This window comes from Leisingera sp. JC11 (assembly GCF_040704725.1).
In the GTDB taxonomy this organism is placed as follows: domain Bacteria; phylum Pseudomonadota; class Alphaproteobacteria; order Rhodobacterales; family Rhodobacteraceae; genus Leisingera.
The window spans coordinates 1-109,915 of sequence record NZ_JBFCVS010000009.1; the positions used below are offsets into that span (position 1 = coordinate 1).

Annotated in this window: 114 protein-coding genes and 1 tRNA gene (1 of these 115 cut by a window edge); 41 read left to right on the plus strand and 74 right to left on the minus strand. The window is 64.3% G+C overall.

The features are described from left to right. The 3 genes from AB1A62_RS11455 to AB1A62_RS11465 all read left to right on the plus strand — a co-directional run. On the plus strand, positions 1–1,032 hold a 1,032-nt coding region (locus tag AB1A62_RS11455; protein ID WP_366661615.1), incomplete at its 5' end, for a pyruvate dehydrogenase complex E1 component subunit beta. 8 nt (positions 1,033–1,040) lie between these two features. Continuing rightward, positions 1,041–1,301: a hypothetical protein gene (locus tag AB1A62_RS11460; protein WP_174144760.1), complete on the plus strand. Its 261-nt coding sequence runs from the start codon at positions 1,041–1,043 to the stop codon at positions 1,299–1,301. Position 1,302: 1 nt separating this feature from the next. Continuing rightward, a complete protein-coding gene (locus tag AB1A62_RS11465) occupies positions 1,303–2,622 on the plus strand; it encodes a pyruvate dehydrogenase complex dihydrolipoamide acetyltransferase (RefSeq protein WP_366661616.1) in 1,320 nt (439 codons plus the stop codon). 112 nt (positions 2,623–2,734) lie between these two features. On the opposite strand, the gene AB1A62_RS11470 is transcribed toward AB1A62_RS11465, so the two are convergent. Both AB1A62_RS11470 and cysK read right to left on the minus strand, forming a co-directional pair. Then, entirely contained in the window at positions 2,735–3,574 is an 840-nt protein-coding gene (locus AB1A62_RS11470) for a DUF2189 domain-containing protein (RefSeq protein WP_366661617.1), read from the minus strand. Positions 3,575–3,854: 280 nt separating this feature from the next. Then, on the minus strand, positions 3,855–4,919 hold the full coding sequence (cysK, locus tag AB1A62_RS11475; protein ID WP_366661618.1) for a cysteine synthase A: 1,065 nt from the start codon (positions 4,917–4,919) through the stop codon (positions 3,855–3,857). Positions 4,920–5,265: 346 nt separating this feature from the next. On the opposite strand from cysK, the gene AB1A62_RS11480 reads away from it, so the two are divergent. Next, the gene (locus tag AB1A62_RS11480; protein WP_366661619.1) at positions 5,266–7,002 is read left to right on the plus strand and encodes a methyl-accepting chemotaxis protein; all 1,737 of its coding nucleotides are present in this window, start codon (positions 5,266–5,268) and stop codon (positions 7,000–7,002) included. Positions 7,003–7,107: 105 nt separating this feature from the next. Here the strand turns inward: AB1A62_RS11480 and cysE are convergent, their stop codons facing one another. Further along, positions 7,108–7,920, minus strand: coding sequence for a serine O-acetyltransferase (gene cysE, locus AB1A62_RS11485; RefSeq protein WP_366661620.1), 813 nt, complete (start codon positions 7,918–7,920; stop codon positions 7,108–7,110). 84 nt (positions 7,921–8,004) lie between these two features. On the opposite strand from cysE, the gene AB1A62_RS11490 reads away from it, so the two are divergent. After that, complete coding sequence (locus AB1A62_RS11490; protein ID WP_366661621.1) at positions 8,005–8,343, plus strand: TraR/DksA C4-type zinc finger protein; 339 nt, start codon at positions 8,005–8,007, stop codon at positions 8,341–8,343. A gap of 72 nt (positions 8,344–8,415) precedes the next feature. On the opposite strand, the gene AB1A62_RS11495 is transcribed toward AB1A62_RS11490, so the two are convergent. The 18 genes from AB1A62_RS11495 to AB1A62_RS11580 form a co-directional block, all read right to left on the minus strand. Next, positions 8,416–8,724 carry a hypothetical protein gene (locus AB1A62_RS11495; protein WP_366661622.1) on the minus strand — a complete coding sequence of 103 codons (309 nt, stop codon included), beginning with the start codon at positions 8,722–8,724 and terminating at the stop codon, positions 8,416–8,418. After that, positions 8,721–12,635 carry a glycoside hydrolase/phage tail family protein gene (locus AB1A62_RS11500; protein WP_366661623.1) on the minus strand — a complete coding sequence of 1,305 codons (3,915 nt, stop codon included), beginning with the start codon at positions 12,633–12,635 and terminating at the stop codon, positions 8,721–8,723. Before AB1A62_RS11500 ends, AB1A62_RS11495 begins: the two co-directional genes overlap by 4 nt. After that, on the minus strand, positions 12,635–13,195 hold the full coding sequence (locus AB1A62_RS11505; RefSeq protein WP_366661624.1) for a peptidase: 561 nt from the start codon (positions 13,193–13,195) through the stop codon (positions 12,635–12,637). Before AB1A62_RS11505 ends, AB1A62_RS11500 begins: the two co-directional genes overlap by 1 nt. Beyond that, complete coding sequence (locus AB1A62_RS11510; RefSeq protein ID WP_366661625.1) at positions 13,192–14,079, minus strand: DUF2163 domain-containing protein; 888 nt, start codon at positions 14,077–14,079, stop codon at positions 13,192–13,194. Before AB1A62_RS11510 ends, AB1A62_RS11505 begins: the two co-directional genes overlap by 4 nt. Next, complete coding sequence (locus AB1A62_RS11515) at positions 14,076–14,708, minus strand: DUF2460 domain-containing protein (protein WP_366661626.1); 633 nt, start codon at positions 14,706–14,708, stop codon at positions 14,076–14,078. The genes AB1A62_RS11510 and AB1A62_RS11515 overlap by 4 nt, the downstream gene beginning before the upstream one ends. A 17-nt stretch (positions 14,709–14,725) precedes the next feature. Beyond that, the gene (locus AB1A62_RS11520) at positions 14,726–15,385 is read right to left on the minus strand and encodes a phage tail tape measure protein (protein ID WP_366661627.1); all 660 of its coding nucleotides are present in this window, start codon (positions 15,383–15,385) and stop codon (positions 14,726–14,728) included. Then, on the minus strand, positions 15,378–15,593 hold the full coding sequence (locus AB1A62_RS11525) for a rcc01693 family protein (RefSeq protein WP_366661628.1): 216 nt from the start codon (positions 15,591–15,593) through the stop codon (positions 15,378–15,380). Before AB1A62_RS11525 ends, AB1A62_RS11520 begins: the two co-directional genes overlap by 8 nt. Further along, on the minus strand, positions 15,590–15,910 hold the full coding sequence (locus AB1A62_RS11530; RefSeq protein WP_366661783.1) for a gene transfer agent family protein: 321 nt from the start codon (positions 15,908–15,910) through the stop codon (positions 15,590–15,592). The genes AB1A62_RS11525 and AB1A62_RS11530 overlap by 4 nt, the downstream gene beginning before the upstream one ends. A 2-nt stretch (positions 15,911–15,912) precedes the next feature. Beyond that, the gene (locus AB1A62_RS11535; RefSeq protein WP_366661629.1) at positions 15,913–16,326 is read right to left on the minus strand and encodes a phage major tail protein, TP901-1 family; all 414 of its coding nucleotides are present in this window, start codon (positions 16,324–16,326) and stop codon (positions 15,913–15,915) included. A gap of 46 nt (positions 16,327–16,372) precedes the next feature. After that, on the minus strand, positions 16,373–16,780 hold the full coding sequence (locus AB1A62_RS11540) for a DUF3168 domain-containing protein (RefSeq protein WP_366661630.1): 408 nt from the start codon (positions 16,778–16,780) through the stop codon (positions 16,373–16,375). Continuing rightward, positions 16,777–17,109 (minus strand): head-tail adaptor protein, encoded by a 333-nt coding sequence (locus tag AB1A62_RS11545; RefSeq protein WP_366661631.1) that lies wholly within the window; start codon positions 17,107–17,109, stop codon positions 16,777–16,779. The genes AB1A62_RS11540 and AB1A62_RS11545 overlap by 4 nt, the downstream gene beginning before the upstream one ends. Further along, entirely contained in the window at positions 17,106–17,705 is a 600-nt protein-coding gene (locus tag AB1A62_RS11550; protein ID WP_366661632.1) for a head-tail connector protein, read from the minus strand. The genes AB1A62_RS11545 and AB1A62_RS11550 overlap by 4 nt, the downstream gene beginning before the upstream one ends. A gap of 185 nt (positions 17,706–17,890) precedes the next feature. Further along, positions 17,891–19,072, minus strand: a complete 1,182-nt coding sequence (locus AB1A62_RS11555) for a phage major capsid protein (protein WP_366661633.1) — start codon at positions 19,070–19,072, stop codon at positions 17,891–17,893. After that, entirely contained in the window at positions 19,069–19,638 is a 570-nt protein-coding gene (locus AB1A62_RS11560; protein WP_366661634.1) for an HK97 family phage prohead protease, read from the minus strand. Before AB1A62_RS11560 ends, AB1A62_RS11555 begins: the two co-directional genes overlap by 4 nt. Before the next feature lie 23 nt (positions 19,639–19,661). Then, positions 19,662–19,886, minus strand: a complete 225-nt coding sequence (locus AB1A62_RS11565; RefSeq protein ID WP_039182700.1) for a hypothetical protein — start codon at positions 19,884–19,886, stop codon at positions 19,662–19,664. Next, on the minus strand, positions 19,879–21,108 hold the full coding sequence (locus AB1A62_RS11570; protein WP_366661635.1) for a phage portal protein: 1,230 nt from the start codon (positions 21,106–21,108) through the stop codon (positions 19,879–19,881). The genes AB1A62_RS11565 and AB1A62_RS11570 overlap by 8 nt, the downstream gene beginning before the upstream one ends. Positions 21,109–21,403: 295 nt before the next feature. Beyond that, positions 21,404–22,690 carry a terminase family protein gene (locus tag AB1A62_RS11575; protein ID WP_366661636.1) on the minus strand — a complete coding sequence of 429 codons (1,287 nt, stop codon included), beginning with the start codon at positions 22,688–22,690 and terminating at the stop codon, positions 21,404–21,406. Then, the gene (locus AB1A62_RS11580; RefSeq protein WP_366661637.1) at positions 22,683–23,075 is read right to left on the minus strand and encodes a recombinase; all 393 of its coding nucleotides are present in this window, start codon (positions 23,073–23,075) and stop codon (positions 22,683–22,685) included. The genes AB1A62_RS11575 and AB1A62_RS11580 overlap by 8 nt, the downstream gene beginning before the upstream one ends. A 288-nt stretch (positions 23,076–23,363) precedes the next feature. On the opposite strand from AB1A62_RS11580, the gene AB1A62_RS11585 reads away from it, so the two are divergent. Further along, positions 23,364–24,137 carry a TIGR01458 family HAD-type hydrolase gene (locus AB1A62_RS11585; protein ID WP_366661638.1) on the plus strand — a complete coding sequence of 258 codons (774 nt, stop codon included), beginning with the start codon at positions 23,364–23,366 and terminating at the stop codon, positions 24,135–24,137. Positions 24,138–24,228: 91 nt separating this feature from the next. Here AB1A62_RS11585 and mltG read toward each other — a convergent pair whose 3' ends face one another. Both mltG and fabF read right to left on the minus strand, forming a co-directional pair. Next, the gene (mltG, locus tag AB1A62_RS11590) at positions 24,229–25,383 is read right to left on the minus strand and encodes an endolytic transglycosylase MltG (protein ID WP_366661639.1); all 1,155 of its coding nucleotides are present in this window, start codon (positions 25,381–25,383) and stop codon (positions 24,229–24,231) included. After that, positions 25,383–26,648 (minus strand): beta-ketoacyl-ACP synthase II, encoded by a 1,266-nt coding sequence (gene fabF / locus AB1A62_RS11595; RefSeq protein WP_366661640.1) that lies wholly within the window; start codon positions 26,646–26,648, stop codon positions 25,383–25,385. The genes mltG and fabF overlap by 1 nt, the downstream gene beginning before the upstream one ends. A gap of 438 nt (positions 26,649–27,086) precedes the next feature. Between fabF and AB1A62_RS11600 the strand changes: the two genes are divergently transcribed. After that, positions 27,087–27,959, plus strand: coding sequence for a PilZ domain-containing protein (locus tag AB1A62_RS11600; RefSeq protein WP_366661641.1), 873 nt, complete (start codon positions 27,087–27,089; stop codon positions 27,957–27,959). A 303-nt stretch (positions 27,960–28,262) separates the two neighbouring features. Beyond that, the gene (locus AB1A62_RS11605; protein ID WP_366661642.1) at positions 28,263–29,165 is read left to right on the plus strand and encodes a PilZ domain-containing protein; all 903 of its coding nucleotides are present in this window, start codon (positions 28,263–28,265) and stop codon (positions 29,163–29,165) included. A gap of 137 nt (positions 29,166–29,302) precedes the next feature. On the opposite strand, the gene AB1A62_RS11610 is transcribed toward AB1A62_RS11605, so the two are convergent. The 5 genes from AB1A62_RS11610 to fabD form a co-directional block, all read right to left on the minus strand. Further along, the gene (locus AB1A62_RS11610) at positions 29,303–30,046 is read right to left on the minus strand and encodes a 1-(5-phosphoribosyl)-5-[(5-phosphoribosylamino)methylideneamino] imidazole-4-carboxamide isomerase (protein ID WP_366661643.1); all 744 of its coding nucleotides are present in this window, start codon (positions 30,044–30,046) and stop codon (positions 29,303–29,305) included. A gap of 242 nt (positions 30,047–30,288) precedes the next feature. Then, entirely contained in the window at positions 30,289–30,522 is a 234-nt protein-coding gene (locus AB1A62_RS11615; protein ID WP_005982462.1) for an acyl carrier protein, read from the minus strand. A 417-nt stretch (positions 30,523–30,939) separates the two neighbouring features. Further along, positions 30,940–31,677 (minus strand): 3-oxoacyl-ACP reductase FabG, encoded by a 738-nt coding sequence (gene fabG, locus AB1A62_RS11620; protein WP_366661644.1) that lies wholly within the window; start codon positions 31,675–31,677, stop codon positions 30,940–30,942. Between the two features lie 21 nt (positions 31,678–31,698). Further along, the gene (locus AB1A62_RS11625; RefSeq protein WP_366661645.1) at positions 31,699–32,286 is read right to left on the minus strand and encodes an alpha/beta hydrolase; all 588 of its coding nucleotides are present in this window, start codon (positions 32,284–32,286) and stop codon (positions 31,699–31,701) included. 3 nt (positions 32,287–32,289) lie between these two features. Beyond that, complete coding sequence (gene fabD, locus AB1A62_RS11630; protein ID WP_366661646.1) at positions 32,290–33,222, minus strand: ACP S-malonyltransferase; 933 nt, start codon at positions 33,220–33,222, stop codon at positions 32,290–32,292. Between the two features lie 177 nt (positions 33,223–33,399). On the opposite strand from fabD, the gene AB1A62_RS11635 reads away from it, so the two are divergent. After that, the gene (locus AB1A62_RS11635; RefSeq protein WP_366661647.1) at positions 33,400–34,647 is read left to right on the plus strand and encodes a cytochrome b/b6 domain-containing protein; all 1,248 of its coding nucleotides are present in this window, start codon (positions 33,400–33,402) and stop codon (positions 34,645–34,647) included. 196 nt (positions 34,648–34,843) lie between these two features. On the opposite strand, the gene AB1A62_RS11640 is transcribed toward AB1A62_RS11635, so the two are convergent. The 4 genes from AB1A62_RS11640 to AB1A62_RS11655 all read right to left on the minus strand — a co-directional run bounded on the left by AB1A62_RS11640 (position 34,844) and on the right by AB1A62_RS11655 (position 37,340). Continuing rightward, positions 34,844–35,176, minus strand: coding sequence for a hypothetical protein (locus tag AB1A62_RS11640; protein ID WP_366661648.1), 333 nt, complete (start codon positions 35,174–35,176; stop codon positions 34,844–34,846). Between the two features lie 172 nt (positions 35,177–35,348). After that, positions 35,349–35,924 carry a YceI family protein gene (locus AB1A62_RS11645; RefSeq protein WP_366661649.1) on the minus strand — a complete coding sequence of 192 codons (576 nt, stop codon included), beginning with the start codon at positions 35,922–35,924 and terminating at the stop codon, positions 35,349–35,351. A 146-nt stretch (positions 35,925–36,070) separates the two neighbouring features. Beyond that, positions 36,071–36,652, minus strand: coding sequence for a YceI family protein (locus AB1A62_RS11650; protein WP_366661650.1), 582 nt, complete (start codon positions 36,650–36,652; stop codon positions 36,071–36,073). A 154-nt stretch (positions 36,653–36,806) separates the two neighbouring features. Continuing rightward, on the minus strand, positions 36,807–37,340 hold the full coding sequence (locus tag AB1A62_RS11655) for a hypothetical protein (protein WP_366661651.1): 534 nt from the start codon (positions 37,338–37,340) through the stop codon (positions 36,807–36,809). A 301-nt stretch (positions 37,341–37,641) separates the two neighbouring features. On the opposite strand from AB1A62_RS11655, the gene rpsF reads away from it, so the two are divergent. From rpsF to AB1A62_RS11685, 6 genes are all read left to right on the plus strand, one after another. Beyond that, entirely contained in the window at positions 37,642–37,995 is a 354-nt protein-coding gene (rpsF, locus tag AB1A62_RS11660; RefSeq protein ID WP_366661652.1) for a 30S ribosomal protein S6, read from the plus strand. Positions 37,996–38,023: 28 nt separating this feature from the next. Then, positions 38,024–38,251: a 30S ribosomal protein S18 gene (gene rpsR / locus AB1A62_RS11665; protein ID WP_005608650.1), complete on the plus strand. Its 228-nt coding sequence runs from the start codon at positions 38,024–38,026 to the stop codon at positions 38,249–38,251. Between the two features lie 12 nt (positions 38,252–38,263). After that, a complete protein-coding gene (gene rplI / locus AB1A62_RS11670; RefSeq protein WP_366661653.1) occupies positions 38,264–38,875 on the plus strand; it encodes a 50S ribosomal protein L9 in 612 nt (203 codons plus the stop codon). 178 nt (positions 38,876–39,053) lie between these two features. Next, complete coding sequence (locus tag AB1A62_RS11675) at positions 39,054–39,245, plus strand: hypothetical protein (protein ID WP_366661654.1); 192 nt, start codon at positions 39,054–39,056, stop codon at positions 39,243–39,245. A gap of 430 nt (positions 39,246–39,675) precedes the next feature. Continuing rightward, positions 39,676–40,161, plus strand: coding sequence for a lytic transglycosylase domain-containing protein (locus tag AB1A62_RS11680; protein ID WP_366661655.1), 486 nt, complete (start codon positions 39,676–39,678; stop codon positions 40,159–40,161). Positions 40,162–40,426: 265 nt separating this feature from the next. Next, entirely contained in the window at positions 40,427–40,870 is a 444-nt protein-coding gene (locus tag AB1A62_RS11685; RefSeq protein ID WP_366661656.1) for a hypothetical protein, read from the plus strand. Positions 40,871–40,964: 94 nt separating this feature from the next. Here AB1A62_RS11685 and tig read toward each other — a convergent pair whose 3' ends face one another. The 4 genes from tig to AB1A62_RS11705 all read right to left on the minus strand — a co-directional run bounded on the left by tig (position 40,965) and on the right by AB1A62_RS11705 (position 45,350). Continuing rightward, positions 40,965–42,296, minus strand: a complete 1,332-nt coding sequence (gene tig, locus AB1A62_RS11690) for a trigger factor (RefSeq protein ID WP_366661657.1) — start codon at positions 42,294–42,296, stop codon at positions 40,965–40,967. A gap of 196 nt (positions 42,297–42,492) precedes the next feature. Further along, complete coding sequence (locus tag AB1A62_RS11695; protein ID WP_366661658.1) at positions 42,493–43,611, minus strand: porin; 1,119 nt, start codon at positions 43,609–43,611, stop codon at positions 42,493–42,495. Positions 43,612–43,964: 353 nt separating this feature from the next. Then, positions 43,965–45,086 (minus strand): porin, encoded by a 1,122-nt coding sequence (locus AB1A62_RS11700; protein ID WP_366661659.1) that lies wholly within the window; start codon positions 45,084–45,086, stop codon positions 43,965–43,967. A gap of 179 nt (positions 45,087–45,265) precedes the next feature. Then, a tRNA-Leu gene (locus tag AB1A62_RS11705) sits at positions 45,266–45,350 on the minus strand. Positions 45,351–45,572: 222 nt separating this feature from the next. On the opposite strand from AB1A62_RS11705, the gene AB1A62_RS11710 reads away from it, so the two are divergent. Continuing rightward, positions 45,573–46,100 carry a Hint domain-containing protein gene (locus tag AB1A62_RS11710; RefSeq protein WP_366661660.1) on the plus strand — a complete coding sequence of 176 codons (528 nt, stop codon included), beginning with the start codon at positions 45,573–45,575 and terminating at the stop codon, positions 46,098–46,100. Between the two features lie 3 nt (positions 46,101–46,103). On the opposite strand, the gene AB1A62_RS11715 is transcribed toward AB1A62_RS11710, so the two are convergent. Then, on the minus strand, positions 46,104–47,774 hold the full coding sequence (locus AB1A62_RS11715; RefSeq protein ID WP_366661661.1) for an NAD(P)H-hydrate dehydratase: 1,671 nt from the start codon (positions 47,772–47,774) through the stop codon (positions 46,104–46,106). 171 nt (positions 47,775–47,945) lie between these two features. Between AB1A62_RS11715 and AB1A62_RS11720 the strand changes: the two genes are divergently transcribed. The 7 genes from AB1A62_RS11720 (at position 47,946) to dddP (ending at position 56,495) form a co-directional block, all read left to right on the plus strand. Further along, positions 47,946–48,284, plus strand: a complete 339-nt coding sequence (locus AB1A62_RS11720; protein ID WP_008554830.1) for a P-II family nitrogen regulator — start codon at positions 47,946–47,948, stop codon at positions 48,282–48,284. A gap of 46 nt (positions 48,285–48,330) precedes the next feature. Next, the gene (gene glnA, locus AB1A62_RS11725; RefSeq protein WP_366661662.1) at positions 48,331–49,737 is read left to right on the plus strand and encodes a type I glutamate--ammonia ligase; all 1,407 of its coding nucleotides are present in this window, start codon (positions 48,331–48,333) and stop codon (positions 49,735–49,737) included. 119 nt (positions 49,738–49,856) lie between these two features. Beyond that, on the plus strand, positions 49,857–51,605 hold the full coding sequence (locus AB1A62_RS11730; protein WP_366661663.1) for a sulfotransferase: 1,749 nt from the start codon (positions 49,857–49,859) through the stop codon (positions 51,603–51,605). Positions 51,606–51,687: 82 nt separating this feature from the next. Further along, positions 51,688–52,935, plus strand: coding sequence for an Hsp70 family protein (locus tag AB1A62_RS11735; protein WP_366661664.1), 1,248 nt, complete (start codon positions 51,688–51,690; stop codon positions 52,933–52,935). Positions 52,936–53,028: 93 nt separating this feature from the next. After that, positions 53,029–53,823 (plus strand): lytic murein transglycosylase, encoded by a 795-nt coding sequence (locus AB1A62_RS11740; protein WP_366661665.1) that lies wholly within the window; start codon positions 53,029–53,031, stop codon positions 53,821–53,823. A gap of 338 nt (positions 53,824–54,161) precedes the next feature. After that, positions 54,162–55,004 carry a hypothetical protein gene (locus AB1A62_RS11745; RefSeq protein ID WP_366661666.1) on the plus strand — a complete coding sequence of 281 codons (843 nt, stop codon included), beginning with the start codon at positions 54,162–54,164 and terminating at the stop codon, positions 55,002–55,004. A gap of 147 nt (positions 55,005–55,151) precedes the next feature. Beyond that, the gene (gene dddP / locus AB1A62_RS11750) at positions 55,152–56,495 is read left to right on the plus strand and encodes a dimethylsulfonioproprionate lyase DddP (protein WP_366661667.1); all 1,344 of its coding nucleotides are present in this window, start codon (positions 55,152–55,154) and stop codon (positions 56,493–56,495) included. Positions 56,496–56,563: 68 nt separating this feature from the next. On the opposite strand, the gene AB1A62_RS11755 is transcribed toward dddP, so the two are convergent. Then, entirely contained in the window at positions 56,564–57,112 is a 549-nt protein-coding gene (locus tag AB1A62_RS11755) for an NUDIX hydrolase (RefSeq protein ID WP_366661668.1), read from the minus strand. A gap of 95 nt (positions 57,113–57,207) precedes the next feature. On the opposite strand from AB1A62_RS11755, the gene AB1A62_RS11760 reads away from it, so the two are divergent. After that, entirely contained in the window at positions 57,208–58,440 is a 1,233-nt protein-coding gene (locus AB1A62_RS11760; RefSeq protein ID WP_366661669.1) for a bifunctional alpha/beta hydrolase/OsmC family protein, read from the plus strand. A gap of 247 nt (positions 58,441–58,687) precedes the next feature. Then, positions 58,688–58,945 carry a DUF6455 family protein gene (locus AB1A62_RS11765; protein ID WP_366661670.1) on the plus strand — a complete coding sequence of 86 codons (258 nt, stop codon included), beginning with the start codon at positions 58,688–58,690 and terminating at the stop codon, positions 58,943–58,945. Between the two features lie 71 nt (positions 58,946–59,016). On the opposite strand, the gene AB1A62_RS11770 is transcribed toward AB1A62_RS11765, so the two are convergent. Then, positions 59,017–59,364 carry a hypothetical protein gene (locus tag AB1A62_RS11770; protein ID WP_366661671.1) on the minus strand — a complete coding sequence of 116 codons (348 nt, stop codon included), beginning with the start codon at positions 59,362–59,364 and terminating at the stop codon, positions 59,017–59,019. An 86-nt stretch (positions 59,365–59,450) separates the two neighbouring features. Between AB1A62_RS11770 and purB the strand changes: the two genes are divergently transcribed. The 4 genes from purB to AB1A62_RS11790 all read left to right on the plus strand — a co-directional run bounded on the left by purB (position 59,451) and on the right by AB1A62_RS11790 (position 63,802). Continuing rightward, positions 59,451–60,755: an adenylosuccinate lyase gene (gene purB / locus AB1A62_RS11775; protein WP_019295467.1), complete on the plus strand. Its 1,305-nt coding sequence runs from the start codon at positions 59,451–59,453 to the stop codon at positions 60,753–60,755. Positions 60,756–60,909: 154 nt separating this feature from the next. Then, positions 60,910–61,443 (plus strand): tetratricopeptide repeat protein, encoded by a 534-nt coding sequence (locus AB1A62_RS11780; RefSeq protein ID WP_366661672.1) that lies wholly within the window; start codon positions 60,910–60,912, stop codon positions 61,441–61,443. Between the two features lie 76 nt (positions 61,444–61,519). Then, positions 61,520–62,713 (plus strand): FliG C-terminal domain-containing protein, encoded by a 1,194-nt coding sequence (locus AB1A62_RS11785; protein WP_366661673.1) that lies wholly within the window; start codon positions 61,520–61,522, stop codon positions 62,711–62,713. 156 nt (positions 62,714–62,869) lie between these two features. Next, positions 62,870–63,802, plus strand: a complete 933-nt coding sequence (locus AB1A62_RS11790) for a lysophospholipid acyltransferase family protein (protein ID WP_366661674.1) — start codon at positions 62,870–62,872, stop codon at positions 63,800–63,802. 14 nt (positions 63,803–63,816) lie between these two features. On the opposite strand, the gene AB1A62_RS11795 is transcribed toward AB1A62_RS11790, so the two are convergent. Continuing rightward, a complete protein-coding gene (locus AB1A62_RS11795; RefSeq protein WP_366661675.1) occupies positions 63,817–64,518 on the minus strand; it encodes a DUF1223 domain-containing protein in 702 nt (233 codons plus the stop codon). Between the two features lie 234 nt (positions 64,519–64,752). On the opposite strand from AB1A62_RS11795, the gene acnA reads away from it, so the two are divergent. The 4 genes from acnA to AB1A62_RS11815 all read left to right on the plus strand — a co-directional run bounded on the left by acnA (position 64,753) and on the right by AB1A62_RS11815 (position 68,771). Then, on the plus strand, positions 64,753–67,440 hold the full coding sequence (gene acnA / locus AB1A62_RS11800; protein WP_366661676.1) for an aconitate hydratase AcnA: 2,688 nt from the start codon (positions 64,753–64,755) through the stop codon (positions 67,438–67,440). 256 nt (positions 67,441–67,696) lie between these two features. After that, on the plus strand, positions 67,697–67,981 hold the full coding sequence (locus AB1A62_RS11805; protein WP_366661677.1) for a hypothetical protein: 285 nt from the start codon (positions 67,697–67,699) through the stop codon (positions 67,979–67,981). A gap of 83 nt (positions 67,982–68,064) precedes the next feature. Continuing rightward, the gene (locus tag AB1A62_RS11810; RefSeq protein WP_366661678.1) at positions 68,065–68,403 is read left to right on the plus strand and encodes a DOPA 4,5-dioxygenase family protein; all 339 of its coding nucleotides are present in this window, start codon (positions 68,065–68,067) and stop codon (positions 68,401–68,403) included. A gap of 74 nt (positions 68,404–68,477) precedes the next feature. After that, entirely contained in the window at positions 68,478–68,771 is a 294-nt protein-coding gene (locus tag AB1A62_RS11815) for an antibiotic biosynthesis monooxygenase (protein ID WP_366661679.1), read from the plus strand. A 14-nt stretch (positions 68,772–68,785) separates the two neighbouring features. Here the strand turns inward: AB1A62_RS11815 and AB1A62_RS11820 are convergent, their stop codons facing one another. From AB1A62_RS11820 to yajC, 10 genes are all read right to left on the minus strand, one after another. Continuing rightward, positions 68,786–69,325 carry a DsbE family thiol:disulfide interchange protein gene (locus AB1A62_RS11820; protein ID WP_366661680.1) on the minus strand — a complete coding sequence of 180 codons (540 nt, stop codon included), beginning with the start codon at positions 69,323–69,325 and terminating at the stop codon, positions 68,786–68,788. Further along, positions 69,318–69,473, minus strand: a complete 156-nt coding sequence (gene ccmD, locus AB1A62_RS11825) for a heme exporter protein CcmD (protein WP_174144620.1) — start codon at positions 69,471–69,473, stop codon at positions 69,318–69,320. The genes AB1A62_RS11820 and ccmD overlap by 8 nt, the downstream gene beginning before the upstream one ends. Continuing rightward, positions 69,473–70,204 (minus strand): heme ABC transporter permease, encoded by a 732-nt coding sequence (locus AB1A62_RS11830; protein WP_174144618.1) that lies wholly within the window; start codon positions 70,202–70,204, stop codon positions 69,473–69,475. Before AB1A62_RS11830 ends, ccmD begins: the two co-directional genes overlap by 1 nt. A gap of 56 nt (positions 70,205–70,260) precedes the next feature. Beyond that, the gene (gene ccmB / locus AB1A62_RS11835) at positions 70,261–70,917 is read right to left on the minus strand and encodes a heme exporter protein CcmB (protein ID WP_174144616.1); all 657 of its coding nucleotides are present in this window, start codon (positions 70,915–70,917) and stop codon (positions 70,261–70,263) included. Then, on the minus strand, positions 70,914–71,528 hold the full coding sequence (gene ccmA / locus AB1A62_RS11840; protein WP_366661681.1) for a heme ABC exporter ATP-binding protein CcmA: 615 nt from the start codon (positions 71,526–71,528) through the stop codon (positions 70,914–70,916). The genes ccmB and ccmA overlap by 4 nt, the downstream gene beginning before the upstream one ends. A gap of 88 nt (positions 71,529–71,616) precedes the next feature. After that, the gene (locus AB1A62_RS11845) at positions 71,617–71,970 is read right to left on the minus strand and encodes an Mth938-like domain-containing protein (RefSeq protein WP_366661682.1); all 354 of its coding nucleotides are present in this window, start codon (positions 71,968–71,970) and stop codon (positions 71,617–71,619) included. A gap of 11 nt (positions 71,971–71,981) precedes the next feature. Next, on the minus strand, positions 71,982–72,734 hold the full coding sequence (locus tag AB1A62_RS11850; RefSeq protein WP_366661683.1) for a TSUP family transporter: 753 nt from the start codon (positions 72,732–72,734) through the stop codon (positions 71,982–71,984). Then, entirely contained in the window at positions 72,727–73,695 is a 969-nt protein-coding gene (gene secF, locus AB1A62_RS11855) for a protein translocase subunit SecF (RefSeq protein ID WP_366661684.1), read from the minus strand. Before secF ends, AB1A62_RS11850 begins: the two co-directional genes overlap by 8 nt. A gap of 1 nt (position 73,696) precedes the next feature. Beyond that, positions 73,697–75,358, minus strand: a complete 1,662-nt coding sequence (gene secD / locus AB1A62_RS11860; RefSeq protein WP_366661685.1) for a protein translocase subunit SecD — start codon at positions 75,356–75,358, stop codon at positions 73,697–73,699. 33 nt (positions 75,359–75,391) lie between these two features. Then, positions 75,392–75,676, minus strand: a complete 285-nt coding sequence (gene yajC / locus AB1A62_RS11865) for a preprotein translocase subunit YajC (protein WP_027237888.1) — start codon at positions 75,674–75,676, stop codon at positions 75,392–75,394. Positions 75,677–75,987: 311 nt separating this feature from the next. On the opposite strand from yajC, the gene AB1A62_RS11870 reads away from it, so the two are divergent. Both AB1A62_RS11870 and serS read left to right on the plus strand, forming a co-directional pair. Beyond that, positions 75,988–76,404, plus strand: coding sequence for an SET domain-containing protein (locus AB1A62_RS11870; RefSeq protein WP_366661686.1), 417 nt, complete (start codon positions 75,988–75,990; stop codon positions 76,402–76,404). A 145-nt stretch (positions 76,405–76,549) separates the two neighbouring features. Further along, positions 76,550–77,842, plus strand: a complete 1,293-nt coding sequence (gene serS / locus AB1A62_RS11875; RefSeq protein ID WP_366661687.1) for a serine--tRNA ligase — start codon at positions 76,550–76,552, stop codon at positions 77,840–77,842. 73 nt (positions 77,843–77,915) lie between these two features. Here the strand turns inward: serS and AB1A62_RS11880 are convergent, their stop codons facing one another. From AB1A62_RS11880 to AB1A62_RS11900, 5 genes are all read right to left on the minus strand, one after another. After that, positions 77,916–78,470 (minus strand): helix-hairpin-helix domain-containing protein, encoded by a 555-nt coding sequence (locus tag AB1A62_RS11880; protein WP_366661688.1) that lies wholly within the window; start codon positions 78,468–78,470, stop codon positions 77,916–77,918. Positions 78,471–78,538: 68 nt separating this feature from the next. Then, entirely contained in the window at positions 78,539–79,492 is a 954-nt protein-coding gene (locus tag AB1A62_RS11885) for a fatty acid desaturase (RefSeq protein WP_366661689.1), read from the minus strand. Between the two features lie 319 nt (positions 79,493–79,811). Further along, positions 79,812–81,275 (minus strand): ribosome biogenesis GTPase Der, encoded by a 1,464-nt coding sequence (gene der, locus AB1A62_RS11890; RefSeq protein WP_366661690.1) that lies wholly within the window; start codon positions 81,273–81,275, stop codon positions 79,812–79,814. A gap of 72 nt (positions 81,276–81,347) precedes the next feature. Further along, positions 81,348–82,670, minus strand: coding sequence for a PQQ-binding-like beta-propeller repeat protein (locus AB1A62_RS11895; RefSeq protein WP_366661691.1), 1,323 nt, complete (start codon positions 82,668–82,670; stop codon positions 81,348–81,350). A gap of 53 nt (positions 82,671–82,723) precedes the next feature. After that, complete coding sequence (locus AB1A62_RS11900) at positions 82,724–83,395, minus strand: hypothetical protein (RefSeq protein ID WP_366661692.1); 672 nt, start codon at positions 83,393–83,395, stop codon at positions 82,724–82,726. 289 nt (positions 83,396–83,684) lie between these two features. Between AB1A62_RS11900 and AB1A62_RS11905 the strand changes: the two genes are divergently transcribed. Together AB1A62_RS11905 and AB1A62_RS11910 are read left to right on the plus strand one after the other, a co-directional pair. Next, complete coding sequence (locus AB1A62_RS11905; RefSeq protein WP_366661693.1) at positions 83,685–84,797, plus strand: efflux RND transporter periplasmic adaptor subunit; 1,113 nt, start codon at positions 83,685–83,687, stop codon at positions 84,795–84,797. Then, a complete protein-coding gene (locus tag AB1A62_RS11910) occupies positions 84,794–88,630 on the plus strand; it encodes an efflux RND transporter permease subunit (protein ID WP_366661694.1) in 3,837 nt (1,278 codons plus the stop codon). The genes AB1A62_RS11905 and AB1A62_RS11910 overlap by 4 nt, the downstream gene beginning before the upstream one ends. Positions 88,631–88,704: 74 nt before the next feature. Here AB1A62_RS11910 and AB1A62_RS11915 read toward each other — a convergent pair whose 3' ends face one another. From AB1A62_RS11915 to AB1A62_RS11925, 3 genes are all read right to left on the minus strand, one after another. Then, positions 88,705–89,031 (minus strand): hypothetical protein, encoded by a 327-nt coding sequence (locus tag AB1A62_RS11915; protein WP_366661695.1) that lies wholly within the window; start codon positions 89,029–89,031, stop codon positions 88,705–88,707. A gap of 136 nt (positions 89,032–89,167) precedes the next feature. Then, positions 89,168–90,997 (minus strand): ABC transporter ATP-binding protein/permease, encoded by a 1,830-nt coding sequence (locus AB1A62_RS11920; RefSeq protein ID WP_366661696.1) that lies wholly within the window; start codon positions 90,995–90,997, stop codon positions 89,168–89,170. Between the two features lie 97 nt (positions 90,998–91,094). Next, complete coding sequence (locus AB1A62_RS11925; protein ID WP_366661697.1) at positions 91,095–92,690, minus strand: LysM peptidoglycan-binding domain-containing protein; 1,596 nt, start codon at positions 92,688–92,690, stop codon at positions 91,095–91,097. 184 nt (positions 92,691–92,874) lie between these two features. Here AB1A62_RS11925 and AB1A62_RS11930 point away from each other — a divergent pair, with 184 nt between their 5' ends. Continuing rightward, entirely contained in the window at positions 92,875–93,426 is a 552-nt protein-coding gene (locus tag AB1A62_RS11930; RefSeq protein WP_366661698.1) for a TIGR00730 family Rossman fold protein, read from the plus strand. On the opposite strand, the gene rarD is transcribed toward AB1A62_RS11930, so the two are convergent. The 11 genes from rarD to AB1A62_RS11985 form a co-directional block, all read right to left on the minus strand. After that, positions 93,363–94,274, minus strand: a complete 912-nt coding sequence (gene rarD / locus AB1A62_RS11935; RefSeq protein ID WP_366661699.1) for an EamA family transporter RarD — start codon at positions 94,272–94,274, stop codon at positions 93,363–93,365. The two genes, AB1A62_RS11930 and rarD, sit on opposite strands and share 64 nt — an antisense overlap. A gap of 61 nt (positions 94,275–94,335) precedes the next feature. Then, a complete protein-coding gene (locus AB1A62_RS11940; RefSeq protein ID WP_366661700.1) occupies positions 94,336–94,791 on the minus strand; it encodes a host attachment family protein in 456 nt (151 codons plus the stop codon). Next, positions 94,791–94,991 carry a hypothetical protein gene (locus tag AB1A62_RS11945; protein ID WP_366661701.1) on the minus strand — a complete coding sequence of 67 codons (201 nt, stop codon included), beginning with the start codon at positions 94,989–94,991 and terminating at the stop codon, positions 94,791–94,793. The genes AB1A62_RS11940 and AB1A62_RS11945 overlap by 1 nt, the downstream gene beginning before the upstream one ends. Before the next feature lie 144 nt (positions 94,992–95,135). Then, the gene (locus tag AB1A62_RS11950; protein ID WP_174144581.1) at positions 95,136–95,735 is read right to left on the minus strand and encodes a superoxide dismutase; all 600 of its coding nucleotides are present in this window, start codon (positions 95,733–95,735) and stop codon (positions 95,136–95,138) included. A gap of 219 nt (positions 95,736–95,954) precedes the next feature. Next, positions 95,955–96,353: a hypothetical protein gene (locus AB1A62_RS11955; RefSeq protein ID WP_366661702.1), complete on the minus strand. Its 399-nt coding sequence runs from the start codon at positions 96,351–96,353 to the stop codon at positions 95,955–95,957. Positions 96,354–96,453: 100 nt separating this feature from the next. Next, positions 96,454–96,870, minus strand: a complete 417-nt coding sequence (locus AB1A62_RS11960; RefSeq protein ID WP_366661703.1) for a hypothetical protein — start codon at positions 96,868–96,870, stop codon at positions 96,454–96,456. A 149-nt stretch (positions 96,871–97,019) separates the two neighbouring features. Then, entirely contained in the window at positions 97,020–97,454 is a 435-nt protein-coding gene (locus tag AB1A62_RS11965; protein WP_366661704.1) for a hypothetical protein, read from the minus strand. A gap of 188 nt (positions 97,455–97,642) precedes the next feature. Continuing rightward, positions 97,643–98,209, minus strand: coding sequence for a sarcosine oxidase subunit gamma family protein (locus AB1A62_RS11970; protein ID WP_366661705.1), 567 nt, complete (start codon positions 98,207–98,209; stop codon positions 97,643–97,645). After that, positions 98,202–101,234, minus strand: coding sequence for a sarcosine oxidase subunit alpha family protein (locus AB1A62_RS11975; RefSeq protein WP_366661706.1), 3,033 nt, complete (start codon positions 101,232–101,234; stop codon positions 98,202–98,204). Before AB1A62_RS11975 ends, AB1A62_RS11970 begins: the two co-directional genes overlap by 8 nt. A 49-nt stretch (positions 101,235–101,283) precedes the next feature. Continuing rightward, positions 101,284–101,625, minus strand: a complete 342-nt coding sequence (locus AB1A62_RS11980; protein ID WP_366661707.1) for a sarcosine oxidase subunit delta — start codon at positions 101,623–101,625, stop codon at positions 101,284–101,286. Positions 101,626–101,658: 33 nt separating this feature from the next. Beyond that, complete coding sequence (locus AB1A62_RS11985; RefSeq protein ID WP_174144566.1) at positions 101,659–102,903, minus strand: sarcosine oxidase subunit beta family protein; 1,245 nt, start codon at positions 102,901–102,903, stop codon at positions 101,659–101,661. 188 nt (positions 102,904–103,091) lie between these two features. Between AB1A62_RS11985 and ccmI the strand changes: the two genes are divergently transcribed. Genes ccmI through AB1A62_RS12000 form a run of 3 tightly spaced genes read left to right on the plus strand, consistent with a single transcriptional unit; the run spans position 103,092 to position 105,038 of the window. Beyond that, a complete protein-coding gene (gene ccmI / locus AB1A62_RS11990; protein ID WP_366661708.1) occupies positions 103,092–104,330 on the plus strand; it encodes a c-type cytochrome biogenesis protein CcmI in 1,239 nt (412 codons plus the stop codon). Further along, entirely contained in the window at positions 104,327–104,800 is a 474-nt protein-coding gene (gene ruvX, locus AB1A62_RS11995; RefSeq protein WP_366661709.1) for a Holliday junction resolvase RuvX, read from the plus strand. The genes ccmI and ruvX overlap by 4 nt, the downstream gene beginning before the upstream one ends. Positions 104,801–104,804: 4 nt before the next feature. Then, positions 104,805–105,038 carry a DUF1289 domain-containing protein gene (locus tag AB1A62_RS12000; RefSeq protein ID WP_366661710.1) on the plus strand — a complete coding sequence of 78 codons (234 nt, stop codon included), beginning with the start codon at positions 104,805–104,807 and terminating at the stop codon, positions 105,036–105,038. 15 nt (positions 105,039–105,053) lie between these two features. Here the strand turns inward: AB1A62_RS12000 and AB1A62_RS12005 are convergent, their stop codons facing one another. The 5 genes from AB1A62_RS12005 to AB1A62_RS12025 form a co-directional block, all read right to left on the minus strand. Beyond that, positions 105,054–105,782, minus strand: a complete 729-nt coding sequence (locus AB1A62_RS12005; RefSeq protein WP_366661711.1) for an STAS/SEC14 domain-containing protein — start codon at positions 105,780–105,782, stop codon at positions 105,054–105,056. 299 nt (positions 105,783–106,081) lie between these two features. Beyond that, positions 106,082–106,879, minus strand: coding sequence for a hypothetical protein (locus tag AB1A62_RS12010; protein ID WP_366661712.1), 798 nt, complete (start codon positions 106,877–106,879; stop codon positions 106,082–106,084). A 9-nt stretch (positions 106,880–106,888) separates the two neighbouring features. After that, complete coding sequence (locus tag AB1A62_RS12015) at positions 106,889–107,743, minus strand: sulfite exporter TauE/SafE family protein (protein ID WP_366661713.1); 855 nt, start codon at positions 107,741–107,743, stop codon at positions 106,889–106,891. Between the two features lie 86 nt (positions 107,744–107,829). Beyond that, positions 107,830–108,831, minus strand: coding sequence for a tRNA dihydrouridine(20/20a) synthase DusA (gene dusA / locus AB1A62_RS12020; RefSeq protein WP_366661714.1), 1,002 nt, complete (start codon positions 108,829–108,831; stop codon positions 107,830–107,832). A gap of 256 nt (positions 108,832–109,087) precedes the next feature. Then, positions 109,088–109,915 carry the 3' portion of a TRAP transporter large permease gene (locus AB1A62_RS12025; protein WP_366661715.1) on the minus strand. Its footprint extends 576 nt past the window's final position, so only the last 828 of its 1,404 coding nucleotides appear in the window; its start codon lies beyond the right edge, outside the window; it ends in the stop codon at positions 109,088–109,090.

The following is a 109,915-nucleotide window of genomic DNA, read 5'->3' on the forward strand; positions in this document are numbered from 1 at the left end:
GCCCCCGCCCCCTCCCGCGTGCTGGAACCGGATTACCCGGAAGGCACCGAGATGGTGCAGACCACCGTCCGCGAAGCGCTCCGCGACGCCATGGCCGAGGAAATGCGCCGCGACGAGGACGTGTTCCTGATGGGCGAGGAAGTCGCCGAGTACCAGGGCGCCTACAAGGTCTCGCAGGGTTTGCTGGACGAATTCGGCTCCAAGCGGGTGATCGACACCCCGATCACCGAACACGGCTTTGCCGGCATCGCCACCGGCGCCGCCTTCGGCGGCCTGCGCCCGATTGTCGAGTTCATGACCTTCAACTTCGCCATGCAGGCGATTGACCACATCATCAACTCGGCAGCCAAGACTCTCTATATGTCCGGCGGCCAGATGGGCGCCCCGATGGTGTTCCGCGGCCCCAACGGCGCCGCCGCCCGCGTTGCCGCCCAGCACTCGCAGGACTACGCCGCCTGGTACATGCAGATCCCGGGCCTGAAAGTGGCGATGCCCTACTCCGCCGCCGACGCCAAGGGTCTGATGAAAACCGCGATCCGCGACAACAACCCGGTGATCTTCCTGGAGAACGAAATCCTCTACGGCCGCGCCTTCGACGTGCCGAAGCTGGACGATTTCACCATTCCCTTCGGCAAGGCCCGAATCTGGCGCGAAGGCTCTGACGTCACCATCGTCTCCTTCGGGATCGGCATGCAATACGCGCTGGAAGCGGCGGACAAGCTGGCCCAAGACGGCATAGCGGCTGAGGTCATCGACCTGCGGACGCTCCGGCCCATGGACCTGCCAACGGTGATCGAGTCGGTCAAGAAGACCAACCGCCTGGTCACCGTCGAGGAAGGCTGGCCGCAGGGCTCCGTCGGCAGCTACATCGCTTCTGAGGTGATGCAGCAGGCGTTCGACTACCTGGACGCGCCGGTTGTTACCTGCACCGGCAAGGACGTTCCGATGCCCTATGCCGCAAACCTGGAGCGCCACGCGCTGATCACCACGGATGAGGTGGTCGAGGCGGTGAAGCAAGTCACCTACCGCTAAGGACGAAGATGGAGATCAGGGGCCGCGATCCCGAAACCGAATGCTACCGCGTCACGCTGACCGTCGACGGGCGCACAGTCACTGCACTGGTTCCCGAACGGCTGGCAGCGGACACTCGGCTGATCGGCGCGCGGCCCTCCCATCAGGAAGCCTACGTCTGGATGGCGGAGAAGAAAGACAAGATCGAAGCCGCGATTACCCAACTGGCCCGCGGCACCCGGCGCCCCAGGGCGCCCTATGACCAAATTGTTCTGATTGAGGAGCGCTGACATGCCCACCGAAATCCTGATGCCCGCGCTTTCTCCCACCATGGAGGAAGGCACCCTTGCCAAATGGCTGGTCAAGGAGGGCGACACCGTCTCCTCCGGCGACCTGATCGCCGAGATCGAAACCGACAAGGCCACCATGGAATTTGAAGCCGTGGACGAAGGCGTGGTCGGCAAGATCCTGATCGCCGAAGGCTCCGAGGGCGTGAAGGTCAACACCCCCATCGCGGTGCTGCTGGAAGACGGCGAAAGCGCCGATGACATCGGCACGGCTGCCGCACCCGCCGCGGCTCCGTCTTCGGAAGCGGCTGCGGAGGAGCGCCCGCGCAGCCCGATCATCGATGTTGATAGTGATTACCGCACTGCGCCTGCTGCCCCCGCCGCAACCGACGGCAGCCGGATTTTTGCCTCCCCGCTGGCGCGCCGCATCGCCGCCGACAAGGGCTTGGACCTGAGCGCAATCAAGGGCTCCGGCCCCAAGGGCCGCATCGTCAAAGCCGACGTCGTGGACGCCAAACCGCAGGCCGCAGCCGCAGCACCGGCCTCCGCTCCGGCAGCCGCCGCAGCAGCACCCGCCGCCGCAGCCCCGTCCGGCCCCTCCGCCGATATGGTGGCCCGCATGTACGAAGGCCGCGACTACGAAGAGGTCTCGCTCGACGGCATGCGCAAGACCATCGCTGCCCGCCTCAGCGAAGCCAAACAGACCATCCCGCATTTCTACCTGCGCCGCGACATCCAGCTGGATGCGCTGCTGAAATTCCGGGGCGAGCTGAACAAGCAGCTCGAGGGCCGCGGCGTGAAGCTCTCGGTCAACGACTTCATCATCAAGGCAGTGGCGCTGGCGCTGCAGGCGGTTCCGGATGCCAACGCCGTCTGGGCCGGCGACCGGGTGCTCAAGATGAAAGCTTCCGACGTGGCCGTGGCTGTCGCCATCGAGGGCGGCCTCTTCACCCCCGTCCTGCAGGACAGCGACACTAAATCGCTCTCGGCGCTGTCGGCAGAGATGAAGGACCTGGCCTCCCGCGCCCGCGAGCGCAAGCTGGCACCGCATGAATACCAGGGCGGCAGCTTCGCGATCTCCAACCTCGGCATGTTTGGCATCGACAACTTCGACGCCATCGTGAACCCGCCGCACGCGGGCATCCTGGCGGTCGGCTCCGGCGTCAAGAAGCCGGTTGTGGGTTCGGACGGCGAACTGAAGGTCGCCACCGTGATGAGCGTCACCATGTCGGTCGACCACCGCGTCATCGACGGCGCCCTCGGCGCGGACCTGCTGAAGGCGATCGTCGACAACCTGGAAAACCCGATGGTGATGCTGGCCTGATAGGCCACCGCCAATGGAAAACGCCAAAGCCCCGGCCTCAGCGCCGGGGCTTTTAATTTGTGATGAAGCCGCCCGCCTCAGGGGCCCGCTTCACATCCAGGACGGTCCCGGCTCAAGACTCTGGCTTCAAAGACCCCTCCTCCGCCGGCGGCACCGCCCGCCGGTACAGATGCCAGGTGGTGTGGCCAAGGACCGGCAGCGTGACGATCAGGCCCAGAAACGCCGGCACCAGCGACACCAGCATGGCGGCCGAGATGATCGCCGCCCAGCCCAGCATGACCACCGGATTTTCCGCAACCGCGCGGATCGACGTCAGCATGGCCGTCACGAAATTGGTTTCCCGGTCCAGAAGCATGGGCATCGCAACAACGGTCACTGTGAACAAGACCGCCGACAGAAACGCGCCGGCACAGGTGCCAACCGCAAGAAAGGTCCAGCCCTGCGGGGTAAAGAACAGGACGTTCAAAAACCCGTCGAAATCCGAGAAAGACGCATCCTGCAGGATGATCGCCAGCCAAAGCCGGACCTGATACATCCACACCCAGAAGATGAACAGGGTGACAAAGGCCATCCACCCCATTTCGCGGTTGCGCTGTCTGGCCATGACGGTGAGGATTTCAGACCAGCCGAAGTTTTCTCCCGCTTGCATCCGGCGGGACATCTCATAAAGCCCGGCAGCGGCAAAAGGCGCCACCAGCGGAAAGCCCACAGCGGCGGGTATGATCATCCAAATCTTGCCCAGCCAGACCAGGCACCAAACAAACAGAATGCCGAAAACCGCATAGAACAGGCCGAAGAAGCCGCTCATGACGGGGCGCGCCAGAAAATCGGAAAACCCGTCCTTCAGCGACGCGCTAATATCGCCCGCAGTCAATGTATTGACCTCAAGAACGCTCCGCGGCCGCGGCTTCAGCTTGTCCGGTGACGGAGACCCTTCAGTATTGGATGTCATGGCACACTCCTTCCAAAGCATGACCCTGTACTGGCCGCCGTGCAAACGGACCAGGCAATGAAAAAGACATCCCTCCTGTGCATGGAAGTGTGCATCAGCCCGGGCACAAGGGCAAGGGGCGCATAGCGCAGCAACGCGAACACACCGGCAGACGCCCACCTGCAGGCGCCCAATAGTTCCGAACCAAAAAAAGGGAGCGCACCCGCTCCCCTTCATCTTTCCAAAAATACTCATCTGCGCCACAGCCGCCGCCAGCACCCCGCCAGCGGCAGCGCGCCGCTCAGTACTGATAGCCGGGGGTCGAGGCCGACAGCGCCTGCTCCGCCTCATCCATTTCTGCAGGAATATCCTCAAACAGCGGTGTCGACAGATACCGCTCACCGGTATCCGGCAGCACTGCCAGCAGCACCGAGCCTTCCGGCGCGCTCTCCGCCACCTTCATCGCCGCCGCCAGGCTGCCGCCGCTGGAAATGCCCGCCAGGATGCCTTCCTCCGCCGCAAGCCGCCTGGACCACTTGATGCTCTCGTCACCGCTCACCGGCTCCAGCGCATCGAAATAGCCCTTGTCCAGCGCCTCCTGCAGCACCAGCGGGATGAAATCCGGGGTCCAGCCCTGGATCGGGTGCGGGTTGAACGCCGGATGGGTCGCCGCGGGCTCGCCCTCGCCGTTACGCTCCTGACCCTCCCCCGATTGCACCAGCGCCGCGTTGGACGGCTCGCTGAGGGTGATCTTCAGATCAGGCCGCGCGCCTTTCAGAACCCGCCCGAGACCCGACACCGTGCCGCCGGTGCCATAGCCCAGCACCACGTGATCCAGACGCTCACCGTCGAAATCGCCCAGGATTTCCCGCGCGGTGGTGCTCTCATGGATGTCGGCGTTGTCCTTGGTCTCGAACTGATGCGCCAGGAACCAGCCGTTCTGCTCCGCCAGCTCCTTGGCCTTCACCACCATGCCGACTGCCTTGTCCTCCTTGCGGGTCAGCACCACCTTGGCGCCCAGCATCCGCATCAGCCGCCGCCGCTCGACCGAGAATCCGTCGTGCATGGTAATGACCAGCGGATAACCCTTGGCGGCGCAAACCATCGCCAGGCCGATGCCGGTGTTGCCGCTGGTTGCCTCCACCACGGTCTGACCCGGCTTCAGCCGGCCTTCGCGCTCCGCCGCCTCGATGATGTTCAGCGCCAGCCGGTCCTTGACCGACCCGGCCGGATTGAACGCCTCGAACTTCACATACATCGTGACGTGGTCCGGCGCGATTGTGTTCAGCCGGATCGCGGGCGTGTTGCCCACCGTCTCCAGGATCGAGCCAAACAGACGCCCGCGGCCTTCGGTTGTGTAAATCATGCTGTGTCCCCAAGTTACAAACTGACTGAATTCTTCGAATTTGCCTTAACATATGCGCCGTGCGGCGCCGTCAATCAAGCCAGCCTGGCTCCCTTCCGCCAGGCGCAAGGACTGCCGTCAGCCGCCCGCTGCCTGTCCCGGAACCCCAGCCGCCACAGCCGCGGGCGGGCCGGACGGATGGGCCGCAAAGCGCCGCAGGACGGGAGGAAATTCTTTGGCCCGCACCGCCCGATGTAACGCCTGCATGAAGTTTTCATGACAATCCGCCGCCCGCAGGTCGCGGTTTACCCCGCGTTTATTTCTGCGCCCCTACTGCAACCATAACGATTACTGCGGACAAAGAATAATGGCCCTGCCCGATCTCTCCTCCCGCCGCCGCCGCTTCCGCTCGCTCAACCTGCGGATTGCGCTGCTTGTCACCCTCTTTTCCCTGCTCACCGCGCTGCCGCTGGCCTACCTGGCCGGACAGCGCCTGCAATCCCAGGCGCTGGACGCGCTGCGGGTGCTGGAGCAGGAACTCACCGCCATCACCGCCAGGGAAATCGAACAGCCGATGAAGCTCGGTTTCTCCGGCACCGTCGAAAAGCGCATCCAGCATGTGATCGAACGCGCCGGTGCCAGCTTTGCCTACGCCAAGGCGGTGAAATCCGACGGCGTGGTGATGGCCGAGGCCGGCATCCTGCCCCCGGACCGCCTCACGGCGCTGGACGAAACCGCGCTGCAGGTCATGGAAACAGCTGAGCCCTGGCAGTCAGCGGACGGCTACACGCTGGTCACCCCGGTGCTGTCGATAAAGGGAAAGCTGCGCGGCGCCCTGATCATGTCCTGGAACCCGGCCCCGGCACTGGCCGCCGTCAACGCGGGGTTGCGCCGCGACGCCGCCCTCGGCGCGCTGATCCTGGCAGTTTCGATGATCACCTGCCTGATGATCCTGAAACGCCTGCTGGGCCGCCCGATGCAGGAACTGGCCGCGGCGCTGGAACGGATCACCGGCGGCGATTACGGCACCTCGCTGCAGGCCGCCGCCCGCCAGGATGAGCTCGGCCGCATCGCCCGCCGCATCGCCATGCTGCAGGACACCCTGGCAGAGGGCCGCACCGCCGCTGAAGCCCGCGAGGCGGACCGGAAGGACCAGGCCAAGGCGGTTGAGCAGTTGCGCGCGGGCCTGGGCGCCCTGGCCCGCAGGGATCTCTCCTACCGCATGGACGACCCGCTGGCCGAAACCTATGAACCGCTGCGCCGCGACTTCAACTCCGCGCTGTCCAGCATCGCCGGGCTGCTGGCGCAGGTGCTGGGCACTGCTTCCGCGGTGCTCGCGCGCAGCGAGCGGATCGAGGCCGGATCGGCCGGCCTCTCGCGCCGCATCACAAGCCAGTCGCAGGAACTGGAAGCCCTGTCCCGGGCGCTCAGCACCCTGACCGGCTCGCTCGCCCGCGCCGCGGACGGCGTCCGCGAGGTGAACGGGCTGGCTTCCGGCGCGGTGCAGGAGGCCGGCGCCAGCGGCAGCGTGGTCAAAAACGCCGTCGCCGCGATGACCGGCATCGAGCAAAGCGCGGTGCAGATCGAAACCATCACCGGGGTGATCGACGACATCGCCTTCCAGACCAACCTGCTGGCGCTGAATGCCGGGGTGGAGGCCGCCCGCGCCGACGAGGCGGGCAAGGGCTTTGCCGTGGTCGCCAGCGAGGTCCGCGCCCTGGCGCAGCGCAGCTCGCACGCGGCAACAGAAATCAAGGAGCTGATCAGCAGCGCCGCCCGCCACATCCAGAAAGGCGTGTCCGAGGTCAACAACACCGGCGCGGTGCTGACCGGAATCATCGCTCGCATGGACGAGATTTCTGCCCGCGTCAGCACCTCAGCCGAGGGGTTCACCCGCGACTCGCAGGACCTGCAGGGGCTGTCGCGCAGCCTCAGCGCGCTGGGGGCAACAACGCAAGAAAACACCGGCATTGTTGCAGCAACGGTCCGGTCCGTCGGCGATTTGCGCGGCGATGCGGATCAGCTCAGCACCCTGGCTGCCGCCTTCCAGCTGCCCGGAACCGGCGCGGACACGCCGCCCCAGGCCCCGCCGCGCGCCGCCTGAGGCACCGGGAAAACAGCAAACGGGCAGGCATCAAAAAAGGGGGCGCGGCCGCCCCCTTCTTCTTTGCAAAAATACTCAAGGTTCCAAGGCCCGCGGCCCGGGCCCTCATTCCGATCCGTTCGGGAACCGCTGGTCCATGCTGACCGAGGGCTGATCGCAGCCCGCCTCGCCGACAATCCTGGCCGGCACGCCGGCCACGGTCTTGCACGGCGGCACCTCTGCCAGCACCACCGACCCGGCGGCAATCCGGCTGCACTGGCCGACCTTGATATTGCCCAGCACCTTGGCGCCGGCGCCGATCAGCACCCCGTCGCCGATCTTCGGATGCCGGTCCTCTTCCTCCTTGCCGGTGCCGCCCAGGGTCACCGAATGCAGCATCGACACATTGTCGCCCACCACCGCGGTTTCGCCGATCACGATGGAATGGGCATGGTCGATCATGATCCCCTTGCCGATCACCGCCGCCGGATGGATATCGACGCCGAAGATCTCGGAAATCCGCATCTGGAAGAAATACGCCAGGTCCCAGTCGCCCTGCTGCCATAGCCAATGGCCGATCCTATAGGCCTGCACCGCCTGATACCCCTTGAAGTACAGGATCGGCTGCAGCAGCCGGTGGCAGGCCGGGTCGCGCTCAAAGACCGCCATCAGGTCGGCGCGCGAGGCCTCGACAATGCCGGGATCGGCGGCATAGGCCGCATCGACGATCTCCCGCAGGATGGTCATCGACATCTCGTTCGAGCACAGCTTGGCCGAAATCCGGTAGGACAGCGCCTTTTCCAGCGACTTGTGGTGCAGGATACAGGCATGGATCAGCCCGCCCATCAGCGGCTGCGAGTCGACAGCCTCTTGTGCTTCCTTGGTAATCCGGTCCCAGACGGGATCCAGAGAGGCGACGGCTTGCTGCGTTTTGAACATGGCGATGCATCCTTTCTCCGCTCAAGATAGCCATCTAAGGTCTTTTTCGGCAAACGCAAACCCGTGATGGGGTACATTTTCGTTATGAATGACTCGGACCTGGCGCGCCTCAAGGCGCAAATCACCGCCCGGCTGGCAGAGCTTGCGGCAGAGGACGCCCGCGGCGCGGACGCCCAGGGCGTGGTGGAGCTGGACCAGCAGATGGTCGGCCGCCTGTCACGCATGGACGCCCTGCAGATGCAGGCGATGGCCAAGGCCCAGGCCGCCCGCCGCCAGCTGGAAACCCAGCGCCTGCAGGCTGCGCTGGCCCGCGTGGCGGACGGCGAATACGGCTATTGCGAGGACTGCGGCGAGGACATCGCCCTTAAGCGGCTGGAGCTGGACCCGGCGGCGCTCAAATGCATCAGCTGTGCTTCGGGCTGATACCGGACCCTGCCCGGAATCAAGCCGCAGGCGCCACACCCAACTGCTGGACGGGCAGGTTCCCGGCACGGTTCAGCGGGCGGGGGAAGCTGCGTCCGCCTCAAGCACCGCCGCCAGTTCCCGCAGCACCAGCCGGGTACAGCTGAGATAAGCGGGATCATCCAGAAACGGCTCCTCTGCCAGGCCGTGCCGCCGGGCAGCCGCGCTCAAGCTTCCATCGCCCCAGTGCGGATGCAGATGGCCGTACAGCCCGCAATGTGCTGCCGCCTCAGCCGCGCCGCCGAAGATCCTGCGGCACAGGCGCAACCGGTCGCCCTCCGGCACCGCCAGCAAGGCCCGCGCCACCGCCGAGACATCGCCGGGCAGCACCGGGCGGATCATCCGAGCGGAACCCGTGCCGCAGGCCCGGCGCCGAAACGGGCCGAGCGCTGCGCCACTTCCAGCACGTCCCCCGCCTGCACAGCGTCCGCCGCCTGGGCGGCCGCCGGGTAGCTCCAGGACGGCATTGCAGAGGTCTCCTCCCGCAGCACCGCGGGGCCGCGCATCACCCGGATGCGGTAGGATTCAAACTCCTCGCCCAGCGGCACCTCGTCCAGCTCCCAGCTGTCGCCATCGATCCGGGTGCGCCGCACCCAGCCGACTGTGATGTCCGCGCCCAAAGCCCCCTCCAGCCGCAGATGCGCCGGCGCATAAGGGCGCAGGCCAATGCCCTCGAACGCCTCCTGCTGGTGCACGTAGGAGGGATCCTCCAGCGCCCGACGGGCCGGGCCGATCCGGTAATGCCGCAGGCGTCGGCGCTGTTCCGGCGCCAGGTCCATCTGCACCGGGGTGCCGTCCAGCAGCACCATGTAAGAGCCCGCAGGCCAGACATCCGGCATCAGCGCATCACTGCCCTGCTGGCCGCGCAGGCGGCCCCGCAGCAGGTAGGTCTGCGGCGCAATCAGCTCCGCCTCTCGGAACTGGAACAGCTCCCAGTTGCCGGCTGAGCCGTCGCCGATGGCGGCCGCATTGGCCCCGTTCAGCACCGCCTCCACCGTGCGGCTCTCCAGGGAACCGGAGATCAGCTTCACCTGCAGATCCGTGCCCAGGTCCCAGCGCCCGGCCCCGGCGGCAAACAGCGGCGTTTCCGTGACCCCGACCACCTGCCGCGCCGCAACCACCTGTTCCAGCACGTAATTCTCATCCGCTTCGGAGCCGTAAACCGCCACGCTCCCCGGCCAGGACGCCGCCGTCAGCGCCAGATGCGGCGCGTGCGGCACCTCATCGCCGCGCATCAAGGGCAGGTCCATGAACAACGGCAGCACCGGCCCCGGCGCGGCAAAGGCGTTGACCCCCGGCAGTTCCTCCGCCACCGCGGCCAGGTCATAGGTGCCGGGTTCGATCCTGACGGCCTCCAGCATCTGCGCCTCACCCTGTTCCACCCGGTCGATGCGGTAAAGCTGATCCTTGCCCTCCACCGGCAGGGAGACCACGTCCCCGGCCCCAAGATGCAGCAGCGAGGGCGGCAACATGAACCGGACTGTGTCGCGGGAAATCCGCGCCTCCGCCAGCCAGCGGCTGACGGTCTGGCGCGCCTCGGCGCGGGTCAACGCCAGCGGCAGCTCGTTCTGGCTGACGGAATGGGTTGCTTCGTCCGGCAGAACCGCCTCCACCGAGGCCGCAGCATGGTCGCCGCCCCATTCTGTGAACCGCAGCCGCACCCGTCCCGCAAGCTCCGCCTCGCTGGCGCGGGACAGCTCCAGGCTGCCGTCCATCTCTTCGCTGTCGGCCAGATGCTCCAGCTGCAGCGCCTCGGCCCCGGTTCCCTTGCGCATCTGGAACCTCAGCACCCCGTCGCGCTCCACCGCGTCAAACCCGTACCGCAGCATCAGCGGCTGCAGCACCGCGCGCGCATCCGCGACATCCGGGTTCACAAACCCATGCACCACGCCATAGAACCCCGTGACATCAATGTCATACAGCCCCGCGCGGTGGCAGAGTTCCTCCACCACAGAGGCCAGCGTGCGCTGCCCGGCACGCCCGTTCAGCCAATGGCCGCGCAGGTAGTTTTCGCCGTCGTTCCAGATCTCGACCCGTGCCGGAAACGCCGGAAACGGCCGTGCGTCCCAGGCCCAGACATAGGCATTGGACATATCCAGCATCGGCCCGCCGTATTCCTCCGACACCGGGTTATTGGCGGTCTCTCGCCAATAACCCAGGAAGGCGCGCAGATAGGCGATCTGCATCAGATCGTCCCGCAAACCGTTGGAATAACGCGGCAGTTTCGATTCAGAGCTTTTTGGATCCAGGAACTTGTTGGGCTGATTTGTGCCCTTGTCGATCGCCGCGCAACCCAGTTCGGTGAACCACACGGGCTTCGATTGCGGCACCCAGTCCGACGGAACCACCTGCCTGACCCCGCCGATGCGTTCGTGATGCTCCTGCATCCACCAGCTGCGGATATCCTTGTAGCGCCACACCCAGGCTTCATCATGCGCGCCGTCGGTGATAGGCGTCCGGATCTGCGCCTCCCGCGCCTCAGGGGAATGGTAATACCAGTCAAACCCCTCGCCGCCCTCGACATTGCCGCTGAGGTAGCCGAGGTCATAGATCGACGGCACACCGGCCCGCGCATCCAGATGGTCGTCGCCCTCGCGCCAATCGGACAGCGGCATGTAGTTGTCGATGCCGATGAAGTCGATGTTTTCATCCGCCCACAGCGGGTCCAGGTGGAAATAGCGGTCACCCTCCGGCGACTGATACCCCCAGTATTCCGACCAGTCGGCGGCATAGCCGATCTTGGTCTCCGCCCCCAGCAGGCTGCGCACCTCTGCCGCCAGCGCCCGCAGGGCGGCCACCGCCGGGAATCCGCCGGCGCCGCGGATCTGGGTCAGGGCGCGCATCTCGGAACTGATGCAGAAGGCCTCCACCCCGCCCGCTGCGGCGCACAGCGCCGCATTGTGCAGGATGAACCGGGAAAGGCTCCATTCCTGCGGGCCACTATAGGTAACGGAGCCGTCGCCGACGGCGAAATCCGCCGCAGTGACGGTGCCGAAGAAAGCCGCCACCTCCGCGTCTGCTGCCGCGGTCCCATCCGGCGATCCCGGCTGGCCCGGCGCCACCGACAAGGTGATCCGTCCGCGCCAGGGCAGATGCGGCTGGCTGGCGCCGCCGGTCCAGGGATCGGGCAGCGCGTTGCCTTCGGCCTGCTCCATCAGGATGAACGGGTAGAACATCACCCGCAGGCCCCGTCCCTGCATTTCGCGGATCGCTTGGATCACCGAGGCATCCGCCGGGGTGCCGCCATAAAGCGGCTCGCCGTCCGCCTTCAGCACTTCTTCCGCCGCCGCGCGGGTCACGCCGCTGACTGTCCAGGCCATGTTCCCCTCGGCGTCTTTATGCTCCACCTTGGGCTTCAGGGCGCAGTCGCCGCAGCGCAGATCATCTCCGAACCAGGACACAATCAGCGAGGCCGCGCCGCAGGCCGGCAGCTCCGCCTCCAGCGCGTTCAGCGAGGTCTTGAGGTCGCTCAGGCCGCTGGGCGTATGCTCATTCGCTGCCTTGGCATCGCCGGGCCCGCCGGAGTACTGGACCACATCCGCGGCAAGGGAGTATTCGCCGGTGCCGGGCATCAGCGCCACCCCCTGCACCAGCTGGCCCAGGTCCTGCGCATAGGTGCTGCTGGCCGGCTGTTCCGGGCGCAGCACATCAAAGGAGAACTGCGGCACCCGGTTGCCGAACTGCCCCAGCTCCAGGTTCTCCATCACCACATAGGCGGTGCCGCGGTAGGCGGGCACCTGCCCCGGCCCTTCGATCGCCTCCATCACCGGGTCCGGAAGCTGATCCGTGGTGCCGCGGTAAACGGTCATGTTCAGATCCTTCGGCGCCACTTCCTCGCCATCGGCCCAAACGCGCGAGACGCTGGCGATCTCGCCCTCGCACAGCGCCACCGCCACCGACACCGAATAGCTGTAGCTGGTCACCTGCGGCTGGCTTGGCCGCCCCTTGCCGCCGCCGCCGCTGGTCGAGGCGGTTTCCAGAAAGCGCGAGGACCAGATCACCTGCCCGCCCAGCCGCATCCGGCCATAGACCTGTGCCACCGGCGCGCCCTCGCTGGCCTGGGTCAGGCGGAAGCGGTCGACCTTGCCGGTCTCCACCGGATCGGCGCCGGAACCGACAAGCCGTTCGTCGACCAGCCGCCCCAGGGTGGCGCCCACCGCGCGGCCGATCACCGCCGAGGACAGTCCTGCCACGGTGCCGCCAATCGTGCCGCCAACCGCCGCGCCGGCAGCAGAGAGAAGTATGGTTGCCATCAGATCAGCTCCTTCGGGAAATGAAACCGCGCCACGAGGCGGCGCTGCCAGGGCGGGCTCAGCGGGCTTTCGACAACCCCGTGGCCGGCGTAGGCGTGGATGAAGGACGGTTTACTGCTGCAAAGTTCCGCCCGGCCGACAGGCCGTCCAGCGCCCGTCCGCCCCCCGTCATGCCGGAGGCGTGCTTCCAGCACGACGCGGGCGCTTCGCACCCTCCCCGCCGGGCCGGGCGCTGCCCTCATTTCTATTACGGACTGCACTCCCAGGTGCTTGGCCACCGACCCTTCGCGCATCCGGAACAGGATCACATCGCCGGGGGCGGCTTCACCCAGCGGCTTCGCCACCAGATGCCGCGCCGCGGCCTGCCACAGCGCCTCGGCGCCCTGCGGCTCGGACCAGTCCATCGTATAGGCGGGTGGCAGCTCCGGCTCCGCGCCCAACAGCTCGCGCCACAGGCCCCGGATCAGGCCCAGGCAATCACAGCCCGCGCCCTTGCAGGACGCCTGGTGCACATAGGGCGTGCCGATCCAGCCCCGCGCGGCCTCGACCACCCGGCTCATCTGCGGCTGCCCCCGGTGTTTATGCCGGACTGCCGCGGCACCGCCATGATCCAATCCTCCCCCGGAATGTCGGGGAATCCCTGGAAATTCAGAAGGTTGTTGAACTTCAGGCGGCAGGTTTCCATGCGCTTGTCGCAGCCGGCCTCAAGCCGCACCAAATCGCCCCGCTGCACTTCAGCGCGGACCGGTTCCCACAACGTGATCCTGCGCCCGTCCGCGCCGCTCTGATCCGCCTTGATGGCCGCCCATAGCCCCCCGGCGCTGCCGCTCAGCACCGTGAGACGGCCGCCGGCGAACCAGCCCGGTTCAAACCCCGGCAAGGCGTCCCAACGGAACTCTTCGCTGCGGTCAATCTCAACCGCCTCCAGTTCTGTGGCATACCCGGGCGTCTCCAGATCGAACCGGCAGGCCCCGTCGCCCAGCACCGCGGTGCAGGGCGTCTGATAGATCCGCCCAAGCGGCTGATTCAGCGCTTCGGTCAGCCCGCGCAGCTCTGCCTCAAAGGCGCCGCCCGCGCGGCGGATTTCGCCGATCGAGCCGCGGAACTGCAGCCAGCGCATGGTAACATCCTGCCAGTTGACCAGCCAGCAGCGCACCTCGGCGCCGTCAAAGCGGCCCGCCTCGATGTCTGCCTCGCGCACGGCCGCGTCGCTCAGCACCCCCAGCGCTTCGGTGTTGTCGACCGACAGGCCGGTGGCCTGGCTCACCGCCCGCGCGGTGAGGCCGCTACCGGGCTGGAAAGCCACGCCATCGAACGACAGCACGCAGTCATGATCGGTAAACCCCAGCACGGCGCCATCGCGGCGGGTCAGCGCCCAGCACCGGCAAACCGTGGTGATACCGGACTGAAGATGTTCGTGCAACTCATTGGAAAAACTGTTCATACCCGCACCTCCACCACTGGCACGGCGGGCGCCTCGCCAGCCTGGAAGGAGGCCACGCTGGTCTGGATGCTGGCGGTATCAAAGCGTACGGGCACATCGAATTCGAAGCCCGCGTTGATGCTCAGGCCGTGCTCCGGCGGATGCGCCAAGGTGATCAGGCCGGTGGCGGTGTCGAGCTCATAATCGACGCCTTCGCGCAGCTCGTCCTGTTCGATACCGACCCGCACGGTTCCCGCCACCGGCTTGGCAATCGGGCGCTGGTAGGTGAATGCGCCGGAGCGGTAGGTCTTGGCCAGCTGGAAGGACACGGTGCTGCCGTCACCCGTCGCGATCACCTGATCGTCAAACGCCACCCCGGCGCTGGGCCGGGCGGATTTGTAGTCGCTCCAATCCTTCCAGCGGAAGCCATAGAGCTGCCCCTGCCGGGCCTCGAAAAAGGCAATGAGCACCTCGATATCCTCCAGCGCGCGCAGGCCAAGCCCCGCGTCATAGCGGCGGCGGGAGTGCGCCCAGGGGGTGTTCCGCTCCTCGAACCCGTTGGCCAGCGTCACCACATCGGTGCGCCTCTCAGGCCCGCCGACGGAGCCGAAGCTGAGCGAAGCGGGAAATCGGACTTCGTGGAAATTCATCAGGTTACCCTCCATCCTTAACGGTTGCGCCCGCCGCGGGACAGCGCGCGGCTGAGCTGCGCCGCGATCTGGCTGCGGCTGCGTTCAAAGCCTTTGACGTCCGGGGTCGTGACATTCATCACCACGTTGACCGCGCCGCCGCCCTGGCTGCGCACGCCCAGCGAGCCATCGGCGCCGCGGGTCAATGGCAGGATCGCCTCCGGCCCGGCTTCGCCCATCAGCCCGGTGGCTCCGCGCATCGGAAAGGTCGTGGGGCCGGTCACGATGCCGCCCTTGGCAAAAGGCATAACCTTGCCCTGGCTGAAGGCTGCGCCGTTGGCGAAAGGCAGGATGCTGCCGATGAAGCTGCCGAAACCGTCGGAAATCAGCCCGCCCACATGGTTGGTGACCGGTTTCATCGCGGCGTTATAGGTGGTGCGGATCATCGAGCGCGCCAGCGTGTCCATCGCATCCGACAGGCTGGCGCCGTCAAACACCAGATCTTCAAATACCCGCCGCAACCCTTTGGAAAGACTGCGGTCCAGGATCTGCGCGTCGCGGCCGGTTTCGGAGAACCCTTCCTTCACCCGCCCCAGCACTTCTGCAAAGGCCGCGGCCATTCCTGAGGCACCGTCCAGCGCTTCTCCCAACGCCTCGCCCTGCAGTTCCAGTTCTGCCATCGAGGATGAGTCAGTCATCTGTTGTCTCCTTGTTCCTTGGCGGCGGGAGGTCCGGGAAGTCCTGCATCAGCGCCGCCAGCCGGTCGCGGGCCATCGGCTGGGGTGCGGCGGCATCGCCCAGCATCAGCCGCAGCTCTGCGGGGGTCAGCTGCCAGAAATCGCGCGGCAGCAGTTTCAGCCCCGCCATCCCGGCGCGCATCAGCGCGGGCCAGTCGAGCGCGGTCATGGGCTGTCCGGCACGGCAAAGCTGCGCACCAAGAGTTCCGCCGCCACCTTTGCCGCCTGCATCGGGCCGCCGCCAATGGCAGCCGCAGCCAGATCCTCGCGGCTGAGCTCATGGCCGCCGCCCTGCAAACCCGCTGCCAAGAGCGCCAGCACATCGCGGGCAGAGAACCGGCCCTGTTCGAACCGCTGTACCAGGTCGACCAGCGTGCCTTCCTCCAGCGCGGCCTCCAGCCCCGCCAGCGCACCGAGGGTCAGCTTTAGCGCGTAAGGGGTTCCGTTCACGAGTAATTCCGCCTCGCCTGCGTGCGGGTTCACCATCGTCACACCGCCGCAAAGCTGAGCTGGCCGGCGCTGGCGAGCGACAGCTCATAGGTCGCCTCGCCATTGTGGCTGCCGGCGTATTCAAGTGCTGTGACCTGGAACGGCCGCTGCACGATGCCGAAGCCGGGGATGATGACCTGGAACTCCGGTGTCAGCCCTTCAAAGAACAGCTGCCGGGCGCGTTCGTCGGTGGCCTCGTCCCGGAAGATGCCGGAGCCCGAAATGCTGGCGGAACGCACGCCGGCGCCGGCCAGCAGCTCGCGCCAGCCGCCCTGGCTTTCGAGGCTGGTCACATCGACGCTTTCGGCGTTGAAGCTGATCCTTGTGGCGCGCAGGCCGGCGATGGTCTCAAACAGGCCTGCGCCGTTCATGTCCACTTTGACCAACAGGTCCTTGCCGTTTTGAACTGTCATGGGGTTTCTCCATGGTTTTCAATTGGTTTCGTTAAGATCCTGCGGTTCAGACATCGTCCACACGGGCGCGGAAGCGCAGGGTGATCTGGCGTCCGCCGGTGCCGAGCCGCTCAGCCTTGGCACGGTCGAACCACAGGCCGGTCAGCTGTCCGCGCGGCAGCGGCACCGCAGCGCCAACCAGCGCGTCACAGACGGCGGCGGCGGCGGATTTGGCGGTGGCAAAACCGGCCATGTCGGTGGTGACGGTGACAAAGAACCGGTGCTCGGCCCCGCCTGCGGTCTTGTCGGAGCGGTCCAGCACCTCTTCGCTGCCAAGCGCCACATAGGTCTGCGGCAAGGGGCCTGCGGGGATGGCGTCATAGATCGCGCTGCCGACCAGCGCGGTCAGGCCCGCGTTGCCGGTCAGATGGGTGTAGACGGCGGATTGCAGCCCGCCTGCGATGGCATAGGTCATGTGCTCACCTCCGCAACCGCAAAACAGGTGAGGTAGCGGGCGTCCGGTCCATTTTCCGCAACCGCATCAATGCGGTAGAGGCGGCTTCCGTCACGGAACCGCTGATCTGGGCGCGGGCGGGACGCAAAACCATCAGGAGAAGCACGCAGAGTGATGCGGTATTTCTGCAAAGACAGGCTGTCGCTGTTCAGACGCCCGCTGAGGGACTTCACCTCAGCCCAGTGGGTGCCAAGCGCCACCCAGGTCTCAGCATAGCCGCCGGCGCCGTCGGGGGCGCGCTGGGGGTCTTCCAGCACCAGTTTGCGGGTCAGGTTCGGGGGGCGTTTCATGCCAGGCCTCCCAGGGTCAGCCGCAGGGTGCGGTAGCGTTCGATCAGGCTGGTGACGCCGAAGGGCATGCAGCCGCCATGCAGGCCGGTGTCGGCCCGGTATTCGTAGTAATGCGCCGCCAGCAGCATCACCGCCTGGGCCAGATCGGCGGGCAATCCGCCCCAGTCCGCCGCCATGCCGGCCTGCAGGGTGACGCGTGCCAGCCCGCTCGCAGGAATGGCAGGCAGCAGGCTAGCGGTTGGACACAGGCGCGGGCGCTGGCTGTCGCGCTCCAACCGGTAGGCGGCGGGGTCCAGCACCGTCTCAGCGCCGGCGGCGTCGCGGATCATCACCTCTGCCACAGCCTGCACCGGGGCGATGGGAAACACCATCCGGGCCCGGTCGCGCCAGTGGCGGATCTCGATCTCAAATTCACGTGTTATCAGTGCCTTGCCGGTTCTTCCTTCCACCGCTGCCAGGGCGGCGCGCAGGAAGCCAATCAGCACCTCGTCCTGCAGGCTGTCCTCGCCAAAGCCGGTGCCCAGGCGGAGGTGTGCCTTAAACTGGGCCAGCGGCAGGGCGGCCTCGGGCACGGGGGTCACTTCGCTCAGCATCATCATCTCACTCCTGCGGGCCTCCCCCTTGTGCCGGCCCGGGTCTGCTGTCCGTTTTTCTAAGGTTCGGCCGGCACGCACCGTTCCCTGCCGCTCGGACGGAGGGGGAGCAGCTAGACGGCAGGGAAACATGGGGGTGCGTGCCAGCCGGCGGACCGGTCTGCCGGTCCGCCATCAGCGCTGAGCGGTCAGCTCAGGCCGAATTTCATCAGCTTGATCGCGGCAAAGTCGCTGACGTCACCGCCGACGCGCTTGGTCGCGTAGAACAGCACATGCGGCTTGGCGCTGAAAGGGTCGCGCATGACGCGCAGGTCCGGGCGTTCGGCAATGGTGTAGCCGGCGCGGAAGTCGCCGAAGGCAATCGGGTAGCTGTTGGCGGCCGGGTCCGGCATATCCTCGGCAATCAGCACCGGGTAGCCCATCAGGCGCGCGGGTTCCCCCGCGGCCAAGCCGTCGGACCACAGGAAGCGGCCATCGGCGTCCTTCAATTTCCGCAGCATTCCCGCGGTCTTGGAGTTCAGAATGAAGGTGGCGTTGGCGCGGTATTCCGCCCCCAGCGCATAGACCAGGTCGATGATCGCGTCGCCGTTGCCGATTTCGCCATCGACGCCGGTGGCCTTGTAGCCGATGTTGCCCCAGGTCCAGCTGTCGTTTTCCTCGACGTTGTAGTTGAGGAAGCCGGTGGGTTTATCGTTGCCGTCACCGTTGATGAAGGCGTCAGCCTCGGAGCGGGAAAACTTGTCGGCGATGCGGCCTGCCAGCCAGCCCTCGATGTCAAAGGCGCTGTCATCCAGCAGCCGCTGCGACGCCTTGGGCAGCGCGCTGAGTTCGTGCAGCGGGATAGAGATGCGGTCGATATTGCCGGTGGAGGTTTCCGCCGACGGGCCGGTTTCATTGGCCCAGCCGGCGCCCATTTCGCTGTGGTCGATCAGCACGTCATAGGAAGACGCCTCCACATGCACCACGGAGGCCACCGCGCGAATCGAGGCGGAGGCGTTCAGCACCGCCTTGACGGTGTCCGCGGTCTGCGGATCGACCAGATAGCCGCCGTCGCTGCCCACCGCGGTGGACATGGATTTGCCGTCCAGTTCGAGGCCGCGCAGGCCGTCGTCGTCGCCGCTGCGCAGGTAGGCGTTAAACGCCTTTTGGTGCGGGGCGCCCGCGTCCTGGCTGGCTGCCAGATGGGGTCGGTTCTGAGAGATTGTCTTACGGTCCAGCATGGTCACTCGCTCTTCTGCCTGTTTCAGCCTTGATTGCACGTCGTCCTGAAACCCCTTGAATTCATGAAGAAAGCCGGTGATGGCCTGTTTCACTTCATGCGCCAGAGGCGCTGCGTCCCCGGATTGGGCCGGGAGGTCTTGATTGCTCATGATGGGTGTCCTGTTTTGAGGTCACGGGTGATCTGGCGCAGGCCGTCGGCCAGGGCGCGCAGCGCTTGCGCTTCCGCATCGGCGGAGGATTTTGCTGCCACCCGGGCGGCGGGCAGCATCGGGAAGGTGACCAGCGACACCTCCCACAGCTCCACCCGGGTCAGGTGGCGGGTGCCGTCCGGGGCGCGGGTGGCTTTCAAAGTGCGGTAGCCGATCGACAGGCCATCGATGGCGCCGGCCTTAATCAGCGCAGCGGCCTCGGCGCCTTTGGGTGTGGCGGTGAGGATGCGGCCCTTCACATACAGTCCGCGCTTGTCCTCGCGCACCTCGTCCCAGACGCCGATGGGCTGGTGCGGGTCGTGCTGCCACAGCATCTTGACCGTGCGGCCCTGATCGCGGAGCGCCTTGAGCGAGGCCGCATAGGCGCCGCGCATCACCACGTCACCGCCCTGGTCGGTCTGGCCGAACAGGCTGGCGTAGCCCTTGATTTCGGTTGCGTCCTTCAGCGAGAGTTCCTCGCCGAAGCGTGCGAATTTATGTTCCAGCTGGGGGGATCCCTGCATCATCTGAACCTCGCAAGTCGTTGGAGTTACGGCAATTGCACCGTCAGGAAGGATTGAAAGGCCTGCGCCAGGATGACGGCCGCGACGCCGTAGACGGTGAGCCAAAGGCGTTTCTCCAGCCGCTCCATCATCTGTTCGATCCGGTCGAGGCGGCGGTTCACGGCGTCGTTCTGGATCTGGGCGACCCGCTCGTGGGCGGACAGGCGCAATCCCGGTGAACAATCAAATGCGTGCATCGGGTGCTCAGTCATCCTGTCCGCCCTCCGTCTGCTCTGTGGGCAGGGTTTCTGTGGGCAACCCCAGCAGACGCCGCTTTTCCTCATTGCTGAGGAAATCCGCGGAGGTGATGCGCCGCCACTGCGCCTCGCGCTCAGCCGCCAAGGCGGGCAGCTGGTCGAGGTCGGGCTTCAGCGTCAGCGCCTCGCCGGTCCAAGCGGTGAGCCAGCCGGACAGCGCGGCGGTGACCTTGGAGACCAACGGCAGCACGGTCAGCCGGTAGAAGGCACGGTTGGCCTCCTGATAGTTGGCATAGGTCGCGTCGCCGGGGATGCCGATCAGCATCGGCGGCACCCCGAAGGCCAGCGCGATTTCGCGGGCGGCGGTGTCCTTGGTTTTCTGGAATTCCATGTCGGAGGGCGAGAAGCCCATCGGCTTCCAGTCCAATCCGCCCTCCAGCACCATCGGGCGGCCGGCATTATTGGCCCCCTGGAAGTTTGATTGAATCTGGTCACTTAGATTGCGGAATTGATCGTCGGACATCTGCCCCTGGCCGTCGGAGCCGGTCCAGACCAGCGCGCCGGAGGGGCGGGCTGCGTTGTCCAGGAGCGCCTTGGACCAGCGGGAGGCGGCGTTGTGGACGTCAATCGCCATCGCCGCCGATTGCAGGGCTGAGAGGCCGTAGTGATCGTCCTGCGGGTGGAAGCTTTTGATATGGCAGATGGGGGAGTTGCCCGGCTCGTTGGCGAAGCGGTGCTTTCGCCCGCCCACCACATAGTCAAAGCCCGCGGGCCAGCCGTCCGGCCCCGGCACCACGTTCATCCGGTCAGAGCGCAGCACATGCAGCTCTGCGGGGGTTGCGTCCTCTGCCGTGACCATCTCGATATAGGCGTTGCCGGACAGGAGCAGGTGGCCGTAGAGCGCCTCCAGCAGCTCGGCCTGGGTCTGGGCCGGGTTGGGACGGGCCAGCAGTGACAGCCAGGGATGGGTGTCATAGCGCTGGCGGCTGTCCTGCAGCACCAGCGGCACCGCGGCGGCGGCCTCGGCAATCAGTCGGATCACCCGGTGGGCGACCGGATTGCCGGCAAAGCCGCTGCGTGTCAGGGAAACGGTGTCGCGCGGGCTCCAGGCGATGCGGCCGGCGCCATGCCAGGAGACCACGCGGGCGGTCTGGCTGGCCTTCTGTTCCAGGCCCGGATTTTCGGGGTCTGGTTTCCGGGGGTCCGGCGTTTTGCGCCGCAGCAGGTCAAAGACCATGGTCCGCTCCTCAGGTTGTTCCTGTGTGGCGCTGCTGGCCCTTAGGGCTGGTGCGCCTTTGCTGAGGAAAATTAGTGCCGGAAAGGCCTGAAGATTTGGCAAGCGGTGCGTACGGTGGGTGCGCAACACCTGAACATAAGATCCTGAAATTAAACGAATACAAAGGAATCAATACAGTGTTGCATCACACTGAGGGCGGCGCCCGGCCCGGCGGGGTGGACGCGAAGCGCCCGCCCCGTGGGGGGCGGGACGGGCGCTGCCCGGCCTATCGGCCGGGTGGTTGTTTGCTGGTGGGTTACAACACCCGCACCTGCGGTCGGCGCAGGTTTGCGGCGGGCTGGATGATCAGCTCATGCAGCGCCCAGACCAGCGCATCGACCCGGTCGGGCGAGCCGCTGCCGCGGTAGCCCTGCGGCGTCATCTGGCACATTTGGTCTTCCAGCTCTCCCAGCCCCGGCAGGTGGCGCACCCTGCCCTGCTCATAGAGCGCCGCCACCGGCTCTGCGCGGGCGGATTTGCCCTTTCTCGCGTGGAGCGCGCGGAACGGCACCAGCGGGTCCGCCTGGCGCAGCACGGTTTCCACCAGGGCGCCGCCCTGGTTGACCTCTGCCACCACCCGTTCAGCGCCAAACCTGTCGCGGGCGGCAATTACCGCCTGTGCCCAGGCGAGCGGGCCAACCCCCTGCACGGTGCAATCGGCCAGCACATAGGCCTGCCAGTCCTGCGGCGGGCCGTGGGTGACGGCGCCGGCCACCACGATTCCGCAGGCATCAGAGTTCTTGCCTGCGCTGACCGCCGGGTCGACCGCCACCACCACCCTGTCGAGCGGCGGCGCCTCTGCCAGCTGGGCCTCCACCAGCGCTGCAGTGGTCCAGAGCGCGCCCTGGATGTCCGAGAGCATCACACCGTCGAGCTCCTGCCGCCCCAGCCGGGTGCCTGCATAGCGTGCCCGCACCTCCGCCAGAAACGACGGTGCGAGGTTGGCGCAGTTGGCCTCAGTCGGGGCATGGGTGGTGACGGTGCTGGGCGAGGCCAGCAGCCGTTTCAGGACCGGCGCATTGCGCGGGGTGGTGGTGACACAGACGCGGGGGTCCTGCCCCAGCCGCAAGGCGAACTGGAGCATGTCCCAGCTCTCCTGCCCCTTCCTCCACTTGGCCAGCTCATCCGCCCAGGCGGCGTCGAACTGGGGGCCGCGCAGCGCCTCATGGTCATGGGCCGAGAACGCCTGCGCCTCTGCCCCGTTTGGCCAGATCAGCTTGCGCTCCGAGGCTTTCCACTTGGGGCGGCGGTCCGGCGGTGAGCAGGCCAGGATACCGCTGTCGCCGTGAATCATCACGTCGCGTACCTGGTCATAGGTCTCTGCCACCAGCGCGATGCGGCGGGCGGTGCCGGGGTCATAGGGGCTGGCCCCTTCGGCCAGCGAGCGGATCCATTCGGCCCCTGCCCGCGTCTTGCCTGCGCCGCGGCCGCCCAGGATCACCCAGGCGCGCCAATCGCCCTCCGGCGGGCGCTGGTGATCCAGCGCCCAGATGTGGAACAGATGCGGCAGCGCGCACAGCGTCTTGCGGTCCAGCTCATTCAAAAAGCAGTTCAGGAGCCAGGGCGGCACGCAGGCGAGAAAGTCCGCGCTCGACAGCTGCGCGCGCTGCGACGAGATCGAGCTCGTGTTCGGATTTGAGCATGCGGGCGAAATCGGTGCTTTGTTCTGCAAGGGTCTTCTCCACTTTCTGGCAGTCCCGGATCAGGTCCTCGAGCTTGCGGACCTGAGTCTTGGCACCGGTCACTTCATCGGCGCCGGTGGTTTCGAGCTGCTCCCGGAGCTCCTCTGCCTCTTTGCGCAGGCGGTGGATGCTGTCCTGCAGGGACCGCAGGAGATCGGCGGTGTAATGCACCCGCCGTTTCAGGAGGGCGGCGCCGTCCTGGTCCGGTGTCTGGCCCGGTGCCGGGCCGCTGGTATGATCTGTCATGGATTGCTCTGCCTCATGCGTTTTTGTCCGCACGAGAGAAAGACAGGACGGCCGCCGGCGGAGGGGATCCGGGGCCGTCCATGTTTCTTCCAGCTGCACCACAACCTATACGCGATTTTGCAGGAAAAGTCAAGGGTTACGGGAGGGGCAGCGTACGGTGGGTACGCAACGGGGGTGCAGTAAACAGCGTTGACGCCCCGGTTGGCGCCGGCCTTGCGCCTGGTCCCCGCAGCGATTGCAGAGGAGGCCTGATTTGACGCAAGCACAGCGCTCAGGCAGAGTTTGAACATGGCACAAACCGTTCTGCTTGATGTGTCCGGCGTCCTCTACCAGGGCAGCCGGGCTGTCCCCGGGGCCGTGCAAGCCCTGTCGCGGCTGCGGGCCGCAGGGCGGCAGGTGCGCTGCCTCACCAATTCCACCCGGCAGCCGAAGCGGCGCATCATGGGCAAGCTCCGGGACCTTGGCTTCGGCATCCAGCCGGAGGAGGTGTTCACGCCTGTTGCTGCCGCGCTGGCGTGGCTGGAGCGCACGGGCCACAGTCCGCATTTGCTGGTCCACCCGGCGCTGGAGGAAGAGTTTCAGGACTGCAAGGGCGGTGGCCCGCCCGCGGTTGTGGTGGGCGATGCCGGACCGGCCTTCTGCTATGAGAACATGAACCGCGCCTTCCGGGTGCTGCTGGAGGGTGCGCCGCTGCTTGCCCTGGCCGACAACCGTGTTTTCATGGACGAGGACGGGCGGCTGAGCCTGGATGCCGGGCCTTTCATCAAGGCGCTGGAATTCGCCAGTGCCGCCAAGCCCAAGCTGTTCGGCAAGCCGGACCCGGAGTTTTTCCGTGCTGCCGTGGCCAGCACCGGCTGCTCGCCGCAGCAGGCGGCGATGATCGGCGATGATGCGGAAAGCGATGTTGCAGGCGCCTTGGCGGCCGGGCTGGCAGCCGGCTATCTGGTGCGCACCGGCAAGTACCGCGACGGCGACGAGACGCGTTTTGACCCGCAGCCGACCGCCACGGCAGCGGATGTGCTGGAGGCTGTGGACCGCCTGCTGGCGCAGGACGGGGCGTGACCTGAAGGCTTGAGGGCGCGGGTTTGCGCCCGCCTCTGACAGTAAAAAAGGGCGCCCCGGGGCGCCCTTTTCCGTTTTCCAAGCCGCAGCTTCAGTTGTTCTGCTGCTGGGCTTCGATCTCGCGCCACTTGGCGACGTTCCTGTTGTGCTCGTCCAGCGTCTCGGCAAAGGCGTGGCCGCCGGTGCCGTCAGCAACGAAGAACACGTAATTGGTGGTCTCCGGGTTCACCGCCGCCTCCAGGCTTGCAAGCCCCGGGTTGGCGATCGGTGTGGGCGGCAGGCCCTCGATCACATAGGTGTTCCAGGGGGTTGCCTTGCGCAGTTCGCTCTGGCGCAACCCGCGGCCCAGCACTCCCTCGCCCTTGGTGACGCCATAAATCACCGTCGGGTCGGTCTGCAGGCGCATGCCGCGGTTGAGGCGGTTGGTGAAGACAGAGGCGACCAGGCCGCGCTCCTCGGCAACCCCGGTTTCCTTCTCGATGATCGAGGCGAGGATCAGCATTTCCTCGGGGCTGGTGACAGCGGCGTCCGCCGAGCGGCCTTCCCAGGCGGCGCTGATGCGCAGCTCCTGGCGCTTCTGCATCTCGGCCAGCACGGCGGCACGGTCGGTGCCCGGTGTGACCTCGTAGCTGTCCGGCGCCAAGAGGCCCTCAGCCGGGCGGTCGCCGGGCTCGCCTGCCAGCACGTCCATCGCCTTCAGCGCCTCGACCACCTGCCAGCTGGTCACGCCCTCGGCCAGCGCAATGCGGTAGCGGGTGTCGGCGTCCTGGCGGGTTTCGGTGTATTCAGCCGGGACCTCATCCTCGCCGAGGATGAATTCCGCCTTTTCCGCGAATTTATTGGTCGCCGGATCCAGCTCGCGCACCTCAGCCTGGGTGCGGGTCACGCCGATGCGGTAGACGATCTCGGTGCCGCAGGTGGAGGCGCCGGAATGGGTGATCTCGTCAACGATGCGCTCCATCGAGGCGCCCGGCTCCACCAGGAAGCTGCCGGCCTTCAGGTGGCCGGTCTTCTCGCTGTACTTGGCGCCGAGGCGGAAGATGGTGCCGGAGGTGACCGCACCCTGCGCTTCCAGGTCGCGGCTGACGCGGGCCATGTTGGAGCCCCGCTCCACCCGCAGGCAGATGGCGGTGTCCAGCGGACCCTGGGCCGTGTACTGCGACTGGCCCCACAGGATCAGGCCGCCCAGCAGGAACAGGGCGGCGATCAGGACCGTCAGCATATTGGAGGCGAGGCTGCGCCACATCAGCTGGTTTTCCCGAAGATCACCGATGCGTTGGTGCCACCGAAGCCGAAGGAGTTCGACAGCGCCACGTCGATCTTGCGCTCGCGCTTGGCGTTGGGCGCCAGGTCGACCGGGGTTTCGACGGCGGGGTTGTCGAGGTTGATGGTCGGCGGCGCCACCTGGTCGCGGATCGCCAGAATCGAGAAGATCGCCTCAATCGCGCCGGCGGCACCCAGCAGGTGGCCGGTGGCGGATTTGGTCGAGGACATGGTGACATTGGCGGCGTGGTTGCCCAGCAGCCGTTCGACAGCACCCAGTTCGATGGTGTCGGCCATGGTCGAGGTGCCATGCGCGTTGATGTAATCGATGGCGGAGGGGTCCAGGCCTGCGTTGGCCAGGGCCGCCTTCATCGAGCGCTCGCCGCCTTCGCCGTCCTCGGACGGGGCGGTGATGTGGTAGGCGTCGCCCGACAGGCCGTAGCCCAGCACCTCGGCATAGATCTTGGCGCCGCGGGCCTTGGCGTGCTCGTAGTCCTCCAGCACCACGATGCCGGCGCCCTCGCCCATGACAAAGCCGTCACGGTCGGCGTCGTAGGGGCGCGAGGCCGCCTTGGGGTCGTCGCCGCGCTTGGTGGACAGCGCTTTGCAGGCGTTGAAGCCGGCAATGCCGATCTCGCAGATCGCCGCCTCGGCGCCGCCTGCAATCATCACGTCGGCGTCGCCGGATTTGATCAGACGGGCCGCGTCGCCAATGGCGTGGGCGCCGGTCGAGCAGGCGGTCACGACGGAGTGGTTCGGGCCCTTGAAGCCGAAACGGATCGAGACCTGGCCGGAGATCAGGTTGATCAGCGCGCCGGGGATGAAGAACGGCGACACCCGGCGGGGGCCCTTCTCCTTGATCATCACCGCGGTATCCGCGATCGACGACAGGCCGCCGATGCCGGAGCCGATCATCACGCCGGTGCGCAGGCGGCTTTCCTCGTCCTCGGGCGTCCAGCCGGCGTCGCGCACGGCCATGTCGGCGGCTGCGATACCGTAGAGGATGAAGTCGTCGATCTTCTTCTGCTCTTTCTTGATGACCCAGTCATCCGGGTTGAAAGTGCCCTCGGAGCCGTCGCCGCGCGGAACTTCGCAGGCATAGGTCGTGGCGACGCCGCTTGCCTCGGCATCAAACAGGGTGATGGGGCCGGCACCCGACTGTCCATCCAGCAACCGGGACCAGGTTTCTTCGACTCCGCTGGCCAGCGGGGTGACCAGGCCCAGTCCGGTGACTACTACTCGGCGCATTCCTTGCTCTCCTATGCCTCGGCAATCCGTTTGTCCAAATAGCTTGGAATGGCAACCGGGTGCAAGAGCGGGCTGGCCGCCGGAATGACGTGGCGGAAAACAGGCCGTGGCGGCACTTTTTGCGAAACGGGAACCTTTGGTTAACAATTCTCATTCAGGTTGAATTTATCAAAACGCGCAACTCGGCATCCGTCCTCCTGGATTGCCAAAGCGGGCTGGAGCTCTGGGCCATTTTGTCTCCAGCCCGCATTTTTTTCAGAGCTGCGCTGACTGTCTGTTTTCCTTACCGGTGCGCCTTGGGCCTGTGCCGCTTCTGCCGCGCCACAGCAGGCAAGACCGGACAGCGCATCTTTTCCCGCAGCCGGCCGTCCGCGTTAACCTCAAATTCGTATCTTTGCGCCAAAATTCCCTGTGGAGATACGTGAGGAACACCTTGCCATGCGTAAATGGCTGCCGACAGCTGCGGTTCTGCTGACCTTGTCCCTGCTGCCCGGGCGCGCGGAGGCTGCATGCCCTGTGCATCAGGATCTCTCCGACCTGAACCGGGCGTCGGCCGGGTTCCTCAGCTATCTGGAGACCGGCCAGGGCGCCTATTACGTGCAGCAGCTGAACAGCTGGATCGGCGCGAATCCGCCCGCTCCGCTGACGCAGCGGATGCGGGCCGTCGGCATCCAGCAGGTTGAACCCGGAACGCTGAAGCTGATGCAGCAGAACACCGTTTTGCTGCAGATGCTGTCCAGCCAGGGCCGCCAGGCAACGCTGGAAGGGGCGCGGCATCTGGGGATCTTTGAGCTGCAGTCCGAATACGGCACCCTGGTCGAGGCGCTGCCCTGCGATCAGATCAAGGAAGACGGTTTCGGCAGCAAGCTGGTGGCGATCAACGCCAATGATGCGCGGCAGCGCCAGCAGATCATCAATGCCGCCATAGCCTGGGTCTCGTTCCTGGTGCTTGGCGGCAGCGTTCTGTATTTCCTGGACCGGATCGGCATCCGCAAGATCCGCCGCACCAAACGATACCCCTGCGCCGTTCCCTGCGTTCTGCAGGCCGGCGGGCGGACCGTGCGGGCGCAGCTGGTGGATCTCAGCCGGGCCGGCGCCAAGGTGCACCCGGACACGCAGTGCAACGCAAGCGGCCGGGTGACCCTCAGCTTTGGCGGCTACACCATGCAGGCGCAGGTCCGCTGGAAGACTGCGGACTACATCGGGGTGCAATTCGCCAAGGAGTTCAATTTCCTGCAGCTGCACCGGCTGCTGGAGGAATTCCCGATGGAAGAAGGCGGCATGCGCGAGGAAGCCCGGCTGGGTCTGTAAACGGACCGGCCTTCCCCTTCAGAATCAGGCTCATGTGCTTGCGGAAATGCGGGCCGCCCCGGTGCGGCGCAGGTTGGCCGGTGCCGCCCGCCCGCCGCGGTCGGCCGTAACACGTCCTGTCCCGCCGGATTGCGCCCCCTCCTGCGTCCGCCGCCAAAGCCGCGCCCTGAGCGCGGCTTTGGCTTTTGCGGCGAATTAACTCTCCCGAGGGGCATCGTTAATTTCCAATATCACCGCTTCAAGTAGAATACCCCAGCGATTGGCGATCCATAGTTGCGATCCGAGCAGCAAAGCGAGCCCTGAATGAAACACTGGCCAATGATCCTGGCGGCGCTTGCCGCGCCTGTTGCGGTCTGGACCCTGGCGGACCGGGCTGCAGCATCGCAAGCCACCTGCATGCTTCAGTCCGATCTGGTGATTTTCCAGCACGAGGCACGCGGGTTTCTGGAGCATCTGCGCACTGGCAATGATCCGGGCAAGGCCACGCGGCTGCAGCACTGGCTGGAGGATCATCCGGTGGTGACGCTGCGGATGCAAATGCGGCAGGCCGGCATGGCATTGTACGAGCCGCTGGCCATGCGGCTGCTCACCCAGCAGAAAGGGCTGCTGCAGGTGTACAGCCGGCACGGGTCCGCCAAGGCGGAAACCAGTGCGGAGCGGCTTGGCACCGCCGCGCTGCTGGAGGAGTTTGCCGCGCGGATCATTTCCCTGCCCTGCAAGTACGACCCGGATCAGGAACAGGTTGCGGACCGGGCGGCCGGCATCGCGCGGATCAAGGGTATTTCGCAGGAAACCGCCCTGGCCAGTTCGCTGTCGGCGCTGGTTCTGGGCTGCGGCGGCCTGATCCTGGCAGAGCGTGTTGCCCGCAGGCACCGGCGCAGGCGCAGGCGCTACCCTTGCCCGCTGCCCTGCAGCCTGAAAGCAAACCGCCAGATGCTGCGCGCAGAACTGGTCGATATCAGCCGCATGGGCGCCAAGATACGGGTCTGGCAACTGCCCGGCACCCCATTGCCGCCGCCCAGGAGCGAGGTCATGGCCATCCTCCCCGGGGTGGAGGAGATCCGCGCCCAGGTGACCTGGCAAAGCGCCGATTGCGTCGGTGTGAAATTCAGCGAACCGGTGACCGGCGAAGATCTGCGAACCCTGCTCAACCGGTCGAAACAGGCCGCAACCGCCGCACCGGCCGCGGCGGTCAAACCGGCCTGACGGCGGGAATTGCGCCTTGCACCCGCAGGGGCGGCTGCCCATTTACGGCGAATTGCCGGTCTATGCAGAAAGGGCGCCTGCAAGCAGGCGCCCCTGGTTTTTCAGTTTCCGGCTCTGACCGTTGCCCGGTCCGACGGTTACTGGAATTCAGCCACCGGTTCCGGTTCCGGACGGGCCACCGTCAGCGCCTCCTCGACCGAGAGGGTCTTGCGGAACAGGGCGCGGCCCACGAGGGCGCCGGAAATGTTGTGGATGTACTTCAGCCGGGAAATGTCATCGGCGTTGCGCACCACGCCGCTGGCGATCACCGGCAGCTTCACTTCGGACGCCAGATGCGAGATCAGCCCCATCTGCGCCTCAGTATCGGCCACATCGGCGTCGATGTCGGTGATGATGATGCCTGCAAAGGGGGTGTCCTTGAACGCCTCCAGATAGGCTTCCGGGGTGAAGGCGCCGGATTGGCGCCAGCCGTCGGTCATCACTTGGCCCTGCCAGATGTCCACCGCCAGCACGATCTGGTCCGGGTGGTGTTCGGCCAGTTCGCGCACCAGATGCGGGTCGCGCGCGGCCAAGGTACCGATGACGATGCGGCCTGCCCCCTTGTCGATCCAGCTCTCGACCTGCTCGCGCGAGCGCATGCCGCCGCCCAACTGCACCGGGATGCCGGCGCCGCGGATGATATTCAGGACCAGCTCCTCGTTGCTGGTGTCGCCCTCGATCGCGCTGAAGTCGGTCAGGTGCATCCATTCCGCCCCTGCCGCAGCAAAACCCTTGGCGGTCTCCACCGGGTCCACGTGCCAGATCTGCGGCTCATCCAGGCGGCCTTTTTCGAGGGTCACGCAACGGCCGTTCTGAATTTCCATCGTGGGGTAGATCATCATAATGCCAGTCTCCTCATGTTATGCCTCTGGAGGTGAGAGTAGCACGGATCCTGCCCGGCGATACGGCGTTTCCTGACCATTTATCGAACAATTGCGGCGCGGCTATCCGGCCTGTCTGCTAGCGCAAACACGCAAGGAGGCGGATCGCCGCAGGAGCAGATTCGGGGGCCTTGGCGGGCAAAAGAAAACGGCGCCCTCCGTGCAGGAGAGCGCCGTTAAATCCGGTCATCCGGAAGCGTGGCTTAGGACGCTTCGGAGATGAACTTGACCGCGTCGCCGAAGGTCTGGATGGTTTCGGCTGCGTCGTCCGGGATCTCGATGCCGAACTCTTCTTCAAACGCCATCACCAGTTCCACGGTGTCCAGGCTGTCTGCGCCCAGATCGTCGATGAAGGAGGCGTTTTCGGTGACCTTGTCCTCTTCAACACCCAGGTGCTCAACAACGATCTTTTTAACGCGATCTGCGACGTCGCTCATGTCTCTTCCTCGTTTTACAGGGCACTCTGCCCGGTTCTGCCCTGCCCGGTCGGGCGGCGTGGTTATTGCCCGGAGCGGGCGGTGTGATCCCCGCGGGACGGGGACAGTGCGGCGTTTCCCAAAGGAAATGCCTGCGGATACGGGCCGCCTATAGCATAGACCGCAGCCAAGGCAAACGGTTTCGCGCGGTCATCAAGCGGCAGCGCGGCTTGCCTGTGGCCGCTATGAAGCGTGCAGATGGCCTTGTAATCAAGAGCTTGCAAGGGCTGCACCGCATCTTTTTTGCTTTTTTACAGGATTTCAACCATTTGGCGGCCCAAGCTGGTGCGGGCTGCCGGTCCGGTTTCAGGCCCCGGGCGCAAAAAAGCCCCGCAGGCAGGCTGCGGGGCTTTCGGAAAATGCGCGGCGGCAGTGCGCTCAGATCATTGCCATGCCGCCGTTCACATGCAGGGTGGTGCCGGTGACATAGCCCGCTTCCTGGCTGGCCAGATACAGGACGGCTGAGGCGATTTCCTTCGAATCTCCCATCCGGCCGGCCGGAATCTGGGTCAGGATCGCGTCTTTCTGGTTGTCGTTCAGCTTGTCTGTCATAGCGGTGGCAATGAAGCCCGGCGCCACGGCGTTGACGGTGATGCCGCGGTTGGCGACCTCATAGGCCAGCGACTTGGACATGCCGACCATGCCGGCCTTGGAGGCGGCATAGTTGCCCTGCCCCGGGTTGCCGGTGGCGCCCACAACGGAAGAGATGTTGATGATGCGGCCCCAGCGCGCCTTCATCATGCCGCGCAGCACGCCGCGGCACAGCCGCATGGTGGAGGTGAGGTTCACGTCCAGAACGCTCTGCCATTCCTCGTCCTTCATCCGCATGAACAGGTTGTCGCGGGTGATGCCAGCGTTGTTCACCAGGATATCGACGGAGCCCATTGCCTCGGCCGCCTGTTTCGGCAGCGCCTCGACCGCCTCGGCGTCGGAGAGGTTGCAGGGCAGCACATGGGCGCGCTCGCCCAGCTCAGCCGCCAGCGCCTTGAGCGGCTCCTCGCGGGTGCCGGACAGCGCGACGGTGGCGCCGGCCGCGTGCAGGGCGCGGGCGATGTCGCCGCCGATGCCGCCCGAAGCGCCGGTCACCAGCGCATTTTTTCCTGTAAGATCAAACATGTTTCTTGCCCTCTTGGCTTCTTAGTCCCGCAGGACCGGTTGTGTCAGAAGACCGTAGCGTTCTATTTCCGCCTCGGTCATTACATGCATTCCGCTGGCAGGCGCGGCGTGAACTGTGAACCAGTAGAACTCCGCGCTGCCCAGCATCCGGGTTGTATAGGCGACATAGGGGGCGTGTTCCGGATGCCAGCGCGGGTATTCGTCCGCGGTCCCGTCGCCCTCCCAGGCGTGCACGCCCAGAACCGCCCCTGCCTCCATGGTGCGCTCGGAGCCGGCCAGGAACAGCTCCACCGCGCCGGAGAAGATCTCGCTGCGGGCGGTGACATGGGTGTCCAGGCCCAGATCGCGGACCATGTGGCCGATTTTCAGGTTGGTCTCATCATCGTCGGATCCGGGCATGTCCATCAGGACCAGCCGCTGCGCGTCCGGGTGCTTGGCCATGAAGGCCCGGAACCGGCGCAGCGATTTGTCGTTCACGGTTCCGTTGACCAGAATGTCCTGCCCCCGGAGTTCGAAGCTGGCCGCCTGCGCCTGCCTGATCATCAGCCCGCCTGCCACTGCCGCGGCAAGGGCAAGGCTGAAACCCAGGAACGCGAGGCGGCGCTGCATGGATCAGGCCCCGGCGGCAGCCGCGGCGTCTTCGGGGGTGCCGACCTGGCGGCAGGTGAGGCTGCGGTCGATCTTGCGGATCATACCCGACAGCGCCTTGCCAGCGCCGATCTCCCAGAACTCGGTGACGCCTTTGGCTGCCATCGCCTGCACGCTTTCGCGCCAGCGCACGGAGCCGGTCACCTGCTCAACCAGCAACTGGCGGATTTCGTCCGGGCTGGTCACGGCATCGGCACGCACGTTGGCGATCAGCGGCACCGCGGGGGATTGAATATCCACGCCACCCAGCGCCTCCGCCATGGCATCCGCCGCGGGCTGCATCAGGGCGCAGTGGAAGGGCGCGGACACCGGCAGCATCACCGCGCGCTTGGCGCCCTTTTCCTTGGCGATCTCAGCCGCGCGTTCCACCGCGGCCTTGGCGCCGGAGACCACCACCTGGGTGGGGTCGTTGTCGTTGGCGGCCTGGCAGACCTCGCCCTGGGCGGCTTCCTCAGCCACTGCGCGCACGGCGTCGAGGTCGAGGCCGAGGATTGCGGCCATCGCGCCCTCGCCCACCGGCACGGCGCTTTGCATTGCGAGGCCGCGGGTGCGCAGCAGGCGGGCTGTGTCGGCAACCGAAATGGCGCCGGCGGCGGCCAGCGCGGAATATTCGCCCAGCGAGTGGCCGGCCACAAAGGACGCATTGCCGATGGAGACGCCTTCGGCTTCCAGCGCGCGCATGGCGGCCATCGAGGTGGCCATCAGGGCGGGCTGGGCGTTCTGGGTCAGGGTCAGGGTTTCGATGTCGCCCTCCCAGATCAGCTGGCTCAGGCTTTCGCCGAGTGCACTGTCCACCTCGTCAAAGATGGCCTTGGCAGCCGGATAGGCCTCGGCCAGCGCCTTGCCCATGCCGATGGTCTGGGCGCCCTGCCCGGGGAACACAAATGCGATCGTCATTGATGACCTCGTCTGTTTCAGCGTTTTGCCTGATGTACCCGCCCTTTCCCTAACGTACAAGCAAAGCTGCATCTGACGCACGAAACCTGTGCGCAAGTGGACAGCACTCGTGCGTTGCAACAAGGGAAGGCGTGGTTAGGTTATGGGAAACCGGACCCTGACCAGGAATTGCGCCCGATGTCCCGCACCAACACGTTTTCTTCTTATGGCAGCGTCGCCAAAGGCTTTCACTGGCTGACCGCGCTGCTGATCTTCTCGGCCTTTCCGCTGGGCTATTTCGCCAACGGTCTGGCGCATGAGATCCAGAGCCCCGGATTTGACGGCAGCCAGGCGGTGATCGAGCGCGCCACGCTCTTGTTCTCCATGCACAAGACCATCGGGGTGGCGGTGTTCTTTACTGCGCTGCTGCGGATCCTGTGGGCGCTGAGCCAGCCGAAGCCGGGCCTGCTGCACCCCGGCCGCAAGGCGGAGGCGCTGGCGGCGGAGATGGTGCATTGGCTGCTCTATGGCTCGCTGGTGGCGGTGCCGCTCACGGGCTGGATCCATCACGCGGCCACAACCGGGTTCGCGCCGATCTGGTGGCCGTTCGGCCAGAGCCTGCCGTTTGTGCCGAAGTCCGATCATGTGGCGGGTTTCTTCGGCGGCCTGCACTGGCTGCTGGTCTGGACGCTGGCGGCGGCGCTGGGGCTGCATATTGCCGGCGCGCTGAAGCATCATGCGGTCGACCGCGATTCCACTCTGCGCCGGATGCTGCCGGGCCGCAGCGATCTGCCCGAGCCGCCTGCGCAAGCGCACAGCGTGGCGCCGCTGCTGGCGGCGCTGGCGGTCTGGGGCGGTGTGCTGGGCGGCGGCGCGGCGCTGGGCATTCTTGGCGGCCATGACCACAGCCACGGCAGCGAAGGAACCGTTGCCCCTGTGGTGGCCGCGGCGCCTGAAGGAGCGGGCAGCTGGGCGGTGCAGTCGGGCACGCTGGGGATTTCCGTCACCCAGATGGGCAGCGCCGTTGATGGCAGCTTTGGCGAGTGGGCCGCGGCGATCAATTTCGAAGAGCCGGCCGCACCCGGCCCGGCCGGCGATGTGGAGGTGACCATCGCAATCCCGTCGCTGGAGCTGGGCTCGGTCGCGGGCCAGGCGATGGGCGCGGATTACTTCGACAGCGCAAGCTTCCCCACCGCGCTGTTCAAGGCTGAGATCGAGAAACTGGCGGAGGGCTATCAGGCGGTCGGCACGCTGACCATCAAGGGGGAAACTGTGCCGGCCACCCTGCCCTTTGACCTGGTGCTGGAGGGGGACACTGCCAGGATGACCGGCGGTCTGACGCTGAACCGGCTGGATTTCGGGGTCGGGAAAAGCCTGCCGGATGAAAGCTCGCTCGCCTTTGCCGTTGATGTAGAGGTGGAGCTGGAGGCGAAACGCACAGACTGACTGAGGGGATCCGCGGGGAGCACTCCCGCGCCCGCGGATGCGCCGGCCGGGCCGGCACCCCCTGGCAGCCTTGGGCCTGGCGCCGCGCTGACGCGCGGCGCCCTTTCGTTTGGGCCGGCCGCTGCGGCGTGCAGCAAGCAACTCCGCCCGCCTTCTGCTCAGCAGGGGAACCTTTGCTGCCGCTTTATTGTGCCGGTTAGTGCCGGTGGTAGTAGTACCCGCCGTGGCGCGAGCGGTGGCGGTGGCCGCCGTGGCGGCGGAAATGGCGCCGGTCGCGGCCCGCGTGGTGGTGGCGGCGGGCGCCGTGGTGGCCGTAATACTGTCTGGGCTGGTGGTAATAGGCGCGGCCGCGGTGGCGGTCCCGGTCGTTGTCCAGGCTCTTGAGGATGATGCCGAGCGCCACGATGCCTGCGATGGCGCGGGCTGCATCTGCGTCAGAACCATGGGCGGCAGCAGGCGGCGTATAGGCCAGGTTTGCTGCTAGGGCCAGGGCCGCGGCGGCTGAAGTGAACAGGCCGAAGCGGAACATGGTGCCTCCTTTCCGAAGTGGCCGGAGGGGCCGTCTTCAGTCTGCGCCTGCAGCGCCGGAAACGCCAGTGAACCCCGGTCACAGTTTGGGGAGCTGTGCGCAGGCCGGGCAATGGAAAACCGCCGGCCCATCGGGAGCCGGCGGCTGGAAACAGGCTCAGGCAGCTGCGGAATCAGCTGTCGGCCTTCATCGCCTCGATCGAGATCCTGATGCTGATCTCGTCGCCGACAAAGGGAACGGCGGCGCCCACACCGAAATCAGAACGCAGCAGGCTGGCGGTGGCATCGAACCCGGCCCAGGGCTTGTTGGCCATCGGATGCTCGCCGGTCTGGTTCAGCTTGGCGTCCAGCACCACCGGTTTGGTCACGCCGTTTATGGTCAGGTCGCCAGTGATATTGGCAGTGGTGTCGCCCGTCACCTCGATGCTGGTGGACTGAAATGTGATTGTCTCCTCCCCGGAAGCATTGAAGAAATTTTCGGACATCAGGTCTTTGAACCGGGGCTCCCATCCGGTCATCATCGACGCCAGCGGGATGGTCACCGACACGCTCGAGGCGGCGGGATCCTCCTGGTCGAACATGATTTCCCCCTCGAAGCCGGCGAACATGCTGGTCGTGGTTGAATAGCCCAGGTGATTATACGTGAACACGACCTGGCTGTGGGAAGGGTCCAGAAGGTATTTCTCAGGTGCAGCGGCGGCCGCGGACGCGGCAGCGGCGATGACAGCAGCGAGAAGGCAGGATCTCATTGGCTAAACTCCGTGTAACTAATCAACCGGCAGCGGAACAGCCCCGACGACGGGCACCCGCCCGCCCACATCTACCCTCGCGCACAAAAACAAAACACCCGGCCAGGACCTGACCGGGTGAGAAGTCGCGCAGATGTGATGCGGGGTTACTCCGCTTTCATCGCCTCGATCGAGATTTGAATCTGCACCTCGTCGCTGACGAAGGGGGCAAACTGGCCAAGATTGAAATCAGAGCGCAGCACGGTTGCGGTGGCATCGAAACCGGCCCAGGGCTTCTTGGCCATCGGATGCTCGCCCACCTGGTTCACCTTGGCGTCCAGCACCACCGGCTTGGTCACGCCGTTCAGGGTCAGGTCGCCGGTGATCTTGGCGGTGGTGTCGCCGGTCACTTCGATGCCGGTGGAGGTGAAGCTGACGGTTTCATCCTCGGTTGCGTCGAAGAAGTCCTTGGTCATGAAGTGGTCGAACCGCGCCTGCCAGCCGGTGAACATCGAGTTGAGCGGCATCGAGACCGAGACGCTGGAGGCCGCCGGGTTGTCCTGGTCGAACTGGATCTCGCCCTCGAACCCCGAGAACATGCCCCATGTGGTCGAATAGCCGAGGTGGTTGTAGCTGAACAGGATCTGGCTGTGGCTGGCGTCCAGCACGTATTTCTCAGGTGCTTGAACGGCAAAGGCGCTGGTGGCGGCCGCGCTGATCAGGGCGGCGGCAAGCAGGGTCTTTTTCATGGGGAAGGCTCCGTCTGAATGAATGTTGTGGCAAAAGATGTGGCATTTGGCCCGCGGATTGGAAGCCCGCAAAAACCAACACTATCTGTGAGCGCGCGAACACAAAACCCGGCTGCAGGCAGCCGGGTCCGGTCTCGCGGGAATGTGATGCGGTTCAGGTCAGGATCCGCACCGCCCCGCTGAGCTGGTCGCGCAGCCGGCTGCGGATGGCTGCCGATCCCAGCGGCAGCTCGATCAGCAGGCTGCCGTCGCCCTCAAACAGCTGCACAGAGGCGGCTGTCAGCCGCGCCGCGCCCAGGGAGCCGTAGCTGCGGCGCAGCACGGTGCGCGGGCGGCCCTGGGCGTCGCGCTTCAGCACCCGCAGCTCGCGGCGCACCGGGTCGAAGCAGGCCTCGGGGCGGCCTGCGGGCTCATGCGCGGTCGTCAGAACCAGGCCGGCCAGCAGGAAGGCGACGGAGATGCCGAAGCGGATCAGGTTCATTTCCGGATCGGCACCGGCGCCCTGCACCAGCCACAGGCCGGACGCGCTGAGGATCAACGCCCCCCCCAGGAGCCGCAGCGCCACAATGCGCACTTTCCAGTTCGCCTCGAACCGCAGCCGCAACGGCGATGCGCCGGCGATGGCGTCAAGCGCCCGGGCGCCTGACATTCTGGAAACCTGCGGCGGGGTGTGGTCTGTCACTGCCATGATATTTCCCTTCTGCTGCTGCCGTTCTGCTGCTGCCCTGCCGCGGCGCCCGGCCGCATTAAGACTTCATTAACGACTGAAGGCTGGTATTGCGGCAGCAATTGGGCGGGCTTGCGGTTTTGCAGCGGCGGGGTGTTGAAGCCAGCGCAAAATGCCCTTTTGCCTTGCTCTTTCGGCCGCAGCCTGTATAGGAGGCCCTGCTTCCGCGACATCTTCGATCCGCGCAGCCTCTCGTGACCGGGCAGCGGAAGTGCGACATGCCCCGTCTATGAAATGCGCCTAGACACAAACAGGAGTTCGCATGCCACTCTATGAGCATGTCATGATTGCGCGTCAGGACCTGTCCAACTCGCAAGCTGAAGGCCTCATCGAACATTTCGGTGCTGTTCTGTCCGACAACGGCGGCAAGCTGGTCGACCAGGAGTACTGGGGCGTCAAGACCATGGCCTACAAGATCAACAAGAACCGCAAGGGCCACTATGCCTTCCTGAAGACCGACGCACCGTCGGCCGCCGTTCAGGAAATGGAGCGCCTGATGCGTCTGCATGATGACGTGATGCGCGTCCTGACCATCAAGGTCGACGAGCACGCCGAGGGCCCCTCGGTCCAGATGCAGAAGCGCGACGAACGCGGCGATCGCCGTGAGCGCCGCTGATCAACGCTTGAGAAAAGGACGCTAAATCATGGCAGCCAAACCGTTTTTCCGCCGCCGCAAGGTTTGCCCGTTCTCGGGTGAAAATGCGCCGAAGATCGACTACAAAGACACCCGTCTGCTGCAGCGCTACATCTCTGAGCGCGGCAAAATCGTGCCTTCGCGCATCACCGCCGTTTCGGCAAAGAAGCAGCGTGAGCTGGCCCGTGCTATCAAGCGCGCCCGCTTCCTCGCCCTGCTGCCCTACGCCGTGAAGTAAGGAGATAAGCAGATGCAAGTTATCCTTCTTGAGCGCGTTGCAAAGCTGGGCCAGATGGGCGACGTCGTTGACGTGAAGCCCGGGTTCGCCCGCAACTTCCTGCTGCCGCAGGGCAAGGCAAAAACCGCCTCCGAGTCCAACATCGCCGCCTTCGAGGCCCAGAAAGCGCAGCTGGAAGCGCGCAACCTGGAGACCAAGAAAGAGGCCGAGGCTCTGGCAGAGAAGCTGGACGGCCAGCAGTTCATCGTGATTCGCTCCGCTTCGGACGCGGGCGCGCTGTACGGCTCCGTCACCCCGCGCGACGCGGCAGATGCTGCAACCGCGGACGGCTTCTCGGTCGACAAGAAACAGGTCGCCCTGATCCACCCGATCAAGGAACTGGGCCTGCATTCCGTCGCCGTGAAACTGCACCCGGAAGTGGAAGTCGAAATCAAGCTGAACGTGGCCCGCTCCCAAGAGGAAGCCGAGCTGCAGGCATCGGGCAAATCGATCCAGGAGCTGGCCGCCGAAGAGGAAGCCGCTGCAGAGTTCGAGATTTCCGAGCTGTTCGACGACATCGGCTCTGCTGCGTCCGACGACGACGAAGCACCGGTTGCCGACGCCGCTGGCGAAGAAACCAACTGATCCCGTTCGGGACAGTGAGACATGGGAAAGGCCGCCTGACGGGCGGCCTTTTTCGTTGCCTGCTGACGTTCTGAAAAGCTGAGGCAAATTGCACGCAAATCCCCTGCCACGGAATAACCATCTGTTTGCCGGAATTGGCCAGGATACTCGGTGAGTGGAGTGAAAAGGGGGATGCGCCATGCAGGACGCATTAGAGAGTGAAGAGCTGGCCCTGCGTCGGCGGCTGTTGTTCCGGCTGCTGCGCGGCCACAGGTTCGACCGGCCGGCCTTCAAGACGGAAGCGGTGTCGGATCTGGTGCCAAAGGGGCTGATTGCGCCGGGCGACGGCCTGTTCAAACCGCTGCTGCCGGCAGAGCGCAACCCGGCCTGAACTGCCCCGCGCAGCCCGCCGACGGAGCCGGATACAGCCGTTGCAACCCGTCATTTTGCGGCAGGCAAAACTCCGCGCCAGGGCAGCCTCCGGTGATTGTAGGGACCGCGAAATTTTGGGAAACAGCCGCGGTCCCTTCTGCCCGACTTGGTCAGCCGCCCCACAGGCGTGAGGGGCAAGCTGCCCTGAGGGTTGTTTCTGCCTCAATGCGCAACCCCAATATGTAGTGGGGAACCATATTTAACAAATGTCTAATGATTAAAGTTTGAACCACCCGCCGCCGCCCGCGGAACAGGCGCGGCAACAGGCGGTTTCCCCCCGCGGTGATGGCGGTTCCCCGCCGCCCGGCGGCGCTGCTGCGCGGGCAGCATTGCAGCCCGCGGCGATGCGGCTAATCTGACCGTCGTGAGAAACCGCTTTCGGAGGCCGCATGACGCGCCGGACCACTTTGATCTTATTTTTTGCTGCCGCAGTGCTGTCTGCCTGCGCCAGCACCGCCTCCCCCCCGGAGGTGTCCCGAGCCGCCCCGCCGCTCTACCCCAATGAGACGCCGGAACTGCGCCAGATGATCAACTACTGGGCAGACCACTACGAGGTCCCGCGCAGCCTGGTGCACCGGCTGGCGGTCCGCGAAAGCACCCACAGGCCCAAGGCGGTGAACCGCCCCTACTACGGGCTGCTGCAGATCCTTCCCGCGACGGCGCGGTCGATGGGCTTTCGAGGGGAGCCCCAGGATCTGCTCGATGCCGATACTAACCTTCAGTTCTCCGTGAAGTACCTGCGCGGCGCCTGGCTTCTGGCTGACGGCAGCCAGGACATGGCGGTGAAGCACTACTCGCGCGGCTATTACTACGAGGCCAAGCGCCGCGGCATGCTGGTGGAAACCGGCCTGCGCCCGGCGCCCTCTGACGGCTGACGGCGTGATCACTCTCTTCCGCAGCGCTCCGCAGGGGCGCTGCCCGGCTTGGGCGGGCAGCGGCGCGGTCCGCAGGACCGCGCCAAGAACGGGCGGGAGCGCCTGTTTTCCTGCCCCTGTCTTTCTGACCCTGTTTTCCTGATCCTCCTTGCCTGACCAGCACCGCCTGCCTGCAAGGCCGAACGCTTCGCCCCGCAGCGAAGCGTCCTTTCCCGCAGCGCCGCTTGCCTGGGGTATCCAGTTCCAATCATCATTGGAGTCCCTTATGAAAATGCCCGAGTTGAAGACCGGCAGGTTTGTCCCCGAAGACGGTTTGCGGATCACCGTCCAGGTTCCCGAAACCCACGTGCAGAGGATCGTTGACGCGGTTCTGGCCGTCTCAGCCCTGAAATACGGCGACTATGACCGCGTGACCTTCCAGACAGCGGCGGGCACACAGACCTTCCGCTCGCTGGGGAGCGGGCGGAACTCGGCGACGGAGACTGCCGTTCAGGTGCCTTGCGTGGAACTGTCATTCTTTCTGGGCCAGGAGGCCGCCGGGAAGGTACGGATTCTGGAAAGCATCTATGCGTCCCACCCTTACGAGGAACCGGTGATCTATGTGGCCCCCTGCCTGCGGACCCTCCATATCCGCGGCATGGATGAAGACAATCCCAACAGGTTCTGGAACAGCGCCCCCGAGGACTGGGTCCCGGACGCGCACCGATAAAAACCCGATCACTGGACGGCCGGCGCCGTCTCATCCCATCCAACGAAAAAGGCCGCCCGATGGGCGGCCTTTCCGTAAATCGTGGAGAGGACGATTATTCCTCTTCCAGCTCCTCAACGGCCTTTTGCAGATCGTCTTTGGAGATCTCTTTTTCGGTGACTTTGGCCTGCTCGACGATGTGGTCGACAACCTTGTCCTCGAAGATCGGCGCGCGCAGCTGCTGCTGCATCTGGGCGTTCTGCTGGATGAACTCGAAGAACTGGCGCTCCTGGCCCGGGTACTGGCGGGCTTGCGCCATGATCGCCTGGGTCATCTCGGCGTCGGTCACTTCGACCTCGGCTTTCTGGCCCAGCTCGGCCAGCAGCAGGCCCAGGCGGACGCGGCGCTCGGCCAGCTTGGTGTGCTCCTCGGTGGTTTCGATCTCACCGTGGTCGTGGCCCTGAACTTCCGGGTTTTCCTCGTGCCACAGCTGGTGCGCGATCTGCTTGGCTTCGGCGTCGACCAGCGACGGCGGCAGGTCGAAGGAGACCAGGCTGTCCAGCTTGTCCAGCAGCGCGCGCTTCATTACTGCGCGGGCGGCGCCGGCGTACTCGGCTTCCAGGCGCTCGGAGATCTGGCCCTTCAGGGCGTCCAGGTCGTCGGCGCCGAATTTCTTGGCCAGCTCGTCGTCGATCTCAGCCGCTTTCGGGGCTTTGACTTCCTTGACGGTGCAGGAGAACACAGCCTCTTTGCCGGCCAGGTGCTCTGCGCCGTATTCCTCGGGGAAGGACACGGTCACGTCTTTTTCTTCACCGGCTTTGGTGCCGACCAGCTGCTCTTCGAAGCCGGGGATGAAGGAGTTGGAGCCCAGCACCAGCGGGTAGTCGTCGCCTGCGCCGCCGTCAAAGGCTTCGCCGTCGATCTTGCCGACGAAGTCGATCACGACCTGGTCGCCGTCTTCGGCAGCAGCGCCGTCTTCGCGGGCTTCGAATTCCTTGGCGGTTTCGGCCAGGTTGTTCAGCGCCTCGGAGACGGCTTCTTCTTCAGCCTTCACAACCAGCTTTTCCAGCTCGACGCCGGAGAAGTCGACTTCGGGGATTTCCGGCAGTGCCTCGTAGGACATCTCGACGTTGACGTCGTCGCCTTCTTTCCAGTCTTCGTTGGTCATCTTGACTTCGGGCTGCAGCGCCGGACGGTCGCCGCTGTCCTCGAAATGCTTGTTCATGGCGCCGTCGATGGATTCCTGCATCGCTTCGCCCATCAGGCGCTGGCCGAACTGCTTTTTCAGCAGCGCCATCGGCACCTTGCCTTTGCGGAAACCCTTCATTTCGATTTCCGGCTGGGCTTCGACCAGCTTTTCGTTGACCTTCTCGTCCAGCTCGGCGGCGGTGACGGTGATGGCGTAGCCGCGTTTCAGACCTTCGTTCAGCGTCTCGGTGACCTGCATCCTATTCCCCATAGAGATTCGGGGCCCCTGTGCGAGGTGCCCCCAGACAATTTGCGGTCTTCTATTTCCCCCGGCGCCGCGGCGCAAGGGGCATTGCCCCATTCCCTGCCGTTCCTGCGGATTTCCGAAGGCACGCAACGAAAAACACGCCCGCAAAGGGGCGTGTTTCCGTTCCGAAAACCGAGGGAGTAGCGGTTCAGAACTTCCAGCGGGCACCGGCCAGGATGACGTTGGCGTCCTGGTAGGTGGTAGCGCTGGTATCCGCGTAGGAATAGTCGCGGTAGGCCAGGTAGGTCTCGACGTTGTAGGCGTCGATCTTCTGGACCGCGGCAACCCCCCAGGATTCGGCGCTGTCGCCGTTGCTGACCATGTCGGAGCCGTCATAGTAGTCCACCGAGAAGGAGGTGGAGCCGGCCGAGATCAGGTCTGCCGAGTAGCCCAGCTTGGCATAGGCGTAGGTGCCCGAGATGTCGCGCTCTCCCGCGGCGATGTTCAGCGACAGGCCGGTGGCCTTGTGCAGCACCGCAAAGGAGCCGGAGATGTCGCGGTAGTCTTCCTCGCCGGTTTCCTCGGTCCAGGAGGCGCCGATGCCGGTGTCGATGGCAAAGCCCGCGGCATCGTCATTGGCCCAGCGGACAGCCACGTCATAGCTTTCGCGGTCATTGGCGTCCTTCAGGACATCGGTGCCCCAGGAGGTCGACAGGGTGAAACCGGCGAAGTCCGGCGAATCGTACCGGACACGGCCCAGACGGCTGCCGTCCAGATCGGTGAAGGCATCGCCGATATCGATGCTGCTGAGCGCGCCGGCGCCGGTGCGGAAGGCATAGCCACCCGCGGAGTCGGCGACCGAGTTGGAGGCGCCGAGGCCGGTGCCGGAGAAATCAGCGCCGGTGATGCCGTCGGTTGCCATCGAGCCCTGACCTGCGGAGAAACGGCCGTACCGCGCGGTGTCGAACTGGAAGTCGACATGGCGGATATTGGTGCGGTCCCAGCTGAGGTTGTCGCCGGTCGTCAGCTGGCTGACCCCGTCCGAGCCGCGGAAACCAAACGCGGTTTCAAAGCGGAACCGCAGGGTGTTTTCGCCGTAGGCCTGCTCCAGTTCGAAGCCGATGCGCGAATTCGACGCCTCGTTATCGACCAGGCGATTGAAGTCCTGTTCGCCATCGTCAAACGACTGATAGGCGGGGTTGAACTGGCCGTACCAGCGGAAGCTGCCGCCGGTGTCATTGGTATAGGTGGGGCCTGCAAATGCCGGGGCCGCAACTGCGGCTGCGAGGGTGGCTGCGCCGGCGCGGGCTGCAAACTTGGTTTTCATGTCCTGTCTCCTGTTCCGCCGCTTACGGCCGCTGTCCGGTACAGGCCAGCGCAGGAGCCAAGGGAGCCTCCGGGCGCATGGCATGAATTCCGGGTCAGATGACCGCTGCGGCAATTGTGAAAATCTGCCCGTGGCAAAAAATCACCTGCACCGTAGCGCCGCCACGGGACCGGAGATGTGAAGACGATTACGTTTACGGCCCGCCTCACGCAAAGCAGCTATGCCGCACGTGCAACCCTGAGGCGGGAACCAGCTGTGCGGGCGGATCCGGAACCCTGCCCGGTCCAGCCCTCAACAAAGGAACGCTCCGGCTGACCGGAGCGTTTCTTTGTGTTCCAGATATCTCCCGCTCGTCAGAACCGCCAGCGCGCACCCAGCACCCAGGTTGTCAGATCCTGGTAGGTCGCGGCGGAATCCTCATACTCATATTCCTGATAAGTCAGGTAGATGTCGGTATTGATGCTGTCGACCTTCTGGGCCACGCCGATGCCCCAGCCCTTGGTGCTGGAGCCGGTGACGTTGAAGTCCTCGCCGTCATAATAATGCACCCCAAAACCGGTCTTGCCCCAGGCCAGCCAGTCATTCTCATAGCCGATCTTGGCGTAGTAGTAGCTGGGATCGCTGGCACCGGCCGCGTCATTGTCGCGGCTGCCGCCCGCCACGGTGAAGCTGATGCCGTTGTCCAGCAGCACTGAGGCGGAGCCGATCACGTCCGAGCGCTCTGCGCCGGCGTCATCACGCACCTGATAGGCCAGCGACGCGGCAAAGTTGGTGGAGCCGAATTCCTGCCCGTAGCGCAGGCCGATGTCGTAGTAATCGGCATCGTCCCCGGACGACAGGATATTCTGCCCCCAGGCAATGCCGGCGGAGAAGCCGTTCAGATCCGGAGTGTCATAGCGGATCCTGCCGCGGCGGGAGCCGTCGAGGTTGTCAAAAGCAGAGGCAACAGCCGGCCCGCTCAGCGCACCGGTGGTATCCCGGAACAGGAAGGCGGCGTTGGCATCGGCGGTGTAGGAATAAAGCGCCGTGCCGACATAGGAGAGGTCGGTTTCAGCCGCACCGTCGGCCACCATGCTGCCCTGCCCGGCTGAGAACCTGCCCCAGCTGCCCTCCAGCCAGAAGTCCACATGGCGCAGGTCGGCGCGGGTCCAGCCGCTGTAGTCGGAGCCGAACTGGTTCACTTCGGTCGAGTTGGGGAAGCCCAGCCCGGCCTCGAACCGGAACCCGAAGGTATTGGCCCCGATCGGCTGCATCAACCGCAACCCGATGCGGGAGCGGGACAGGTCGTTGTCCAGCAGATTGGTTTCCGTCTGCTGCCCGTCATCAACCGAGATGATGGCCGGATTGAACTGGCCATAAATTTCGACGTAGCCGCCGGAATCGTTATCATACCGCAGTTCAGCCGAGGCCGGCACCGCGACGGCGCACAGCCCGGCGGCGGCAGTGGAGATTTTCAGAAGACGTGTCACAGCCATCCCCCTTTTTTTAAACATTATACTGATGAACACTTGGGCCGGCCGCTGTTCGCTGACGGCCGGAAAACAAGTATAGCACATTCAGGCCCGGTCCAGTGAAATTCCCGGCAGGAAAGGTTAAGCCGGCCCGCATCCGCTGCCGCCTGCGCGCTGTCCGCCGCTGGTACCGTCTGGAAGGATGGTGCGGGTGAAGGGACTTGAACCCCCACGCCTTGCGGCGCCAGAACCTAAATCTGGTGCGTCTACCAATTCCGCCACACCCGCACTGCGCGCTGGGACGAACCCGCCGCGTGACGCGCTGAATAGCAAAGCTTGGCCGGGGATGCGAGGGGAAATCGTGCCCGAAATGCCATTGTGCAAAACGGCAACAATCCGTCCGGAATATCGCAACAATAGGCGGGTTTTCGCGCAAAAGGGCTGGGCCTGGAATCCGGTTGTGCCGTAGTTTGGCAAAAAAAGTCTGAGGCAGACAAAGCGAGCAACAATATGAAACCGTTTGGAAATGCGGCCCTGCGCGCGCAAATGGCGATGCGCGGCCAGGCACAGCCCCGGCGGCTGTTTCAAGGCAGCCAGAACATCAGCCTCTTGCGCGGCACCATCGTGCTGACCCGCGAGGGCGAGCGCGCCGCGGAGGAAATCAGATCCGGTGACAGCCTGATCACCCGCACGCAAGGAATGGCGCAGGTGGAGGCCGTGCGGACCCGCCGCGCGATGCTGCAGGCGGTGTACATTGCCGCCGGTTCGCTGGGCGACACCCGCGGCGAGGGCGACCTGACCGTGCCCTGGGACCAACGCATCCTGGTGCGCGACTGGCGCGCCAAGGCGATGTTCGGCCAGCCGCAGGCGGTGGTGCCGGCCTATGAGCTGGTGGACGGCGAATTCATCCGCGATCTGGGCCTGCAGATGATGGATCTGACGGTGCTGGAGTTTTCCCGCCCGCATGTGATCTATGCAGGCGGATTGGAGCTGGCAGCCGCCGCCGCGCCGCAAGAGGACCTGCGGCCGGCGGCCTGAGCCTTAGAGGCCCAGTTTGCGGAACACCGCGGGGATCTGCTCCGGAAGGTCCTCGGCGATCAGGCCGGGGCCGAAGTTTAGCGCGCATTCGACGTGGATATAGGCTGCGGTTTCTGCCGCTTGCATCGGGGAAAACCCACGCGCCATCAGCCCGGTGATGAACCCCGCCAGCACATCCCCCGACCCGGCGGTGGCCAGCCAGGGTGCCGAGCGGTCGTAATGCGCGGAATTCACTGAGCAGCGCCCGTCCGGCGCTGCGATAACTGTGTCCGGCCCCTTGAACAGAACCACGCAGCCTGCGCGTTTGGCCGCCTCGCGGGTGGCGTCGACCTTGGAAAATGCGGGGCCTGTGGTGGCGGGGGCGTTCAGTTTCTCCGCCAGATCCGGGAACAGCTTGGCAAATTCGCCGCCATGCGGCGTCAGCACGCAGTTTTCGTGCAGCAGCTCGAACAGCGCCTCCGGCTTCAGCTCAAACCTTGTGAGCGCATCGGCGTCCAGAACAGTGGCGCGGTTTTCCTTCAGCACCGCCATCACCACCGCCTGGGTGTCGGCGCCGCGCCCTAGGCCCGGGCCAAGGCAGACCGCGTTGAAGCGTTCATCCTCCAGCATTTCGCTGACCCCATGCGCGCCGTCGATCTGGCGCAGCATGATGGCGGTCAGATTGGCGCCGTTTTCAAACATCGCCGAGCGCGGCGAGCCGACGGTGACCAGCCCGGCCCCGATCCGCAGCGCGCCACGGGCTGCAAGACGCGCCGCGCCTGTTTTCCCATGGCCGCCGGAGAGAACGAGGGCGTGGCCGTGGGAGTATTTGTGGTGCCGGCCCCTCTTCCTTTTCAAGTTAGGCTCCGCTGACTTCGCAACCTCGCCCGGCTCAGTGCTTCCAACTGTTTCTAAACCAATGGACTTCACCACAACTTTGCCTGACTGCTCAGGACCATTCGCTAGGGCGTGTGCTAGCTTTTTTCTGTGAAAGGTGACGGTCAGATCAGCGCGGACTTCCTCAAACTCGCGTGGTGTTTTCCCGCTTTGCAGTAATTCGCCAGAGTCGGTGCATACCCCGCTAGGCAGGTCAATTGAGACTACGCGGGGAGCGGGAAAACCACCTTTTCTCAAGGGTTCTATGAGACGCCACTCGGTAATCTGGGTCACCCAACCGAACGAGTTGAAATTCTCGACCGGCCGGGTAAGGCCAGTCCCGAACAACGCATCAACAAGAACAGTGTTTTCGCGGTATCGCGCAGGATCAAGCGCAAAAGCGCTTTCCCCCTCGTCAAAGTATGGAACTACAGCACCAAGCTCCCGCCACCGCTCATAATTTGCCTTCGCATCCGGCGGCAGCTTGTCCGGGTCGCCGTAGAGAAACACCTCCACCTCCCAGCCGCGCTGTTTCAGCAGCCGCGCCACCACAAAGCCGTCGCCGCCGTTGTTGCCCGGCCCGCACAGCACCACCGCCCGGCGCGGACTTTCATCTTTCTCAGAATACTCCGGGGAGCGCGAGGGGCCGGCCCCTCGCCCGCCATCCGCAGGCTCTGCCAGCTCCGGCCATTCCTCGAAGATGGCCTCGACCACCCCCTGCCCGGCCCGCTCCATCAGCTCCAGCCCGGTCACCTCACCGGACTCGATGGCGGCCTGCTCAATCGCCCGCATCTGGGCTGCGGTCAGCAGTTCGGTCATGTTTTGCCCTTCCCCGATTCAATTCTGCGCATTTTCCGGGCGCAGCGCTTAATTTTTAGGCAGAAGCGCTCAATTTCTGCCCACAATTGCCGCAGCCGCAAACCCATGCATTGCTGCCTTCATTTAGAAGTGAAATGACACCCCCAACAAGCTTGCGAGGAGCCAAAGCCGATGAAAAAGATCGAAGCCATCATCAAGCCTTTTAAACTGGATGAGGTGAAGGAAGCGTTGCAGGACGTCGGCGTCCAGGGACTTTCTGTCATCGAGGTCAAGGGTTTCGGCCGCCAGAAGGGCCACACCGAGCTGTACCGCGGCGCCGAATACGTGGTCGACTTCCTGCCCAAGGTGAAGGTCGAGGTTGTGCTGGACGACGATCAGGTCGACCAGGCGATCGAGGCCATTGTCGATGCCGCCAAGACCGACAAGATCGGCGACGGCAAGATCTTTGTCTCGCCTGTCGAGCAAGCGATCCGCATCCGTACCGGCGAGACCGGCCCGGACGCGCTGTAAAGAATTCAACGAATATCCTGACATCTAAATCAGAAGGACCGAGGGAATGAGCGCAGACGCAGTTCTCAAGACACTCAAAGACGAAGACGTCGCATACGTCGACATCCGCTTCACCGACGTGCGCGGCAAGCTGCAGCACGTGACCGTGGACGTGGACCTGGTCGACGAAGACTTCCTGGAAGAAGGCTTCATGTTCGACGGCTCCTCGATCGCCGGCTGGAAGTCGATCGAAAACTCCGACATGAAACTGATGCCGGACACCACCTCGGCCTATATGGATCCGTTCTACGCCGAGAAGACCCTCTGCATCCACTGCTCCATCGTTGAGCCCGACACCGGCGAGAGCTACGAGCGCGACCCGCGCGGCACCGCCCAGAAAGCCGAGGCCTACCTGAAGTCCTCCGGTATCGGCGACGTGGCCTATATGGGCCCGGAAGCGGAATTCTTCCTGTTCGACGACGTGCGTTACTCCAACACCATCAACAAGGTGTCCTACGAGGTTGACGCAACCGACGGCTCCTGGAACACCGACGCCGAGTTCGAAATGGGCAACATGGGCCACCGCCCGGGCCTGAAGGGCGGCTACTTCCCGGTCAACCCGACCGACGAAGCGCAGGACCTGCGGTCGGAAATGCTGTCCACCATGAAGCGCCTGGGCATGAAGGTCGACAAGCACCACCACGAAGTGGCGTCCTGCCAGCACGAACTGGGCCTGATCTTCGACAGCCTGACCAAACAGGCCGACGAGCTGCAGAAGTACAAATACGTGATCCACAACGTGGCGCACGCCTACGGCAAATCGGCAACCTTCATGCCGAAGCCGATCTACGGCGACAACGGCTCCGGCATGCACGTCAACATGTCGATCTGGAAAGACGGCAAGCCGCTGTTTGCAGGCGACAAATACGCTGACCTCAGCCAGGAAGCGCTGTACTTCATCGGCGGCATCCTGAAGCATTCCAAGACCCTGAATGCCTTCACCAACCCGTCCACCAACTCCTACAAGCGCCTGATCCCCGGCTTCGAGGCCCCGGTTCTGCGCGCCTACTCCGCCCGCAACCGCTCCGGCTGCGTGCGTATCCCGTGGACCGAAAGCCCGAAAGCCAAGCGCGTCGAGGCCCGCTTCCCCGATCCGGCGGCAAACCCCTACCTGTGCTTTGCAGCCCTGCTGATGGCCGGCCTGGACGGCATCAAGAACAAGATCGATCCGGGCGAAGCCATGGACAAGAACCTCTACGATCTGCCGGCCGAGGAACTGGAGGGCATCCCGACCGTCTGCGGCTCCCTGCGTGAAGCCATGGACGCGCTGGCCGCCGACCACGACTTCCTGCTGCAGGGCGACGTGTTCACCAAGGACCAGATCGACGGCTACATCGAGCTGAAGATGGAAGAGGTCCACAAGTACGAGCACACCCCGCACCCGGTGGAATTCGGCATGTACTACAGCTGCTAAGCTGACAGACCAGACACGGAAAGGGCGCCCCTGCGGGCGCCCTTTTTCTTTTGAGGGGTCGTTGCATAACGGCATGGCACCGCTTGATTTCCGAGCGGGCATCACCCATTGCTGGCGGCATGAGCTTGCAATCCGACATCCAGACCGCCCTCACTCTGACCCGTCAAGGCAACCACAAGGCTGCGCTGAAAGCCGCCAAGGCGGCGATGAAGAAACACAAGGGGCATCCGCTGTTTCCGAATCTCGCGGCGGTGGCCCTTTGCGCCGCAGGAAAGGAACGCGAGGCGATTCCGCTGTACCGCAAGGCGCTGGAGCTGGATCCGTCCTTTCATGACGCGCGGCGCAACCTGGGACTGGCGCTGGCGGCAACCGGACAAACAGCAAAGGCCGAAACCGTGCTGGCCAAGGCCGCAGCGCTGCAGCCTGAGGATTTCAACACGTGGCTCGCCCTCGCCTCTGCGCGCAGGAGCCTGCAGAAGTTCGAGGAGGCCCGCGCCGCAGCTGCCGAAGCCGTAAGGCTGGCGCCCCGGAATGTGCAGGCCGTGAGGCTGCTGGCAGAAACCGACGAGGACCTGGGAGAAATCAATGCAGCGCTTTCCGGATACCGCCACGCATTGAAGCTGGCTCCCAGGGAAATCGGGCTTCACTACAGCATTGCCGACCTTCTGATTTATCAGCTGCAAACCGCCGAGGCGCTGAAAGTCCTGGAAGAGGCCCGGTCGGTTGAGCCGGATAACACAAAGACACTCTCGCGTATAGCTGCACAGCTGAACGCAGCCGGTTTGCCGGACGAAGCCTGCACGGTTTACCGGGACGTTCTCAGATTGGACCCCGGCAATGCAAATGCTCTGCTGCAATTGGCTCTGGCTCTGCCGGCGGATGAGCTGGCTGAGTTGCAAGAAACGGCAGAGGCCAAGCTGAAGAAGACGCCCGCCAAGACGCTGGATCATGCGACCCTGGATTTTGCAGCGGCCCATTTTGCACGCCGGACGGGTGATTTTCAGAAAGCCGCTGAGCTTTTCCGGAGCGGAAACAAGACAGTCGCGCAGCTTCTGCCCTATGACCGAAGGCAACAGACCCATTTGAGCCAGGAAGCGTTTGACCGGTTCCCCGAACCTGCGGTGTTGCAGGCGGATGCTGCGCAAGAACCTTGCCCTATCTACGTTATTGGAATGCCGCGCTCTGGCACGACGCTGACGGAGGCCGTGCTTGGCGCGCATCCGGCGGTCATTGCTGCAGGCGAGAGGCGCATTGACGAGCGGATGGTGGCCGCGCTGCAATCCAGTGCACCGTTTGGTACGGAAGAGGTGAAGGAGCTGGCCCGCGTCACCCGGGAAAACCTTCCGCCGATGCCCGCAGGCACCCGCGCCTATGTAGACAAGATGCCCGAAAACTTCCGGTTCCTGGGCTTTCTTCTCCAGGCCAGCCCGCAGGCCAAGGTCATCCATCTGCGCCGGGATCCGCGCGATACAGCGCTTTCGCAATGGCAGACACTGTTTGCAGGCGGCGCGCTTCCATACACCTACGATCTGCGCGCGATGGCGCACCGTTTCAACCTGTACGCGGAACTGATGGCGCACTGGCACCGTGTTCTGCCGGGGCGCATCCTTGACCTGCGGTATGAAGACCTGGTTGCGGATGTGGAGGCTGGAAGCCGCCTGATTGCAAGCCACTGCGGGCTGGACTGGGTGCATGAGATGGCCGAACCGCACCGCCATACAGGGCAGGTTCTGACCGCCAGCCTGCATCAGGTTCGCGAGCCTGTGCACACGCGGTCCGTCCGTAAGTGGGAGCAGCATCTGGAAACGCTTGACGCCTTCGTTAGCGAACTGGCCCCGGACCTCTGGCCAGAGCTGCGGGAAGGCTGACGAACCAATAGCAGAGGGTGTTTTCCTTTCGTGGCCAAGGTGGTATTGGCGCAGGCTCCTTTCCAGCAGCCGGAGCTTTCCCATGACCGCCCCGAACACCCTTGGCATCGACTTCGGCACCTCCAACTCCGCCGCCGGGATTGCGGTTGCGGGCCGCCCCTGGCTGGTGGAGATGGAGCCGGGCGAGCAGACCCTGCCAACCGCGGTTTTCTTTGAGGATGGTGCGCGTGCCATGCGGATCGGCCACAGTGCAACGCGGGCGCTGATCAACGGGGATGAGGGGCGGTTCATGCGGGCGCTGAAAAGCCTGCTGGGCACGCCTCTGCTGCAGGAGGAGCGGCGGCTGGGCGGCGAGCGGCTGAGCTTTGCCACCTTGATCGCGCGGTTTCTGGCGGAGATGAAGCGGCGGGCCGAAGCTGCAACGCATATGGAGTTCACCCACGCGCTGTCGGGGCGCCCGGTGCGGTTTCATTCCAAGGATGAAGACCGCAACATGCAGGCAGAAAAGGACCTGCGCGCCTGTTATCTGGAGGCCGGGTTCCAGGACGTTCTGTTCATGTATGAGCCGGAAGCCGCGCTGCGCGCCGCCGCGCCTGCACCGGGCTTGGGGCTGATTGTCGATATCGGCGGCGGCACCTCCGACTTCACCGCCTTTGAGCAAGGTGCAGATGGGGCAACCCGCATCCTGGCCTCGCACGGCGTCCGGCTGGGCGGCACAAATTTCGACCGGCAGCTGAGCATTCGCCATGTAATGCCGCTGCTGGGCCGGGGCAGCCAGATCCGCAATGCCTTTGGCGGCGGCACCCTGCCTGCGCCGAACCGGCTGTTCAACGATCTGGCCACCTGGCAGATGATCCCCTTCCTCTATGCGCCCGAAAGCCGCCGCGCGGCGCAGGATCTGGCCGCCAACGCGGTGGAGCCCGGGAAACTGGCGCGTCTGGTTGCGGTGCTGGAGGATGAACTGGGCCATGAGCTCGCCTTTGCCGTGGAGCACGGCAAGATCCGCGCCAATGGTACGGATGCTCAGGCCCTCATCGATCTGAAACTGCTGGAGCGCGGACTGTCAGTGCCGCTGGACGCAGCGGGAATGACGCAGACGCTTGGCGAGCAGACCGCTGCAATCGGCGCCTGCGCGGCAGAGACGCTGGCGCAGGCCGGGATTGCGGCGGAAAAGGTGGAGCGGATCGTTCTGGTCGGCGGCTCTTCGCTGCTGGCGGCGGTGCAGGCGGAAATGCGCGCGCTGTGCCCAAATGCCCGGCTGGAAACGGGAAATGCCATGACCGCGGTTGCAGACGGGCTGGCACTGGCCGCGGGCAGCGCCTTTGCCTAGGATAATGGGAAGCAATGGCGGCTTTTCCCGTTAGACAAGGGGCGCCAGCACGTTAGGCTGAAAGCCACGAGTCACATTTTGAGAGTTTTCTTCATGCGCCGGCTGATTGCCCCTGCCCTGATTTCCGTCCTGCTTGCCTCCCCTGCCCTTGCCGCCAATTGCGGCAACAGCTCTGCCGGGTTCGACGCCTGGAAGCAGGCGTTCGGCGCCGAGGCCAAGCGCGCGGGCGTGCGTAAGGCGGGGCTGCAGGCGCTGGCCAATGCGCAGTATGCCCGCCGTACCATTTCCGCCGACCGCAACCAGAAGAGCTTCAAATACTCGCTGGAGAAATTCATGCAGATCCGCGGCTCCGCCACCATCGTGGCGCAGGGCCGCAAGCGCAAGGCGCGCAACCCGGATTTCTATGCAGCACTTGAGCGCAAATACGGAGTGCCCGCGGGAGTGCTGATCGCCATCCACGGGATGGAGACCGCCTTTGGCAACTACATGGGCGACAGCCAGGTGGTGTCTGCCATCGTGACGCTGACCTATGACTGCCGCCGCTCCGACTTCTTCCGCCCGCATGCGCTGGGGGCGCTGAAACTGGTCGATCAGGGCGCCATCACTCCGGCCACCCTGGGCGCCAAGCATGGCGAGTTGGGCCATACCCAGTTCCTGCCCGGAAATGCGCTGCAATACGGCGTCGATTGGGACGGCAATGGAAGGGTGGATTTCTATAACATGGGCGATGCGCTCGCTTCCACCGCCAACTACCTGCGCCAGAAAGGCTGGAAACCCGGCAAGGGCTACCAGCAGGGCGAGCCCAACTACCGTGTGCTTAAGGAGTGGAATGCGGCCACCGTGTACCAGCAGTCGCTGGCGATCATGGGGCGCCAGATCGACGGTTGAGCACCGTTTGCCCGCAATAGATCGCAGTGAATGCGCCCGCCGCCCGGCGGGCGCAAGGCGTTTGAAGGCTGCCGTGAAAAACAGTGCACGCGATTCCGGCGACATTGTAGGCCTTGGGGCATCAATGTGTCCGCCAGCCGTCACAGTTGAGCCGCATTCCGGCCTTTAAGAACCAGCGATTTTCCGCAAATTCGTTTAAATTCAAAACTTTGGGCAATGCCGCATTTCACGTCTGCGCTCCGCTGCCGTTGCTTCGAAATCAGCCCGGCCCGCCCCACTTTTAACTATTTCGAATTTTATTGTTTCTCTAACGGCACCCTGAATGGAGGATCCGGACAGTGGCAGAGAACGTGCAATATACAGGACGGCTGGGACTGGAAAGCCGCGACAGCGGAACGCTTTCCGCTGCGGTGACCGCGGTTGTGGACACGCTTGAGGACTTCGGCCACCCGGCAGAGCAGATCGAAGCACGGGCGGAAAACACTGCCCGTCTGCAATGCGATCACTACCTGGTGGCCGTGCGCCTGCGCCGGGTGCCGCTGCGCCGCACCAGCAGGCTGCCCGGCAGCGTGATGCAGCCCTCGGCGCTGCTGGAACTGGTGCTGTCTCCGGTCTATCCCGGTTATTGCAATCAGGAAATTTCCGAGCTGCTTCTGGCCGAGACGCTGCGCCGCCTGCTGGATACGGTGGAGGCAACCTCTGTCGAATGGCTCGACAGCGAAGTTGCACTGACATGCGAACAGTTCCTGAGTGCCTTTCAGCCCAAGTCCAGCATCCGGAAACAACCTGCTGCTGCTGCCCACCCCGCGGCAGCCCCCGAGTCTGCCCTAGCTATGCAGACACGGCCGCGCGGCCGGGACTGCTTTACACCGGTGGACCAGACCGCGCTGGAACTGGACGCCCACTGCGACCGAGCCTTCCGCGAGGCGAAGATGCGCAAAGCAGCAAGTGCGGCCGCCGCGGCCTCCGGCAGGTCCTGGACAGGGCTTCGGGCATCCGTTTCCTCGGCGGGCCTGCGCGGCGGCTGGGGCCGCAAGCTGCAGGCCTCGGCGCTGGCTGCACTGTCCCTGACCGGTCCCCGGCGCCTGCGCTTCATCAGCCATCTGCTGCTGCTGACGGCCCTGGTGCTCTATCTTGAAAGCGCCGGGATGGTGCAGGCGGCCCGGCCGCTGGTGCCGTAGGCCCAAATCAGCTTCGGCTGCAATCCCCCGCGGTCTGACAACGCGAGTTAGGTCAGAAACGACGACAGAATCCGTCGCTTTCAGCGGCGAATCCGCCTCGCCCCTTGCTGCACATTGTACAGGACTGTGCAGCAAGGACCTCCCAGCATGAACGAGCATTACCGCGACATCCGCAAGATCGACCCGACCCGCGGCGCCAAACTGGGCGACAACACGCCGAACGACAACAACCGGGTCGAGATCGGCCCGACCCAGCTGGCCTTTGCCGAATGGGCAGAGGCCGGGCTGCAGCTTCCCGACCTGCAGGCGCTGCGCAAGTTCCGCTGGGAGCGGCTGGTCAAGCACATCAACGACCGCGGCTATGGCGGCCTGCTGGTGTTCGATCCGCTGAACATCCGCTATGCGACCGACTCCACCAACATGCAGTTGTGGAACACCCACAACCCGTTCCGGGCGCTGCTGGTCTGCGCCGATGGTTACATGGTGCTGTGGGATTACAAGCAGTCGCCCTTCCTCAGCGAGTTCAACCCGCTGGTGCGCGAGCAGCGCGCCGGTGCCGACCTGTTCTATTTCGACCGCGGCGACAAGATAGACGTGGCGGCGGACAAGTTCTCCAACGAGGTGCGCATCCTGCTGGAGGAGCACAGCGGCAGCAACAAGCGGCTGGCAGTGGACAAGGTTATGCTGCACGGGCTGCGCGCACTTGAGGCGCAGGGGCTTGAGATCTTCCCCGGCGAGGAGCTGACCGAGAAATGCCGCGCGGTGAAAGGCCCGGATGAGATCCTGGCGATGCGCTGTGCCCATCACGCCTGCGAAACCGCGGTGGCGGCAATGGAAAGATTCGCCCGCGAGCAGGTCCCTGGCGGCAATATCTCCGAGGATGACGTCTGGGCAGTGCTGCACGCGGAGAACATCCGCCGCGGCGGCGAGTGGATCGAGACCCGGCTCTTGGCCTCAGGACCGCGCACCAACCCGTGGTTCCAGGAATGCGGGCCCCGCATCATCCAGAACAATGAAATGATCAGCTTTGACACCGATCTGGTCGGCTCCTACGGCATCTGCATCGACATCTCCCGCAGCTGGTGGATCGGTGACCAGAAACCGCGGCCTGACATGATTTATGCCATGCAGCACGGGCTGGAGCACATCCGCCACAACATGGAGATGCTGAAGCCCGGCGTGAATATCCAGGAGCTGTCGCGGGGCTGCCATGTTCTGGACGACCAGTTCCAGAAGCAGAAATACGGCTGCATGATGCACGGCGTGGGCCTCTGCGATGAATGGCCGCTGGTGGCCTACCCCGACGCCATGGTCGAGGGCGCCTTCGATTACGAACTGGAGCCGGGCATGGTGCTGTGCGTCGAGGCGCTGGTGTCGCCTGAGGGCGGCGATTTCTCGATCAAGCTGGAAGACCAGGTGCTGATCACCGAAGACGGCCATGAAAACCTGACCAGCTACCCCTTCGACAAGGCGCTGCTGGGCGAGGCCTGATTCCATCCTGCCGGTCCCTCCTGCACGGAGGGACCGGGACAGCCGGCGGCGCCGTCAGGCGCCACCGTTTAACAATGGCGCTGAAGGAACGGTTCCAGCTTGTCGCGCAGCACCAGCACGCCGGGCGAGTCGGTTGCTTCCTCAAGCTGAGTAAGCGGCACCCAGGCCAGGGCGTGGGATTCGCCGCTGAGGACAATCTCCCCCGCCTCTGCCTGAAACAGGTAGCGCACATCATAGTGCAAATGCGCGCAATCGCGGGTATTTGCCGGGATCTCGTGGATATCCACGTCGAACACCTGCGCCGACAGCGGCCTGATCCGTTGGAGCCCGCTTTCCTCATAGGCTTCCTTCAGCGCCACAAAAGGCACGTCGGCGATGCCGTCGCAATGGCCGCCCAGCTGGAACCAGCGGTTGAGCTTCTTGTGATGGGTCAAGAGCACGCATCGCATGTCCGAGGACATCACGAAGGCGGAGCCGGTCACATGGCCGGTTTCCGGGTTGCGGCCGAAGGCCTGGGGCTCGCTGGCGAAAAACTCCGTCAGGCGCTGCAACATTCCGCGGTCCCGCGCAGTCTGCGGGCTGTAACATCCAATGCCCGTGAGGACGCTGCTGCTCATCTGCCTTCACCTTCCCGTGACGTTCCGGCCCGCTGCCTTGTTCGAGGCCATTCAAGCGCTCAATCTATGCGGAACACCCAACAAAGGCCACGCCCATGCCCACGGAACGGATTTCCTTTACCGGCCACGCCGGAAACACCCTTGCTGCCCGCCTCGACCTGCCCGAGGGGCCGGTGCTGGCCACCGCGCTGTTTGCCCATTGCTTCACCTGCTCCAAGGACATCCCGGCGGCGCGGCGGATTGCCGGACGGCTGGCGGCAATGGGTATTGCGGTCCTGCGGTTCGATTTCACCGGGCTGGGGCATTCGGAGGGCGAGTTCGAGAACACCACCTTCAGTTCAAACGTGGCGGATCTAATCAAGGCGGCACAATATCTCGCGGCACGCAACATGGCGCCCGCGCTGCTGATCGGCCATTCGCTGGGCGGTGCCGCGGTGCTGCGGGCGCGGGCCGGCATTCCGTCGGCCAAGGGGGTTGTAACGCTGGGGGCGCCGTTTGATCCAGGCCATGTCTCACACCACTTCGACGCCGCCCTGCCGGAGATCGAGGCCAAGGGCCGCGCCGAGGTTTGCCTGGGCGGCAGGCCCTTTGTGATCGGCAAGGAGTTTGTCGAGGATATCACTGCGGAGGCGCTGGCGCCTGCGATTGCGGAGTTGAAGGCGGCACTGCTGGTGCTGCATGCGCCGCGCGACGAGACCGTGAGCATCGACAATGCCGCGTCGATCTTCACCGCTGCCAAGCACCCCAAGAGCTTTGTCACGCTGGATGACGCGGACCACCTGATTTCCCGCGCGGCAGATGCGGAATATGCCGCCGAGGTCATCGCCGCCTGGGCCGGGCGCTATGTCAAAATGGCGCCGCCCGCACCACCGCCCGGCGCGCCGGAGGGCATCCTGCGGGTGACCGAAGCGGATCCGTCGGGCTTCCTGCAGGACGTGCAGTCCGGCCCCTACCACCATGCTTTCGCCGATGAACCTCTGGCCTATGGCGGGACCAACCGCGGCATGTCGCCTTACGGGTTTGTGGCTGCGGGGCTGGGCGCCTGCACCTCGATGACGCTCAGGATGTATGCCCGCCGCAAGGGCTGGCCGCTGGAGGGGATCAGCGTCGATGTGAGCCACGACAAGGTGCATGCCCAGGATGCCCTGCCTTCGGGGCCTGCCAAGATCGACCAGTTCACCCGGGTGGTGCGGCTGTGCGGTCCGCTGACTGATGGACAGCGCGTCAAACTGATGGAAATAGCCGACAAATGCCCTGTGCACCGGACGCTTGAAAGCGGCGCCAAGGTGGTGACCCGGCTGGAGGCCATGGAACCTTCCGCGATCTGATACACCAGAACTCCAGCGGGTCTCCCGCGCCCGGGCGGCGCAGGAGACCTGCACCGCCAGCGGCCTTGGGCCCGGCGCCGCGCCTTGCGCGGCGCCGGGCCCAAATGCGTCAGGTCCTCGCAAGAAGACCGACGCGCAGGAGGGAGGACCTGACTGCCGCGGAATTTGCGCCACATCAAAGTGCCGGGAGACATTCCCGCCCATTCTGTCTGCACTTCCGGCAGCGGCCGGGCATGGGAGGGCAGATATGGGACTTTTTGCAAAACTCGGGCGCAGCAGCGATCTGGTGCAGGGCATGGCCAGCCGTCTGGGCATCGATTATGGCGAAATGGTTTCTGGCGATCCGGAAGCGCAAGGCCGTAAATACATGCGCGCGGTCCTGCGCTGCAGCACCTGCCGCAATCAGGACGGCTGCAGTGACTTGCAGCAGGAGATGTCGGAACTGGCCGAGGCGCCATCTTACTGCCGCAACGCGCAGCTGCTGGCGCAATTGCGGGGCAGCTGATCCCTCCTGCCCGGCGGCTCACTCCCGCTGCAGATCAGCCCGGTGTCCGGAGCGCGGGCGTGCGCGACAGCTCACTCCTCAGGCCCGGCGTAGCGCCCCGTGGTGATGTCACCGCCCTCCCCGACAAACCGCAGGGCTTCTCCATTGCTTTCCAGCGCATAACAGGCCCACAGGTCCGAGGGCGGCCAGGTGGAACAGTATTTGCCATCCCGCACGCCCCAGTAGCCCCAGCTGTCATGGCCTGCATTGTAGAGCGTCCGGCCCGAGGCATTGAACTCCTGCCAGGCTCCGCTGCCGTAGACCAGCCGCCGCCCCTCCAGCGCAGCCTGCACTTCTTCGCCGCTCAAGCTGCGCCATTCGCCGCCCCAAACCGGCGCAACCGTGCATGATAACGCAATCATCAGGGCAAACTGCCTCATGAACCTCTCCCAGCCTTGCTGTCCTGCTTCTGCTGATCTAAGAGGCCGGGCATCTGCTGCGCAATCACATAAAGGTGCCTTCGCCCATGATCCCCCGCTATTCCCGCCCCGAGATGGTCGCAATCTGGTCGCCCGAGACCAAATTCAAGATCTGGTACGAGATCGAGGCCCACGCCTGCGAAGCCATGGCCAACCTGGGGGTGATCCCGCGCGAGAACGCCGACGCGGTGTGGAAAGCCAAGGATGTGGAGTTTGATGTTGCCCGCATCGACGAGATCGAGGCCGTCACTAAGCATGACGTCATCGCCTTCCTGACCCACCTGGCCGAGCATGTCGGTTCCGAGGAAGCCCGCTTCGTGCACCAGGGCATGACGTCGTCGGACGTGCTGGACACCTGCCTGAACGTGCAGCTGGTGCGCGCCGCCGACATTCTTCTCGAGGGCATGGACAAGGTTCTGGCGGCGCTGAAGAAACGCGCGCTGGAGCACAAGAACACCGTGCGTGTCGGCCGCAGCCACGGCATCCACGCCGAGCCCACCACCATGGGCCTGACCTTTGCCCGCTTCTATGCGGAAATGGACCGCAACAAGAACCGCCTGGAAAAGGCCCGCTGGGAAGTCGCCACCGGCGCGATCTCCGGTGCGGTCGGCACCTTCGCCAACATCGACCCCGCGGTCGAGGAACACGTCTGCGAGCAGCTGGGCCTGCGCCCCGAGCCGATCTCCACCCAGGTGATCCCGCGCGACCGCCACGCGATGTTCTTTGCCACCCTGGGCGTCATTGCCTCCTCGATCGAGAATGTTGCTGTTGAAATCCGCCACATGCAGCGCACCGAGGTGCTGGAAGGCGCGGAATTCTTCTCGATGGGCCAGAAGGGCTCCTCGGCGATGCCGCACAAGAAGAACCCGGTGCTGACCGAGAACCTGACCGGCCTCGCCCGCCTGGTGCGCATGGCGGTGATCCCGGCGATGGAGAACGTGGCGCTGTGGCATGAGCGCGACATCTCGCACTCCTCCGTCGAGCGCGGCATTGGTCCGGATGCGACCATCACTCTCGACTTCGCCCTGCACCGTCTGGCCGGCGTGGTCGACAAGATGCTGGTGTTCCCGGAGAACATGCTGGACAACATGAACAAATTCCCCGGCCTGGTGATGTCGCAGCGGGTGCTGCTGGCGCTGACCCAGGCAGGCGTCAGCCGCGAGGATGCCTATGCCATGGTGCAGCGCAACGCCTTGAAGGTCTGGGAAGAGCGCGTCGACTTCCGCGAGCTGCTGCTGGCCGATGCCGATGTGGTTGCCGCCCTCGGTGAAGAGGCGATCAACGAGAAGTTCGATATGGGCTACCACACCAAGCATGTCGACACGATCTTCAAGCGCGTCTTCGGCGAATAAGCCGGCCTTTGGATGAAGCACTTGACGCCCCGCCTCTCCGGCGGGGCGTCTTTTTTTGTGCCACCGGGGCAAACGCCTTTGTGAACAAAAATACAGATCCAAGCCATGGTTCCGAGGATAGACTGGGCCAGACATTGCACTTGGAGTTCTTGAGATGCGTATTTTGACCTTGGCCGCTGTCCTGACCCTGCCCGTTGCTGCCCTTGCCGCCAGCGGCAACGACTGGAACCCGCCCAAACCCACCGAAACCACCAAGATCTGCAAGGGCAAGAGGGTCTGGGACGAGGATAAGAAACGCTGCGTGCGGCCCCGGAAGTCGTCGCTGAACCAGGACGGCCTGCTGGGCGCAGCGCGGGAGCTGGCCTATGCGGGACGCCAGGAAGATGCCCAGGCAGTGCTGAGCGCGATGGCTGACCAGAAAGATACCATGGTGCTGACCTACTGGGGCTTCACCCACCGCAAGCTGGGCAATCTGGAGCTGGCACAGGCCTATTACAACCAGGCGCTGGCGCAGGATCCCGACAACATCCTGGCCCGTTCGTACATGGGCCAAGGCCTTGTGGCGCAGGGAAAATACGACGCAGCCCGGGCGCAATGGAAAGAAATCCGGACGCGCGGCGGCGACGGCACCTGGGCGGAGGCCTCGCTGCGCAACGCCTTGGAAACGGGCACCTCCTACGACTACTAGGCTTCAGCCTTTCTTTACGGCTTGCGGCCTATCCTGCCCTCCACGATTGAGAAGAATCTTTTGCTAGGGTGCGAGAATGCCTCAAGACGATATGCTGGCGCTTCCGATGGACTTGGGCGGGGGCGACATGGGCGGAATGGGCGGAATGGGCATGGGCGATTTCGCCGCTCCCGCGCCGATAGGCGGCCTGGATGCGGGCGGCCTCGGCGGCGGTGCGACGGGCGGCGGCGCGGTGGCGAATCCGGCTGCGGCCGCGGGCCTCAGCGGCAAGGCCAAGGCCGCCATCATCGTCCGGCTCCTGCTGAATGAAGGCGCCGAGATCCCGCTGGAAGAACTGCCCGACGACCTGCAGCTGGAACTGACCCAGCAAATGGGCCGGATGCGGATTGTCGACCGCGACACGCTGAATGCCGTGGCGGGCGAATTTGCCGACCTGCTGGACAATGTCGGCCTGCATTTCCCCAACGGCCTGGCCGGCGCGCTGAGCGCGATGGAGGGCAAGATCAGCCGCCACACCCACAGCCGCCTGCGCCGTGAGGCCGGGGTGCGCCAGTTCGGCGACCCGTGGGAGCGGCTGAAGCAGCTGCCGCCCGAAGACCTGGCCGAACTGGCCCAGGCCGAAAGCACCGAAGTTGCCGCCGTTCTGCTATCCAAACTCGACACGGCCAAGGCCGCCCAGATGCTGATCCATCTGCCCGGGCCGGTTGCCCGCCGCATCACCTATGCGGTCAGCCAGACCGCCAATGTGACACCGGACACCGTGGACCGCATCGGCCTGTCGCTGGCTGCTCAGGTAGAGGCGCGGCCCGATCTTGCCTTTGACCAGACTCCCGGCCAGCGGCTGGGCGGCATCCTCACCGAGGCCGCTGCTGCCAAGCGCGACGAGGTGCTGACCGCGCTGGACGAGGAGGACGAGGAATTCGCAATCACCGTGCGCAAGGCGATCTTCACCTACGCGCTGATTGCCGAACGGATGCAGCCGCTGGATGTGCCCAAGCTGATCCGGGTGCTGTCGCAGCCCGACCTGGTGACCGCCATCGCCTTTGCCACCGACGAGGAAGACGTGGCAACCTCGGAGTTCCTGCTCAAGAACATGTCGAGCCGGATGGCCGACAACATCCGCGAGGAAGTGGCCGAGCGCGGCCGGGTCAAACGCAGCGACGGCGAGGCCGCCTTCAGCCTGATCATCGCCGCCATGCGCGATCTGGTTGCAACGGGCGAGATCGAGCTGAAGGCCGCGGAAGAAGAAGATGAGGAAGGCGGCAGCTGACCGCTGGCGGGGCTGAAAGCCCGCTAAGGGCAGCGGCCTGCGGTCCGCTGCCCCGCCTCTGCCCGCCTCCCTGCTTGAGCTGCTTGTACCCTCAGCCGCAGCTGCGTATGATGCAGGCTTCCGGGCGCAGTTCAGCGCCGCAAACACCCAGACGCCATGCCCGCAGATCCTTCCGAGCTCTCCACCTGGAGCCATGTCAAATATTTTGGCAGCAACCTGTTCCTGCGCGGGCTGCTGCTGGGTGCCGGGCTGATTCCCTACCGGTTGCGGGTGCCGATGATGGGCCGGCTGGTCACCGCCATGGGCCGCGCCGCGGGTTTTCACAAAAGGGTGCGCGACAATCTTAAACTGGTCAGCCCGGAACTCTCCGAGCTTGATGCAGACCAGCTGTACCGCGATGTCAGCAACAATGCCGGCCGGATGATTGCCGAGCTTTATGCGGGCAAGGAGTTCTTTGAGCGCGCCCGGAAGGCGCCTATCACCGGGCCGGGCCTCAAGGCCCTTGAAGATGCCCGCGCAGCAGGCCGCCCGGTGCTTCTGGCGACCGCTCATTTCGGCAATTACGACGCCGCCCGCGCTGCTCTGGTTGCCCGCGGCCACGAGATGGGATCGCTCTACCGGCGCATGGCCAACCCCTATTTCAACGAGCATTACGTCGCTGCCATGAAGGCCAATCACGACCTGATGTTCGAACAGGGCAAGCGCGGCATGGTGGAGCTGGTGCGGCATCTGAAGAAGGGCGGCATCGCCGCCATCGTCACCGACCTGCATGCCCAGGGCGGCGAACTGATCGACTTTTTCGGCAAGCCGGCAGTCACCTCCACCGTACCCGCGGAGTTGGCGCTGAAATTCAACGCCGCGCTGATCCCGGTTTATGCGGTGCGCCAGGAGAACGGTCTGGACTTCGAGATCGTGATGAATGCCGAGGTACCGCACACCGACGCGCTGACCATGACCAAGGCGCTGAGCGCGGACCTGGAAACGATCGTGCGTAAGCACACCGGGCAGTGGTTCTGGATTCACCGCCGCTGGAAACCCTATGTGCCGGTTGGAAAAGCCGCCAGGCAGGCCGGCACTGCCGCTGACTGATCCGGCAGCACTGTCTAGTCGACGCGCGCCGCAGCAATGATCGGCCCGAACCGGCCCGCCTGCAGCAGAACCGCGGCTGGCTGACCGCCAGGCGCCGGAACCGCGACCTCCAGATAGCCAGTCCCGTCCCACTCGGCCGCGATCTGCCAGTCTTCAACCACATTGGCATAGCTGAGCGTCCGCCCGGCCAGCTCGCCGCGTGTGATGCTGACGGTGCGCTTGGGCGTATACCGCACCAGCTGAACCAGCACGCGGCCCTCAGGCATCTGTGCTCTTGCCTCAACACGGATGACCACCTCTTCGCCGCGGCGGGCAGCCGCCAGCGACGCGGGCCGCGGCTGTTTCTGGTGCCTGGCGATGGCGTCTTCCACCTTTATCGCATCGGCCCCGACCACATCGTCCTGCCCCATGATGACCATCTGTGGCGTATAGATCATCCGGCGGCCGCCCTCGCGGGCATAGCCCTTCTGCCGCTTGGTATGCGAAGGTTTGGCAAACTGGTCCTTCCAGCCGATGTAATCCCAGTAGTCCACATGCAGCGCCAGCGCCAGCACGTCCGGGCGCGCGGCAAGGTCATGCAGCAGCGCATCGGCCGGCGGGCAGGACGAACAGCCCTGCGAGGTGAACAGCTCAACCACCACCGGTTCCGCTTCAGATTGCCCGTAAACCGGCAGGGCCAGTCCCAGAACCATTGCAGCAGTGGCCAGAAGTCTCATGAATCGCCGTCTCCGTTTCCTAGGCTTCCGGTCTAAAGATGTGCCGGGGAATAAGCCAATCAATCATTTTTGAGGCGGGTTCTGACAGGGTTCGAGGGCAAGGGATGCAAAAAATGTGTACAATCGCATACAAATGTGCCGCCTGCGGCGTTTGGGCTATTGAATGCTTCATCTTCCTCATGCATTTAGCAGGCAGCGAATTCCCCGGTTACAAATTCTTGAGGGAGGCCAACCATGCCTATCACCGTCGGACAGGACAATGCCAAGGCGCGCAAAACGCTCAGCGTCAACGGCAAGTCGATCTCCTATTACTCCATTCCCGCCGCCACCGAGGCCGGCTTTGGCGACTTTTCCAAGCTGCCTGCCGCGCTGAAAGTGGTGCTGGAAAACATGCTGCGGTTCGAGGACGGCGGTTTCTCCGTCTCCACCGACGACATCAAGGCCTTTGCCGAATGGGGCGCCAACGGCGGCAAGAACCCGCGTGAGATCGCCTACCGCCCTGCCCGTGTGCTGATGCAGGATTTCACCGGCGTTCCCGCCGTTGTCGACCTGGCCGCCATGCGCGACGGCATCGTCGGCCTGAAGGGCTCTGCCGCCAAGATCAACCCGCTGGTCCCGGTTGACCTGGTCATCGACCACTCCGTGATGATCGACGAGTTCGGCAACCCGCGCGCGTTCCAGATGAACGTGGACCGCGAGTATGAGCGCAACATGGAGCGTTACCAGTTCCTGAAGTGGGGCCAGAACGCGTTCAACAACTTCCGCGTTGTGCCGCCGGGCACCGGCATCTGCCACCAGGTGAACCTGGAATACCTGGCGCAGACCGTCTGGACCGACGTGGACCAGAACGGCGACGAAGTCGCCTATCCGGACACGCTGGTCGGCACCGACTCCCACACCACCATGGTCAACGGCGCCGCGGTTCTGGGCTGGGGCGTTGGCGGCATCGAGGCCGAAGCCGCGATGCTGGGCCAGCCGATCTCGATGCTGATCCCCGAGGTCATCGGCTTTGAGCTGACCGGCGAGATGGTCGAAGGCACCACCGGCACCGACCTGGTTCTGAAGGTCGTGGAAATGCTGCGCGCCAAGGGCGTGGTCGGCAAATTCGTCGAGTTCTACGGCGAAGGCCTGGATCGCCTGCCGCTGGCAGACCGCGCGACCATCGCCAACATGGCCCCGGAATACGGCGCCACCTGCGGCTTCTTCCCGATCGACGACGAAACCCTGCGCTACCTGCGCAACACCGGCCGCGACGAAGACCGCATCGCACTGGTCGAAGCCTACGCCAAGGAAAACGGTTTCTGGCGCGGCGCGGATTATGCACCGGTCTACACCGACACCCTGTCGCTGGACATGAGCAGCATCGTTCCGGCCATCTCCGGCCCGAAACGCCCGCAGGACTATGTGCCGCTGACAAACGCCAAGGCTGCCTTCCGCCAGGAGATGGAAGAGACCTTCAAGCGTCCGATGGGCAAGGAAGTCGCCGTCAAGGGCGAAGACTACACCATGGAATCGGGCAAGGTCGTGATCGCCTCGATCACCTCCTGCACCAACACCTCCAACCCCTATGTGATGATCGGCGCAGGCCTGGTCGCGCGCAAGGCTGCCGCCCTGGGCCTCGACCGCAAGCCCTGGGTCAAGACCTCGCTGGCACCGGGTTCGCAGGTGGTGTCCGCCTATCTGGAGGCCGCTGGCCTGCAGGAGGACCTGGACAAGGTCGGCTTCAACCTGGTGGGCTACGGCTGCACCACCTGCATCGGCAACTCCGGCCCGATCCAGCAGGAGATCTCCGAAGCGATTGCCGAAGGCGACCTGGTGGCGACCTCGGTGCTGTCGGGCAACCGCAACTTCGAAGGCCGCATCTCGCCGGACGTCCGCGCCAACTACCTGGCCTCGCCGCCGCTGGTTGTCGCCTATGCGCTGGCCGGCACCATGGACATCGACCTGGCAACCGACGTGATCGCGCAGGACAAGGACGGCAACGACGTCTACCTGAAAGACATCTGGCCATCGACCCAGGAAGTTGCGGAACTGGTCGAGCAGACCGTCACCCGCGAGGCGTTCCAGTCGAAATACGCCGACGTCTTCAAGGGCGACGAGAAGTGGCAGGCGGTCGAGACCACCGATGCGGAAACCTATGACTGGCCCGCGGCCTCGACCTACATCCAGAACCCGCCCTACTTCCAGGGCATGGGCCACGAGCCGGGCACCATCTCAAACATCGAGAACGCCAAGGTTCTGGCGGTTCTGGGCGACATGGTCACCACTGACCATATCTCGCCTGCCGGTTCCTTTGCCACCACCACGCCTGCAGGCCAGTACCTGCTGGAGCGCCAGGTGCAGCCGCGCGAGTTCAACTCTTACGGCTCCCGCCGCGGCAACCACGAGATCATGATGCGCGGCACCTTCGCCAACATCCGCATCAAGAACGAGATGCTGGACGGCGTCGAGGGCGGCTACACCAAAGGCCCAGACGGCGAGCAGACCTCGATCTACGAGGCCTCGATGGCGCATCAGGCCAACGGCACCCCGCTGGTGGTGTTCGGCGGCGAACAGTACGGCGCGGGCTCCTCGCGCGACTGGGCGGCCAAGGGCACCGCGCTGCTGGGTGTCAAGGCAGTGATCGCCGAGTCGTTCGAGCGTATCCACCGCTCCAACCTGGTTGGCATGGGTGTGATCCCGTTCGAGTTCACCGCTGGCGACACCCGCAAGTCGCTGGGTCTGACCGGCGAGGAAACCGTCTCGATCAGCGGTCTGGACACCATCCAGCCGCTGCAGGAAGTGCCCTGCTCGATCACCTTTGCCGACGGGTCGGTGAAAGAGATCACCCTGAAGTGCCGCATCGATACCGCACCGGAAATCGAGTACATCGAGCACGGCGGCGTGCTGCACTACGTGCTGCGCAACCTGGCCAAGTCGTAAGGTCTGCCAGACCTGAGCTTTTGAACATGCACCCTGCGGGGTGCATGTTTTTTTGTGCCACCGGTACAGGCGGGTAGAAGTTCCGGACCTGCGGCGCGGATTTTGCCCCGGCTTTGCATCTTGAACACAATCTATATGTGCAGCTCACAGCACCTTTACCGGCTGTACGGCCCAGCCCTCTTGTGCAAATGTCGCTCTTGAATTCATCTTTTTAAAAAAACACTGCGCAGACTATTGAAAGGCTGGATGCCGAAGCATGAAAGAGGCCGTTTTTGCAGTCGTTTACCCGGACATCGGCACGTTCGAAGCGCATGCCGAAGCGGTCCTGAAGATGCTGCCGGACACACGGGCCTTTCCCGGCTGCATCGAGGCGCATGTGGGCCTCAACCGGGAGCGCTGGGAAATAGCAGTGTTCCACCTTTGGGAGACACCGGAACACTTGAACCGCTACCTGGACTGGCGGGCTGAACGTGGCGACCTTGACGCCCGCAGTGCAACCATGCGGCGGGAACAGGACTTCCGAACCTATTCTGTGCCCTGACCGGGACTATCAGCCGTTGCTGCACAGGGCCTGTTCGCATTCACCGCATTGCCTGCGGCGCCCTGCCGTAAGAGACTGCAGCTATGAAACAGACAGACAGCATCACCAGCTACCACGCCCATATCTATTTCGACGCCGCCAGTGTGGTCCAGGCCCGCGCACTCTGTCAGCAGGCTGCGGAGCGGTTCTCGGTGGAGATGGGCCGGGTTCATGAAAAGAACGTCGGCCCGCACCCGATGTGGTCCTGCCAGCTGGCGGCCACACCGGAACAGTTCGCGCAGCTGCTACCGTGGCTGGCGCTGAACCGGGACGGGCTGGTTGTCTTTGCCCATCCGGAAACCGGCAACGCCCTGGCAGATCACCGCGATCACGGGATCTGGCTGGGTACCGGGCTGGAGCTGGATCTCAGCATTTTCGGCTGATCCCAACCGCAAATTTACCGGAAATTTCCGGGTTGCTGTAACCATCTCAGCACTCACAAATCCCGGAGACTTCAATGACGGAAGCGGTGATAATAGATCTGCACCCCCGCCCCGGAAAATTCAACGAGCTTACGGTGCTTGTCAAACAGATGGTGGAAGAGGTCCGTCGGCACGCCGGATGCTTGCAGGCTGAAATTCTGCTGGCCCCGGAAAGGGATAAAATATCCGTATTCCAGAAATGGCAGGATCCGGAGGCGTTTAGCGAGTATCTGATTTGGCGGTCCAAACAGGAACATCTGGACCGCGTCTATGCGCTGTCGGAGGCGGAGCCCGATCTGAGCAGCTACACCCTGTGTGAACCGGGCTGACACAGTGAGGCCGGCTACTGCCCCGCTGCCGTTTCCATCGCCGGGCGCAGGGTGGTTTCGACCACCCGCTGGGTGATCGGGCCGGCGAAGCGCAGGATAATCTTGCCGTCGCCGTCCACCACATAGGTTTCCGGCACGCCGTACAGGCCCCAGTCAATCGCCATCCGGCCCTTCTCGTCCCTGCCAATGGCCTTGTAGGGGTCGCCCAGCTCGTTCAGGAAGGATTCGGCATTGGCCAGCTGATCCTTGTAGTTGATACCGTAGACAGGGATGCCCTCCTTGGACAGCGCCTCCAGGTTCGGATGCTCAGCGCGGCACGGCGCGCACCAGCTGGCCCAGTAGTTCACCAGTTTCACGGTGCCGTCACGCAGGGTGGCGTCGCTGAACATTTCCTTGCCCGGAAACTCATCAAGGACAACCGGCGGCGCAGGCTGGCCTTCGCGCGCCGACGGCAGGCTGTTCGGGTCCTCGCGGAACATCCCCACCAGCGCCAGGCCCACAAAACCCGCAAACACCACACCGGGGACCGCCATCAGGGGGGAGATCTTAGCCATTGCGCTTCATCCGGGTTTCCAGGGTTTCCATCTCCCGGCGCACCTTGCGGCCGCGCAGGATCGTCACCACCACCAGCGCCACCAGCAGCACCAGCGAGGCGCCGTAGGCCGACAGCACCGTATCGGCGTATTTTCCAAGATCGGGCATCACGCCTCCAGCCGTTCGCGCGCCATCAATGCCTTGATGCGGCGGGCGCGGATTTCAGTTCCGGTGCGGTAGAACACCAATGCGATGAACAGCAGGACAAAGCCTGCCATGCAGACATAAAGCGGATTGGAAAACGCATCAGCCACGTTTTCCTTTTCATCCAGGCTCAGCGATGCGCCCTGGTGCAGCCCCTGGTTCCAGAAGTTCACCGCATAGCGGCTGAGCACGGCAAAGACCGAGCCCACCAGGCAGAGGATCGAGGTCAGGTCCGCAGCGGTGTCGGGGTTGTCGATCGCCTCCCACAGCGCGATGTAGCCGAGGTAGAACAGGAACAGCACCAGGAAGGATGTCAGCCGCGGATCCCAGGCCCACCAGGTACCCCACATCGGCTGGCCCCAGATTGCCCCGGTCACCAGCGCGATCACGGTCATGACCACGCCTACAGGCGCCGCGGCCCTGGCGGCCAATGCGCTCACATGGTGGCGGCGGATCACCCAGACCAGCGACGTCACCAGCATCATGAACCAGGCGTTGATTGCCATCAGCGCCGAGGGCACATGCAGGAAGATAATCTTGACGGTGGAACCCTGCCGGTAATCGTCAGGCGTGAAGAAGAAGCCCCAGACCAGGCCCACGGAAATCAGTACCGCAGAGCTGACCCACAGGGCCGGCATCACCTTTTCGGTGGTGGCCAGGAACTTCTTCGGGTTGGCGTATTCCCAGATCGACATGGTGGCTATTTAGCTCTTGTTCTCGGGTTTCTCAATTCTTGGGCCTGCCGATTTTCCTAGCGCAAATTGACGCGCAGGACGGCGGCGCTGGCAAAGGGCAGCAGGGCGATGGAGGCGGCGGAGATCCCGGCCAGCAGCAACAGCGGCGTCTGCACCGCCATGCCCTCGGCACCGCGGCGGGCCACCTCGGAGCCGAAGATCAGCGTCGGCACGTAAAGCGGCATCACCAGCAAGGACATCAGCAGGCCGCCGCGTTTCAGCCCCACAGTCAGGGCGGCGCCGAAGGTGCCGATAACGGACAGCGCAGGTGTGCCCAGCAGCAGGGAGATCACCAGCCACTGAAAGCCCTGTACCGGCAGGTTCAGCAGCACCCCCAGCACCGGCGCCGCCATAACAAGCGGCAGGCCGGTGGTGATCCAATGGGCCAGCGCCTTGATGGTCACGGTGCTTTCAAGCGGCAGCGGCGCGGTGGCCAGGAGGTCGAGCGAGCCGTCCTCCCAATCCAGCGCCAGCAGCCGGTCAAGCGACAAAAGGCAGGCAAGCAGCGCGCCCAGCCACAGCACACCCGGGGCGATGCGAGCCAGCAGCTCCGACTGCGGGCCAACGGAAAACGGCACCATCACGGTGACGATCAAGAAGAACGCAAGGCCCAGGCCGAACCCCCCGCCCGCGCGGAAGGCGAGCTTCAGATCCCGCAGAAGAAGCGCAATCACAGGAAGCCTCCGTCAAAATCGTCGATCTCCGGCGGCTTGGCCTTGTAGGGGCCGACGTCCAGCACCGCGGCCTCCAGCCCCAGGTCGATGTGGGTGGCGATCAGCGCCGAGCCGCCCTGCCCCAGATGCGCCCGCACCGCGTTTGCAAACATCGCCACGGAGGTCTTGTCCAGGCTCACCGTCGGCTCATCCATGATCCAGATCGGGCGGCCGGTGACCAGCATCCGGCTGAGGCCCAAGCGTCGTTTCTGGCCAGCGGACAGCGCACCGGCCTGGCGGTCGCGCAGGGTTTGCAGGTCAAACCCGTCCAGCGCCTGTTCAATGCCATTGCGGCCAAAGACACTGGCCCAGAACGTCAGGTTCTCTGCCACTGTCAGCGTCGGCTTCAGCCCGTCGGAATGGGCGGCATAGGCGATCTGATCCTCAACCCCATCAACCTGCCCTTTCAGCGGCGGTTGCAGGCCTGCGACGGTGCGCAACAGCGTGGTCTTGCCAATGCCATTGGGGCCGCGCAGGATCAGCGCCTTGCCGGGCTCCAGCGCAAAGCTCAAGCCCTCCAGCACCGGGATGCCGCCGCGGGCCACGCCCAGATCCGTCACAGTCAATGTCATGAAGTTCGCTTATCCCATTGTGCCTGCGCATGAAAAGACCATTCGGCGGCGGCGCGCTTTGCGGCAGGTCAAATGAATCTTCAGAAAATCAGACCGGCAGCGCCGCCAGGGCAATCCGGCGCCCTTCCGACAAGAGCACGTTGTAGGTGCGGCACGCGGCGGGCGAGTTCATTGTCTCCACCCCCAGCCCGGCCTCTTCCAGCGGCTTGCGCAGTTCTGCGGGGATATGGGCGATCTCAGACCCGGTGCCGATGAACAGAACGTCAATTTCCCCGGCCAGCGCCAGCAGCGGCTCCCCATCGGCCAAGCCGCCCCAGTCAGCAGTGCCAGCAGCCGAGGTCAGCACCGCGCCCTGATGCACCTTCCCGCCGATGCGGAAGAACCCTTCGCCATAGCCGTCCACCGGCTGCGCGTCGGAATAGCTCACTTCGTTCAGGCGCATGGGCGGTCCTTTCAGTCAAATACCGGGAGGCTGGATAGCACGGCCAGCGCGATCACGGAATAGGAGGCAAAGCGGTAGAGCTTCTCCAGCTTGGGATCAAACAGCGCCTTGCCGGTGAGCGTGGTGATTATGTAGGGGATGCCCAGAAGCCCAGCCAGGATCACCGCCTTGAGGCTGGCCATGCCGCCAAAGATCAGGTTGGCGGCGATCACCACATCCAGCGCCGCCAGGAACACGATGGTGTTGGCCCGGACCCGGGCCACGTCGCGCACGTTGGCGAGGTAGAAGACAATGATCACCGGCCCCGTGAGGCCCGTCATACCGCCAACGATGCCGGCGGCGCCGCCGATGGCAAAGCGCCCCGGCCACCCCAAACGTCCCTGCCAGCGCCAGCCGGAAATCACGGCGGCCAGTGTCACACCGATCACTCCTGCAGCAACCCAGCGCAGGGTCAGCGGGTCCATCTGCGACATGAGCCACAACCCCGCAGGCACGGTGACCGCGGCGGCCATCGACAACGCCCCGACTTCTGCCCTGTCCGCCTTGCTCCAGGCCTGCGGGAACAGGGTGATGGTGGAAAACACCCCCATCAGCACCATCAGGAACACCACATCCGCCGAGGGCAGGAACTGGGCTCCGACGGGCACAAAAATCATCGCGGTGCCAAAACCAGTGAAGCCGCGGACAAGACCCGCGGCTCCAATGGTTATCAGAAGCCAGAACAGCCCCGGCGTTTGCAGGGCTGCCTGAAACGCCTCAAGCATCGATGTTCGAGAACTGGTTGCCGGTGGTGTTGGCCTGCTTCGACCAGTCGCGCTTGACCCCCAGCTTCAGCAGGATGGTGGAGGCTACGAAGACCGACGAATAGGTCCCGACCACAACTCCCCAGATCATCGCAAAGACAAACCCGCGGATCACGTCGCCGCCCAGCACGTACAGCGAGATCAGCGCCAGAAGCGTGGTGACGGAGGTCATCATGGTCCGGCTGAGGGTCTCGTTGATCGAGATGTTCAGAACCTCTGCCAGATCCTTCTTCTTGTAGCGGCGAAGGTTCTCGCGCACACGGTCGAACACAACCACGGTGTCGTTCAGCGAGTAGCCGACGATGGTCAGCAGGGCCGCGATGATCGCCAGGTCAAACTTGATCTGCAGCTCCGAGAACACGCCGATGGTCAGCACCACGTCATGCACCAGCGCTGCCACCGCACCAAGCGCAAACTGCCACTCGAACCGCAGCCAGATGTAGACCAGCACCGCAGCGATGGCGAGCATAACGGCAATCACCGCGGTCTGGATCAGCTCGCCCGAGACCTTGGGGCCGACGGATTCGACAGAGACGAATTTGATGCCCGGAGCCACCGCATCCAGCGAGGCCTTCAGCGTTTCGATCATCTCGCCCGAGATCGCCTCGCCATCCTCCTGCGCCTGAATGCGGATCATGGCAACGTTCTGGTCTTCCTCGAAGGCCGGGTCGAACACCTCGGTGATCGACACATCGCCCAGTTCGTGCACTGCCAAGGCATCGCGGTAGGCGCCTACGTCCACGAATTCGGTGGCTTCGGTCCGGATGGTGGTGCCGCCGCGGAAGTCGATGCCGAAGTTCAGCCCTTGCCACATGAAGGAGGCAAAGCCCACCACCATCATCAGCGCCGAAATGCCCAGCCACAGCTTGGCGCGCTTGAAGAAATCGAATGAGGTCTCCTTGGGAACAAGTCTCAGCCGCATATCACACCTCAATCGTTTTCGGACGGCGCCGTTCAAACCACATGACGATCATCAGGCGGGTCACAAAGATCGCGGTAAAAACCGAGGTCATGATGCCCAGCCCCAGGGTGATCGCAAAGCCACGCACCGGGCCGGAGCCCATGGCGAACAGGATCACTGCGGTGATGAAGGTGGTGATGTTGGCGTCAAGAATGGCGCTTAGCGCCTTGGAGTAGCCCTCGTCGATGGCCTTGGCCGGGCCGCGGCCCGCCTTCAGCTCCTCGCGGATACGTTCGAAGACCAGCACGTTGGCGTCCACCGCCATACCAACCGTCAGAACAATACCGGCAATTCCCGGCAGGGTCAGGGTGCCGCCAATGAGGCTCAGCATGCCAAAGATCAGCGCGATGTTCAGCACCAGCGCCACATTGGCGAACATGCCGAACATGCCATAGCTGAGGCCCATGAACGCCAGCACCGCGACAAAGGCGACGGCAGTCGCCACCTTGCCCGCATCGATGCTGTCCTGGCCCAGTTCCGGGCCGATGGTGCGCTCTTCCAGGAACTCCAGCCCCGCCGGCAGCGCGCCTGCGCGCAGCAGAACGGCGAGATTGGTGCTTTCCTCGATGGTGAAATTGCCGGTGATGATGCCGGAGCCGCCCGGGATGTGCGACTGGATCACCGGGGCGGAGACCACCTCGTCATCCAGCACGATAGCAAAGGGAGAGCCGATGTTCTCGGCTGTATAGTCCCCGAACCGGCGCGCACCGGATGTGTTGAACCGGAAGGTCACCGCAGGGCGGCCGTTCTGGTCGAACGACGGTTGCGCATCCACCAGGTCCTCGCCGGTGACCACCGCGGCGGCCTCAATGGTGTAGTAGGTGCCCTCTTCATCCAGCGAGGGCACAACCTTGTTGCCGATGCCCGGCGCCGCATCCGCATTGCTGCCGCGGCCCACGACCGGGTTGAACGTCAGCTGCGCGGTGGTGCCGATGATGGCCTTCAGTTCAGAGGCGGAGCCGATGCCCGGCACCTGGATCAGAATCCGGTCGGCGCCCTGGCGCTGGATGGTCGGTTCGCGGGTGCCGACTTCGTCGATCCGGCGGCGCACGATTTCCAGCGACTGGCGCACGGTGCGGTCGTCCGAAGCCAGCTTTTCCGCTTCGCTCAACTGCACCACCAGGATGTCGCCTTCGGCGGAGACCTCAATGTCGGTTGCGCCGGCGCCGGTCAGGCTGGTCACCGGATTGGCGAGGGCGCGCACCACTTCCAGCGCACGGGACATGCCGTCCGGTTTGGAAATCTTCAGGCGAATCTGGTCCGCAGGCCCCGGCTGGCGGCGGAAGGTGCCGACAGTGGAGCGTTCGGGCCGCAGCGCATCGCGCACCTCCGGCCACAGCGCATCCATCCGTGCCTCATAGACGTCTTCGACCTGCACCTCGGCCAGCAGATGCGCGCCGCCCCGCAGATCGAGGCCCAGGTTCACCAGGCCCGACGGCAGGAAAGACGGCCACTGGCCCGCGGTTTCCAGCCGTTCCGGCGTTTCGCCCTTGGCGATGATATCGGCGGCCGCGTCGTTGGCCTGTTCGACGCGGGTGTAAAATCCGTTTGGCAGGGCAAGCAGCAGGCCGGCCGCACAAACCAGCCAGATCAGCACCCTCTTCCAGAGATCGATTTGCAGCATTGCCCTGCCTTTTCAGATGGTTGCGTAGGGCGCTTACGCTGCCGGCTCGGTCTTGTTCAGAACCTGGGCAATGGTCGCCTTGACCACGCGCACCTTGACGCCATCAGCGATCTCGACTTCGATCTCGCCATCTTCCTTGACCTTGGCCACCTTGCCGATCACCCCGCCCTGGGTCACCACCTGGTCACCGCGGCGCAGGCCGTCCACCATCGCCTGATGCTGTTTCATCTTCTTCTGCTGCGGGCGGATCAGCAGGAAGTACATGATCGCGAAGATCAGGATAAGCGGGAGAAATTGGGCGACTGCGCCACCGTCCATGGGATATTCCTTCTGTAAAAGCGGCACTGGGTTAGCGCCGGAATTTTGCAGCGGAACCTATGCGCTGGACCGGGGGTTTGCAAGGGAACGCTGCAGTCCCCGCGGGGTGGATTGCAGGCCGCGGCGGCCCGCCGTGCGGCTGGCGGCAAAAGAAACAACGGGCGCACCGTTCCGCCCTGCAGAATTTGATTGCAAAACAGCGCGATTCGGCGCTTTGCTTTCCCTTGCGCAAGCCGCCAGGCGCGGGGCTTCTGCCCCCTCTTTCCGGTCCGGATGGCGGCCCGGCCATTCCTGAAAGAAGGAACAGGCGCATGATGATGGTGCGCTGCTATCTCGCCCCCTCGGCCATCGAAGGGCTGGGCGTTTTCTGCCATGACAACATCACCAAGGGAGACATCGTCTGGCGGCATGACAGAATGCTCGACACCTCTTTTCCGGAGAGCAAGCTGGACAATGTCGAACCCCACATGAAGGAGTTTCTGGAACGCTACAGCTTCCCGGATCCCTGCCGCCCCGGCTACCTGATCCTGCAATGCGACGAAGGCCGCTTCCTGAACCACTCAATGTATCCGAACCTCGATTTTTCTGACGGGGTCTGGGGCCGGGCTCTGGCCAATGTTCCGGCAGGCACGGAGCTGACATTCGACTATGCCGATTTCCTGACCGGCGAGATCCGGATGCAGCCGCCCCGGCATCACGTGCACATGCTGCCAATGGCAGCGGAATGACCAAAAGCAGGCCGGGCGCAACACCCGGCCTTTTTCTTTCCGCCATGAAGCGGGGAGGCGCCCGCCCCCTTCCCCTTTGTTCACCCTTGCGTCATAGGATGGGCCTACTGATTCAAACCATCTTCCAACGCTAGGAGAGACTCTCATGCATGACATCCGCGCTATCCGCGAAAATCCTGCCGCATTCGACGCCGCTGTGGCGCGGCGCGGGGATGCGGGCGTGTCGTCAGAGATCCTGGCGCTGGATGAGGCGCGCCGCGCCAAGATCCTGGCCGCCGAGACCGCGCAGGCGGAGCAGAACAAGGCCTCCAAGGAAGTCGGCGCCGCCAAGGGCCGCGGTGACGAGGCCGAGTTCAAGCGCCTGCGCGCGCTGGTGGCCGAGAAGAAAGCCGAAGTGGCGGCCATGAACACCGAGGCCAAGGCGCTGGACCAGCAATTGAACGACATGCTGGCCACCATCCCGAACCTGGCGTTCGAGGATGTGCCGCTGGGCGAGGACGAGGACGACAACGTCGAAATCCGCCGCTGGGGCGAGCCGAAGGCGCTCGATTTCGAGCCCAAGGAGCATTTCGAGATCGAAGGCGTGAAGCCGGGCATGGATTTCGAGGTTGCGGCCAAGCTCTCGGGCAGCCGCTTTGTGGTGCTGTCGGGCGCAGTGGCCCGCATCCACCGCGCCCTGGCGCAGTTCATGATCAATACCCATGTGGACGAAAACGGCCTGACGGAAACCTGGACCCCGGTGCTGGTGCGCGAAGAGATGATGTACGGCACCGGCCAGTTGCCCAAGTTCGGCGAGGACAGCTACAAGACCACCAACGGCTGGTGGCTGGTGCCGACCGCTGAGGTCACGCTGACCAACATCGTCAACAACCTGGTCGTCGAGGAAGGCTACCTGCCGCGCCGCTATGTCGCCCACACCCAGTGCTTCCGCTCCGAGGCCGGTTCGGCCGGCAAGGACACTGCCGGCATGCTGCGCCAGCACCAGTTCGAAAAGGTCGAGATGGTCTCGGTCACTCACCCGGACAACAGCCTGGAAGAGCACGAGCGCATGACCCGCTGCGCTGAGGACATTCTGGAGCGCCTGGGCCTGCCCTACCGCACCATTGTGCTGTGCACCGGCGACATGGGCTTTGGCGCCCGCAAGACCCACGACATCGAGGTCTGGGTGCCGGGCCAGAACACCTACCGCGAGATTTCCTCGGTCTCGGTCTGCGGCGACTTTCAGGCCCGCCGCATGAACGCGCGCTTCAAGCCCGCAGACGGCGGCAAGCCGCAATTCGTGCATACGCTGAACGGCTCCGGCCTGGCCGTCGGGCGCTGCCTGATCGCAGTGCTGGAAAACGGCCAGCAGGCCGACGGCTCGGTCAAGCTGCCCGAGGTGCTTGCACCTTATCTGGGCGGCAAGCTGACCCTGACGGCTGAGGGTGCGCTGGTCTGAACCAAGGCCGCACCCCAGAAGCAGAAACCGGCGCCACTGGCGCCGGTTTTCTTTTTGAAGCAGGGGGATGAAGCTACTTCTTCGCCTTCTTCTTTTTCTTTTCCGGCGCCCTTCCTTCCAGAATAGCCTTGGCCTTGGCCTTTTCCTTCTCGATGGCCTTCTTTGCCTTGGCCTTGACCTTCCGCGCCTTCTGCTTGGCCTTTACCTTGGCTTCGGCAAATTCCGCAGCGAGCTGGACCGCCTGGCGCTTGGCCTTGCGTGCCTTGGCTTGGGCCTTGGCCGCCTTTTCCTCTGCAGCCTGCCGCGCTGCCTCCGCCTCTGCCAGTTTGGCATCCATTTCAGCCTGGACAGGAGACGTCCCGGCCTGAGCATCCCGCTCCTCCTGGCCGGCTGCCTTGCTATTGACAGACTGTGCCGCCAGATCCGCATTTGCGGCTGCCGGGCTGCTGCCTGCCTGCGCCTTGGCAGCGGTTTTCAGGCTCGCCGCGCGGTTCGCACCAATTCCGGGAATGCTGCGCAGACGGGCATCTTCCATGGCGGCCAGCGTCTCGATGGTCTCGACACCGTTTGCCGCCAGCACCTTGGCCAGCGCCGGCCCCACCCCGCGCAGTTTCTGAATTGCTGTCATTGCTGCCACTTTCCCCTTTTCAATCAATTCAATACCCAGGTTCCCTCAAAAGGATTGCACGGATCCGCTCATGCCGGAAAGGGAACCAGGCATTTTTTGTCCTCATCCCAAAGCTTCAGCGTAAGTGCCTTCAGGGCCTCGGGAAGCTTGATCCGCCGCAGCCCCAGCTCCGGCGGCAGGCTGTAATGGCACTGGCGCAGCCGGTAGGACGGAATGCGGGCGTTGTAGTGATGGATGTCATGCAGGGTAATGTTTGCCACCGCCATGTCGAAGAACCAGCCGAAATCCAGACAGGACGATCCCTGCAGCGCCGCCACTTGCGGGTTCAGGTCCGGGCGGCGGTCCCAATAGGTGTCCTCGAAGTTATGCTGCAAGTAGACCAGGAACACCCCGATCATGCCGCCAAGGAAGGAAAACACCAGCCAGATCCAGAGGCCGGTCATCCCCGCCGCCCAATAAAGCAGGCCCAGCATGGCGACGATCACCAGGTTGTGCAGGATCACCCCGTACACACCGAACCGCACCGTGTTCTTGGGCCAGCGGTAGCGGATGAAATAGGTGAAGGCTGACCCTAGCGGCACCAGCACAAACGGGTTGCGGTAGAGCCGGTAGCCCAGCCGCTCCCAGAACCCGGCGGCCTTCCATTCCCGCAGCGTCATGGTATGAATCTCGCCGGTTTCGCGGTGCTCCAGGTTGCCGATGTTGGAATGATGCAGGTTGTGGTTCTGCTTCATCACCTCAAACGGGGCAAAGGTGAAGGGCGACAGCACGTGGCCGGCAATCTCGTTCTGCATCCGGGTCTCGAACAGAGAGTGATGGCCGGTATCGTGCTGCAGCACGTAAAGCCGCACCGCGGCAAAGGCAAAAACCACCCCAGCGGGCAGCATCACATACCAGCGGTCAGCATGGGTGATTGCAAGGTAGAGCGACAGGAAATAGACCGCAAATGTCCCGAAATAGCTGAGCGATGCCAGCCGGTTGTCCTTTTCCGTGTACTTGCGCGTGTGTGCCCTCAGATCCATGAATTCTTCCATAAATACGCGATGTGACAGGCATGCGAAAAAGGGCGCAGCCCGCCCAAGATAAAAATGAGATAATCCCGGCCCGGCCAAAGGCAAGCCGGCTGAGGCCGAAAACCTCAACCCTAGGGGTATCACCCTACCACTTTTGATGGAATAGCTCCTTTGCGGACAGCACCGCACGGCGGAAGCCCGCCGAAGGTTCGGCTGCCCGGCTGTGCCCAGCACGGAGAGCACCGCCCGTCAGGGCGGCGCCGGGCCCAACGGGCCTAGGTATTCTTTGAATGCCGCGGGCCGGGCGGGAGTACCCGCCTCTTGCCGGTCAGCTGCCGCGTTTCTTCAGGTGCTTTTCCAGCGCGCCAGCGTTCTTGGCCCGCTTGCCCTTGTAGGGGTTCTTGTCGCCCTGCCCGCGCATATAGAGGCGGATCGGGGTGCCGGGCATATCGAAATCCTCGCGCAAGCCGTTGACCAGATAGCGGGTATAGCTTTCCGGCAGCTTGTCAGGGTGCGAGCACATCACCACGAACCCCGGCGGGCGGCTCTTGGCCTGGGTCATGTAGCGCAGCTTGATCCGCTTGCCCTGCGGGGCTGGCGGCGGGTGCTGCTCCAGCATGCCAACCAGCCAGCGGTTCAGCGCCGCAGTGGGGACCCGGCGGTTCCAGGTGCCATAGGCGCGCATGATCGCCTCATGCAGCCGGTCCAGACCCTTGCCGGTCTTGGCGGAGACAGTGACCAGCGGCGCACCGCGCAGCTGCGGCAGCAGGCGCCCGAAGGCTTCCTTCAGGTCGCGCAGCTTTTCCTGCTTGTGCTCTTCGGCGTCCCATTTGTTGACCGCCACCACAACCGCTCGCCCTTCGCGCTCGGCCAGGTCGGCAATCCGCAGATCCTGCTGCTCGAACGGGATGCTGGCGTCTAAGAGAACCACCACAACCTCGGCAAACTTCACCGCGCGCAGGCCGTCAGAGACGGAAAGCTTCTCCAGCTTCTCCTGCACCTTGGCCTTCTTGCGCATGCCGGCGGTGTCGAACACCCGCATCGGCGTGTCTTTCCAGTTGATCTTGAGCGAGATCGCATCGCGGGTGATCCCGGCTTCGGGCCCGGTCAGCAGCCGCTCCTCGCCCAGGATCTTGTTGATCAGGGTGGATTTGCCCGCGTTCGGGCGGCCAACCACGGCGACCTGAAGGGGCTTGGCATCGGTCGGGACCGGAATGACCTCTTCCTCGTCCTCGCCGATCTCTTCATAGAGCTCGACATCGGTGACCGGCGCATGGTCTTCGGCAGCGGCTTCTAATTTCTCGGCCAGCGGCTGCAGGATGCCATAGAGGTCGGGCATCCCCTCGCCATGCTCGCCGGACAGCCTTAGCGGCTCGCCCAGGCCGAGGCCGTAGGCTTCCAGCACGCCGGCCTCGGCAGCGTTGCCCTCGGCCTTGTTGGCGGCCAGGATCACATGCGCGGATTTGCGGCGCAGGATGTCGGCAAAAATTTCGTCCGTCGGCGTCACGCCGGTTCGGGCGTCGATCATGAACAGGCAGATGTCGGCCATATCCACCGCCCGCTCTGTCAGGCGGCGCATGCGGCCCTCCAGCGAGTTGTCGGTGGCGTCTTCCAGACCCGCGGTGTCAATCACCGTAAAGCGCAGGTCGCCCAGCCGCGCCGCGCCTTCGCGCAGGTCGCGCGTCACGCCCGGCTGGTCGTCGACCAGGGCCAGCTTCTTGCCCACAAGGCGGTTGAACAGGGTGGACTTGCCCACATTGGGACGGCCCACGATGGCGAGGGTAAAGGACATCAGACCAGCTTTCTGCGATTCAGAGGCGGCTCATAGCGCATCCGCGCGGCTTCCGCCACCCGGAAACACTGATCAGCGGTATGCCTGCAATTCGCCGTTGGTTGAAACCAAATACAGCGTTCGTCCGGCGACCACCGGCGCCGTGGTGGCACCGCTGGGCACCTCCAGGGTGCGGGCCAGGCTGCCGTCGACAGGGTTGAAGAAGCGAAGCAGCCCGTCATTCGAGGCAACGACCACCTGCCCGCCGGCCACAACGGGGCCGTGGTGCACATGGATCTGGCCGCGCTTCCGCGGCTTGTCTTTCAGAAAACCGGGCAGGTCCACGGCCCAGATCACCTCACCGCTGCCTGCATCCAGCCGCAGCAGCTGATTGAGGTCGCTGACCTGGAACAGGCTGCCGCCGACGGGCCAGGCGGTTCCGGATGCGCCTTCGCGCGCGGTCCACAGACGGTCTCCGGTTTCAAGGTCGATGGCAACGGTGCGGCCGGAGTTGTTGCCGGCATAAAGACGGTTCCCGGACACCACCGGCGCACCCGTTACGTCGCTGATCCGCGACAGGGTCTGCCCGGTGCGCTTGCCCGCGACAGACGCGCTCCAGCGGCGCAGGCCGCCGCGACGGAAGGTGGCAATCAGATCGCCGGAACCAAAGGCAAAGACCGCAAGGTCGCTTGTCACCACCGGCGCCGGTGCGCCCAGGACATTGGCCGCAGAGGGAGCGGCGTCGATCTGCCAGGCGATGCGGCCATCCTTGGTATTCACTGCCCAGCCGGTGTCGTCACCAGCGACCAGGTAAACCAGCCCGCCGCTGACCCGCGGCTGGCCGGAACCGGTGGCATCCAGCTCCTGCCGCCAGATCGGATTGCCATCCGCAGCATTCAACGCCGTCAGCACACCGAAACCGGAGGAGATATAAAGAACACCGTCGGCAAAGGCCAACCCGCCGCCGGTGGCCTGGCCTTCATCATCAGCGGCCGGGGTCAGTTCGCTTTGCCACAGGATCTGGCCCTGCGGTGAAACCGCGGAGACCCGTGCAGCGCTGTCCAGGGTGTAGATTCGCCCGCCGCCCACGACAGGGGTCGCGGTTATGCGCTGGCGGCGGCTGTCGCCGGCACCGATCGAAGCGGACCAGATGCGCTGCGGGGCGGCCGCCAGTGCCGGATGCGCGGTGCGCACGGCCTCGGCCCCATGGCCCTGTTCCCAGCTGGCGTTGGCAACTTGCTGCGGCAGGGAAATCGCGCGGGACTGATTGACAATCTCCACCGCGGCGTCCGGCCAGATGTCCTCGCGCTCGCCGCGCAGGATGATCTCTTCCTCTGCGCAGGCCGCCAGAAGGACCGCAGCCGCAGTAGTGCAAAGAAGAACCCGTGCCCGGGAGAAAGATTTGCTTATTGTCATTGCCCTGCCCTGTCTGCCGTTCTTGTTCCGCAAATTCCAGTCCGCGGAGCGCCTTACCCCTCAGGCGCAGCGTCCCCGTTAACGGAGCCGCCAAGCGCCACAATCACCTGAGACGCTCGGTCTTTCAAGTCTGCAGTGACCGTTGCATCCGCAACGATGTCCCGCAGCCGGGCAATGGCCGCCTCGGCGTTGCCTTCTTCAACATCCAGCAGTGCCAGCTGTTCGGCAGCCAGCAGCGCCAGCGGCGCGCCGGGCTGGGCCAGCGCCTCATACTGCACGCGGCGGTCTGCAACGCTCAGGCTCTCTGCCTGCAGCGCCAGCGCCTTGAAACTTGCGATGTGCCGGTAGATCAGCGGCAGCTCGCCATCCACTGCAACCGCCTCCAGCTGGGCAACCGCTTCAGCGGTCTTGCCGGCGTCTGCCAGCGCACCTGCTTCGAGCATGTTCAGGATGGCCGCGCCGCCGGCGCTCTTTGCCGGGACGGCTGCAAGCGCTGCTGCCTGTTGTTCACTGCCTTCGATTTCCAGCGCCGCGGTGATATCATCCCCGAGTGTTTCCGCTGCGGCCTGATCCTTGGCCTTGTTGTATTCCCGGAACGCCGCGCCGCCGACAATCAGCACAACAACAGCGCCGCCGATCCAGCCATAGCGTTTCAGCATCAGGAAAAGACGGTCACGGCGGACCTCTTCGGTCACTTCGTCGATAAAGCTGTCGGTATCGCTCATGAAAAGCCCCTGATATGCGCGGCCCGGGCTGCCGCCCGCACCGGTATTGAATGCGTCGCGCCCCTCTTAACCCGGCTCAAAGGCCAAGCCAAGTGGCCCGTTTGCACCAGAAACCCCGTCAATTAGGCCAGAAAAGCAAGAAATGTGAACTAAACCACTTAGTTTAGAATGGACATCTCCTATATCAGGCCTATCACATACGCGCGACTCCCGCTGTGAGCAGGCCCGGCCGTCCGACGGACAAGGGTCATGTACCCGTGGAAGAGATAAAAAACAGGAAAGGCCCGACATGCGCATTGTACCGATACTGACCGCAGTTGTGGTGACAGCCAGCCTTTATGCGCTGGTCTTCGAGCGTGAAGATCTGATGGCCTTTGCCCGCGGAGAGGATGCGCAGGAGGCCGCCGAGGCCGAACCCGCCGCGGAAGGCCAGCAACTGGCCGAGGCCGGAGAATCGCGCGTCGGAGTCGTGGCCATTCAAAGCAAGGCGCGCACCATCGGCAACGCGGTGATCCTGCGCGGCCAGACCCAGGCCATCCGCCAGGTGGAGGTGCGGGCCGAAACCACCTCAACCGTGATTTCAGAGCCGCTGCGCAAGGGCGCCCATGTCAAGAAGGGCGATCTTCTGTGCGAGCTGGACCCCGGCACCCGCCCCGCCTCGCTGCTGCAGGCGCAGGCGCAACTGAAAGAAGCCAAGATCAACCTCACGGCCGCCGCCAAACTGTCGGAGGGCGGCTATGCCTCCGAAACCCGGCTGGCCTCAGCTGAGGCAGCTGAACGTTCGGCGCTGGCTGCAGTTGCCGCGGCGGAGCGGGAGATCGGCCATCTGACCATCACCGCGCCGTTTGACGGCCTTCTGGAAAGCGACACCGCTGAACTGGGCAGCCTGCTGCAGCCCGGCAGCCTGTGCGGCACGGTGATCCAGCTCGATACCATCAAACTGGTCGGCTATGTGCCGGAGGCCGAGGTCAACAAGGTCAAACTGGGCGCGACTGCAGGCGCTGAATTGTCCACCGGCCAGCAGGTCCAGGGTGAGGTCACCTTCCTCAGCCGGTCTGCCGACCCCACCACCCGCACCTTCGAGGTCGAGATCACGGTTCCCAATCCGGACCTGAGCATCCGCGACGGCCAGACCGCCGACATCGCGATTTCCTCGGCCGGCGCGCTGGCGCACAAGCTGCCGCAATCGGCGCTGACGCTGAACAACGAGGGCCAGCTGGGCGTGCGCGTTGTCGGATCCGACAGCACCGTGGTATTCTACCCCGTGCAGCTTCTGCGGGATGATGTGGATGGCGTCTGGCTGGGCGGTCTCCCTGAAAACGCGGATGTGATCGTGGTGGGACAGGATTTCGTAACCGAAGGCGTCGCCGTGGCGGCCACCTACCGGGAGACTGAACAGTGATTGGCATCGTCGATTGGGCCGCCGGCCGCGCCCGGATGGTCCTTGCGTTCATCGCAATCTCACTGCTTGTCGGCGGCTTCGCCTATTCGATGCTGCCCAAGGAAGGCGAGCCGGACATTGAAATCCCGGCCCTGTTCATCTCGGTCCCCTTCCCCGGCATTTCCGCCGAAGACGCCGAATCCCTGATGGTCAAGGTGATGGAGACCGAGCTTGCCGACCTCGACGGGCTCGACAAGATGACCTCCACCGCCGCCGAGGGCTATGCCGGGGTGGCGCTGGAGTTCGAGTTCGGCTGGGACAAGACAGCCATCATGGCCGACGTGCGCGACGCCATGGACAAGGCCGAGGCCGAGTTCCCAGAAGGCGCCGAGAAATATTCAATCACCGAGATCAACTTCTCCGAATTCCCGATCGTCATCGTGAACCTGACCGGCGCCGTTCCGGAACGGACGATGGCGCGTATCGCCAAGGACTTGCAGGACGACCTTGAGGCGCTGGATGCGGTTCTGGAGGCCGGGATCGCCGGCAACCGGGACGAGATGGTCGAGGTTCTGATCGACCCGCTGCGGCTGGAAGCCTACAACGTCACAGCGCTGGAGCTGATCAATGTTGTGCAGAACAACAACCAGCTGATTGCGGCCGGTGAGGTTGAAACCAGCCAGGGTGCGTTCTCGGTCAAGATCCCCTCCTCCTTTGACGACGTGAAGGATATCTACCAGCTGCCGGTCAAGACCAACGGCGACCGGGTGGTCAAGCTGGGGGAGCTGGCGCAGATCAACTTCACCTTCGAGGACCGCGAGGGCACTGCCCGCTTCAACGGCGAGGACACGGTTGCCCTCCAGGTGGTCAAGCGCAAGGGCTACAACCTGATCGACACCGTCAATCTGGTGAAGCAGACCCTGGAAGAGTCCAAGTCCAAATGGCCGCCGGAACTGCAGACCGCGGTTGAGGTCGGCACCTCCAACGACCAGAGCCGCGTGGTCGGCTCGATGGTCAGCCAGCTGGAAGGCTCGGTGCTGACCGCCATCGCGCTTGTGATGATCGTGGTGCTGTCGGCGCTTGGCAGCCGGGCTGCGCTGCTGGTGGGTTTTGCGATCCCGACTTCCTTCCTGCTGTGCTTTGCGCTGCTGGCGCTGATGGGCATCTCGATTTCCAACATCGTGATGTTCGGCCTGATCCTCGCCGTGGGGATGCTGGTCGATGGCGCCATTGTGGTGGTGGAATACGCCGACAAGCGGATCAAGGAAGGCACCGGCCCGATGCACGCCTATGTCGAGGCGGCGCAGCGGATGTTCTGGCCGATCGTCTCTTCCACCGCGACCACGCTCTGCGCCTTCCTGCCGATGCTGTTCTGGCCCGGTGTGCCGGGTGAGTTCATGGGCATGCTGCCCGTGACCCTCATCTTCGTGCTGTCTGCCTCGCTGGTGGTGGCGCTCATCTACCTGCCCGTCATGGGCGGCGTCACCGGCCGCATCAGCCGCACCTTCGAGGGCGCCTCGCGCGCACTGCGCATGATCGCGCCCTGGTGGCTGCGCGCACTGCTGGTGCCGGTCTCCATGTGGGGCATGTTCGCTGGCGCCATGCAGATGCTGAACCCCTCCTACCTGCTGGGTGAGGGCACAGGCCCGATGGCGGGGGTCCTGTTCGGCGGGCTGGTGTTCACGCTGGCGTCCTTTGCCGCCTCGATCACCCTCAGCTCGGTCAAAGTGGAGCGCGAGGAGAAGGAGGTCGCCCCCGGCTACCACCACACCCCGTTCGGCTACGTGATCAAGTTCATCGCCGGCAACCCGGTGATGCCGATTGTGACCATCGCCGCCGTGGGCTTTGCTATCATGACTGTGTTCTCAACCTTCAGCGAGAACAACTACGGCGTTGAATTCTTCGTCGACTCCGAGCCCGAACAGGCCACCGCCTACATCCGCGCCCGCGGCAACATCTCCCTGCACGAAAAGGACGAGATGGTCCGCGCTGCCGAGGAGGTCATTCTCGACCATCACGCAGTGATCAACGTGTTCTCCTTTGCCGGTGACGGCGGCCTCAACACCGACAGCTCCGGCGCGCAGCTGCCGCCGGACACCATCGGCCAGGTCCAGTTCGAGATCATCCCCTGGGAGGAGCGCCCCACCGAGAGCGAACCGCTGGACGGCTGGTTCGGCGGGCTGCTGAGCAAATACCTGGGCTTTGAGAAGAAGGTGATCGCCGAGGAATACGACGGCAATACCGTGATCGATGAACTGAACGCCGTGCTTGGCGAACTGCCAGGGTTCGAGGTCGAGGTCCGCGCCCTGGCGCAGGGCCCCGCCTCCGGCAAGCCGGTGCATCTGCGCCTGCGCGGCGACGGCTGGGAAGACCTGACCACGGCAACCCTGGCTGCTCGGGAGCATTTCGAGAACACCCCCGGCCTGATCCTGATCGAGGACAGCCTGCCCCTGCCCGGCATCGACTGGCAGATCAACGTGGATGTTGAGAAGGCAGGCCGCTACGGCGCCGATGTGGCGACTGTGGGCGCGATGGTGCAGCTGGTCACCCGCGGCATCCTGCTGGACACCATGCGGGTCGACAGCTCCGACGAGGAGATCGAGATCCGCGTCCGTCTGCCGGAACAGGACCGGGTGCTGTCCACGCTCGACAACCTCAAGGTTCGCACCGCGGACGGGCTGGTGCCGCTCTCGAACTTCGTGACCCGCCAGCCGGTGCCGAAACTGGCGCAGATCAACCGCATCGGCCAGGAGCGTTTCTATGACGTCAAGGCGGACGTGGAGCCAGGCCTGAACAAGGTGGTGATCGAGGATGCGGACAGCGGTGAAATGACCCGCCTGGCGGTCCTGAAGGAGCTGCCGGAAGGCGCTGCGGCGACCGGCGACACCCTGGTTGCACCCAACGGCAAGACCATGCAGCTGCTGCAGCTGACGGGCGCCGAGAGCTTTGACGCGGTGCTGACGGCGCTGGACAACGGTGCCAAGATCAGCCCGGTGAACCCGAACGAGCGGATCGCCGTGATCACTGAGTGGCTGGACACCGAACCGCTGCCGCGCAGCATCGGCTGGGAATGGACTGGCGACCAGGAGGAGCAGGAGGAATCCGGCGCCTTCCTGTCCAAGGCTTTTGCCGGCGCGCTGGCGCTGATGTTCGTGATCCTGCTGGCCCAGTTCAACAGCTTCTACAACTCGGTGCTGGTGCTGCTGGCGGTGGTGCTGTCCACCACCGGCGTGCTGATCGGCATGATGGTGATGCAACAGCCGTTCTCGATCATTATGACCGGCACCGGTATCGTGGCGCTGGCAGGCATCGTTGTGAACAACAACATCGTGCTGATCGACACCTATCAGGAGTTCAGCCAGCAGATGCCGCGGATCGAGGCAATCATCCGCACCGCCGAGGCGCGTATCCGTCCGGTGCTCCTGACCACCATCACCACGATGGCGGGCCTCACCCCGATGATGTTCGGCGTCAGCCTGGACTTCATCAACGGCGGCTACTCCATCGACAGCCCCACTGCGCTTTGGTGGAAACAGCTGGCAACCGCCGTGGTGTTCGGCCTGGGCATTGCCACCGTGCTGACTCTGGTGGTCACGCCCTCGCTGCTGTCGATCCGGGTGTGGTTCTCCACCTACATGCGCGCCCTCGGCCGGATGCTGTCGCGGATCACCCGCGGCCGCTCCAGCCGTATTGCGCAGGACTCCAAGCTGTTCAAAAAGGCGCGCCAGCTGCCCAGCACGGAAATCCAGTGGGTCGAGGTTGCAGCCCCTGAGACAAGCGAAGGGGAAGCTGAACCTGAAGAGGGCGAGCCGCAGCCGCCTGCCCCGCGCGGCCGCCTGCGCGCCGCGGAATAACCAGGCAAACAAAAAGCCCCGCTCCGGCGGGGCTTTTCATTGCACCAGGCCGGGCTTCCCGGCGCGCGGCAAATTCAGTCGGTAAAGACGTACTCGCCCAGATCACACAGATCGAGGCCAAAATCCTCAGCCTCGGACCCATCGGCAAAACTGCCGCGGATGTCGTAGACGCAGGTGGTTGCACCATCGGCAATCAGGACGCCGATCTCATAGCCGGGCGCCAGGTAGCCGCCCTCCATCAGGTTGCCTTCCCAGCTGTCCGAGGACGCGGGCGATACGTTGAATTCAACCAGATCGGCGCTGCTGTCGTTTACCAGCAGGAACTCGAGGTCTTCGGCATAGGCAGGCGCCTGAAAGGCAAGCAGGGCAGCTGCGGAGGCTGCAGTCAGAAGGGTCTTCATCCATTTGTCCTTGTCTGCGGGCCAGCCGGCACAGATGCCGCTGTTTCCCGGAATGGGGGCACTTTAAAAACAGCAGCCACCCGGTCAATGGGGAAAGCCAATGATGGTTTCCCCTCCGTAAGGCTGTGCCGGACTGTCAGGCTGCGTCCTGATCCGCCTGCTGGCGCTGCCAGAGCCGGGCGTAGCGGCCATCCTTGGCAAGCAATTCGTCATGGGTGCCGGTCTCGGCAATCTCGCCCTGTTCCAGCACCACGATCCGGTCGGCCTCGGCAATGGTCGACAGCCGGTGCGCAATGGTGATCACCGTGCGCCCCTGCCCGGCCCGCGCCAGCGCCTCCTTGATCTCCTGCTCGGTATCGGTGTCCAGCGCCGAAGTCGCCTCGTCCAAGAGCAGAACCGGCGGGTTCTTCAACAGCGTCCGGGCAATCCCCACCCGCTGCTTCTCGCCGCCCGACAGCTTCAGGCCGCGCTCGCCCACCTGGGTGTCATAGCCTTCTGGCAGCGCCATGATGAAATCGTGGATCTGGGCGTCGCGGGCCGCCTGCTCCACATCTTCCTGCGTGGCCCCGTCGCGGCCATAGGCGATGTTGTAGCGGATCGTGTCGTTAAACAGCACAGTGTCCTGCGGCACCACGCCGATGGCCTGATGCAGGCTTTGCTGGGTCACCTCGCGCACATCCTGGCCGTCGATCTTCAGCGCGCCGCCAGTGACGTCGTAGAACCGGAACAGCAACCGCCCGATGGTCGATTTGCCCGACCCCGTGGAACCGACGATGGCCACTGTCTGGCCCGGCGCCGCCTCCAGCGAGATGCCTTTCAGGATCTCACGTCCCGCATCATAGGAGAACCGCACATCCTCCAGCGTGATGCGGCCGCCGTTGACCTGCAACTCCCCTGCACCCGGCCTGTCGCTCACATCGGCGGGCTGTTCCAGCAGATCGAACATCTCTCCCATGTCCACCAGGCTTTGGCGGATCTCGCGGTAGACGGTGCCGAGGAAGTTCAGCGGCACGGTGATCTGAATCATGTAGGCGTTGACCATGACAAAATCGCCGACAGTCAGGTTGCCCTGCTCCACCCCGATGGCCGCCATCACCATCACCCCGATCAGACCCGCAGTGATGATCACACTCTGGCCGAAGTTCAGCGCCGCCAGAGAATAGGCCGTCTTGAGCGCCGCCTGGGCATAGCCGCGCATCGCGCCGTCATAGCGGGCCGCCTCGCGCTCCTCGGCAACGAAGTATTTCACCGTCTCAAAGTTCAGCAGGCTGTCGATGGCCTTCTGGTTGGCGTCGGTGTCCTGCTTGTTCATTTCTCGGCGCAGTTTCACCCGCCATTCGGTGACCGCGAAGGTGAACCAGACATAAAGCCCGATGGTCACTGCCACGACCACCAGATACCAGGCGTCGAACAGCACCGTCAGGATCACCGCCACCAGCGTCAGCTCCAGGATCAGCGGCCCGATGGAGAACAGCATGAAACGCAGCAGGAACTCGACGCCCTTCACCCCGCGCTCGATGATCCGGCTGAGGCCGCCGGTCTTGCGGGTGATGTGATAGCGCATCGACAGGCGGTGGATGTGGGTGAAGGTCTCAAGAGCCAGCCGCCGCAGGGCGCGCTGCCCCACGGGGGCAAAGACCGCATCGCGCAGCTGCTGAAAACCGGTGGTCAGGATCCGTGCCATGCCATAGGCAACAGTCAGGCCCACGGCACCAAGCGCCAGTGGTGGCACGCCCTCACCCGCAAGGCTGTCCACCGCGCCCTTGTAGAGCATCGGCGTATAGACCGCGATCAGCTTGGCCAGAACCAGCACCGCCAGCGCCAGCACCACCCGGACCTTCACCGCGCGGTTGCCCTCGGGCCACAGATACGGCCCCACCTTGCGCAATGTGCGCAGGCCGGAGCGTCGTTCGTCCTGGGCGATGTCGGCTTGGCGCGGTGCGGCGGCCTGGTCTGTCTGGGTCATGGCTGTTCCTGGCTAGACACCTCCAGATATTCACCTGTTCACGGTTTTGCGAGGGGCGGCAGAAAAAAACGCGCCGCAAGGGCGCGTTTTCCGTGGATTATTCGGGGATCGTAAAGACCTGCCCTGGATAGATCAGGTCCGGATCGCGGATCGCGCCCCGGTTGGCCTCGAACACCCGCACATACAGGAAGCCGCTGCCGTATTTTTCCTGCGAGATGGCCCAGAGCGTATCGCCCTTCTGCACCGTCACCGCCCGGACCAGCGGCGCGGGCTGATCCGGCACCGCATCACGTTCCGGCTTCGGCAGCACCTCCGGCGCTTCGCGCTTGAACGGGGTTTCCAGGCGGCTCACCACTTTGCCGGTGGCCGTTTCGATCTCATCCAGGCGCAGGGTGTAGACGCCGGGCGCCACATCCTCCAGCAGGCCGTTCCATCGGCCATCCTCGGCTGCATCCAGCTCTGCCACCACCTGGTTGTCCACATAGACCCGCACCCGCGACTGCGGCCGCGCCCGGCCCGTCAGCTCCACCCCGCCAGTGCCGTTGTAGCTGATCGCATCGAGCGCCACTTCCTTATTCAGTTCAGGATCGGCGGGAACAGCGGGCTGAACCACCTCTACCCCGTCCTGATCGGCGCGCAGCACCGCCACGGCTTGGCCTTGGGGCTGCCGTGCATCAGATTCTGCCGCAAGCTCCGGGTCTTTCTGCGAAGATCCGGCTGAAGCAGTCTCAACAGCTTCCTGGCCGTCTCCGGCGGGTGCTGCGGTATCCTCTGCGTCTTGCACGCCATCGGCTGCTTCGGCGGTTTCCTCAGGCGGTTCAACCGCATCGGGCTCAGGCACAGAAAGCGTTTCGCCGGTCTGGGCAGTTTCCTCCAGTTCTGCGGCCGGCGTTTCTTCATCCAGCGCTGCCACCTGTTCTTCCGCTGGGTCCTCATCGCCCCCTGCAGCAGCAACCGGGCTGACCGGTGCCAGGATGAAGGACGCGCCGGAAGCTGTCTGCTTGCCGTCATGTTCGGCCAGCAGCGATACCACCCGCGCATCCGCACTGGGGGCAATCGTGGTCAGCGAAACAAACTCGCCGCCCGCCGGCACCTCCAGCTGTTCCAGCACCTCGCCGTCCAGCAGCACAGAAACCTGCACGCCCTCTTGCGCCCGGCCGGCAATCACCGCAGCACCGTCGCTGTCCACCCGCACCAGATCCAGCTCCGGCGCCTGCAGCACAAAGATATCCTCTTTTGCAGCTTCGGTGTCCGGGTCCGGCTGGGTATCCGCTGAAGCGTCCGCTGGCTCGGTCAAGGCCGCCAGTTCGGTGCCTTGATCCGGTGTTTCCGCTCCGGCTTCCTCCGTACCGGTTTCTGCCGCAGCATTATCCTCAACGGCAATTTCTGCGTCGGGTTCGTCAGGTGAAGGCTCAGCGCGATCTTCAGCCGCGATGTCAGCGCCGGCGCCTTCCTCTGCTGCGCCGGTCTCCTGCTGCTGGCCGTCTTCTACCGCTTCAACCTGATTGCTTGCGGCTTCCTGAACGGCACGGTTTTGCAGCGGCTGGCCGGATTCCCCGCCGTTTCCGGAAAACGCGCCGTTCCCGTTCGCCGCCTGCCCGGCGGTCTCTTCGCTCACCACCGTGCCGTCAGGCGCAACCGTGCCAAACACCCCGAACTGGTACAGCACCACGCCGCCCACGACCACAGCCACGCCGGCAATACCGCCAAGTGTGAGGGCCCCAAGACCCCCGCTTCCAGATGCATCCGCCATTTCTTTCCCTTCGGTATTTGCGGAATGTGACCTTCCGCTTAGTTGAGGGAATCTAACAACCCCGCTATCACGGGTCAAAACACCAATTGGTTTTCACCTTGATATTCCACGGAAAGGCTGGCCGATGAGCATCAAATCCGTCTGTGTCTACTGCGGATCCCGCGCCGGCGCATTGCCTGCCTATGCCGTAGCCGCCCGCGAGCTCGGTGCTGCGCTGGCCGAAAACGGGATGCGGCTGGTCTATGGCGCCGGCGATGTCGGGCTGATGGGCGAGGTCGCCCGCGCGGCGCAGCAGGCCGGCGGGGAGACCTTCGGGGTAATCCCCAGCCATCTGGAGCGGCGTGAAGTAGGGAAATCCGACCTCACCACCTATGTGGTCACCGAGACCATGCATGAGCGCAAGAAGGTGATGCTGTGGAATGCCGATGCAGTAATCGTGCTGCCGGGCGGCGCCGGCTCACTGGACGAATTGTTCGAGGCCCTCACCTGGCGCCAACTGGGACTGCATTCCAAGCCGATCGTGATCCTGAACACCGAAGGCTACTGGGACAAGCTGCGCGACCTGCTGGGCCATGTGGTCAGCCAGGGCTTTGCCGGCCGGGAAACGTCGGACTACCTGATCTGGGCCGACACGCCGGTGGCCGCCATCGCCGCCCTGCGCGACGCCCGCTCCTGACGCAGCGCTGAATAGGAAAACACCGCAACCGCGCTCCAGATCAGCGCAAAGGCGGTGCCGTGCCAGGGGGTAAAGGGTTCGGTAAAAACCAGCACCGCAACCAGGAACTGCAGTGTCGGGTTCAAATACTGCAGAACCCCCACGGTCCCCAGGCGAACCCTCCGGGCGGCATAGGCAAACAGGATCAGCGGCAATCCGGTCAGGATGCCGGCAAACATCAGCATTGCCGCATCCCCGATACCGCCCAGGAAACCGGCCCCGCCGGTTATCCAAATGATGGCCAGCGCAACCGGCAGAAGCAGCGCAACCTCCGCCGTCACCGACACCACCGGCCCCAGGGGCAGCTGTTTCTTAACAACACCATACAGGGCAAAGCTGAAGCTGAGCGCCAAGGGGATCCAAGGCGCGGCACCAAGCCCGAAAGACAGAACCGCCACCGCGAGGCCTGCCAGAAAAACCGCGGCCCCTTGCGCCCGTGTCAGCCGCTCGCCAAAAGCCAGCCGCCCCAGAAGCACGCTCAGCAGCGGGAAAATGTAGTACCCGAGGCTCGCCTCGGTGGCATAGCCCAGCTGCACGGCTGAAATGAAGATGAACCAATTGAGGGAAATCATCGCCGACGCGAACGCCAGCAGCAGCGCACTGCGGCGGGTGGAGAGCGCTGCGCCAAGCGCGCTGATGCGGCCCTGACACAGCAGAACAATGGCGAAAAACACAAACGACCAAAGCGCCCGGTGCGACAGAACCTGCTCCGGCGGCACATGCGACAATGCCTTGTAGTAAATGCCCGACAGCCCCCAGACGGTGCAGGAGGCACAGAGTGCAAGAACGCCTTTTTGTGCCTCGCCCATAAACAGCTCCTGCCCGGCTTTTGTCTCACAGACACCGGGCAGGTGCGCGGGTCAAGTCCGGTCAGCTGTGACGCAGCGCGTCTTTGACCATTTCCTCGATCTTGCTGATCTCATGGCCGGTCAGGTTCTTGCTGATTTCTCCGATCACGCAATCGCTGACTTCCTTGTGCAGGTTCTTGCGCAGTTCCCCCAGAACCTCCGGGGCGGCGACCAGAACCAGCTTCTCGAACTCGCCGCGGTGGGCCATTTCGTACAGTTTATCCGACAGGTCCTTGGCGAACCGCTCCTTGGCCAGTTCGTGCCAGTCGGTGTCGGCAACCGCTGACCGGTGCACACTTGGTCCGTCGTTGAACCGTCCCGGACGGTTGGCCGACTGCTCCCGGTCGGGCGGGTTGTCCTGTTCATCCTTGCGGCGCACCTGCAGATACGGGTTGTCTCCGTCCACGGTGTTTTCCAGGAACAGCGCCTTTTCGCTGTCTGCGACCAGGACGAAGGTGCCGTGTGAGAGCCGCGTCATCATTTTTCCTCCTGTTCGTTGGACTTGCGTACCCGGGTCGCCCCCGCCGGGCGTTCCCTGGAGCGCTTTTCCTCGTCCTTGCTGCCGACTTCCCGGGCCAGCCGGCCGCCGGTGCGGCCGCCGTGGGAAACACTGCCCTCCTCGCCCAGGATGTCCTTGGTTTCACGGTGTCCGTCCTTGGACCTCTTACGTTCGGCCATGGTGGTCCTCCTTTCGTACATCGAACCAACGTTCGAAACCCGGCCCGCGTTCCGGAGGAACCACCGAAAGGTGGCGGAACTCAGCATGAAAAAGCCCGCCGGAAACCTCCGGCGGGCCTGAAAAGCCAGTATGCGGCGCGTGCCTTACATCCGCGAGGCGACGTTTTCCCAGTTCACCAGGTTGTCGAGGAAGTTCGACAGGTAGGCCGGGCGCTTGTTGCGGAAGTCGATGTAGTAGGAGTGCTCCCAAACGTCGCAGCCCAGCAGAGCGGTCTGGCCGAAGCACAGCGGGTTGACGCCGTTTTCGGTCTTGGTCACCGCCAGCGAACCGTCAGCGTTCTTGACGAGCCACGCCCAGCCGGAGCCGAACTGGCCCGCGCCTGCGGCAGAGAACTGCGATTTGAACTCGTCGACCGAGCCAAAGGACTCAACCAGAGCCTTCTCCAGCTCACCCGGCATCTTGCTTTCGCCCGGGCCCATCATTTCCCAGAACTGGTTGTGGTTCCACAGCTGGGAGATGTTGTTGAAGATACCGTTCTGGGCAACCGCGTTCGCATCGTAGGTGCCCTTGATGATCTCTTCCAGCGACTTGCCGTCCCACTCGGTGCCGGCGATCAGCTTGTTGCCGTTGTCGACATAGGCCTTGTGGTGCAGGTCGTGGTGGTATTCCAGGGTTTCCGCCGACATGCCTTTGGCAGCCAGGGCGTCGTGTGCATAAGGAAGATCGGGAAGTTCAAAAGCCATTTGGGCCCCCTGTGAAATAAGTTTGCGTTCCTGCGCAGATACATGCTGTGTGCGCGCTATCAGGTCAAGAGGCCTAGGCGCGGTTTCCGCGCAGGGTCTATGTGCAATTTCGACCAAAAGACCGCAGCCGCTTCAATGCAGCCTTGCCTCTTTTCCATTGCGCCGCCTTCCCATCAGGTTGCAAGAAGCTCCTCCTTGCATCCCTGCGCAATGCCAGTCTCACCTTTTTCTCTCGGATGTGCACGTAACCAGCCCGCCGCTGCGGGCATTGTTGTCAAGCGGTACAGATGCATACATCTTCCCAGCCAGTTGTTCCGGGTCAAATTCGACACGGTAGGCAACCGGGGTATTAAAGTCCAAGTTGGTAGGGGCGCTTACTCGCCACTTAATCAGCAGGCGCCCCTCTCGCCTTTCTTTAACTTTCGCCAAAATGGGTTCTTTGTCCCTCTCCCAGAAATAAGGAAAAAAAACATCAGCCTGCTGCGCTTTGACCGTAAAACCTATCTCATGAGGGATCCAGCTGTCATCACCATAGGGCTCAACAATGCAGTTGTACTCGGCACTTGGCATGGCTGCATGACCTTCTTCCGGCTGTGCAGCCGAGAAAGTTCCGGCCATCGCAAGACACACAAAAAATCGCTTCAAAACCAGTCTCCAAATTCGCAGGCCACATTGGCGAAATTCAAATCTGCCCTGCAGGCAGAATGAGATCGCAGCCTCACCCCTTCTTCACCTTGCATTTCCCGCGCCCGCGCGGCTGGTTCGCGACCCCGGTGATGACGCCGCGGATCGACAGCGTGTTCTGCTTCATGTTGAGGACCCCGGTGTAGAGGCCATCCAGAGACATCCGGGCGTTGCTGACCGGAATGTTATTCACCCGCCAGCCCAGGTTGTAAGAAATCTCGTTACGCCGTTCAACTTTGGCCGGAATCGGCTCGCCGACCAACTCGTGAATAAATCCGTCATAAACACGCGCGGACTTCTTTTCATCATCCCACATGACGATGACCCTCGGCGCAATCCACCCATTGTTGGTGAACACCTTGATCTCACAATCATATACCGTCTCGGCAAAGGCCATTTGGCCCGCAAGGCTAACGGCAGCTGCAATCGCAGAAAGTGCAATACGTTTCATCAGTTACTTCTCCGAATTCATCCCGGAGTTGATTGCAACCACTGCGTGGAATGGCAAGCGTTTTCTGGCGTCAGCAAGACGCATTTCGTGTTAAAGCGGTGCCAGTACGGCACACTCCCAGCAAGTCCAGAGACCGGGCGGCTTTCAGGTCAGCCACCGTTCTGCGCCAGCAGCGACAGGCCTTGATCCAATTGGCAACGGCCGCTGCCGCGCGGCAGCTTTCCGTCCAGGTCTTTCCAGACCGCCTGAATGCTCATCTTTAGATTGGAGGTGTTCAGAATGGCCCGGAACCGCGGCCGGGGCCGTCCGGGATCACCAGATACAGCGAGGCCCGGCATGGTCCAGCTTAGCGCGTAGGAGGTGCCGCTGTGCTGCACCACTCTCGCATTCACCGGCACGCCAAAGGCGGCATCGCTGACCTCGGCATGGCTGAAATCATCAGAGAACTTCAAACTCACCAGGCTGGGGATCCAGGCCGTTCCGGAAATCGGTTTCAGGCTGCAATGAAAGCTGGGGCCCGCCACCGCGCCCGCCCCCCCGAGCATTAAAATCAGTGCAAAGACCCCGCATAGCCGCAGACCCATGGGCAGCTCCCTGTAACATCGTCACGAAGCCACCTCCCCCCAAGGAACCAGCTCAAATTAAACCGCTTGCAGTAATTGCAAAAGGGATCTGCCTGGAACCGGCACCACAAAAAACGGTGCCCCGGAAGATCTCCAAGGCACCGTAAATGACGCGCAAAGGCGTCACAAGCAGAAAGCGAGTGAAAATTTTAGTAAACACCCACTTTACTTTGCGGATGCGCCGCCGTGCTCAGCAGTTTGAACACATATTCACCCACTGAGCGGAAGCAGATGATGTAAAAGCTGCCGTCCTCGTTCAACCAGAAGGCGCCGGCCACCTGTGCCAGGCGCGAGCGGCGGAACTGACCGGGCTTGAAGGCCGCGGCGTCGAAATCCACCGGGCTTACCTTGCCCAGCACCTCGCGCGCACCCTCGCCCGACAGGCGGAAGAAGGCACGGGCGTCGGAGACGTTCACTGCCAGCGCGTGCTCGCCCTTCAGCGCCTCTGACACTTCCGCCGTCTTGGCAACTGCGTCCTCATAGGGAACCAGCAGCAGAAGTTCGTCCGGGGACATCCAGGCCGCGGCGCCGTTTTCGGCAACCGAGATGGAGCCCTGTGCCGGAACCTCGGCGCCGGTGGCGGCTTTGACAGCCGCCTTCAGCGCTTTGGACCCCAGATCGCCGCGCAGGGTGATCATGCCCTGCAGACCGGCATCCTCGACGGTGGCCAGACCCGAGAAACGGGCGCCGTTCAGTACGGAAACAGCCTTAGACATTCTGCTTCTCTCCATCCTTATCGTAGAAGACCGGATCAACGATCTTGGCTTTGTAGGTCTTGCCGTCAGTGCCCGGGAACTCGATCACTTCGCCCATCCGCTTGGGACCATGCTTGACCAGGCCCATTGCGATACCGCGGCCCAGGGTCGCGGAGTGATAGGTCGAGGTCACCCGGCCGATCATGTTGCGCTGGCCGTTGGCGTTGACGCCTTCACCCACCGCATAGGCGCCGTCCGGCAGCACCGAACCATCGACCGTTTCCAGGCCAACCAGCTGCCAGCGCTCCGGATCGACCATGTGCGACCGCTGCTGCGCGCGCTTGCCCAGGTAGTCTTCCTTCTTCTTCGACAGCGCCCAATGCAGCCCCAGATCCTGCGGGATCACGGTGCCATCGGTTTCGTCGCCGATCATGATGAAGCCCTTCTCGGCACGCAGGATGTGCAGGGTCTCGGTGCCATAAGGCATGACGCCGAATTCCTTGCCCGCTTCCATCAGCGCATCCCAGAACGCCTGCCCTTCGGAAGCCGCAACCGCGATTTCGTAGGACAGCTCGCCCGAGAACGAGATCCGGTAGGCACGGGCGTCGAATTCACCGATCTTGCCGTCACGCCATTCCATGAAGGGCAGCGCCTCTTTCGAGACATCCATGCCGCCGCCTGCTGCCGCGTTCAGCTTCTCCAGCACCTTGCGGGCGTTGGGGCCGACCACCGCAATCTGGGCATACTGCTCGGTCACGTTGGCGACGTAGACCTTCATGTCCCACCATTCGGTCTGCAGCCACTCTTCCATCCAGCCGTGGATGCGCTCAGCACCGCCGGTGGTGGTGTGGCACAGGAAGGTGTCCTCGTCGATGCGCGCAACCACGCCGTCGTCCATCAGGAAGCCGTTCTCGGTGCACATCAGGCCATAACGGCATTTGCCGACCTTAAGCGTGGACATCATGTTGGTGTAGAGCATGTCCAGGAACTTGCCTGCGTCGGGGCCCTTGACCACCAGCTTACCGAGCGTCGAGGCATCCAGCAGGCCGAGGTTCTCGCGGGTGTTCTTCACCTCGCGGTTCACCGCAGCATGACGGTCCTCACCCGGCTTGTTGATGGAAAACGGGCGGCGCCACTGGCCAACCGGTTCCCAATCCGCGCCGTTCTTGTCGAACCAGTCGTAGATCGGAGTTTTACGCACCGGCTGGAAGATCTCGGCCCGTGCCTCACCGGCGATCGCGCCCAGCGAGATCGGGTGGTAAGGCGGACGGAAGGTGGTGGTGCCAACCTGCGGGATTTCCGAGTTCAGGCTGTCGGCCAGAATGGCCAGGCCGTTGATGTTGGACAGTTTGCCCTGGTCGGTGGCCATACCCAGCGTGGTGTAACGCTTGGTGTGCTCGACGCTCTCGTAGCCTTCGCGCGCAGCCAGCTGCACGTCCGACACTTTCACGTCGTTCTGATAGTCCAGCCAGGACTTCATACGCAGCTTGATGTCTGCCTTGGCGGGCATCAGCCAAACCGCTTCCATACGGGCTTCTTCCTCGGATTCACCCTTGGCAGCCGCCACGGATTTCGCCGGGAAGCCAGCTGCTTCGGCCGCCTTGGCACCAGCCGCGGCTGCGTCTTCCAGCAGCGCACCCAAGCCGAACTCGCCGTTTGCAGCACCGGCCGGAACCACAAAGCCTTCGCCATTGTCGCCCAGCGGCGGACGGGAGGCATCGGGGCGGAAGTTGGCGTTCGCCTCGTCCCAGATCAGCTTGCCGCCGCAGTGGGACCACAGGTGGACCACCGGCGACCAGCCGCCGGACATGGCAACCGCGTCAGCCTGCACGGTCTCGCGCGCACCGCCTTCGCCGTTCTGGGCGCAGATGGCGACCTCGGTCACGCATTTGCCGTCCTTCACCTTGGCGATGGCGCGACCCAGCTCGACCCGGATACCCTTCTCGCGGACAGCTTCCATCAGCGCGCCGCCGCCGGTTTCGCGGGTGTCGACCACCCGGACCACTTCGACGCCCGCGTCATGCAGCACCAGCGCTGTGCGGTAGGCATCGTCGTTGTTGGTGGCAACTACGACCTTCTGGCCGGGGTTGATGCCCCAGTTCACAACATAGTCGCGCATCGAGGCCGCCAGCATTACGCCGGGAACATCGTTGCCGGCAAAGGACAGCGGACGCTCGATCGCACCGGTTGCGGTGACGATCTGGCTCGCACGGATCCGCCACAGACGGTGGCGCGGACCGCCCTGGCCCGGTGCGTGGTCGGTCAGGCGCTCATAGCCCAGGGCATAGCCGTGGTCATAGACGCCGGAGCCCATGCAGCGGTCGCGCAGGGTGACGTTGTCCATGCCGCGCAGCTCAGCCAGGGTCTTTTCGATCCAGGCCTCGGGCGCTTCGCCGTCGATGGTGCCGCCGTCGACCGGCGCACGGCCGCCCCAATGGCTGTTCTGTTCCAGCACAAGAACCTTGGCCCCGGAGGCTGCAGCCGCCTTGGCCGCCTGCAGGCCGGCAACGCCGCCGCCGATGACCAGCACATCTGCAAAGAAGTAGAAGTGCTCGTATGTGTCGGCGTCCTTCAGCTCCTTGTCGGGCGCAGCGCCCAGACCTGCGGACTTCCGGATGATCGGCTCATAGACGTGCTTCCACAGCGGACGCGGGTGGATGAACATCTTGTAATAGAAGCCGGCAGTCAGGAAGCGGCTCAGCTTATTGTTCACCGCCAGAACGTCGAATTCCAGGCTCGGCCAATGGTTCTGCGACTGCGCAGTCAGGCCCGAGAACAGCTCGGTGGTGGTGGCGCGCTGGTTCGGCTCGTAACGGTCGCCCACACCCAGCTGCATCAGCGCATTGGGCTCTTCCGAGCCGGATGCGACAACGCCGCGCGGGCGGTGGTATTTGAACGAGCGGCCCATCATCACCTGGCCGTTGGCCAGCAGAGCGGACGCCAGGGTATCGCCGGCAAAACCCTGCATGGATTTGCCGTTGAAGGTGAAGGCGATCTGTTTGGAGCGGTCGATCAGCCGGCCGTGCTTGGCAAGACGCGTGCTCATGGGCGCAGACCTTTCAAGAGAAAAGCGGGTGTTTCAGTCAGGCGGAGGTTCATTTCTTCCCGTCCGCAAATTCGCGCCAGGTCCAGCCCGGGCGTTTGGCAGCGATCTTGTCCTTGATCTCCTGCGGCGGCTCGCTGGTCTGGGCGGTGTAGGTGCCAAAGACCTCCAGCGTCATGGTGCAGCGGGCGGCGTGGAACCACTTGCCGCAGCCGTTGGCATGGCGCCAGCGTTCGAAGTGAACGCCTTTGGGGTTTTCGCGCATGAACAGGTAGTCATGGAACTCATCATCCGAGGAGCCGGGGCCATAGCGCTTCAGATGCGCTTCGCCGCCCGCGGCCAGTTCGGTTTCTTCGGCTTTGACGCCGCAATAGGGGCATTCAAGGATCAGCATTGTGCTTGCTCCACAGTATTGAATTTTGCGGCGTTAGTGCGCCACACCGGCGGCGACGCTCTCGTCGATGAACTTGCCTTCTTTGAAGCGGTTGATCGAGAACTCCTCGGTCAGCGGCGAGTGGCCGGTGGCCATCAGCTCTGCCATCGCCCAGCCCGAACCCGGGATGGATTTAAAGCCGCCGGTGCCCCAGCCGCAGTTGATGAAGCAGTTCTGAACCGGGGTCTTGGAGATGATCGGCGAACGGTCGCCGGTCACATCCACGATGCCGCCCCACTGGCGCAGCATCTTCAGGCGGCTGACCATCGGGAAGGTTTCGACCAGGGCGCGGACGGTTTCCTCGATATGGTGGAAGGAGCCGCGCTGGGTGTAGTTGTTGAACCCGTCGGTGCCGCCGCCAATGACCATCTCGCCCTTGTCGGACTGGGACATGTAGCCGTGCACGGTGTTGGCCATCACAACCACGTCCATGCAGGGTTTGATCGGCTCGGACACCATCGCCTGCAGGGCAACGGATTCCATCGGCAGACGGAAGCCCGCCATTTCCGACAGCACCGAGGCGTTGCCCGCAACGATCATGCCGATCTTGTCGCAGTCGATCGGGCCTTTGGTGGTGTCGACACCCACGGTGCGGCCGTTCTCGGTGCGCACGCCGGTGACTTCGCACTTCTGGATGATGTCCATGCCCATGTCGGAGCACGCACGCGCATAGCCCCAGGCCACGGCGTCGTGACGGGCGGTGCCGCCGCGTTCCTGCCACAGGCCGCCCAGCACGGGGTAGCGGGGACCGTGCAGGTTGATGATCGGCACGATCTCCTTGACCCGCTCCGGGGTGATCCACTCGGTCTGCACACCCTGCTGCTGGTTGGCATGCGCGGTGCGCTTGTAGCCGCGGATCTCATGCTCGGTCTGGGCCAGCATGATCACGCCGCGCGGGCTGAACATCACGTTGTAGTTCAGGTCCTGCGACATGGTCTCATACAGGCTGCGCGCCTTTTCATAGATCGCAGCCGAGGGATCCTGCAGGTAGTTCGAGCGGATGATGGTGGTGTTCCGGCCCGTATTGCCGCCACCCAGCCAGCCTTTCTCGATAATTGCGACATTGGTAATGCCGAAGTTCTTACCCAGGTAGTAGGCAGTGGCAAGGCCATGCCCGCCCGCACCCACGATGACGACATCGTAGTGGCGTTTGGGTTCCGGCGAGCGCCAGGCGCGCTCCCATCCGGTGTGATAGCGCAGGGCTTCCCGTGCGACAGCAAAGACTGAATAGCGTTTCATGAGCGAATCCGATGGTTCGTGTCTGATAGCGGGTATGCCCGAAACGCATGGCTGACCAGTGCCGTTTATCGCCCTGTTTCTGCGTTATTGCGACATATCGAAATGACGCATTGCAGCATCCCGCGGCAGTTTGGCCCTTTTGTTCGGCCCGCCCCGCATATAGATGAAAACCAAACTACGGAGACGGCATGGTTTTCTGGACAGTCACCGCCTTAATCGCCTTTGCGGCAGCGCTGCTGCTGGCAATGATCATCATCCGCGCCCGCGAGCAAGGCGAACCTGCCGCGGCCTACGACCTGCGCGTCTACCGCCAGCAATTGCGCGAAGTCGACAAGGATCTGGCCCGCGGAGTGATCAATCAGGCCGACTCCGAGCGCATCCGCACCGAAATCTCGCGCCGCATCCTGGCCGCTGATACGCAGCTGCAAAAGCGCAAGTCCGGCCCCGCCCAGCCCCGCGCCCTGTCGCTGGGATTCGCCATCGCCACCGCGCTGCTGATCACCGGCGGCACCCTGGGCCTTTACTGGCAGCTGGGCGCGCCGGGCTATGGTGATCTGGGCCTGCAGGACCGTATCCGGATGGCCGGTGAGCGCGCCGAAAACCGCCCCTCGCAGGCAGAGGCCGAGGCCGAGGTTCCGGCAATCGGGAACCCGCAGGTGGAAGAAGGCTACGTCAAACTGGTCGAACAGCTGCGCAAGACCGCAGGCGAGCGCGAAGACGACCCCCAGGGCCAGGCCCTGCTGGCCCAGCACGAGGCCAACCTCGGCAACTTCAAAGCCGCCTATGAGGCCAAGACCAACTACATCCGGCTGGCCGGGGGCCAAGTGAACGCCCGCGACTTCACCGAACTGGCCGAATTGAAGATCATGGCGGCCGGTGGTTATGTCTCCCCCGAGGCGCAGACCGACCTCCAAAAAGCCCGCGCGATCGATCCCAGCCACGGCCCTGCCCGCTATTACTGGGGCCTGATGCTGGGTCAGATCGGCCGCCCCGACCTCGCCTACCGCGAATGGGCCGCCACCCTGCGCGACGGCCCGGCGGACGCACCCTGGGTCAAGGGCATTCAGGGCCAGATCGAGGAAATGGCCTTCCGCGCCGGTGTCGAATACCGCCCGATCACCCCTGGCGGCGGCGCCGCCCCCGCCCTGCCCGGCCCCAGCGCCGAGGAGATGTCCTCCGCCAGTGAACTGAGTGCAGAGGAGCAGCAAGAGATGATCCGCGGCATGGTCACCCGTCTGTCGGACCGTCTGGCGACCGAGGGCGGCAGCGCCGAGGAATGGGCCCGCCTGATCGGCGCCCTGTCGGTGCTGGGCGAAACCGAGCGCGCCCGAACAGTCTACGACGAGGCCAGCGGCGCCTTTGCCGGCAACACCGATGCACTGGAACTGCTGGACACCATCGCCGCCCAATCCGGAATTGCCGAATGATCCACGACGCCTTTGAAGATTTCGCCGCCGCCCTGCCGCCGATGAACGCGCTGATGGGGCTGGATCTGGGCACCAAGACCATCGGCGTCGCCGTCTCCGACCGCATCGGCGCGGTGGCGACACCGCTGGAAACAGTGAAGCGCAAAAAATTCTCGCTGGACGCCGCGCGCCTGCTGGAAATCATCCAGCAGCGCGACATCAGAGGCATCCTTTTGGGCCTGCCCCGCAACATGGACGGCACTGAGGGCCCCCGCTGCCAGTCCACCCGCGCCTTTGCACGCAATCTGGCGCAGCTCACCGATCTGCCGATCAGCTTCTGGGACGAGCGCCTGAGCACCGTAGCGGCAGAAAAAGCGCTTCTTGAAGCAGATACGACACGCAAACGCCGCGCAGAGGTTATCGATCACGTCGCGGCCTCCTATATCTTGCAAGGCGCATTGGACCGGATGCGGCATTTGAAGAACGGGTGAAGGCATGAGCGACGACGTTTGGAAACGGGACGAAATCCAGTCCCCCTGCATCAAGATCTGCGTCGTCCACCCCGAGGCCCGCATCTGCACCGGCTGCTACCGCTCCATCGACGAAATCCGCGACTGGTCGAAAATGACCAACGAGGAGCGCGCAGGCATCATGAACGACCTGCCCGCCCGCGCCAGCAAACTGGTCAAGCGCCGCGGCGGCCGCGGTGCGAGGCTGAACCGGGGCTGAAACCGCCCCTCCGTCTTAGTCCGCCGTCAGCCAGGCCTTTGCATTCTCAATCTCTTCACTTGGGAAGAACCGGCTTTCCGCGTTCAGGATCCGGGCCGCGACCCGTTGCGCCATGTGCTGCCAAGCCTTGTCACCGACCACGGCTGCGCGGTCCAGCAGCGGCACATGGGTCCGCGCCAGATTGAAATGCGCCGCCATGGCCGACAGGCCTTGCCAGCCGTCAAACTCCGTCAGGTCGATCAGGAGGCGGAACCCCTCCCGCTCCCGCAGCCTTGCGTCCAGATCGCCCCCTGCCCGCTGGTAGGCATCGGGGTCCACCTGCCCCATCAGCTTGATCTGAAGGCAAGGCCCGCCCAGATCGATGATGTGCACCGTGCCAAGGGACTCCCGCAGCCAGCGACGGGCCGCCTCCACCTGATCAAGGCCAAAGACTTGCACCGGGCACGGCAGCAGCGGCGCCGCCACGCGGATGGCTGTTTGCACCCAACCCTGATCCGCCGCCACAGCGCAGCGGTCAAAACCGCTCCAATGCCCCAATCCCAGCTTGGTATCGGCCCACACTGCGGACAGGTCATAGCCGTCAAAGCCCTGATCCAGGATTGCCAGCACCCTGATCCGGTCATGCTCCTTCAGCGCGGCCTCCACCGCGGGCACAAGCAGCTTTTCGTAATCTTCGCCTCGGATTTTTCCCGTCAGGCGCACCTCAATCAGAGAGCCGCCCATTTGAGTTTCGACTTGGATCATTTCAATCACCCCGCGCACTCATTGACGGCTGAATCTTAAACCCATTTGCTGACGCCGGCCACGGAAAGGACAGCAAGGCTGCCATGCGCCCGGCCATTCCATTCAACTTCTGTCGACCACGGCACGCTGCGGCAACCAAATGGACCCCAGGCGGACTGAATGCTAACCTATCACCTTATGGCTGCAGGCTACCTGCCTGGTCCGCATTCGCAAAAAACGGCATCAGATTGTGCACCATCTTCCTAGAAGCGTGGGCGCAAGCCTGCCTAAGGTAAAACTATAAAAAGCTGGCCACCTGTCTACCCTTCCGCCAGCCACCCCTTGGTCCAATCCGCCAGCTCCGGACGGAAATAGGCGATCATCCGGCCCTCTTCCGGCGCGGATGCTCCCTCGCCCCAGGGCGCAACTCCATGCAGGCACAGCCGGTGCATCAGATAGGACTCGCCGGGCTTTGCAGGCACCATGATCCGCGGACAGGTCTCGAACACCTCGGCGCGGGCGGCGGTATAGGCATCCGTCACATCCACATCCGCCCAGTCGGCCTGCGGCACTCCCTCAAACACCGCAGCAAAGGCGCGGCGCATGATGCGGTGGCTGCCCTCCCAGATCACCAGCGGCGAGGCATCCGGGCTGCTCTCATTCAGCGGAATGCCCAGCACCCAGGCATGCGGCTCCTCCACCTTGCGGCGGCGGTGCTCGCCGTACATCTTGACCCCGTCCACATGCGCCGCGTCGCGTTTTACACGGTAGCGGAAGGCGGCCTCGCCCTCGCCCGGGCGCGGGCGCGGATAGCCGGGAAAGACCGAGGACACCTGCGCCCGGTGCAGGTCCGGAATGGACCCGAGGTGCTGCGTGATGAAATCGACAGGCGCGCCGGCCAGAGGCGGCCCGTCCGGCAAACGCCCTGCGGCATCATTGGGCAAGGCATCAACACCAATGAACCAGGTCCGCTCGCATTGGAACCACTCGGCGCAGGCCGGATCGTCCAGCGAACGGATGCCGTGGCGCAACGCATCCGCCGCCCAGGCGGCCACCTGCGGGTCATGGGCAAAGCGCACCCAGCCCCTGTCCTGAAACTGTTCGATCTGTTCCAGCATGACGTCCTCTTAGTATCCAAAGGCCTTGCGCAGCATGTTCAGCGCCACCAGCACCAGAAACGCCCCGAACACCCGTTTCAGCGGTTTCGGGTCCATCGCATGGGCCAGCTTCACTCCCCAGGGCGCGGTGATCAGCGTCATCGCAATCACGATGAAAAACGCCACCAGATTGACTGCGCCAATGGTGAAAGGCGGCCGCGCCGACGGATCCACCTCCAGCAACAGAAAGCCGGCTACCGAGGGCACCGCGATGATCACGCCAAAACCCGCAGCGGTTGCCACCGCCCGGTGCACCGCGACTCCGTGCAGGGTCATCAGCGGCACCCCGAAGCTGCCGCCGCCGATCCCCATCAGCACCGACAGGAACCCGACCGCAGGCGACAGCGCCATCCGCTTGGCGCCCTTGGGCATGGCTTCTGCCAGCCGCCACTCGGACCGGCCCAGCCCCAGGTAGCAGCCAATGACCAGTGCCAGCCCGCCAAACACCCCCTGAAGCACGGTGGAGCGCAGGGCGGAGGCCGCCAGCACGCCGACAATGGCGCCAAGGGCAATGCCAATGCCCCAGCTACGCAGGATCTCCCAGTCCACCGCGCCCTTCTTGTTGTGGCTCATGACAGAGCGCACCGAGGTCACGATGATCGTCGCCAAAGAGGTCGCCAGGCAGATCTGCATCAGCTGATCGCCGCCATAGCCCAGCGTCTGGAAGGCATAGAAGAAGGCCGGCACCAGCACGATGCCGCCGCCAACCCCCAGAAGGCCGGCCAGCACACCTGCAAAGGCTCCGATCACCACCAGAAGCCCCGCCATCTGCATCAGCAGCGCAGGCTCCGCCAGCAGGGCAGCGGTCACGGCAGGATCGGTCATGCGGGGCACCTCGGGCTTTGGTTCACCGGCAAAGGGTTAGCGGCGGTTCCCCGCCTGCACAAGGCACTAGCGTGTGAGGCGCCGCGTCACGCCGCCGCGCGGCTCTCCACCTGCGCCAGCGCATCCAGCACCAGCTCCGGCCCGGCGCCGGCCCGGCAGGCGCCCTCGGACAGCATCCGCCGCCACTGCCGCGCACCCGGCTTGCCCGCAAACATCCCCAGCATGTGGCGGGTGATCTGGTTGAGCTTGGCGCCTTCGCTCAGCCGCGCCTCGATATAGGGCAGCATCTGCCGCACCGCCTCGCCCGCGTCACTCACCGCGCCGGTGCCGTAAATCTCAGGATCCGCCGCACAGAGCACATCGGCAGGCTGGTGATAGGCCGCGCGCCCCACCATCACCCCGTCCAGACCGCGCTCCAGATGCGCCTTGGCCTCACCCAGCGTGGCGATGCCGCCGTTGATCGAGACATGCATGTCCGGGAACGCCGCTTTCATCCGGTGCACCAGATCGTAGTCCAAGGGCGGAATGTCCCGGTTCTCCTTGGGCGACAGCCCCTGCAGCCAGGCCTTGCGCGCGTGGATCGTCACCCGCCGGCAGCCCGCGGCGCGGATCTTTCCCAGGAAATCCGGCAGCACTTCTTCCGGTTCCTGCTCATCCACTCCAATGCGGCATTTGACGGTAACCTCAACGTCCACAGCCTCGCGCATCGCTGCCACGCAGTCCGCGACCAGCTCCGGCGTCTGCATCAGCACCGCCCCGAAGGCTCCGGATTGCACCCGGTCGCTGGGGCAGCCGCAGTTGAGGTTGATCTCATCATAGCCGGCCTCCGCCCCCAGCCGCGCCGCTTCTGCCAGCTCCTCCGGGTCCGAGCCGCCCAGCTGCAGCGCCACCGGATGCTCTTGCGGATTGAACTCCAGCAAATGCAGCGCCCCGCCCCGCACCAGGGCAGGTGCGGTGACCATCTCGGTGTACAGCAGCGCCTCGCGGCTCAGCAGCCGGTGCAGATAGCGGCAGTGCCGGTCGGTCCAGTCCATCATCGGTGCGACGCTCAAACGCGCGGCCTGGTGCAGGGGGGCAAAATCTCTCATGCCGCGCCATATAGGCCCTGCGCCGCCCGCTGCCAAGCTGATCTGCTTCGGATCCGCCTTCGCGTGAGCACAGGCAGCCGGTGACAGGGGGCGGGATCAAGAAAAACCGCCGCGGGGCCCCGCCCGCAGGCGGGGATACGGCTGTTATGCTTGAGCCCGGCAGCTGGCACAGGCAGGCAGGGGGCATGTGAAGGCGGATCTGACGCAGGTATCTGCTTTGGTGAGCCCTGAGCTCCCTTCCCTGTCACGCCCTTCCCTACCCAGCCAAGGACGGCAGGTAGAGCACGATCCCCGGGAACGCCACCAGCAGGGCAATCGTCACCGCATCGGCGATGAAGAACGGGGTCACGCCTCGGAACACATCCTGCACGCTCAGATCCTCGCGCACGCCGGCCACCACGAAACAGTTCAACCCGATGGGCGGAGTGATCAGGCAGAACTCGGCCATTTTCACCACCAGGATGCCGAACCAGATCGCGCACATGGTGCCGCTCATGCCAAAGGCGCTGTCGGCGGCGGCCACGCTTTCACCGCCGTTCAGCGCCATAACCGCCGGATAGACCACCGGCAGGGTCAGCAGCAGCATGCCGATGGCGTCCATGAACATCCCCAGCACCGCATAGGCCAAGAGGATGCAGATCAGGATCAGCATCGGCGACATCTCCAGCGAGGTGATCCAATCTGAGAACGCCCCCGGCAGATCGGCAAAGCCGAGGAAGCGCACATAGATCAGGACGCCCCAGATGATGGTGAAAATCATGACCGTCAGCTTGGCGGTCTCCAAAAGCGCCGATTTCAGCTCCGTCCATTTCATCCCCTCCTTCAGCGCATAGAGAAACACGATGAAGGCCCCGATGGCGCCGCCCTCGGTCGGGGTGCCCCAGGCGTCGCCGCCAAAGGGGTTGTAGACAAAGCAGATGATGATCAGCACCACCAGAACGATCGGCAGCGCGCCGGGCAGCGCCGCAAACCGCTGGCCCCAGGTGAAGCCCTTGACCGGCGGGCCGACGGATTTGAAGATCACCGCGATGCCGACGATCAGCAGCCCGTAGACCACCGCCGAGAAGGCGCCCGGGATGAAACC

What these genes read in the sequence shown, in the direction of transcription:
- AB1A62_RS11460 (WP_174144760.1), top strand. Translation starts at nt 1,041, where the DNA reads ATGGAGATCAGGGGCCGCGATCCCGAAACCGAATGCTACCGCGTCACG.
- AB1A62_RS11465 (WP_366661616.1), top strand. Translation starts at nt 1,303, where the DNA reads ATGCCCACCGAAATCCTGATGCCCGCGCTTTCTCCCACCATGGAGGAA.
- AB1A62_RS11470 (WP_366661617.1), bottom strand. Translation starts at nt 3,574, where the DNA reads ATGACATCCAATACTGAAGGGTCTCCGTCACCGGACAAGCTGAAGCCG.
- cysK (WP_366661618.1), bottom strand. Translation starts at nt 4,919, where the DNA reads ATGATTTACACAACCGAAGGCCGCGGGCGTCTGTTTGGCTCGATCCTG.
- AB1A62_RS11480 (WP_366661619.1), top strand. Translation starts at nt 5,266, where the DNA reads ATGGCCCTGCCCGATCTCTCCTCCCGCCGCCGCCGCTTCCGCTCGCTC.
- cysE (WP_366661620.1), bottom strand. Translation starts at nt 7,920, where the DNA reads ATGTTCAAAACGCAGCAAGCCGTCGCCTCTCTGGATCCCGTCTGGGAC.
- AB1A62_RS11490 (WP_366661621.1), top strand. Translation starts at nt 8,005, where the DNA reads ATGAATGACTCGGACCTGGCGCGCCTCAAGGCGCAAATCACCGCCCGG.
- AB1A62_RS11495 (WP_366661622.1), bottom strand. Translation starts at nt 8,724, where the DNA reads ATGATCCGCCCGGTGCTGCCCGGCGATGTCTCGGCGGTGGCGCGGGCC.
- AB1A62_RS11500 (WP_366661623.1), bottom strand. Translation starts at nt 12,635, where the DNA reads ATGGCAACCATACTTCTCTCTGCTGCCGGCGCGGCGGTTGGCGGCACG.
- AB1A62_RS11505 (WP_366661624.1), bottom strand. Translation starts at nt 13,195, where the DNA reads ATGAGCCGGGTGGTCGAGGCCGCGCGGGGCTGGATCGGCACGCCCTAT.
- AB1A62_RS11510 (WP_366661625.1), bottom strand. Translation starts at nt 14,079, where the DNA reads ATGAACAGTTTTTCCAATGAGTTGCACGAACATCTTCAGTCCGGTATC.
- AB1A62_RS11515 (WP_366661626.1), bottom strand. Translation starts at nt 14,708, where the DNA reads ATGAATTTCCACGAAGTCCGATTTCCCGCTTCGCTCAGCTTCGGCTCC.
- AB1A62_RS11520 (WP_366661627.1), bottom strand. Translation starts at nt 15,385, where the DNA reads ATGACTGACTCATCCTCGATGGCAGAACTGGAACTGCAGGGCGAGGCG.
- AB1A62_RS11525 (WP_366661628.1), bottom strand. Translation starts at nt 15,593, where the DNA reads ATGACCGCGCTCGACTGGCCCGCGCTGATGCGCGCCGGGATGGCGGGG.
- AB1A62_RS11530 (WP_366661783.1), bottom strand. Translation starts at nt 15,910, where the DNA reads ATGGTGAACCCGCACGCAGGCGAGGCGGAATTACTCGTGAACGGAACC.
- AB1A62_RS11535 (WP_366661629.1), bottom strand. Translation starts at nt 16,326, where the DNA reads ATGACAGTTCAAAACGGCAAGGACCTGTTGGTCAAAGTGGACATGAAC.
- AB1A62_RS11540 (WP_366661630.1), bottom strand. Translation starts at nt 16,780, where the DNA reads ATGACCTATGCCATCGCAGGCGGGCTGCAATCCGCCGTCTACACCCAT.
- AB1A62_RS11545 (WP_366661631.1), bottom strand. Translation starts at nt 17,109, where the DNA reads ATGAAACGCCCCCCGAACCTGACCCGCAAACTGGTGCTGGAAGACCCC.
- AB1A62_RS11550 (WP_366661632.1), bottom strand. Translation starts at nt 17,705, where the DNA reads ATGATGCTGAGCGAAGTGACCCCCGTGCCCGAGGCCGCCCTGCCGCTG.
- AB1A62_RS11555 (WP_366661633.1), bottom strand. Translation starts at nt 19,072, where the DNA reads ATGAGCAATCAAGACCTCCCGGCCCAATCCGGGGACGCAGCGCCTCTG.
- AB1A62_RS11560 (WP_366661634.1), bottom strand. Translation starts at nt 19,638, where the DNA reads ATGATGCAGGGATCCCCCCAGCTGGAACATAAATTCGCACGCTTCGGC.
- AB1A62_RS11565 (WP_039182700.1), bottom strand. Translation starts at nt 19,886, where the DNA reads ATGACTGAGCACCCGATGCACGCATTTGATTGTTCACCGGGATTGCGC.
- AB1A62_RS11570 (WP_366661635.1), bottom strand. Translation starts at nt 21,108, where the DNA reads ATGGTCTTTGACCTGCTGCGGCGCAAAACGCCGGACCCCCGGAAACCA.
- AB1A62_RS11580 (WP_366661637.1), bottom strand. Translation starts at nt 23,075, where the DNA reads ATGACAGATCATACCAGCGGCCCGGCACCGGGCCAGACACCGGACCAG.
- AB1A62_RS11585 (WP_366661638.1), top strand. Translation starts at nt 23,364, where the DNA reads ATGGCACAAACCGTTCTGCTTGATGTGTCCGGCGTCCTCTACCAGGGC.
- mltG (WP_366661639.1), bottom strand. Translation starts at nt 25,383, where the DNA reads ATGTGGCGCAGCCTCGCCTCCAATATGCTGACGGTCCTGATCGCCGCC.
- fabF (WP_366661640.1), bottom strand. Translation starts at nt 26,648, where the DNA reads ATGCGCCGAGTAGTAGTCACCGGACTGGGCCTGGTCACCCCGCTGGCC.
- AB1A62_RS11600 (WP_366661641.1), top strand. Translation starts at nt 27,087, where the DNA reads ATGCGTAAATGGCTGCCGACAGCTGCGGTTCTGCTGACCTTGTCCCTG.
- AB1A62_RS11605 (WP_366661642.1), top strand. Translation starts at nt 28,263, where the DNA reads ATGAAACACTGGCCAATGATCCTGGCGGCGCTTGCCGCGCCTGTTGCG.
- AB1A62_RS11610 (WP_366661643.1), bottom strand. Translation starts at nt 30,046, where the DNA reads ATGATGATCTACCCCACGATGGAAATTCAGAACGGCCGTTGCGTGACC.
- AB1A62_RS11615 (WP_005982462.1), bottom strand. Translation starts at nt 30,522, where the DNA reads ATGAGCGACGTCGCAGATCGCGTTAAAAAGATCGTTGTTGAGCACCTG.
- fabG (WP_366661644.1), bottom strand. Translation starts at nt 31,677, where the DNA reads ATGTTTGATCTTACAGGAAAAAATGCGCTGGTGACCGGCGCTTCGGGC.
- AB1A62_RS11625 (WP_366661645.1), bottom strand. Translation starts at nt 32,286, where the DNA reads ATGCAGCGCCGCCTCGCGTTCCTGGGTTTCAGCCTTGCCCTTGCCGCG.
- fabD (WP_366661646.1), bottom strand. Translation starts at nt 33,222, where the DNA reads ATGACGATCGCATTTGTGTTCCCCGGGCAGGGCGCCCAGACCATCGGC.
- AB1A62_RS11635 (WP_366661647.1), top strand. Translation starts at nt 33,400, where the DNA reads ATGTCCCGCACCAACACGTTTTCTTCTTATGGCAGCGTCGCCAAAGGC.
- AB1A62_RS11640 (WP_366661648.1), bottom strand. Translation starts at nt 35,176, where the DNA reads ATGTTCCGCTTCGGCCTGTTCACTTCAGCCGCCGCGGCCCTGGCCCTA.
- AB1A62_RS11645 (WP_366661649.1), bottom strand. Translation starts at nt 35,924, where the DNA reads ATGAGATCCTGCCTTCTCGCTGCTGTCATCGCCGCTGCCGCGTCCGCG.
- AB1A62_RS11650 (WP_366661650.1), bottom strand. Translation starts at nt 36,652, where the DNA reads ATGAAAAAGACCCTGCTTGCCGCCGCCCTGATCAGCGCGGCCGCCACC.
- AB1A62_RS11655 (WP_366661651.1), bottom strand. Translation starts at nt 37,340, where the DNA reads ATGGCAGTGACAGACCACACCCCGCCGCAGGTTTCCAGAATGTCAGGC.
- rpsF (WP_366661652.1), top strand. Translation starts at nt 37,642, where the DNA reads ATGCCACTCTATGAGCATGTCATGATTGCGCGTCAGGACCTGTCCAAC.
- rpsR (WP_005608650.1), top strand. Translation starts at nt 38,024, where the DNA reads ATGGCAGCCAAACCGTTTTTCCGCCGCCGCAAGGTTTGCCCGTTCTCG.
- rplI (WP_366661653.1), top strand. Translation starts at nt 38,264, where the DNA reads ATGCAAGTTATCCTTCTTGAGCGCGTTGCAAAGCTGGGCCAGATGGGC.
- AB1A62_RS11675 (WP_366661654.1), top strand. Translation starts at nt 39,054, where the DNA reads ATGCAGGACGCATTAGAGAGTGAAGAGCTGGCCCTGCGTCGGCGGCTG.
- AB1A62_RS11680 (WP_366661655.1), top strand. Translation starts at nt 39,676, where the DNA reads ATGACGCGCCGGACCACTTTGATCTTATTTTTTGCTGCCGCAGTGCTG.
- AB1A62_RS11685 (WP_366661656.1), top strand. Translation starts at nt 40,427, where the DNA reads ATGAAAATGCCCGAGTTGAAGACCGGCAGGTTTGTCCCCGAAGACGGT.
- tig (WP_366661657.1), bottom strand. Translation starts at nt 42,296, where the DNA reads ATGCAGGTCACCGAGACGCTGAACGAAGGTCTGAAACGCGGCTACGCC.
- AB1A62_RS11695 (WP_366661658.1), bottom strand. Translation starts at nt 43,611, where the DNA reads ATGAAAACCAAGTTTGCAGCCCGCGCCGGCGCAGCCACCCTCGCAGCC.
- AB1A62_RS11700 (WP_366661659.1), bottom strand. Translation starts at nt 45,086, where the DNA reads ATGGCTGTGACACGTCTTCTGAAAATCTCCACTGCCGCCGCCGGGCTG.
- AB1A62_RS11710 (WP_366661660.1), top strand. Translation starts at nt 45,573, where the DNA reads ATGAAACCGTTTGGAAATGCGGCCCTGCGCGCGCAAATGGCGATGCGC.
- AB1A62_RS11715 (WP_366661661.1), bottom strand. Translation starts at nt 47,774, where the DNA reads ATGACCGAACTGCTGACCGCAGCCCAGATGCGGGCGATTGAGCAGGCC.
- AB1A62_RS11720 (WP_008554830.1), top strand. Translation starts at nt 47,946, where the DNA reads ATGAAAAAGATCGAAGCCATCATCAAGCCTTTTAAACTGGATGAGGTG.
- glnA (WP_366661662.1), top strand. Translation starts at nt 48,331, where the DNA reads ATGAGCGCAGACGCAGTTCTCAAGACACTCAAAGACGAAGACGTCGCA.
- AB1A62_RS11730 (WP_366661663.1), top strand. Translation starts at nt 49,857, where the DNA reads ATGAGCTTGCAATCCGACATCCAGACCGCCCTCACTCTGACCCGTCAA.
- AB1A62_RS11735 (WP_366661664.1), top strand. Translation starts at nt 51,688, where the DNA reads ATGACCGCCCCGAACACCCTTGGCATCGACTTCGGCACCTCCAACTCC.
- AB1A62_RS11740 (WP_366661665.1), top strand. Translation starts at nt 53,029, where the DNA reads ATGCGCCGGCTGATTGCCCCTGCCCTGATTTCCGTCCTGCTTGCCTCC.
- dddP (WP_366661667.1), top strand. Translation starts at nt 55,152, where the DNA reads ATGAACGAGCATTACCGCGACATCCGCAAGATCGACCCGACCCGCGGC.
- AB1A62_RS11755 (WP_366661668.1), bottom strand. Translation starts at nt 57,112, where the DNA reads ATGAGCAGCAGCGTCCTCACGGGCATTGGATGTTACAGCCCGCAGACT.
- AB1A62_RS11760 (WP_366661669.1), top strand. Translation starts at nt 57,208, where the DNA reads ATGCCCACGGAACGGATTTCCTTTACCGGCCACGCCGGAAACACCCTT.
- AB1A62_RS11765 (WP_366661670.1), top strand. Translation starts at nt 58,688, where the DNA reads ATGGGACTTTTTGCAAAACTCGGGCGCAGCAGCGATCTGGTGCAGGGC.
- AB1A62_RS11770 (WP_366661671.1), bottom strand. Translation starts at nt 59,364, where the DNA reads ATGAGGCAGTTTGCCCTGATGATTGCGTTATCATGCACGGTTGCGCCG.
- purB (WP_019295467.1), top strand. Translation starts at nt 59,451, where the DNA reads ATGATCCCCCGCTATTCCCGCCCCGAGATGGTCGCAATCTGGTCGCCC.
- AB1A62_RS11780 (WP_366661672.1), top strand. Translation starts at nt 60,910, where the DNA reads ATGCGTATTTTGACCTTGGCCGCTGTCCTGACCCTGCCCGTTGCTGCC.
- AB1A62_RS11785 (WP_366661673.1), top strand. Translation starts at nt 61,520, where the DNA reads ATGCCTCAAGACGATATGCTGGCGCTTCCGATGGACTTGGGCGGGGGC.
- AB1A62_RS11790 (WP_366661674.1), top strand. Translation starts at nt 62,870, where the DNA reads ATGCCCGCAGATCCTTCCGAGCTCTCCACCTGGAGCCATGTCAAATAT.
- AB1A62_RS11795 (WP_366661675.1), bottom strand. Translation starts at nt 64,518, where the DNA reads ATGAGACTTCTGGCCACTGCTGCAATGGTTCTGGGACTGGCCCTGCCG.
- acnA (WP_366661676.1), top strand. Translation starts at nt 64,753, where the DNA reads ATGCCTATCACCGTCGGACAGGACAATGCCAAGGCGCGCAAAACGCTC.
- AB1A62_RS11805 (WP_366661677.1), top strand. Translation starts at nt 67,697, where the DNA reads ATGAAAGAGGCCGTTTTTGCAGTCGTTTACCCGGACATCGGCACGTTC.
- AB1A62_RS11810 (WP_366661678.1), top strand. Translation starts at nt 68,065, where the DNA reads ATGAAACAGACAGACAGCATCACCAGCTACCACGCCCATATCTATTTC.
- AB1A62_RS11815 (WP_366661679.1), top strand. Translation starts at nt 68,478, where the DNA reads ATGACGGAAGCGGTGATAATAGATCTGCACCCCCGCCCCGGAAAATTC.
- AB1A62_RS11820 (WP_366661680.1), bottom strand. Translation starts at nt 69,325, where the DNA reads ATGGCTAAGATCTCCCCCCTGATGGCGGTCCCCGGTGTGGTGTTTGCG.
- ccmD (WP_174144620.1), bottom strand. Translation starts at nt 69,473, where the DNA reads ATGCCCGATCTTGGAAAATACGCCGATACGGTGCTGTCGGCCTACGGC.
- AB1A62_RS11830 (WP_174144618.1), bottom strand. Translation starts at nt 70,204, where the DNA reads ATGTCGATCTGGGAATACGCCAACCCGAAGAAGTTCCTGGCCACCACC.
- ccmA (WP_366661681.1), bottom strand. Translation starts at nt 71,528, where the DNA reads ATGACATTGACTGTGACGGATCTGGGCGTGGCCCGCGGCGGCATCCCG.
- AB1A62_RS11845 (WP_366661682.1), bottom strand. Translation starts at nt 71,970, where the DNA reads ATGCGCCTGAACGAAGTGAGCTATTCCGACGCGCAGCCGGTGGACGGC.
- AB1A62_RS11850 (WP_366661683.1), bottom strand. Translation starts at nt 72,734, where the DNA reads ATGCTTGAGGCGTTTCAGGCAGCCCTGCAAACGCCGGGGCTGTTCTGG.
- secF (WP_366661684.1), bottom strand. Translation starts at nt 73,695, where the DNA reads ATGCGGCTGAGACTTGTTCCCAAGGAGACCTCATTCGATTTCTTCAAG.
- secD (WP_366661685.1), bottom strand. Translation starts at nt 75,358, where the DNA reads ATGCTGCAAATCGATCTCTGGAAGAGGGTGCTGATCTGGCTGGTTTGT.
- yajC (WP_027237888.1), bottom strand. Translation starts at nt 75,676, where the DNA reads ATGGACGGTGGCGCAGTCGCCCAATTTCTCCCGCTTATCCTGATCTTC.
- AB1A62_RS11870 (WP_366661686.1), top strand. Translation starts at nt 75,988, where the DNA reads ATGATGATGGTGCGCTGCTATCTCGCCCCCTCGGCCATCGAAGGGCTG.
- serS (WP_366661687.1), top strand. Translation starts at nt 76,550, where the DNA reads ATGCATGACATCCGCGCTATCCGCGAAAATCCTGCCGCATTCGACGCC.
- AB1A62_RS11880 (WP_366661688.1), bottom strand. Translation starts at nt 78,470, where the DNA reads ATGACAGCAATTCAGAAACTGCGCGGGGTGGGGCCGGCGCTGGCCAAG.
- AB1A62_RS11885 (WP_366661689.1), bottom strand. Translation starts at nt 79,492, where the DNA reads ATGGATCTGAGGGCACACACGCGCAAGTACACGGAAAAGGACAACCGG.
- der (WP_366661690.1), bottom strand. Translation starts at nt 81,275, where the DNA reads ATGTCCTTTACCCTCGCCATCGTGGGCCGTCCCAATGTGGGCAAGTCC.
- AB1A62_RS11895 (WP_366661691.1), bottom strand. Translation starts at nt 82,670, where the DNA reads ATGACAATAAGCAAATCTTTCTCCCGGGCACGGGTTCTTCTTTGCACT.
- AB1A62_RS11900 (WP_366661692.1), bottom strand. Translation starts at nt 83,395, where the DNA reads ATGAGCGATACCGACAGCTTTATCGACGAAGTGACCGAAGAGGTCCGC.
- AB1A62_RS11905 (WP_366661693.1), top strand. Translation starts at nt 83,685, where the DNA reads ATGCGCATTGTACCGATACTGACCGCAGTTGTGGTGACAGCCAGCCTT.
- AB1A62_RS11915 (WP_366661695.1), bottom strand. Translation starts at nt 89,031, where the DNA reads ATGAAGACCCTTCTGACTGCAGCCTCCGCAGCTGCCCTGCTTGCCTTT.
- AB1A62_RS11920 (WP_366661696.1), bottom strand. Translation starts at nt 90,997, where the DNA reads ATGACCCAGACAGACCAGGCCGCCGCACCGCGCCAAGCCGACATCGCC.
- AB1A62_RS11930 (WP_366661698.1), top strand. Translation starts at nt 92,875, where the DNA reads ATGAGCATCAAATCCGTCTGTGTCTACTGCGGATCCCGCGCCGGCGCA.
- rarD (WP_366661699.1), bottom strand. Translation starts at nt 94,274, where the DNA reads ATGGGCGAGGCACAAAAAGGCGTTCTTGCACTCTGTGCCTCCTGCACC.
- AB1A62_RS11940 (WP_366661700.1), bottom strand. Translation starts at nt 94,791, where the DNA reads ATGACGCGGCTCTCACACGGCACCTTCGTCCTGGTCGCAGACAGCGAA.
- AB1A62_RS11945 (WP_366661701.1), bottom strand. Translation starts at nt 94,991, where the DNA reads ATGGCCGAACGTAAGAGGTCCAAGGACGGACACCGTGAAACCAAGGAC.
- AB1A62_RS11950 (WP_174144581.1), bottom strand. Translation starts at nt 95,735, where the DNA reads ATGGCTTTTGAACTTCCCGATCTTCCTTATGCACACGACGCCCTGGCT.
- AB1A62_RS11955 (WP_366661702.1), bottom strand. Translation starts at nt 96,353, where the DNA reads ATGGCCGGAACTTTCTCGGCTGCACAGCCGGAAGAAGGTCATGCAGCC.
- AB1A62_RS11960 (WP_366661703.1), bottom strand. Translation starts at nt 96,870, where the DNA reads ATGAAACGTATTGCACTTTCTGCGATTGCAGCTGCCGTTAGCCTTGCG.
- AB1A62_RS11965 (WP_366661704.1), bottom strand. Translation starts at nt 97,454, where the DNA reads ATGGGTCTGCGGCTATGCGGGGTCTTTGCACTGATTTTAATGCTCGGG.
- AB1A62_RS11970 (WP_366661705.1), bottom strand. Translation starts at nt 98,209, where the DNA reads ATGTCTAAGGCTGTTTCCGTACTGAACGGCGCCCGTTTCTCGGGTCTG.
- AB1A62_RS11975 (WP_366661706.1), bottom strand. Translation starts at nt 101,234, where the DNA reads ATGAGCACGCGTCTTGCCAAGCACGGCCGGCTGATCGACCGCTCCAAA.
- AB1A62_RS11980 (WP_366661707.1), bottom strand. Translation starts at nt 101,625, where the DNA reads ATGCTGATCCTTGAATGCCCCTATTGCGGCGTCAAAGCCGAAGAAACC.
- AB1A62_RS11985 (WP_174144566.1), bottom strand. Translation starts at nt 102,903, where the DNA reads ATGAAACGCTATTCAGTCTTTGCTGTCGCACGGGAAGCCCTGCGCTAT.
- ccmI (WP_366661708.1), top strand. Translation starts at nt 103,092, where the DNA reads ATGGTTTTCTGGACAGTCACCGCCTTAATCGCCTTTGCGGCAGCGCTG.
- ruvX (WP_366661709.1), top strand. Translation starts at nt 104,327, where the DNA reads ATGATCCACGACGCCTTTGAAGATTTCGCCGCCGCCCTGCCGCCGATG.
- AB1A62_RS12000 (WP_366661710.1), top strand. Translation starts at nt 104,805, where the DNA reads ATGAGCGACGACGTTTGGAAACGGGACGAAATCCAGTCCCCCTGCATC.
- AB1A62_RS12005 (WP_366661711.1), bottom strand. Translation starts at nt 105,782, where the DNA reads ATGATCCAAGTCGAAACTCAAATGGGCGGCTCTCTGATTGAGGTGCGC.
- AB1A62_RS12010 (WP_366661712.1), bottom strand. Translation starts at nt 106,879, where the DNA reads ATGCTGGAACAGATCGAACAGTTTCAGGACAGGGGCTGGGTGCGCTTT.
- AB1A62_RS12015 (WP_366661713.1), bottom strand. Translation starts at nt 107,743, where the DNA reads ATGACCGATCCTGCCGTGACCGCTGCCCTGCTGGCGGAGCCTGCGCTG.
- dusA (WP_366661714.1), bottom strand. Translation starts at nt 108,831, where the DNA reads ATGAGAGATTTTGCCCCCCTGCACCAGGCCGCGCGTTTGAGCGTCGCA.